102 protein-coding genes and 4 tRNA genes (1 of these 106 cut by a window edge) are annotated in these 114,109 nt (G+C 59.6%); 74 read left to right on the forward strand and 32 right to left on the reverse strand.

Going from position 1 to position 114,109, the window contains the following annotated elements; genetic code table 11:
* Positions 1 to 209 precede the first annotated feature (209 nt).
* The 3 genes from actP to acs all read right to left on the reverse strand — a co-directional run bounded on the left by actP (position 210) and on the right by acs (position 4,220).
* Positions 210 to 1,862 carry a cation/acetate symporter ActP gene (gene actP, locus AC2CGQ_RS16320; RefSeq protein ID WP_049240033.1) on the reverse strand — a complete coding sequence of 551 codons (1,653 nt, stop codon included), beginning with the start codon at positions 1,860 to 1,862 and terminating at the stop codon, positions 210 to 212.
* A complete protein-coding gene (locus AC2CGQ_RS16325) occupies positions 1,859 to 2,170 on the reverse strand; it encodes a DUF485 domain-containing protein (RefSeq protein WP_004930047.1) in 312 nt (103 codons plus the stop codon). Before AC2CGQ_RS16325 ends, actP begins: the two co-directional genes overlap by 4 nt.
* A 91-nt stretch (positions 2,171 to 2,261) precedes the next feature.
* Positions 2,262 to 4,220 carry an acetate--CoA ligase gene (gene acs / locus AC2CGQ_RS16330; RefSeq protein ID WP_004930044.1) on the reverse strand — a complete coding sequence of 653 codons (1,959 nt, stop codon included), beginning with the start codon at positions 4,218 to 4,220 and terminating at the stop codon, positions 2,262 to 2,264.
* Between the two features lie 901 nt (positions 4,221 to 5,121).
* Between acs and gltP the strand changes: the two genes are divergently transcribed.
* Positions 5,122 to 6,438, forward strand: coding sequence for a glutamate/aspartate:proton symporter GltP (gene gltP, locus AC2CGQ_RS16335; RefSeq protein ID WP_015376334.1), 1,317 nt, complete (start codon positions 5,122 to 5,124; stop codon positions 6,436 to 6,438).
* A gap of 273 nt (positions 6,439 to 6,711) precedes the next feature.
* Positions 6,712 to 8,055 carry a condensation domain-containing protein gene (locus tag AC2CGQ_RS16340; protein ID WP_075685521.1) on the forward strand — a complete coding sequence of 448 codons (1,344 nt, stop codon included), beginning with the start codon at positions 6,712 to 6,714 and terminating at the stop codon, positions 8,053 to 8,055.
* Positions 8,056 to 8,098: 43 nt separating this feature from the next.
* On the opposite strand, the gene AC2CGQ_RS16345 is transcribed toward AC2CGQ_RS16340, so the two are convergent.
* Together AC2CGQ_RS16345 and AC2CGQ_RS16350 are read right to left on the reverse strand one after the other, a co-directional pair.
* Positions 8,099 to 11,194, reverse strand: a complete 3,096-nt coding sequence (locus AC2CGQ_RS16345) for an amino acid adenylation domain-containing protein (RefSeq protein WP_484593757.1) — start codon at positions 11,192 to 11,194, stop codon at positions 8,099 to 8,101.
* A 64-nt stretch (positions 11,195 to 11,258) separates the two neighbouring features.
* Positions 11,259 to 12,869 (reverse strand): condensation domain-containing protein, encoded by a 1,611-nt coding sequence (locus AC2CGQ_RS16350; RefSeq protein WP_322192753.1) that lies wholly within the window; start codon positions 12,867 to 12,869, stop codon positions 11,259 to 11,261.
* 533 nt (positions 12,870 to 13,402) lie between these two features.
* On the opposite strand from AC2CGQ_RS16350, the gene AC2CGQ_RS16355 reads away from it, so the two are divergent.
* From AC2CGQ_RS16355 to AC2CGQ_RS16365, 3 genes are all read left to right on the forward strand, one after another.
* A complete protein-coding gene (locus tag AC2CGQ_RS16355) occupies positions 13,403 to 15,496 on the forward strand; it encodes a TonB-dependent receptor (protein ID WP_484593758.1) in 2,094 nt (697 codons plus the stop codon).
* 78 nt (positions 15,497 to 15,574) lie between these two features.
* On the forward strand, positions 15,575 to 18,484 hold the full coding sequence (locus tag AC2CGQ_RS16360; protein ID WP_076740800.1) for a condensation domain-containing protein: 2,910 nt from the start codon (positions 15,575 to 15,577) through the stop codon (positions 18,482 to 18,484).
* A gap of 47 nt (positions 18,485 to 18,531) precedes the next feature.
* Complete coding sequence (locus tag AC2CGQ_RS16365; protein ID WP_048325759.1) at positions 18,532 to 19,764, forward strand: YncE family protein; 1,233 nt, start codon at positions 18,532 to 18,534, stop codon at positions 19,762 to 19,764.
* A gap of 58 nt (positions 19,765 to 19,822) precedes the next feature.
* Here AC2CGQ_RS16365 and AC2CGQ_RS16370 read toward each other — a convergent pair whose 3' ends face one another.
* Entirely contained in the window at positions 19,823 to 22,099 is a 2,277-nt protein-coding gene (locus AC2CGQ_RS16370) for a TonB-dependent siderophore receptor (protein ID WP_015376341.1), read from the reverse strand.
* Between the two features lie 284 nt (positions 22,100 to 22,383).
* Between AC2CGQ_RS16370 and fes the strand changes: the two genes are divergently transcribed.
* From fes to AC2CGQ_RS16425, 11 genes are all read left to right on the forward strand, one after another.
* On the forward strand, positions 22,384 to 23,757 hold the full coding sequence (fes, locus tag AC2CGQ_RS16375; protein WP_074469401.1) for an enterochelin esterase: 1,374 nt from the start codon (positions 22,384 to 22,386) through the stop codon (positions 23,755 to 23,757).
* Entirely contained in the window at positions 23,732 to 23,938 is a 207-nt protein-coding gene (locus tag AC2CGQ_RS16380) for an MbtH family protein (RefSeq protein ID WP_004930023.1), read from the forward strand. Before fes ends, AC2CGQ_RS16380 begins: the two co-directional genes overlap by 26 nt.
* Before the next feature lie 32 nt (positions 23,939 to 23,970).
* Positions 23,971 to 27,915 carry an amino acid adenylation domain-containing protein gene (locus AC2CGQ_RS16385; protein ID WP_484593759.1) on the forward strand — a complete coding sequence of 1,315 codons (3,945 nt, stop codon included), beginning with the start codon at positions 23,971 to 23,973 and terminating at the stop codon, positions 27,913 to 27,915.
* 175 nt (positions 27,916 to 28,090) lie between these two features.
* On the forward strand, positions 28,091 to 29,347 hold the full coding sequence (gene entS / locus AC2CGQ_RS16390) for an enterobactin transporter EntS (RefSeq protein WP_015376345.1): 1,257 nt from the start codon (positions 28,091 to 28,093) through the stop codon (positions 29,345 to 29,347).
* A gap of 212 nt (positions 29,348 to 29,559) precedes the next feature.
* Entirely contained in the window at positions 29,560 to 30,765 is a 1,206-nt protein-coding gene (locus tag AC2CGQ_RS16395; protein WP_015376346.1) for an isochorismate synthase, read from the forward strand.
* 7 nt (positions 30,766 to 30,772) lie between these two features.
* Positions 30,773 to 32,401, forward strand: a complete 1,629-nt coding sequence (locus AC2CGQ_RS16400; RefSeq protein WP_350984765.1) for a (2,3-dihydroxybenzoyl)adenylate synthase — start codon at positions 30,773 to 30,775, stop codon at positions 32,399 to 32,401.
* A 3-nt stretch (positions 32,402 to 32,404) separates the two neighbouring features.
* Positions 32,405 to 33,265, forward strand: a complete 861-nt coding sequence (locus AC2CGQ_RS16405) for an isochorismatase (RefSeq protein ID WP_004930014.1) — start codon at positions 32,405 to 32,407, stop codon at positions 33,263 to 33,265.
* Between the two features lie 106 nt (positions 33,266 to 33,371).
* Positions 33,372 to 34,391: a 7-bladed beta-propeller protein YncE gene (yncE, locus tag AC2CGQ_RS16410; protein ID WP_370531156.1), complete on the forward strand. Its 1,020-nt coding sequence runs from the start codon at positions 33,372 to 33,374 to the stop codon at positions 34,389 to 34,391.
* Between the two features lie 118 nt (positions 34,392 to 34,509).
* Positions 34,510 to 35,127: a DUF2238 domain-containing protein gene (locus tag AC2CGQ_RS16415; protein ID WP_484593760.1), complete on the forward strand. Its 618-nt coding sequence runs from the start codon at positions 34,510 to 34,512 to the stop codon at positions 35,125 to 35,127.
* 319 nt (positions 35,128 to 35,446) lie between these two features.
* Positions 35,447 to 36,187, forward strand: coding sequence for a winged helix-turn-helix domain-containing protein (locus AC2CGQ_RS16420; RefSeq protein ID WP_230199824.1), 741 nt, complete (start codon positions 35,447 to 35,449; stop codon positions 36,185 to 36,187).
* A gap of 3 nt (positions 36,188 to 36,190) precedes the next feature.
* Positions 36,191 to 36,655 carry a hypothetical protein gene (locus AC2CGQ_RS16425; protein ID WP_484593761.1) on the forward strand — a complete coding sequence of 155 codons (465 nt, stop codon included), beginning with the start codon at positions 36,191 to 36,193 and terminating at the stop codon, positions 36,653 to 36,655.
* A 77-nt stretch (positions 36,656 to 36,732) separates the two neighbouring features.
* Here the strand turns inward: AC2CGQ_RS16425 and AC2CGQ_RS16430 are convergent, their stop codons facing one another.
* Positions 36,733 to 37,488 (reverse strand): winged helix-turn-helix domain-containing protein, encoded by a 756-nt coding sequence (locus tag AC2CGQ_RS16430; protein ID WP_015376353.1) that lies wholly within the window; start codon positions 37,486 to 37,488, stop codon positions 36,733 to 36,735.
* A gap of 430 nt (positions 37,489 to 37,918) precedes the next feature.
* On the opposite strand from AC2CGQ_RS16430, the gene AC2CGQ_RS16435 reads away from it, so the two are divergent.
* The 12 genes from AC2CGQ_RS16435 (at position 37,919) to AC2CGQ_RS16490 (ending at position 48,620) form a co-directional block, all read left to right on the forward strand.
* Entirely contained in the window at positions 37,919 to 38,470 is a 552-nt protein-coding gene (locus AC2CGQ_RS16435; RefSeq protein WP_015376354.1) for a fimbrial protein, read from the forward strand.
* Positions 38,471 to 38,564: 94 nt separating this feature from the next.
* Entirely contained in the window at positions 38,565 to 39,110 is a 546-nt protein-coding gene (locus AC2CGQ_RS16440) for a fimbrial protein (RefSeq protein WP_031300205.1), read from the forward strand.
* Between the two features lie 47 nt (positions 39,111 to 39,157).
* Entirely contained in the window at positions 39,158 to 41,689 is a 2,532-nt protein-coding gene (locus AC2CGQ_RS16445; protein WP_484593762.1) for an outer membrane usher protein, read from the forward strand.
* A 43-nt stretch (positions 41,690 to 41,732) separates the two neighbouring features.
* On the forward strand, positions 41,733 to 42,491 hold the full coding sequence (locus tag AC2CGQ_RS16450) for a fimbria/pilus periplasmic chaperone (protein ID WP_015376357.1): 759 nt from the start codon (positions 41,733 to 41,735) through the stop codon (positions 42,489 to 42,491).
* Positions 42,492 to 42,528: 37 nt separating this feature from the next.
* Complete coding sequence (locus AC2CGQ_RS16455; protein ID WP_015376358.1) at positions 42,529 to 43,191, forward strand: fimbrial protein; 663 nt, start codon at positions 42,529 to 42,531, stop codon at positions 43,189 to 43,191.
* 13 nt (positions 43,192 to 43,204) lie between these two features.
* Positions 43,205 to 43,720: a fimbrial protein gene (locus AC2CGQ_RS16460; protein WP_484593763.1), complete on the forward strand. Its 516-nt coding sequence runs from the start codon at positions 43,205 to 43,207 to the stop codon at positions 43,718 to 43,720.
* A 13-nt stretch (positions 43,721 to 43,733) separates the two neighbouring features.
* A complete protein-coding gene (locus tag AC2CGQ_RS16465; RefSeq protein WP_484593764.1) occupies positions 43,734 to 44,222 on the forward strand; it encodes a fimbrial protein in 489 nt (162 codons plus the stop codon).
* Between the two features lie 156 nt (positions 44,223 to 44,378).
* Positions 44,379 to 45,191, forward strand: a complete 813-nt coding sequence (locus tag AC2CGQ_RS16470) for an MrpH family fimbial adhesin (protein ID WP_484593765.1) — start codon at positions 44,379 to 44,381, stop codon at positions 45,189 to 45,191.
* 424 nt (positions 45,192 to 45,615) lie between these two features.
* Complete coding sequence (locus tag AC2CGQ_RS16475) at positions 45,616 to 46,140, forward strand: fimbrial protein (RefSeq protein WP_076740811.1); 525 nt, start codon at positions 45,616 to 45,618, stop codon at positions 46,138 to 46,140.
* A gap of 124 nt (positions 46,141 to 46,264) precedes the next feature.
* Positions 46,265 to 46,816 (forward strand): helix-turn-helix transcriptional regulator, encoded by a 552-nt coding sequence (locus AC2CGQ_RS16480; protein WP_076740812.1) that lies wholly within the window; start codon positions 46,265 to 46,267, stop codon positions 46,814 to 46,816.
* A 126-nt stretch (positions 46,817 to 46,942) separates the two neighbouring features.
* Positions 46,943 to 47,824 carry an MrpH family fimbial adhesin gene (locus tag AC2CGQ_RS16485; RefSeq protein WP_099981803.1) on the forward strand — a complete coding sequence of 294 codons (882 nt, stop codon included), beginning with the start codon at positions 46,943 to 46,945 and terminating at the stop codon, positions 47,822 to 47,824.
* A gap of 508 nt (positions 47,825 to 48,332) precedes the next feature.
* The gene (locus AC2CGQ_RS16490; protein ID WP_099981802.1) at positions 48,333 to 48,620 is read left to right on the forward strand and encodes a hypothetical protein; all 288 of its coding nucleotides are present in this window, start codon (positions 48,333 to 48,335) and stop codon (positions 48,618 to 48,620) included.
* Between the two features lie 68 nt (positions 48,621 to 48,688).
* On the opposite strand, the gene AC2CGQ_RS16495 is transcribed toward AC2CGQ_RS16490, so the two are convergent.
* Positions 48,689 to 49,606: a LysR family transcriptional regulator gene (locus tag AC2CGQ_RS16495; RefSeq protein ID WP_130054897.1), complete on the reverse strand. Its 918-nt coding sequence runs from the start codon at positions 49,604 to 49,606 to the stop codon at positions 48,689 to 48,691.
* Between the two features lie 252 nt (positions 49,607 to 49,858).
* Between AC2CGQ_RS16495 and AC2CGQ_RS16500 the strand changes: the two genes are divergently transcribed.
* A complete protein-coding gene (locus AC2CGQ_RS16500; protein ID WP_088381163.1) occupies positions 49,859 to 51,187 on the forward strand; it encodes an MFS transporter in 1,329 nt (442 codons plus the stop codon).
* 3 nt (positions 51,188 to 51,190) lie between these two features.
* On the opposite strand, the gene AC2CGQ_RS16505 is transcribed toward AC2CGQ_RS16500, so the two are convergent.
* Positions 51,191 to 51,817: a helix-turn-helix transcriptional regulator gene (locus tag AC2CGQ_RS16505; protein ID WP_015376368.1), complete on the reverse strand. Its 627-nt coding sequence runs from the start codon at positions 51,815 to 51,817 to the stop codon at positions 51,191 to 51,193.
* A gap of 395 nt (positions 51,818 to 52,212) precedes the next feature.
* Between AC2CGQ_RS16505 and AC2CGQ_RS16510 the strand changes: the two genes are divergently transcribed.
* From AC2CGQ_RS16510 to AC2CGQ_RS16530, 5 genes are all read left to right on the forward strand, one after another.
* Positions 52,213 to 53,382 carry a cation:dicarboxylate symporter family transporter gene (locus tag AC2CGQ_RS16510; protein ID WP_484593766.1) on the forward strand — a complete coding sequence of 390 codons (1,170 nt, stop codon included), beginning with the start codon at positions 52,213 to 52,215 and terminating at the stop codon, positions 53,380 to 53,382.
* 54 nt (positions 53,383 to 53,436) lie between these two features.
* Positions 53,437 to 53,826, forward strand: a complete 390-nt coding sequence (locus tag AC2CGQ_RS16515; RefSeq protein ID WP_046897895.1) for a RidA family protein — start codon at positions 53,437 to 53,439, stop codon at positions 53,824 to 53,826.
* Between the two features lie 21 nt (positions 53,827 to 53,847).
* Positions 53,848 to 54,819 carry a threo-3-hydroxy-L-aspartate ammonia-lyase gene (locus AC2CGQ_RS16520; RefSeq protein ID WP_484593767.1) on the forward strand — a complete coding sequence of 324 codons (972 nt, stop codon included), beginning with the start codon at positions 53,848 to 53,850 and terminating at the stop codon, positions 54,817 to 54,819.
* A gap of 26 nt (positions 54,820 to 54,845) precedes the next feature.
* The gene (locus tag AC2CGQ_RS16525; protein WP_484593768.1) at positions 54,846 to 55,352 is read left to right on the forward strand and encodes a YbaK/prolyl-tRNA synthetase associated domain-containing protein; all 507 of its coding nucleotides are present in this window, start codon (positions 54,846 to 54,848) and stop codon (positions 55,350 to 55,352) included.
* A 119-nt stretch (positions 55,353 to 55,471) separates the two neighbouring features.
* Complete coding sequence (locus AC2CGQ_RS16530; protein WP_350984556.1) at positions 55,472 to 55,894, forward strand: hypothetical protein; 423 nt, start codon at positions 55,472 to 55,474, stop codon at positions 55,892 to 55,894.
* A 393-nt stretch (positions 55,895 to 56,287) separates the two neighbouring features.
* Here AC2CGQ_RS16530 and AC2CGQ_RS16535 read toward each other — a convergent pair.
* The 6 genes from AC2CGQ_RS16535 to aspA all read right to left on the reverse strand — a co-directional run bounded on the left by AC2CGQ_RS16535 (position 56,288) and on the right by aspA (position 62,253).
* Positions 56,288 to 56,363: transfer RNA gene (locus tag AC2CGQ_RS16535), tRNA-Phe, on the reverse strand.
* Between the two features lie 160 nt (positions 56,364 to 56,523).
* A complete protein-coding gene (gene dicD, locus AC2CGQ_RS16540; RefSeq protein ID WP_016929381.1) occupies positions 56,524 to 57,099 on the reverse strand; it encodes a division control transcriptional repressor DicD in 576 nt (191 codons plus the stop codon).
* 39 nt (positions 57,100 to 57,138) lie between these two features.
* The gene (locus tag AC2CGQ_RS16545) at positions 57,139 to 58,857 is read right to left on the reverse strand and encodes a protein-disulfide reductase DsbD (protein WP_049242679.1); all 1,719 of its coding nucleotides are present in this window, start codon (positions 58,855 to 58,857) and stop codon (positions 57,139 to 57,141) included.
* Entirely contained in the window at positions 58,833 to 59,156 is a 324-nt protein-coding gene (gene cutA, locus AC2CGQ_RS16550) for a divalent cation tolerance protein CutA (protein WP_021504953.1), read from the reverse strand. Before cutA ends, AC2CGQ_RS16545 begins: the two co-directional genes overlap by 25 nt.
* Before the next feature lie 109 nt (positions 59,157 to 59,265).
* Positions 59,266 to 60,567, reverse strand: a complete 1,302-nt coding sequence (locus AC2CGQ_RS16555; RefSeq protein ID WP_099982767.1) for an anaerobic C4-dicarboxylate transporter — start codon at positions 60,565 to 60,567, stop codon at positions 59,266 to 59,268.
* 249 nt (positions 60,568 to 60,816) lie between these two features.
* Positions 60,817 to 62,253 carry an aspartate ammonia-lyase gene (aspA, locus tag AC2CGQ_RS16560; RefSeq protein ID WP_004929659.1) on the reverse strand — a complete coding sequence of 479 codons (1,437 nt, stop codon included), beginning with the start codon at positions 62,251 to 62,253 and terminating at the stop codon, positions 60,817 to 60,819.
* Positions 62,254 to 62,620: 367 nt separating this feature from the next.
* Here aspA and AC2CGQ_RS16565 point away from each other — a divergent pair, with 367 nt between their 5' ends.
* From AC2CGQ_RS16565 to AC2CGQ_RS16585, 5 genes are all read left to right on the forward strand, one after another.
* Positions 62,621 to 63,109, forward strand: a complete 489-nt coding sequence (locus tag AC2CGQ_RS16565) for an FxsA family protein (protein ID WP_004929660.1) — start codon at positions 62,621 to 62,623, stop codon at positions 63,107 to 63,109.
* 189 nt (positions 63,110 to 63,298) lie between these two features.
* The gene (locus tag AC2CGQ_RS16570; RefSeq protein ID WP_004929661.1) at positions 63,299 to 63,592 is read left to right on the forward strand and encodes a co-chaperone GroES; all 294 of its coding nucleotides are present in this window, start codon (positions 63,299 to 63,301) and stop codon (positions 63,590 to 63,592) included.
* Positions 63,593 to 63,636: 44 nt separating this feature from the next.
* Positions 63,637 to 65,283, forward strand: a complete 1,647-nt coding sequence (gene groL, locus AC2CGQ_RS16575) for a chaperonin GroEL (RefSeq protein ID WP_004929662.1) — start codon at positions 63,637 to 63,639, stop codon at positions 65,281 to 65,283.
* A gap of 224 nt (positions 65,284 to 65,507) precedes the next feature.
* Positions 65,508 to 67,115 (forward strand): methyl-accepting chemotaxis protein, encoded by a 1,608-nt coding sequence (locus AC2CGQ_RS16580; RefSeq protein ID WP_099982768.1) that lies wholly within the window; start codon positions 65,508 to 65,510, stop codon positions 67,113 to 67,115.
* Between the two features lie 303 nt (positions 67,116 to 67,418).
* On the forward strand, positions 67,419 to 67,763 hold the full coding sequence (locus AC2CGQ_RS16585; RefSeq protein WP_004929664.1) for a DUF4156 domain-containing protein: 345 nt from the start codon (positions 67,419 to 67,421) through the stop codon (positions 67,761 to 67,763).
* An 88-nt stretch (positions 67,764 to 67,851) separates the two neighbouring features.
* Here AC2CGQ_RS16585 and epmB read toward each other — a convergent pair whose 3' ends face one another.
* On the reverse strand, positions 67,852 to 68,880 hold the full coding sequence (gene epmB / locus AC2CGQ_RS16590) for an EF-P beta-lysylation protein EpmB (protein ID WP_004929665.1): 1,029 nt from the start codon (positions 68,878 to 68,880) through the stop codon (positions 67,852 to 67,854).
* 42 nt (positions 68,881 to 68,922) lie between these two features.
* Between epmB and efp the strand changes: the two genes are divergently transcribed.
* The 4 genes from efp (at position 68,923) to sugE (ending at position 70,453) form a co-directional block, all read left to right on the forward strand.
* Positions 68,923 to 69,489, forward strand: a complete 567-nt coding sequence (gene efp, locus AC2CGQ_RS16595; protein ID WP_004929666.1) for an elongation factor P — start codon at positions 68,923 to 68,925, stop codon at positions 69,487 to 69,489.
* A 70-nt stretch (positions 69,490 to 69,559) separates the two neighbouring features.
* Positions 69,560 to 69,691: an entericidin A/B family lipoprotein gene (locus tag AC2CGQ_RS16600; protein ID WP_004929667.1), complete on the forward strand. Its 132-nt coding sequence runs from the start codon at positions 69,560 to 69,562 to the stop codon at positions 69,689 to 69,691.
* 120 nt (positions 69,692 to 69,811) lie between these two features.
* Positions 69,812 to 69,943, forward strand: coding sequence for an entericidin A/B family lipoprotein (locus tag AC2CGQ_RS16605; RefSeq protein ID WP_004929668.1), 132 nt, complete (start codon positions 69,812 to 69,814; stop codon positions 69,941 to 69,943).
* A gap of 192 nt (positions 69,944 to 70,135) precedes the next feature.
* Positions 70,136 to 70,453, forward strand: coding sequence for a quaternary ammonium compound efflux SMR transporter SugE (sugE, locus tag AC2CGQ_RS16610; RefSeq protein ID WP_004929669.1), 318 nt, complete (start codon positions 70,136 to 70,138; stop codon positions 70,451 to 70,453).
* On the opposite strand, the gene blc is transcribed toward sugE, so the two are convergent.
* The 5 genes from blc to frdA form a co-directional block, all read right to left on the reverse strand.
* The gene (gene blc / locus AC2CGQ_RS16615) at positions 70,447 to 70,980 is read right to left on the reverse strand and encodes an outer membrane lipoprotein Blc (protein WP_060558389.1); all 534 of its coding nucleotides are present in this window, start codon (positions 70,978 to 70,980) and stop codon (positions 70,447 to 70,449) included. The genes sugE and blc overlap by 7 nt on opposite strands.
* An 84-nt stretch (positions 70,981 to 71,064) precedes the next feature.
* Positions 71,065 to 71,424, reverse strand: a complete 360-nt coding sequence (gene frdD / locus AC2CGQ_RS16620; protein ID WP_004929672.1) for a fumarate reductase subunit FrdD — start codon at positions 71,422 to 71,424, stop codon at positions 71,065 to 71,067.
* A gap of 12 nt (positions 71,425 to 71,436) precedes the next feature.
* On the reverse strand, positions 71,437 to 71,829 hold the full coding sequence (gene frdC, locus AC2CGQ_RS16625) for a fumarate reductase subunit FrdC (RefSeq protein ID WP_033654886.1): 393 nt from the start codon (positions 71,827 to 71,829) through the stop codon (positions 71,437 to 71,439).
* A gap of 15 nt (positions 71,830 to 71,844) precedes the next feature.
* Positions 71,845 to 72,579, reverse strand: coding sequence for a succinate dehydrogenase/fumarate reductase iron-sulfur subunit (locus AC2CGQ_RS16630; RefSeq protein ID WP_004929676.1), 735 nt, complete (start codon positions 72,577 to 72,579; stop codon positions 71,845 to 71,847).
* A complete protein-coding gene (frdA, locus tag AC2CGQ_RS16635) occupies positions 72,572 to 74,368 on the reverse strand; it encodes a fumarate reductase (quinol) flavoprotein subunit (RefSeq protein WP_004929679.1) in 1,797 nt (598 codons plus the stop codon). Before frdA ends, AC2CGQ_RS16630 begins: the two co-directional genes overlap by 8 nt.
* A 385-nt stretch (positions 74,369 to 74,753) precedes the next feature.
* Here frdA and epmA point away from each other — a divergent pair, with 385 nt between their 5' ends.
* The gene (gene epmA / locus AC2CGQ_RS16640) at positions 74,754 to 75,731 is read left to right on the forward strand and encodes an elongation factor P--(R)-beta-lysine ligase (protein WP_031300154.1); all 978 of its coding nucleotides are present in this window, start codon (positions 74,754 to 74,756) and stop codon (positions 75,729 to 75,731) included.
* 68 nt (positions 75,732 to 75,799) lie between these two features.
* Here the strand turns inward: epmA and mscM are convergent, their stop codons facing one another.
* The 3 genes from mscM to rsgA form a co-directional block, all read right to left on the reverse strand.
* Positions 75,800 to 79,147, reverse strand: a complete 3,348-nt coding sequence (mscM, locus tag AC2CGQ_RS16645; RefSeq protein ID WP_484593769.1) for a miniconductance mechanosensitive channel MscM — start codon at positions 79,145 to 79,147, stop codon at positions 75,800 to 75,802.
* 13 nt (positions 79,148 to 79,160) lie between these two features.
* On the reverse strand, positions 79,161 to 80,054 hold the full coding sequence (asd, locus tag AC2CGQ_RS16650) for an archaetidylserine decarboxylase (RefSeq protein WP_015376384.1): 894 nt from the start codon (positions 80,052 to 80,054) through the stop codon (positions 79,161 to 79,163).
* Positions 80,055 to 80,130: 76 nt separating this feature from the next.
* Positions 80,131 to 81,180, reverse strand: a complete 1,050-nt coding sequence (gene rsgA, locus AC2CGQ_RS16655; protein ID WP_021504946.1) for a small ribosomal subunit biogenesis GTPase RsgA — start codon at positions 81,178 to 81,180, stop codon at positions 80,131 to 80,133.
* Positions 81,181 to 81,424: 244 nt separating this feature from the next.
* Between rsgA and orn the strand changes: the two genes are divergently transcribed.
* The 4 genes from orn (at position 81,425) to AC2CGQ_RS16675 (ending at position 82,510) form a co-directional block, all read left to right on the forward strand.
* Complete coding sequence (gene orn / locus AC2CGQ_RS16660) at positions 81,425 to 81,970, forward strand: oligoribonuclease (RefSeq protein ID WP_004929689.1); 546 nt, start codon at positions 81,425 to 81,427, stop codon at positions 81,968 to 81,970.
* A gap of 192 nt (positions 81,971 to 82,162) precedes the next feature.
* Positions 82,163 to 82,238 (forward strand) — tRNA-Gly (locus tag AC2CGQ_RS16665).
* Between the two features lie 66 nt (positions 82,239 to 82,304).
* Positions 82,305 to 82,380 (forward strand) — tRNA-Gly (locus AC2CGQ_RS16670).
* A gap of 54 nt (positions 82,381 to 82,434) precedes the next feature.
* Positions 82,435 to 82,510 (forward strand) — tRNA-Gly (locus AC2CGQ_RS16675).
* A 311-nt stretch (positions 82,511 to 82,821) separates the two neighbouring features.
* Here the strand turns inward: AC2CGQ_RS16675 and queG are convergent.
* Entirely contained in the window at positions 82,822 to 83,961 is a 1,140-nt protein-coding gene (queG, locus tag AC2CGQ_RS16680) for a tRNA epoxyqueuosine(34) reductase QueG (protein WP_099982771.1), read from the reverse strand.
* Between queG and nnr the strand changes: the two genes are divergently transcribed.
* The 16 genes from nnr to AC2CGQ_RS16760 all read left to right on the forward strand — a co-directional run bounded on the left by nnr (position 83,960) and on the right by AC2CGQ_RS16760 (position 102,585).
* The gene (nnr, locus tag AC2CGQ_RS16685; RefSeq protein WP_484593770.1) at positions 83,960 to 85,474 is read left to right on the forward strand and encodes a bifunctional ADP-dependent NAD(P)H-hydrate dehydratase/NAD(P)H-hydrate epimerase; all 1,515 of its coding nucleotides are present in this window, start codon (positions 83,960 to 83,962) and stop codon (positions 85,472 to 85,474) included. The two genes, queG and nnr, sit on opposite strands and share 2 nt — an antisense overlap.
* Positions 85,475 to 85,484: 10 nt before the next feature.
* The gene (gene tsaE / locus AC2CGQ_RS16690) at positions 85,485 to 85,955 is read left to right on the forward strand and encodes a tRNA (adenosine(37)-N6)-threonylcarbamoyltransferase complex ATPase subunit type 1 TsaE (RefSeq protein ID WP_015376387.1); all 471 of its coding nucleotides are present in this window, start codon (positions 85,485 to 85,487) and stop codon (positions 85,953 to 85,955) included.
* 7 nt (positions 85,956 to 85,962) lie between these two features.
* Positions 85,963 to 87,759, forward strand: a complete 1,797-nt coding sequence (gene amiB, locus AC2CGQ_RS16695) for an N-acetylmuramoyl-L-alanine amidase AmiB (protein ID WP_004929933.1) — start codon at positions 85,963 to 85,965, stop codon at positions 87,757 to 87,759.
* Positions 87,760 to 87,781: 22 nt separating this feature from the next.
* A complete protein-coding gene (gene mutL / locus AC2CGQ_RS16700; RefSeq protein WP_484593771.1) occupies positions 87,782 to 89,665 on the forward strand; it encodes a DNA mismatch repair endonuclease MutL in 1,884 nt (627 codons plus the stop codon).
* A complete protein-coding gene (gene miaA, locus AC2CGQ_RS16705) occupies positions 89,658 to 90,599 on the forward strand; it encodes a tRNA (adenosine(37)-N6)-dimethylallyltransferase MiaA (RefSeq protein ID WP_004933679.1) in 942 nt (313 codons plus the stop codon). Before mutL ends, miaA begins: the two co-directional genes overlap by 8 nt.
* A 114-nt stretch (positions 90,600 to 90,713) precedes the next feature.
* The gene (hfq, locus tag AC2CGQ_RS16710) at positions 90,714 to 91,022 is read left to right on the forward strand and encodes an RNA chaperone Hfq (protein WP_004933678.1); all 309 of its coding nucleotides are present in this window, start codon (positions 90,714 to 90,716) and stop codon (positions 91,020 to 91,022) included.
* Between the two features lie 98 nt (positions 91,023 to 91,120).
* Positions 91,121 to 92,401: a ribosome rescue GTPase HflX gene (hflX, locus tag AC2CGQ_RS16715; protein ID WP_484593772.1), complete on the forward strand. Its 1,281-nt coding sequence runs from the start codon at positions 91,121 to 91,123 to the stop codon at positions 92,399 to 92,401.
* A 68-nt stretch (positions 92,402 to 92,469) separates the two neighbouring features.
* Entirely contained in the window at positions 92,470 to 93,720 is a 1,251-nt protein-coding gene (gene hflK / locus AC2CGQ_RS16720; protein ID WP_016929360.1) for an FtsH protease activity modulator HflK, read from the forward strand.
* A 3-nt stretch (positions 93,721 to 93,723) separates the two neighbouring features.
* Positions 93,724 to 94,728 carry a protease modulator HflC gene (gene hflC, locus AC2CGQ_RS16725; RefSeq protein ID WP_004933669.1) on the forward strand — a complete coding sequence of 335 codons (1,005 nt, stop codon included), beginning with the start codon at positions 93,724 to 93,726 and terminating at the stop codon, positions 94,726 to 94,728.
* Positions 94,729 to 94,791: 63 nt separating this feature from the next.
* Positions 94,792 to 94,992 (forward strand): DUF2065 domain-containing protein, encoded by a 201-nt coding sequence (locus AC2CGQ_RS16730; protein ID WP_004933666.1) that lies wholly within the window; start codon positions 94,792 to 94,794, stop codon positions 94,990 to 94,992.
* 98 nt (positions 94,993 to 95,090) lie between these two features.
* Entirely contained in the window at positions 95,091 to 96,389 is a 1,299-nt protein-coding gene (locus AC2CGQ_RS16735) for an adenylosuccinate synthase (RefSeq protein WP_025159583.1), read from the forward strand.
* Between the two features lie 233 nt (positions 96,390 to 96,622).
* On the forward strand, positions 96,623 to 97,048 hold the full coding sequence (gene nsrR, locus AC2CGQ_RS16740; protein ID WP_015376391.1) for a nitric oxide-sensing transcriptional repressor NsrR: 426 nt from the start codon (positions 96,623 to 96,625) through the stop codon (positions 97,046 to 97,048).
* Positions 97,049 to 97,107: 59 nt separating this feature from the next.
* The gene (gene rnr, locus AC2CGQ_RS16745) at positions 97,108 to 99,582 is read left to right on the forward strand and encodes a ribonuclease R (RefSeq protein WP_015376392.1); all 2,475 of its coding nucleotides are present in this window, start codon (positions 97,108 to 97,110) and stop codon (positions 99,580 to 99,582) included.
* 61 nt (positions 99,583 to 99,643) lie between these two features.
* The gene (rlmB, locus tag AC2CGQ_RS16750) at positions 99,644 to 100,375 is read left to right on the forward strand and encodes a 23S rRNA (guanosine(2251)-2'-O)-methyltransferase RlmB (protein ID WP_021504939.1); all 732 of its coding nucleotides are present in this window, start codon (positions 99,644 to 99,646) and stop codon (positions 100,373 to 100,375) included.
* A gap of 116 nt (positions 100,376 to 100,491) precedes the next feature.
* Positions 100,492 to 102,120: an isovaleryl-CoA dehydrogenase gene (locus AC2CGQ_RS16755; protein ID WP_021504938.1), complete on the forward strand. Its 1,629-nt coding sequence runs from the start codon at positions 100,492 to 100,494 to the stop codon at positions 102,118 to 102,120.
* A 66-nt stretch (positions 102,121 to 102,186) separates the two neighbouring features.
* Positions 102,187 to 102,585: a DUF350 domain-containing protein gene (locus AC2CGQ_RS16760; RefSeq protein WP_016929354.1), complete on the forward strand. Its 399-nt coding sequence runs from the start codon at positions 102,187 to 102,189 to the stop codon at positions 102,583 to 102,585.
* Here the strand turns inward: AC2CGQ_RS16760 and AC2CGQ_RS16765 are convergent.
* Both AC2CGQ_RS16765 and bsmA read right to left on the reverse strand, forming a co-directional pair.
* Entirely contained in the window at positions 102,582 to 102,857 is a 276-nt protein-coding gene (locus AC2CGQ_RS16765; RefSeq protein WP_031300149.1) for a YdgH/BhsA/McbA family protein, read from the reverse strand. The two genes, AC2CGQ_RS16760 and AC2CGQ_RS16765, sit on opposite strands and share 4 nt — an antisense overlap.
* A gap of 122 nt (positions 102,858 to 102,979) precedes the next feature.
* The gene (gene bsmA / locus AC2CGQ_RS16770) at positions 102,980 to 103,288 is read right to left on the reverse strand and encodes a biofilm peroxide resistance protein BsmA (protein ID WP_021504936.1); all 309 of its coding nucleotides are present in this window, start codon (positions 103,286 to 103,288) and stop codon (positions 102,980 to 102,982) included.
* A gap of 127 nt (positions 103,289 to 103,415) precedes the next feature.
* On the opposite strand from bsmA, the gene yjfP reads away from it, so the two are divergent.
* Together yjfP and AC2CGQ_RS16780 are read left to right on the forward strand one after the other, a co-directional pair.
* The gene (yjfP, locus tag AC2CGQ_RS16775) at positions 103,416 to 104,168 is read left to right on the forward strand and encodes an esterase (protein WP_015376396.1); all 753 of its coding nucleotides are present in this window, start codon (positions 103,416 to 103,418) and stop codon (positions 104,166 to 104,168) included.
* 122 nt (positions 104,169 to 104,290) lie between these two features.
* Positions 104,291 to 104,650 carry a hypothetical protein gene (locus AC2CGQ_RS16780; protein WP_033645683.1) on the forward strand — a complete coding sequence of 120 codons (360 nt, stop codon included), beginning with the start codon at positions 104,291 to 104,293 and terminating at the stop codon, positions 104,648 to 104,650.
* 99 nt (positions 104,651 to 104,749) lie between these two features.
* Here the strand turns inward: AC2CGQ_RS16780 and AC2CGQ_RS16785 are convergent, their stop codons facing one another.
* Positions 104,750 to 105,016: a YdgH/BhsA/McbA family protein gene (locus tag AC2CGQ_RS16785; RefSeq protein WP_004933636.1), complete on the reverse strand. Its 267-nt coding sequence runs from the start codon at positions 105,014 to 105,016 to the stop codon at positions 104,750 to 104,752.
* A gap of 453 nt (positions 105,017 to 105,469) precedes the next feature.
* Between AC2CGQ_RS16785 and rpsF the strand changes: the two genes are divergently transcribed.
* The 5 genes from rpsF (at position 105,470) to AC2CGQ_RS16810 (ending at position 107,382) form a co-directional block, all read left to right on the forward strand.
* A complete protein-coding gene (gene rpsF / locus AC2CGQ_RS16790) occupies positions 105,470 to 105,868 on the forward strand; it encodes a 30S ribosomal protein S6 (protein WP_004933634.1) in 399 nt (132 codons plus the stop codon).
* A gap of 8 nt (positions 105,869 to 105,876) precedes the next feature.
* Positions 105,877 to 106,194, forward strand: coding sequence for a primosomal replication protein N (gene priB, locus AC2CGQ_RS16795; RefSeq protein ID WP_004933632.1), 318 nt, complete (start codon positions 105,877 to 105,879; stop codon positions 106,192 to 106,194).
* A 4-nt stretch (positions 106,195 to 106,198) separates the two neighbouring features.
* A complete protein-coding gene (gene rpsR, locus AC2CGQ_RS16800; RefSeq protein WP_000135199.1) occupies positions 106,199 to 106,426 on the forward strand; it encodes a 30S ribosomal protein S18 in 228 nt (75 codons plus the stop codon).
* Between the two features lie 39 nt (positions 106,427 to 106,465).
* The gene (rplI, locus tag AC2CGQ_RS16805; protein ID WP_004933629.1) at positions 106,466 to 106,918 is read left to right on the forward strand and encodes a 50S ribosomal protein L9; all 453 of its coding nucleotides are present in this window, start codon (positions 106,466 to 106,468) and stop codon (positions 106,916 to 106,918) included.
* A gap of 110 nt (positions 106,919 to 107,028) precedes the next feature.
* Positions 107,029 to 107,382 (forward strand): DUF488 domain-containing protein, encoded by a 354-nt coding sequence (locus AC2CGQ_RS16810; protein WP_015376398.1) that lies wholly within the window; start codon positions 107,029 to 107,031, stop codon positions 107,380 to 107,382.
* 3 nt (positions 107,383 to 107,385) lie between these two features.
* Here AC2CGQ_RS16810 and AC2CGQ_RS16815 read toward each other — a convergent pair whose 3' ends face one another.
* Entirely contained in the window at positions 107,386 to 108,060 is a 675-nt protein-coding gene (locus AC2CGQ_RS16815) for an OapA family protein (RefSeq protein ID WP_016929348.1), read from the reverse strand.
* A gap of 267 nt (positions 108,061 to 108,327) precedes the next feature.
* Between AC2CGQ_RS16815 and bamJ the strand changes: the two genes are divergently transcribed.
* Positions 108,328 to 108,948, forward strand: a complete 621-nt coding sequence (bamJ, locus tag AC2CGQ_RS16820; RefSeq protein ID WP_004933618.1) for a BamJ family beta-barrel-assembly machinery protein — start codon at positions 108,328 to 108,330, stop codon at positions 108,946 to 108,948.
* Between the two features lie 98 nt (positions 108,949 to 109,046).
* On the opposite strand, the gene AC2CGQ_RS16825 is transcribed toward bamJ, so the two are convergent.
* Positions 109,047 to 110,999, reverse strand: coding sequence for a bifunctional 2',3'-cyclic-nucleotide 2'-phosphodiesterase/3'-nucleotidase (locus AC2CGQ_RS16825; RefSeq protein ID WP_049278073.1), 1,953 nt, complete (start codon positions 110,997 to 110,999; stop codon positions 109,047 to 109,049).
* 255 nt (positions 111,000 to 111,254) lie between these two features.
* Between AC2CGQ_RS16825 and cysQ the strand changes: the two genes are divergently transcribed.
* Complete coding sequence (gene cysQ / locus AC2CGQ_RS16830) at positions 111,255 to 111,995, forward strand: 3'(2'),5'-bisphosphate nucleotidase CysQ (RefSeq protein WP_031300142.1); 741 nt, start codon at positions 111,255 to 111,257, stop codon at positions 111,993 to 111,995.
* A 1-nt stretch (position 111,996) separates the two neighbouring features.
* On the opposite strand, the gene AC2CGQ_RS16835 is transcribed toward cysQ, so the two are convergent.
* Entirely contained in the window at positions 111,997 to 112,554 is a 558-nt protein-coding gene (locus AC2CGQ_RS16835; protein ID WP_025159587.1) for a YtfJ family protein, read from the reverse strand.
* A gap of 330 nt (positions 112,555 to 112,884) precedes the next feature.
* Here AC2CGQ_RS16835 and AC2CGQ_RS16840 point away from each other — a divergent pair, with 330 nt between their 5' ends.
* The gene (locus AC2CGQ_RS16840; RefSeq protein ID WP_004933604.1) at positions 112,885 to 113,091 is read left to right on the forward strand and encodes a DUF1107 domain-containing protein; all 207 of its coding nucleotides are present in this window, start codon (positions 112,885 to 112,887) and stop codon (positions 113,089 to 113,091) included.
* 69 nt (positions 113,092 to 113,160) lie between these two features.
* Here AC2CGQ_RS16840 and paeA read toward each other — a convergent pair whose 3' ends face one another.
* Positions 113,161 to 114,109: the 3' portion of a polyamine export protein PaeA gene (gene paeA / locus AC2CGQ_RS16845; protein ID WP_004933603.1), read on the reverse strand. It continues 383 nt past the right edge of the window; the window shows 949 of its 1,332 coding nt (coding positions 384–1,332); its start codon lies beyond the right edge, outside the window; it ends in the stop codon at positions 113,161 to 113,163.

A 114,109-nucleotide genomic window follows, 5' to 3' on the forward strand; every position in this document is an offset into this window, starting at 1 on the left:
CCATGCGAGAGTAGGACACTGCCAGGCATCAAATAAAGCCGAAAGCCCTGAACTGACGTTCAGGGCTTTTTGCTATGCGTAAAACGTAAAAAAGCGCAGCTACGCTGCGCGGTTTTCCCCCTCCTCCTTATTCTCCGCCAGCGAGCCAGAGAAAAGGCCCCGAAGGGCCTTTGATTAGGGTGTGTTTGCTTTTTTCACTTATTATTCGATCAATGCGAGCTGCCCTGGGAGATGCCCAGCCCGGTTTGCGAACGGACAAACTGGGCCCGGAAGCGTTCCCGCTCCTGCTGCCCGGCCAGCGAGCTGTCGGTGATCGAGAACAGCCAGGTACCGACAAAGGCCACGATCATTGAGAATAGCGCCGGGTATTCGTACGGATAAATCGGTTTCTCATGGCCGAGGATCTGCACCCAGATCGTCGGGCCGAGGATCATCAGAATCACCGCTGTTAACAGACCCAGCCAGCCGCCAATCATCGCGCCGCGGGTCGTCAAACGCGACCAGTACATCGACAGGATGATGATAGGGAAGTTACAGCTGGCGGCGATGGAGAACGCCAGCCCGACCATAAAGGCGATATTCTGCTTCTCGAACAAAATCCCCAGGGCAATGGCGACCAGCCCCAATACCACGACGGTGATCTTGGAGACCTTCAGCTCATCGCGCTCGGTCGCCTTGCCGTTTTTAATCACGCTGGCGTACAGGTCATGGGACACTGCCGAGGCGCCGGCCAGCGTCAGGCCCGCAACCACCGCCAGAATGGTGGCGAACGCCACCGCCGAGATAAAGCCGAGGAAGAAGTTGCCGCCAACGGCATTGGCCAGGTGCACCGCCGCCATGTTGGTCCCGCCCAGCAGCGCGCCGGTGGCGTCTTTGAACGCCGGGTTGGCGCTGACCAGCAAGATGGCGCCGAAGCCGATGATAAAGGTCAGAATATAGAAGTAACCGATAAAGCCGGTGGCGTAGAACACGCTCTTGCGCGCTTCCTTGGCGTCACTCACGGTGAAGAAACGCATCAGGATGTGCGGCAGGCCGGCGGTGCCGAACATCAGCGCCAGGCCAAGCGACAGCGCGGAAATCGGATCGGACACCAGCCCGCCGGGGCTCATGATGGCGACGCCTTTCGGATGCACCTTCACCGCTTCGGCGAACAGGGTATTGAAGTCGAAGTTGACCGACTTCATCACCATCAGCGCCATAAAGCTGGCGCCGGCCAGCAGCAGCACCGCTTTGATGATCTGCACCCAGGTGGTGGCCAGCATGCCGCCGAACAGCACGTACAGCACCATCAGAATGCCGACCAGGATCACCGCCACGTGGTAGTTGAGCCCGAACAGCAGCTGGATCAGTTTACCGGCGCCGACCATCTGCGCGATCAGATATAGCGCCACCACTACCAACGAGCCGCAGGCCGAGAGGGTGCGGATCGGTTTCTGCTGCAGACGGTAAGAGGCGACATCGGCGAAGGTATAGCGGCCGAGATTGCGCAGGCGTTCCGCGATCAGAAACAGAATGATCGGCCAGCCGATGAGGAAGCCGATGGAGTAGATCAGCCCGTCATAGCCCGAGGTGTAGACCAATGCGGAGATGCCGAGGAACGAGGCGGCGGACATGAAGTCACCGGCGATCGCCAGGCCGTTTTGCAGGCCGGTAATGCGCCCGCCCGCGGTGTAGTAGTCCTGACGGGAACGGGTGCGTTTGGACGCCCAATAGGTGATGTAGAGCGTGGCACCGACAAACAGGATAAACATCACGATCGCCTGGATGTTCAGCGGCTGGCGATGCACCTCGCCGCCAATGGCGTCGGCGCAGGCCAGGCCCGGCAGTAACAGCAGCGCGGCGGCGGACAATAAGCGCTTCATTGTTTCACCTCGCGCAGGATCTCTGCGGTGAGGCGATCGAACTCGCCGTTGGCGCGAAACACGTAGATCCCGGTCAAGACGAAAGAGATCACGATCAACCCGACGCCGACCGGGATCCCGCGGGTGATGGTCGATCCGGCGGCGATCGGCGTGCCGAGCCATTGTGGATCGAAGGCGATCAACAAAATAAAGCCGACGTACAGCGCCAGCGTAATCAGCGAAAGCAGCCAGGCGAACCGGCCGCGTTTTCTCACCAGCTCTTTAAAGCGCGGGTTTTCTTCAATCCCTTGATAAATGGTGTCATTCATCAGAGTGTCTCCAGTCGGTATTGAGAGAGTACGCCGCGCCAGGGCCGCTCAACGGCGCGTTATCCGAATGAGCGGCCTGAAGCGGCGTAAATTATGACGGCACTTTCATTGATTGTTTTTCTTCCAACAGCTTGTCGACTACGGCCGGATCCGCCAGCGTGGAGGTATCCCCCAGGTTGCTGGTGTCGCCGGCGGCAATTTTGCGCAGGATGCGCCGCATGATCTTGCCGGAGCGCGTTTTGGGCAGCGAGTCTGTCCAGTGCAGCACATCCGGCGTAGCGATCGGCCCTATCTCTTTGCGCACCCAGTTGCGCACTTCGGTATAGAGCTCCGGCGTCGGTTCTTCGCCGTGGTTCAGCGTGATGTAGGCGTAGATCGCCTGGCCTTTGATGTTGTGAGGAATGCCGACCACCGCCGCTTCGGCGATTTTCGGGTGCGATACCAGCGCGGACTCGATCTCGGCGGTGCCCAGACGGTGGCCGGAGACGTTCAGCACGTCGTCGACGCGGCCGGTGATCCAGTAGTAACCGTCCTCGTCGCGGCGGGCGCCGTCACCGCTGAAGTACATGCCTTTGAAGGTCGAGAAGTAAGTTTGCTCGAAGCGGTCATGATCGCCGAACAGGGTGCGCGCCTGGCCCGGCCAGGAATCGACGATCACCAGGTTGCCTTCGCAGGCGCCTTCCTGCGGCGTGCCGACGTTATCGACCAGCGCCGGCTGTACGCCAAAGAACGGCCGCGTGGCGGAACCGGCTTTCAGCTCAGTGGCGCCCGGCAGCGGGGTAATCATGAAGCCGCCGGTTTCGGTTTGCCACCAGGTGTCGACGATCGGGCATCTCGCGTTGCCGATCTTGTTGTAATACCACTCCCAGGCTTCCGGGTTGATCGGTTCGCCGACCGAGCCCATGATGCGCAGCGAATCGCGTCGGGTGCCTTCGATCGCCTTGTCGCCTTCGGCCATCAACGCGCGAATGGCGGTCGGTGCGGTATACAGAATGTTGACCTGATGTTTGTCGATCACCTGCGACAGGCGATTGACGCCCGGATAGTTAGGCACGCCTTCGAACATCAGCGTGGTGGCGCCGCAGGCCAGCGGGCCGTACAGCAGATAGCTGTGGCCGGTGACCCAGCCCACGTCGGCGGTGCACCAGTAAATGTCGCCGTCGTGGTAGTCGAACACATACTTAAAGGTCATCGCAGCGTAGACCAGGTAGCCGCCGGTGGTGTGCAGCACGCCTTTCGGCTTGCCGGTCGAACCGGAGGTGTACAGGATGAACAGCGGATCTTCGGCGTTCACTTCTTCCGGCGGGCAGTCTGCGGAGACGCCCTGGGTCAGCTCATGCCACCACAGATCGCGCCCTTCCTGCCAGTAGCCCGGTTTACCGGTGCGTTTGAATACCACCACGTTGGCCACGCTGACCACGCCGGGATTTTTCAGCGCATCGTCGACGTTCTTTTTCAGCGGCACGGCGCGGCCGGCGCGCAGGCCTTCATCGGCGGTGATCACCAGTTTGGCGTTGGAGTCGATAATGCGCCCGGCGACGGCTTCCGGCGAGAAGCCGCCGAAGATCACCGAATGTACGGCGCCGATGCGCGCGCAGGCCAGCATGGCGACCGCCGCTTCCGGCACCATCGGCATATAGATGGCCACCACGTCGCCTTTTTTAACGCCGAGCTGTTTCAGCACGTTGGCGAATTGGCAGACATCGTGGTGCAGCTGTTTGTAAGTCACCTTTTTGGATTGGGTCGGATCATCGCCTTCCCAGATAATGGCGGTTTGGTCACCGCGCTCGGCCAGATGGCGGTCCAGGCAGTTGGCCGCCAGGTTCAAGGTGCCGTCTTCAAACCAGCGAATGCTGACGTGGCCCGGATCGAACGAGGTATTTTTAACTTTGGTATAGGGTTTGATCCAATCCAGGATTTTGCCATGCTCACCCCAGAAAGCCTCTGGGTCTTGAACCGACTGTTGATAATACTGTTGGTATTGTGCCGGATTAATCAGGGCGCGTTCTGCAATTGCAGAAGGAATAGCGTGTTTATGCAGTTGGCTCATAGCTTTTCTCCTTGAAGTTGTTAATGATATGTCAACTGAAGGTTAAGTATAGTTTGCTACGATTCTTTGTTTCTTTTTTGCGCGGCAGATCACGCAACAAAGATATTGATTTGTAATCGTTCTGTCGCATTTGCAGGGCGTATCTATCTCTTTGGCGCTTAAATCCTCATAAACCCACGTTTTTAACCAAAAACACTTATATAAAGAACAAAAAAGAATAAACCAAAACGGACTCAACTGCCGCGAAATTAATAGATACGATCAGGGCCGCCATTATTTCTCGCTATAAATCTTTTTGGGTTGTTTTTCGCTATTAATATTCTAAGTTGGCATTAGCACGATATAACGATGGACTGCACCGCGTGAAATAACGTTTTATTAACGCTTAATTCCTGATGAAAACTCGGGAAATACCCAGTGGCATTCATCCTGCGGCATCGTTCGATTTTTAATCGAAATATAAAGTGTCGCTGCATTTATGGACGAAAGTGTCACTCGGCCAATTCTCATTTGTTTGACTTTTGAGTAACAAAATATAAACATACGATGCGGATTAAATATGCAGAATGAGCGAAAAATAACGCATTTTAATCGCGTTCAAAAAACCGTCGTCGGCGCGGTTATGTACTTCATTATATGAAAAATTATGTTTTTAATAACAAGCAATTATGCCATTTGAAATAGTTACGAGAAATTTTTGTGATTCGATTCAGCGCTCAAGCCTGACAAATCAAGGCTTGCAGAGCATGCCGCCCGGATGATACAGATTTATACTGCGTCGCACCCAGGGCAGGTGAACGCTTCCACTGAATTAACATAAGCCTGTAATAAATGATTAAGTATTCTTTTCGCCGTGTTGCGACTTTGTACGGCGCAAAGAGTCTTTGAGGACTTTTTGGGTATGAAAAGTGTAAAAATTAGCCTGGCTTGGCAAATCCTGATCGCGTTGGTACTGGGTATTATTGTTGGCGCGGTATTGCACAACCAGACCGAATCTCGTGAGTGGCTGGTGAGCAATATTCTCAGCCCGGCGGGTGATATCTTTATTCGTCTGATCAAGATGATTGTGGTGCCGATCGTTATTTCCACGCTGATCGTCGGTATTGCCGGCGTGGGGGATGCGAAAAAGCTGGGCCGCATCGGATTGAAAACCATTATCTACTTCGAAGTGATCACCACCGTCGCCATCGTGGTGGGGCTCACCTTGGCCAACGTTTTCCAACCCGGCCACGGCATCGATATGTCGACGCTGACCACGGTGGATATTTCGCAGTACGAGAAAACCACCGAACAGGTGCAAAGCGGTTCGCACAGTCTGGTGGCGACCATTCTGTCGTTGATTCCGTCGAACGTCTTCTCGTCGATGGCCAAGGGTGACATGTTGCCGATTATCTTCTTCTCGGTGCTGTTCGGTCTGGGGCTGTCGTCGTTGCCGAAAGAGACCAAAGAGCCGCTGCTGAAGGTGTTCAAGGCGGTGTCCGAGAGCATGTTCAAAGTCACCCACATGATTATGCGCTATGCGCCGATCGGGGTGTTTGGCCTGATTGCGGTCACGGTAGCCAACTTCGGTTTCGCTTCGCTGCTGCCGCTGGCCAAGCTGGTGGTGCTGGTGTACTTCGCCATTGCGTTCTTCGCCCTGGTGGTGCTGGGGGCGGTCGCCCGGCTGTGCAACCTGCGCATCTGGACGTTGATCCGTATCCTGAAAGACGAACTGATCCTGGCTTATTCCACCGCCAGTTCGGAAACGGTGCTGCCGCGCATCATCGAAAAGATGGAGGCTTATGGCGCGCCCAAGTCGATCACCAGCTTCGTGGTGCCGACGGGTTACTCCTTTAACCTGGATGGCTCGACGCTGTACCAGAGCATCGCCGCCATCTTTATTGCCCAGTTGTACGGCATCGAGCTGTCGTTGGGGCAGGAGATCGTGCTGGTGCTGACGCTGATGGTGACCTCGAAAGGGATCGCCGGCGTGCCGGGCGTCTCGTTCGTGGTGCTGCTGGCCACCCTGGGCAGCGTCGGCATTCCGTTGGAAGGCCTGGCGTTCATCGCCGGCGTGGACCGTATCCTGGATATGGCGCGCACTGCGCTGAATGTGGTGGGTAACGCGCTGGCGGTATTGGTGATCGCCAAATGGGAGCACCAGTTTGATCGCAAGAAGGCGCTGGCCTACGAAACGGAGTTCCTGGCGCAGAAGGTGAAGCCGGCCAACCAGGCCTAATTACCGAGTATCGCCGACGTTGAAAACGCCCCAGGCAGTTGTGCCGGGGCGTTTTGTTTTTATGGCTCTTCAACCGGCCACTTTCTTTTCTCTGTCCTACTGCGCGACTTGCATCCCCGCTTAACAGAATCTAAAGTGTTACCAAATTAATAGAAATGATAATAGATGTTATTATCATTTTCATTTGATGATGTATGGAGACACGCAAAGCCGTTGAACGGTGGGGTTACGCCCGTTCGGCGTCTTTATTCAGGCTTATCAAAGGTAGGTAACATGTCGGACACCGCTTTGGCCTCTGAATGGTTGCCGCTGGCGCCAGCGCAGCTTGATTTCTGGGAAGAACACACCTTGCACCCTGGGCAGACTCTGTCCACCGTCGCACATTGCACCGAACTGTGTGGCGCGGTAGAGGAAGAGGCGCTCTGCCGGGCGATCGCCACCACTCTCGCCGAGACGCAGGCGTTTGCCTTGCGCTTTGGTGAGCGGCATGGCGACGCTCCCCCGCCGTTACGTTACGATCCACAGTGCACACCGCCATTGCAACGCATCGATCTGCAAACGCACGGCGATCCCTGGCAGGCGGCGCAAAGCCTGATGCGCGAAGATATCGCGCAGCGCCGGGCGCTACATAGCGAGCCGCTAGCCGCAGCCTGGCTGCTCAAACTGGGGCCGGAGCGCTACCTCTGGTACGTGCGTGCGCACCATATTCTGATTGATGGCTTCGGTATGGCCCTGATCGAACACCGCTGCGCCGCGTTATACGCGCACTATCTGGGTGAGGGTAGCGCGGGTATGCCCCTGGGTGCCTTTAATGTCTTTCAACAGGCCGAGCTGGCCTACGCTGATTCTGAGCGATGCGAGCGCGATCGGCGCTTTTGGCAGAGCTATCTGCCGCCGTCGCAGGCGCTGCCGACGGTGCGCAAGGGCGGCAGGGAGTATGGCGTGCGACGCCTGAGCGTCAACCGTCGGTTGCCGACAGAAGTCGCGCAACGTCTGGCGCAGCAGTCGGAACGCAGTGGCATCAATTGGCCCGACTTGCTGGTGGCGCTGTCGGCGGCCTGGCTGTTTCAGGTGATGCCGCGCGGTACCCGGCAGGGCGATACGCTGCCGATGTGGATGCCGGCGCTGAATCGCCGTGGGCATGCCGCCACCAACGTGCCTTCGCTGGCGGTCAATACCCTGCCGCTGCTGGTGTCACCGCCGCAAGCGGAGACGCTGGGGAGCTTTCTCACCACGCTGACGCAGCAGCTGCGGGAGCTGCGCAGCCACGCCGGCTACCGCCTGCGCCAACTGGCCGCCGATCGCGGCGTGGATCCGGACTCGCGCTTCTTTATTTCCCCTTTCATCAACGTGCAACCCTTCGATACGCCCCGTTTTACCGGCTGCAGCGGTACGCGCAGCGTATTGGCCGGCGGCTCGGGCGACGGTTTCAACCTGACTTATCGTGGCCGCACCGACGCCCGCGATCTGCAGGTGGATATCGATATCTATCTGGAGCAGTTTCCGACGGAGGATGCGCTGGACTATGGCGAGGCGCTGCAAGAATTTCTGTTGCGTGCGCTGCAGCGGGAAGCCTGGGAGCAACCGCTGGCGGCCCTGACGGCGTTGCCCGCCTGAGAAAGTGCGGGCGGGAGGGTGCTCCCGCCCGAGTGGCAGGACTTCAGCTGGCCAGCAACGCCGCCACTTCGCGCGCGTTCTTGCACGGCAAGAGCGAACTGCTTACCAGACGGGTGCCGAAAGCGTCATTGAGGCGTGAGGCCACCTGTTTGATATGCGGCAGCTTCAGCCCCATGGCGATAAACGCCGTCTCTTCCCCCCATTCCGGGCGCGGGGTCACGCCGATCGCCTGCCAGTAAATGGTCAGTATCTCGGCGCTGCGCGCCAGCGGCGCGTTCGGCGGCGGGGCCGCGCAGGCGTTCAACGCCGGCGCGGTTTGCTGGTGGCTCAGGTCGGCGCGGATGCGATGGCGATCGGTTTTACCGTTGGCAGACAGCGGCAGCGCCTCGGCATGGATAAAGCGCGTCGGAATATGGGTACAGGGCAGATAGCCGGTGGCGAAGGCGCGGATCTCGGACAGCGGCAGCGGTTTGCCGTCGCGGGTCAGATACAGGGCGCCGAGCGCCGCCTCGTTGTTCTCTCCGCTGGGATAATCCACCACCACCATATCCAGGATCGCCGGATGGCGGCGCAGCACGTCTTCGATTTCCGGCAGCGAGACGCGCACGCCGCGGATCTTCACATAGCCGTTCACTCGGGTGGCGAACATGATGTTGCCGTCCGCACGGTAGTAGCCCTGATCGCCAGTGCGGAAAGCGCGCAGCGGTTGTCCGTCCGGCCCTTCGAGGGTGATGAAATCGTGCTGCTTCAGCTCCCCCTGCTCCAGGTAGCCCAACGCCAGGTTCACCCCGGCGGTATGGATGCGGCCGACCACGCCGGCCGGGCAGTGGCTGCCGTCGTCATGGCAGATGAAATAACGGTTGGCGGGCAGCGGGCGGCCGTAAGGCACGGTGCCGCTCTCCTGCGGGGCGATCGGGTGCCAGATGCTCCATATGGTGGTTTCGGTCGGCCCGCCGAGCGAGAACAGCGCAAGATCCGGGCGCAGGGTTCGCAGGGTTTGCACAGTCGCCGGCTTGATGTAGTCGCCGCCTTGCGCCACCAGACGCAGCGAACGCAGGCTGTCGGCCGTTTTGCAGGTGAGCAGCATCTCCAGAATGGCCGGCACCGAACACCACAGGCTGACCCGATGTTTTTCCACCAGCTGGTTCCAGCTGATGGCGTCTTTTTCCTGATGCGGCGCCGGCAGCACCAGCGTAGCGCCGGCGCACAGCGAACCGAACAGATCGAACATCGACATGTCATGGTGCGGCGGCGTGACGGAAATGAACACGTCGTCGGCGGTGACCGCCCAGCGCTGCTGGGTCTGGTGGATAACGTTGGCGGTGGCGCGGTTGTTGAGCACCACGCATTTGGGCTTGCCGGTGGTGCCGGAGGTATACAGATAGTAGCTTGCGGCCAGGCTGGCGCTGCGTTCCACCAACGTCTGTTCATCCGGCAGCGCAGGCGCGCGATCCGTCGGCGCCAGCAGGATCGCCGGCGTCACGCCGATCGGCGTCTCCAGATCGCCGCCGTGCACCACCAGCGTTGGCCGGCAGTTCTCCAGCAGGTAGGCGGTGCGTTCCGGCGGTGAGTTGATATCGATAGGCACCCAGATCACCCCCTGCAGGGCGCAGGCGAGGCTGAAGATGATCTGTTCTGGGCTGCGCGGCAGATACAGCGCCACCACGTTGCCCGGCTGCACGCCGCGGCTCTGCAGGTTGGCGATCGCCGTGGCGATCTGCTGGCCCAGTTCGCGGTAGGTCAGCGTCTGTTCGCCGCAGATCAGCGCGTTACCGCCGTTTTGTGCGCCAAACAGCCGCTCGGCCAGCTGCGCCAGATAAGGATAAGGCGCGTAATTCGCTTCGCTGTCGTTGTGGCGATAATGCGCCAGATCGATGAAATCTCGCGGCGCGATCGCCAGGTCGGCGCGTTGGCAACTGCGCAGGATGCGTCGCTGCAACGCCGCCAGCATGGCTTCTACCTGCTCGCCGTGCAGCGCCTGTTCGGCGTAGTCCACGCACAGCTGCAGGTTTTTTTCGCTGTCCAGCGTCAGGCGAATATCGATGGCGACCTGCGGCGTTTGGGTCAGGCCGTCGTGAAAGCGCACCGGCGCCTCGGCCGGCAGCGTTTCCCAACCCAGACAGTTGGTCAGGATCACCGGCAGCGCCGGGCCGCCCTGGCTTTGGCCGAGTAACTGCCGCGCCAGATCGACGCCGGAAAACGTCAGGTGGTCGAGCGCGCCGAGCACATCGTCCTGCAGGGCTTGCGCGCGCTGGATAAAGTCTTCACCGTGACGGGAATAGCGCACCGCCACGAAGCTGGAGGCGTTGCCCAGGGCACCATCGGCGGCGGGGAACGCTACCGGCACCCCGACGCACAGCTCACCGTCGGTGGTCCAGTGGGCCAGCGTATCGAGGACCAGCGCCGACAGCAGGCTGTTGCGCAGCAGCGCATGCGGCGATCCCAGGCGGCCAAGCTGTTTTACCGTATCGCGCGGCAGCGTCAGGGTGGCGCGGCGATAGCGTGATGAGGTGAGATTGGCGAGCGGGGCGCGCCACGGCAGTGCCGACGGGGTGGTGACATCTTGCAGCTTTTCACGCCAGTAGGCGGCATCGGCCTGGCGCTGCGCCGCCGATGCGGCGGGGGGCGCCAGTGCGGCGGCGGTCGACGTCAGAGGGCGATCGTCGAACAGGCGCGCGATCACGGTGGAGATCCCCTGGCCGTCGAGGATCAAGGCATCAAAGCTGGTAAAGATCAGCGTATCGTACGGCGATCCCGTCGGATCCTGCTGTTCGGCAAGTTGGATCACGGCGATGCGCCACAGCGGTTGGCTCGGATCGTGGCGCTGGTGGGAGTAACGCTCGCGCAGTTGTTCGACCTGGCGCTGCGCCGTTTCGCCATCAAGGGCGCGCAGATCGTGGCGATCCAGATGCAGCGTCACCTCCGGGCGTACGTGCTGCGTGCCGCGCTGCACATCGATGCAGGTGCGAAGCGCCGGGTAGTGCTGTACCAGCTCGGTCAGGCGCGCTTCAAGGCGCGGTACATCCTGCTGCCGGGCGCGGTATTCGCGAAAGTCGTGCATCGCCACGCCGCCGAGCGGCCATCGATCGCTGCGGCCCAGAAGATAGGCCTGCTGCAGTGCGGTTAAAGCTGTCTCCATGGTACTTCCCTATAGTCGCTAACCGATTAAAACGAGCCGGGCGCCGTGCGCCCGGAAACCGATCTCAGTGCTGCGGCGCCAGGGCGGCGAGCAGCGTTTTCGCATGCCTTCCTGCCTCGGGCGACCGTTGGCAGATCAACGCCGCCAGCGCAGCCGGGGAGGGATGCGCCGTCAGATCCTGCGCCGTCAGCGCCGCCGCCAGATACTTGTTGAGCACCGTCAGCAGCGCGTTCACCCCGGCATCCGGCAAGGCCAACCGGCGGATATCGTCGTGGTCGCGCACACTGGCCTCGGGAGCCACCCGCGCCAGCAGCCGGTGCAGCACCTGGCGCACCGGCGCCTGCTGCGCCAGCGCGTCGGGCGTGCATTGCGCCAGCAGCTGCGACAGCGGGCGATCGAATGCCCCCGCTTGCCGCGCGGCCAGGTGCAGCAGCGCCCGGTAACAGGCCAGCAGGCGCGGCAGCACCTGCTCGGGGAACGCGTCCAGCCGCACGTCCCAGTTGATCAGAATGCCGTCGTCGACGTGGGCGACCTGCGCATCCAGCGCCACCTGCGGCCCCTGAGAGATCACCCAACCGAGACGGCCAAAGGTGTTGGCGACCCGTTCGGAAAACAGCGTTTTGCCGCGGATGCCGAAACCGGCGGTAAACACCACCGGCGAAGGCTGCAGGCTGCCGTGCAGGCGCGACAGATCGCGCATCACGCTGACGCCGGGGTAATCCGCATGCTCGATCAGCTCCGCCAGCTGCGTCATCAGGCGCCGGCAGAAGGCGTTCAGGTTTTCCGTCGGGTTCAGTTCCACGCCGAGCAGCACCAGGTTAGAGAAATCGCCGATGAGGCGATGTGCGTCCTCCCGTTCGCTCTCGCGGTGGAACAGCGGCACGTTGAGCCGGAAGCGCGTCATGTTCCAACCCTGGCCGACGGCCAGCGCGAACAGCGCCAGAAACAGCGTAGAGAGGGAGGTGTGATGCCGTTTGGCGACGTTTTCCAGCGCGCGGCTTTCTTCTGCATTCAGCTGTATGGCCAAACGATCGCTGCGGCAGCGATCCGGCGTGCGCAGCAGGCGCGGCGCCGGCGGCATCTGCGCCAGGCGTTCACGCCACCAACGCTGGCCGCGTTCGCGCCGTTGGCGCAGCGCCACGTCGGCGTCGCGTCGTTCTAGGTGATCGAAGTAGGCCGGCGGCGCGTCATGGGCTGGGGCCGCCGGACACTGGTGATAAAACGCCGTCAGATCTTCCATCAACAGGCGAAAGCTCATGGCATCGCCGGCGATCATGTCGAGATCGACATGCAGGCGGCTGCGTCCTTCCGGCAATAGGCTCAGGCTGATATCGCAGGGAACGCCCTGTTCCAGCGGCAGCAACTGGGTGCTTTTCGCCTGGCGTTTGGCGGCGAGCGCGGCCGCCTGCGTTGCTTCATCGGCGTGTCGCCAGTCGTCGAGATGCAAGGTATGTCGGGGGCCGGGAGGCGCGATCGTCTGCCGGCCATCGTCGGTAATGCGCAGGCGCAACAGCGGATGACGCAGGTACAACGCCTCGACGGCCTGGCGCAGCCGAGCGATATCCAGCTCGCCGCCGTCGAACTCCGCATACAGATGGGCGGCCATGCCGCCCAGAGGGGGAGCGGACTGTCGGCCAACCCAATAGGCGGCCTGCATCGTGGTCAAAGCTTTCATCGGGTATCCATTTTGATTCAGCCAACGAGACTGCAAGAATATATCCAAATGTTAATAGGAATGAAAATTATTATTATTTGATCCATTTGACGCGAGGGTGCTATCTATAAGGGGTTTTAGCTGCAACGGGCAGGTATGGGGTTGGGTGTGAATAATTTATTCATATTATTCTTAGCATTGTAATTATTGCCTGTTATTTCAGCGCTTGTTTTACCTGCGAAAGTATAAGGTTTTCTGGCGGTTATCGTGGCCGCTCTCACACCTTTATTGATAATGATTTGCATTAGAAAATGCAAAATATTATCATTCTTAACATTATTTTACGTTTTTATACAAGCCGTCGGCCGCTCCGCCGGCGGCTTGGCCGTGGACGGGCCGCGCCCGTTCGGCCGCGCAAGGCATAGGTTTGCCGCAGGGATAAGCAACAGCAAGGTCGGGAAGGCCGCAGCGTCATGGTCTGTGTGAGTGTCGATGTAGGTTGTGTAAAAAAAATCAAATTTTGTGCACCTCTGGGATGAAAGGAGAAGACATCTATGGGCAAGCATTTTGCGGCTCAACGGCATGAAAGCGTAGGAAACGGGGAAAAGGCGGGGTTAAGAGCCATTGGGGCGTTTTCCTCGGTATTTTTAGGCGTGTGTTCACTGGCGATCGGTAACGTCAACGCGGCGGAAACGAAGAGCAACGAAACCTACCAGGACGCGGAAACGCTGCTGGTCACCGGTGAGAAGATCAAACGTTCCATTTTCGACACCGGCTCCAGCGTGCAGGTGTTCGACAGCAACCGCATCGCCTCGATGCCCGACGCGGTGCAGATCCCCGATCTGCTGCGCATGACCCCCAACGTGGTGGATCTGGGCATCGGCAACGAACTGCCGACCGTGCGCGGTATCGACGGTTCCGGCCCGAACGTCGGGGCCAATGCTTTCCTCAGCGGCACCCGCCCGCGCCTCAATCTGTCGTTGGACGGCCGTTCGCTGACCTATAACGAACAGGCGTTCGGCCCGCAGTCGCTGTGGGATCTGGATCGCGTCGAAGTGTTCCTCGGCCCGCAAAGCTACATCCAGGGGCGCAACGCCATCGCCGGCGCCATCGTCATGGCCAGTAAAGACCCGACCTTCGAATGGGAAAGTGCCTTCAAGGGCGGAGCCGGCAACCAGCACTCTTCACAGTTGGCCGCCATGGCGTCCGGCCCGCTGGTGGAGGATCAGCTGGCGTTCCGCGTCAGCGTCGATCGCCAACGCCGCCGCAGCGAGGCTGACCTGCCGGCCTATGCGCCAGTGGGCGATCCGCGTGAAGTGGAAGCCACCACCGCCCGCGCCAAGCTGTTGTTCAATCCGGCCGGCCTGCGCGATCTGACCACCAAGCTGACCTTTAACCACTTCGGCAGCACCGCGCCGCAAAACGAAAGCCTCAACCCGCAGCCGCATCCGACCAATCCGCGTCACGATCCGCGCCGCGCCGTGTTCAAAAGCAACATGAACAGCACTATCTGGGATCTGGCCTGGGAGGCCTCCGATGCGCTGACGTTTGAAAACCGCGTTATCTACACCGATTTCAACATCAACCGTCCTACCGCTTACAACATCCAATACGCCGAGATCGACGGCCAGGAAGTTCACGTGGAGCCGGTGGTGCGCTTCGGTGGCGCGGACAGCCACCTGCACGGGCTGGCGGGGCTGCGTTACTTCCACGGCACGCAGGATGAGTTCGTCAACATTTTCGGCGGCTCGACCTTCAAGGATAAAACCGATACCCATTCGGCGTTCGCCGAGCTGACCTATGCGCTGACGCCGCAGGTGGACGTGACCGCCGCCAGCCGTCTGGAACGCGAACACCGTCGCCGCGACGGCGGCAGCCAGGCGGTGCGCATCGATTTTGATGAAACCTACACCGTGTTCCTGCCGAAGCTGGACGTGGCCTGGAAACCGACGGATACCCAAACCTACGGCGCCAAGATCGCACGCGGCTATAACGCCGGCGGTGGCGGCATCACGATCGGCACGCCGGTGGTCAGCTACACCTACGGTTCCGAGTATGTCTGGAACTACGAGCTGTACACCCGTCATCACCTGAAAGACGCCAACGTGGTGCTGACGGGTAACATCTTCTACAACGATTACAAAGACATGCAGCTGCCGTACTCGCTGGGTGAGAACTCCAGCGTGATCCGCAACGCCGACAAGGTGGAAACCTACGGGGCGGAAATCGGCGCCACCTGGCAGCCGCGCTGGGACTTCGAGCTGTTCGGCAACCTCGGCCTGCTGAAAACCGACATCAAAAAGTTCTCGGGCAGCGGCGTGGAAGGGCATGAGCTGGCGCGCGCGCCGGCTTACACCGCCAACATGGGGGCCAAGTATCAGTTCCTGAAAGGGTGGGAGCTGAGCAGCAACGTGGCGTTCACCGACTCCTACTATTCGCAATACGATAACGACTCGCGCGGGCGCATCGGCTCCTATTGGACGGCCAACGCCCAGCTGGCTTACACCTTCGACTACGGCCGCGCCACGCTGTATGCGAAGAACCTGTTTGACTCCGACCGCCGCGAGATGATCCGAAGCAATGACATCTACACGGCGACGCTCCAGCGCGGCCGCCTGATCGGCGCGGCGGTTGAGCTGACTTTCTAACGCTATCGCGGTGACGGGGGACGCATGTCCCCCGTTTTGTGCGCTATCCCGGCACGGCCGGGCAAAGGAGATAACGCAGTGATCGGTGATTTTGACAGCATTCTGAGCGATGAAGAGGCCCAGCGGCTGGAGAGCGCGTTTCAGGCGCTGGGCGCGGCGTCGGCCAACGGCGAGCGGTCGGTAAGCGAAGCCGAAGAGCGGGCATGGTTCGCCCATCTGCAGCAGGGTGACGCACGCGGGCAGCGGGCGCTGGCCTGGCGCCTGACGGGGGAAGTGGATATCGCCCGGCTGGCGGCGGCGCTGCAGGCGCTGGTGCGGGAGACGCCGGGCGTGGACGTGCGCTACGTTTTTGATGACGAAAACGGGCTGATTAAACGCGCCGCCGGTTCGGCGCCGTTACCGGTGAGCCTTCGTCAGGTGGCGGACGAACAGCACGCCATTGGCTGCCTGCTGCAGGCGCAGGCGGCACCGTTTGAACTGGAAAACGAAGCGCCGCTGCGCGGCTTGCTGTTGCTCACGCCGGGCGATGCCGTGATTTTGGGCGTGGTCTTGCATGACATCCTGGCGGAAACGCTGCCTTGGCGCCACCTGCCGGCGATGCTGTCCGCCCGTTACAACGGGGATGTGATGCCTCTGCCTTTCGCGGCGGAGCCGGTCGAGCTGGCGGAAACCACGGAGCCGCAACTGCCCTGGGCGCGCCAGGCGGTCTCGCTGCAGGATTACCGCAGCCCGGCGCCGCGTGCTGAAGCGTTGCCGCCGGTGGGCGCGCGCGTGGTCACGCGCATTGATCGCTCGCTGTTGCCCGCCAACGACACGCCGCGGGCCTTGCTGGCGGCGGTGGCGGCGCGGTTTGCCGAGTTCGTCGCCGCGCAGGCCGGCGGCCAAGCGGTGCAGCTGTGCGTGCCGGCCGCGGAAACGGCGGAGTTCGTCGGCCTGGAGCTTGGCCTGACGGCGCCGCCGCTGATGCGCCTGACCGTGCAGCATGGCGAGAGCGACGTCGGGCAGCGGCTGCTGGTGCAGGCCGTGGCTGAACAGCCGGACCCGCAACGGGCGCAGCTGCTGGTGGCCTGGCGCGACGATCTGGCCGCAGAGTGGCGGCTGGAAGGCGTTCACGCCGAGCGCATGTTGCTGCCGCCGCTGCATACGCCGTTTGAACTGGCGCTGCTGTTGGGCTTGCCAGAGGCGGAAGCGCTGACGCTCGAGCTGGTCACCGATCCGCGCCTGTCTCCCCATGTGGCGCCTTTCCTGCTGGAGCAGTTCAGCGCGTTCCTGGCCGGGCAGCGGATTGCCGTCGCCTTGCCGGCGGCTGAGGCCGCTTCCCCGGCGATGGCCGCGCCGGCGACGAACGGCGAGGCGGACGAAAGCGTTGCACCGCTGATTTTGCAGGAGTTCCGTGAGGCGCTGGTGGCGCCGGAAATGACCCTGGATGAAGACTTCTTCGATCGCGGCGGCCATTCGCTGGTCGCCACCCGGGTGATCGGCCGCTTGTTGAGCCTGCATCAGATCGAAATCAACATTAACGATCTGTTCAGCCATCCGACGGCGCGTGGGCTGGCGGGCTACGCCAAACGTCTGAACGTCGCGCAGCCGAATGCCCCGGTGGCCGCCGCCGACGATCATGATCGCGCGCAGGCGCCGCTGTCGCTGGCGCAGGAATCGCTGTGGAAGGTGTATGAAGCCTTCGGCCATGACGAGATTTTCAACCTGCCGTTCTCTCTGCGCTTCTTCGATGCGGTGGATGAAACGGCGCTGCATCAGGCGTTTATCGACGTCATGACTCGCCATACCGTGCTGCGTTCACGCTTTGTTGAGCAGCTGGGCGAGGTGGTGCAGGTGGTGGTGCCGGCCGCCGAACTGCCGGATTACTCATGGTTCCGCTTCTCTCACGAGACGCCGGCGGGCAACGCCGCCGCCCTGTTGGCCGACGCCGGCCAGCACCGGTTCGATCTGGCCGCCGAGCTGCCGCTGCGCGTCACGCTGCTGCGCGATGCGGACAACGGCCAGCAGCTGCTGTCGCTGCTGTTCCACCATGTGGTGCTGGATGAATGGTCGCTCAACCTGATGATGGATGAGCTGGGCATCGCCTACCGCCATCGCGTCGTCGGCCAGGCGCCGCAGTGGAGCGGGCAACCGCCGCAGTTCCACACCTTCGCCCGGCAGCAGCGGGCCTCCGGGGTGCAGCAGCAACATCTGGACTACTGGCTCGATGCGCTGCGCGGCGCGCCGGTCGGCCAGCCGATCTTCCGGCAAGAACCCTCTACCCACCCGGCAGTGCCGGCGCCGGCGGACGTCAACGGCGGCTGGCTGGAGTTCGAGGTCGATCCCGCTGTGGCGGAAGGCCTGTATCAGCTCGCTCGCCGCAATAACGCTTCGCTGTTCAACGTGGTGTATGCCGGGATCACCTCGGCGCTGCGCCTGCTTGGCGGCCCGGCGGATCTGCTGGTGGGCACTTCGACCTCCGGCCGTAACGACGCCGAGTTCTTCGATACCGTCGGCTACTTCACCACCGTGGTGGTGCACCGCGTGCGCTTCGACGAAGGGTTGACGGTGGCCGGCTTGGTCAGCCAGGTGAAAAACACCATCAACGGCTCGCTGCCATACACCGACATTCCGATCGATCTGGTGGAAGAAGGGCTGTTCGGCGTGGACGCCGACCGCAAGAACCACATGTTTGAAGTGTTCATCCAGATCCACAGCCGCATCAAACTGAACGGCGAGTTCCGGCTGCAGGACGGCAGCGCGATCGCCTACCGTCAGGTGGAGCCGGAGAAAGCCGAATCGTTGCTCGGCCTGCAGTTTGAGGTGATGGAAGACGATCTGGGGGGGGCGAAATCCCTGCGGGTGATGATGACCTACCGCCAGGATCACTACAGCCGGGAGCAGGCCAATCTGATCGCCGACGGCGTTCAGCACGTCTTTACCCAGTTTGCGCAGCACATCGCTGGCGATATCGCTCTGGCGGCGCTGCCGCCCGGGCCGCAGGCATGACGTTGTTTCACTCTAACCGAAAGCATGATTTTCAAGGAGATAAAAGGATGTCTGGAACCCTAGCAACCCCGCGCGCGTTACTGTCGCTGCTGGTGGCGGCCTCTCTGGTGGTCGCCGGCGCCGCGCAGGCCGACGATGCCGGCATCAAACCGCAGGACATCAAGCGCCAGGCGCTGTCGTCGACGGTGGTGGAGATGGCCTACAGCACCTCGCAACAGGCGCTGTTCGTCAGCGCGCCGGACTGGAAGGAAGAGGCGCGCTCCCGCGTGCTGCGGCTGGATCCCAACACCCTGGCGATCAAGGCGGAGATCCCGTTGCAGGTGAAAGGCTTCGGCGTGGCGCTGAACGACGCGGGCAATCGCCTGTACCTGACGCAGGCCTTCAACGGCGAAGTCGGGGTAGTGGACACCACCACCAACCACGCGCTGGGCAGCATCAAGTTGCTGGACAAAGCGGTGCTGGAGCAGGCTTACAAGCAGGCGGGCATCAGCGGCAAGCGTCTGGATTTCCTGTTGGCGGAGCTGAAGAAGTTTAAAATCACCGAGGACTACCTGTACCGCCTCCGCGAGCTCAAGTATGACGCGCAAAGCGGCCGTCTGTTCCTGCCGGGTCTGGGCTTCGGCGTCGACAGCGTGCTGTATGTGGTCGATACCAAGGCCGGCAAGCTGGAGAAAGTGATCCCGGGCTTCGGCTACAACGCGGTGGGCATCACGCTGGATGAGAAGGGCCGCCGGGTGTTCGTCTCCAACATGCAGGGGCAGGTGATCACCCTGAACGCCGACACGCTGGCGATCACCGCCACGCACGAAGTACAGGCCGATCAGCTGCTGAACCTGGTGTATGACCCGGCGAGCAATCGCCTGCTGGGCGTCGATCAGGGCATCGATCGCGACGACTACCGCAATCATCATCTGGGGCACGACTATGTGAAGCGCAGCAGCGGCCACCGGGTATTCGCGCTGGATGCGGACAGCGGAAAAGTGCTGGCCAGCGAGCTGACGGATGAGGTGCCGATCGGCCTGCTGCTCGATGAGCGTAGCCAGCGGCTGTATGTCGCCAACCGCAAAGGCGTGCGCGTGGATCACGGCGCCGGGACGCTGACGGTGTTTGACGCCAAGACCCTCAAGCGCCTGCAAACCGTAGACCTGCCGCCGCACCCTAACAGCCTGGCGCTGGATCCGAAAGGCGACGCGCTGTTCGTGACGGTGAAAAACGACGGCGCTTCCACCAAGGCCGGCAAGCCGGAAAGCGTGGTGCGCATTCAGCTGCACACCAGGTAATGCAATGGAAAGATAAAAAAGGGGCGCCGCGGCGCCCCTTTTTCGTTGGGTCATGTCATCAGAAGTGGGTGTTGATGCTCATGTAGTAGGTACGGCCCGATTCGTTATAGGTGGCTGCGCCTGCGCCATACATGTAGGAGTTGGTTTTCGCGTTACCGACAGTTTGTGCATTACCGGCGCGGAATTGGCGTTTGTCGAACAGGTTGTCGATGCCGGCGGTGAGGCTGACGTTTTTGGTCAGGTCATAGGTCGCGCTGGCGCCGACGACGGCGTAAGGGCTGACCTCGCGGGCTTCTGAGCCGACAGCGCTCTCTCCTTTATAGTTATACTTCTTCGGTTTCTGGCGGCCGTACCAGGTCAGGGTGGACTGCATCGACAGATCCTGCGTGGCCTGCCAGCTGAGGGTCGAGTTGACGGTGAACTTCGGGATCACCGACAGGTAATCGCCGGTGGTCTTGTTCTTGTTCTCGATCATGTAGGTGGCGTTGTTGCTCCAGGTGACGGTCTCGCTGACCGGCACGTTCAACGAGCCTTCCAGCCCCTGCACCACCGCCTTCGGCACGTTTTCCCACTGATAGATATCGGTTTTAAGACTGTTTGAGGAAATTGGCGCATAGCCAGCCTCAATTTTGTTGCGGTAATCGTTGCGGAAGTAGGTCACGCCGGCCAGCCAGCCGTCGTTATGGAACTCCAGCCCGATCTCTTTGTTAACGCTGGTTTCCGCTTTCAAATCGTCGTTGCCCATCAGATAGCAAGCGCCAGCACTGGCTGCACAACCTTGACCACGGCTATACAGGATATAGTTACCGTTGTTCTGGAACAGATTGGGCGCTTTGTAGGAGCGTGCGATCCCCATTTTCAACGTGAAGTAATCACCCAGTTCCTGCGACAGATTCAGCGCCGGGCTCCAGTTGTTGCCGGATTCGGAGTGCAGATCGTAGCGCAGGCCCGGCGTCAGCATGGTGGTGTCGGTCAGCTCGATATTGTCTTCGGCGAACAGCGAGAAGATATGTGCGGAGGAATAAGGACTACGGTTAGAGCTGTCCACTCCAGGGATCGCTCCACCTTCGGTGAGAGACTGGCTGGTGGAGGTGCCGTCTTTCATCCGTTGCTGAGACCACTCGGTACCCAGCGTGGCGGTTTGCGCGACGCCCAGCTCAAACGGCACGCTGACTTCGCTGTGCGCCAGGAAGTCGTCCAGCTTGATTGTGCCGAAACCGGTGTTATTGGTGTCGAAGATGCCTTCGGTGCCACCGGCCAACCCTTCGTTCAGGCGGGTGTTGCGGGTGCGCTCAAACTGCACGTAGTTGTTGGTGCTCACGCCGTTGTCCCAGGCGCCGCGGTGGGTCAGGCCGAAGGTTTCACGGTAGATGCGGTTGGTCTCTTTGCCGTAATTGCTCTGCACCAGGGGGTTGGTGTTGGTGTTCTGGGTATCGCCGGCGTACAGGTTGCCCTGGCGGCCATAGGCGTACTCGAACTCCAATGACTGCAGATGGGCGAAATCCCAGTGCAGCAGAGCGTCGATGTTTTTATCGACCACCCCTTCACGTCCGGCAGGTAAGGTATTGGAATAGCTGCCGGTGCGCTCGGATTGATGGCCTTGGTTAATATCCCAGGCATCGGCCTGCGTTTTGCTGTAGCCGCCGAACAGGCGGAAGCTCAGGGAATCGCTCAGCGGGCCGGACAGGCTGAAGTCAGTGCGCTTGGTGGCGCCTTCCTGCTTGTGCTGCGGCACGTTGAAGTAGCCGTTCAGCGAGCCGTGCAGCGCATCGCCGGCTTTCTTGGTGATGATGTTGACCACGCCGCCCGCGGCGCCGTTGCCGTAGCGTGCAGCAGCGGGGCCGCGCAGCACTTCGATGCGTTCGATCATTTCCGGCGGCACCCAGGCGGTATCGCCGCGGGAGTCGCGTTCGCCGCGCCAACCCTGACGCACCGAGTTGCGGCTGGAGGCCGGTTTGCCGTCGATCAGAATCAGGGTGTTTTCCGGGCCCATGCCGCGGATATCGATCTGGCGATTGTTGCCGCGCTGGCCGCTGGTGGAGTTGCCGGTCAGGTTAACCCCGGGCATGGTGCGGATCAGTTCGCTGATGTCGCGCGCCGGCGGGCGTTTTTTGATCTCGTCGGCGGTGATGGTGGACACCCCCGGCGCCTGCAGGTTCTGCCGGGCGGCGGTCACGACGATGGTGTCTTCGCCGCGCGGCTTTTTATCCGTGGCGCCGCTGTTCTCTTCCGTGGTGGTGGTGTCGGTTTGCTGCGCGGCGCTGGCGAACGCGGACGCGCCCAATCCCAAGCCGATAAGAGTGGCTAAAGAATAACGTGATAGCTTGCTTTTCATCTGAGTGTCCTACCTTGCTGCCATCCCTCGCCGAACGGGGGGAAGGGCGGTTGTAGTTTTTGTGTAGTCGGAAATAGAAAATCGGCTGCGGCAAGGGATGCCATTGATGTATCCCCGATCCCTGTCCGTTGCGCGCAATACCAGCACGATCTCCAAGCCTTACACACTATTGCAAATGCAAATTATTATCAATAGTATTTGGCGTACAGTGCGTTCGGGCGGTGGCCGGCGATAGGGAAAAGTCGACGTTCCCGGTGCCGCCAACTACAAAATGGGTAGGCGTTGTGAATACAGAACTACAGTCAGAAAGCAGCAGATTATTGGCCAGCAGCAATGCGGGCAGTCCAGGGTGGTGGTTGACGGTGGCACGACGCGGTACGCCATGGGTAGAACCGGCGGGTAACGGCCGCTGGCGCACCACCTTTTTCTGGCGCGATCCCCAGGGATGCGAATTGACCTCCGCCTACCGTCGCGTGTGGATCAACATTAACTGCCTGACCGACCACCATCAGCCGAATCCGCCGCAAAGCCTGCAGCGTTTGGCCGGCACCGACGTGTGGTATTGGCAGACCGAACTGAGCGGCGCCTGGCGCGGCAGCTACTGCTTTATCCCCTGCTTTGACGAGCGGCCGCCGGCGTTCAGCGGCGACGATGCGCACGCCAACATGCACAACCTGCGTCACTGGTGGCATCAGGTGTTCGCCAGCGCTACCCCCGATCTGCTCAACCCGTATCGCTCCTGGCAAAGCGCCAGCGGTCACAGCGTCTCCGGTCTGCACATGCCGGATGCGCCGCCGCAGCCGGTATGGCGTTCGTTCGACGAATATGAGATCGCCAGCGGGCGCTGCACGCCGCCGCTGCCGGCGCGTTTGCAGCGGCATACCTGGCAGAGCGAGCGCCTGGGCAACAGCCGCGATGTCTGGATCTACACCACCGGCGACAGCAAGCCGGCCGAGCGCCCGCTCGCGATCTTGCTCGACGGCCAGTTCTGGGCGAAGCAGATGCCGGTTTGGGCGCCGCTGATGCAGCTGACCCGCGAGGGGGCGTTGCCGGAAGCGGTTTATGTGCTGATCGACATCATCGATCTGCCGCACCGGGCGCGAGAATTAACCTGCAAGGACGATTTCTGGCTGGCGGTGCAGGAAGAACTGATGCCGCAGCTGGCCGACTGGGCGCCGCACAGCGACAAGCCGGCCGATACGGTGGTGGCGGGGCAAAGCTTTGGCGGCCTGGCCTCCCTGTATGCCGGGCTGCGCTGGCCGCAGCGCTTCGGCGCGGTGATCACCCAGTCCGGTTCCTACTGGTGGCCGCGGCGCGACATGCTGCAGCTGCCGAGCATTCCCGACGACGCCTGCTGGCTGATGCAACAGGTAGAACGGCACGGCTTGGGCAACCACGGCGCGCTGAAGGTCTTTATGGAAGCCGGTTCGCAGGAAAAACTGGTGCATCGGGTCAGTGGCGAAATGGCGGCGCGCCTGAGCGACGCCGGCCATCGGGTGCACTACCGGGTGGTGGAGGGCGGGCACGATGCGCTGTGCTGGCGCAGCGGCCTGACCGATGGGCTGCAGGCGGTATGGGCTTCCGCTTTCGCCACCGCTTACCCGGCATCGGCGACGGCACGAGGAACACATGATGGAAAGCCTGAATCCGTTCGATGATCAACAGCAGCGCAGCCTGGTGCTGCGCAACGTACAACAACAATACAGTTTGTGGCCGGATTTCCGCGCCATTCCGTCCGAGTGGACGATCGTCTTTGGCCCGGCGGCGCGCCTCGAGTGCGCCGAATGGCTGGAACAGCATTGGCAAGATATTCTGCCGGTCGCAGCACGCGAGGCGTGACCGGCGCCAGGTAATCACGGGAGCAATAAGCAGTGTCACACACCCCTAACTCTCTCAGCGGCCCGGCGCTTGCGGGCGAATGGCCGCTGGTCGCGGCACAACCCGGCATCTGGGTCGCCGATCAAATCTCCCCGCATCGCAATGCCTACGCGGTGGCTCACGCCATCGAACTCAACGGCCCTGTCGCCGTGGAGCCTCTGCTGCAGGCCATCATCCAGGGTCTGGGCGAGGTGGACATGCTGCGCCTGCGTTTTGCGGAACGCGACGGCGTGCCGGTGCAATGGCTGGATGACACGCTGGTGGTGCACGCGCCGGAACTTGTCGATCTGACGACGTCGCTGGACCCTGAAGCCGCCGCGCGCGCGCTGATGGACATCGATCTGGCGAGCGATCTGCGCGCCGGCAGCGGCGCGCCGCTGTATCGTCATGTGGTGATGCGTCTGGCGGATGACCGCTGGTTCTGGTATCAGCGCTATCACCATCTGCTGGTGGACGGTTTCAGCTTCACCGCCATCGCGCGCCGCGTGGCGGCGATTTACACCCATCTTTGCCGCGGCGACGCGCTGGAACCGACGCCTTTCACGGCGTTCAGCGACGTGGTGGCGGAATACCAGGCTTACCGGGAGGCGCCGGCCTGGCAACGCGACGCCGATTTCTGGCGCGAAAAAGCACGGCAGTTGCCGCCGCCGGCCACGATCTGCCCGCAGCCGCTGGCCGGGCAAACGCCCACGCCGCGCATCCACCGGCTGGAACAGCGCTGCGATCCGCAGGCCTTCGCCGAACTGGTGCAGTGCGGCGCGCAGCAGAAGCTGAACGCCGCCGATATGGCGGTGGCGCTGGTGGCGCTGTGGGTGTCGCGTCTGAGCGGCCAACCGAGCTTCAGCGCCGGTTTTATCTTCATGCGCCGTACCGGATCGGCCGCCCTGTGCGCCGCCGGCCCGGTGATCAACGTGTTGCCGATGGAGATGCACCTCGAGCCGCAGGCCACGCTGTATGAGGCCGCCGCCCGCATCAGCCGCGAGCTGAAAACGGTGCGCCGCCATCAGCGCTACGACGCCGAACAGGTGCAGCGCGATCTGGGGCGCATCGGCGACGGCGAACCGCTGTACGGTACGGTCTTCAACTTCAAAATGTTCGATTACCAGCTGGACTTCGCCGGTATCGAAGGCATTACCCACGATCTGGCCTCCGGGCCGGTGCGCGATCTGGAGATTGCGCTGTTTATCGACGAACACCATCAGCTGAAGGTGGAGCTGCTGGCCAACGCCGAGCGTTACAGCCGTCAGGAACTGCTGGCGCATCTGCAGCGGTTGCCGCTGCTGCTGGCGCAGTTCGCCGCGCAGGCAACGTTGCCGATCGGCGAAGCCGATATGCTGACCGCCGCCGATCGCGCGCTGCTGGCGCGGGTCAACGACACGGCGCATCCGGTGCCGGCGACCACGCTGAGCCAACTGCTGGCGCAGCAGGCGCAAAGCACGCCGAACGCGCCGGCGCTGGCGGATGCGCATTTCAGCTTCACCTACCGCGAAACGCGCGAACAGGTCACGGCGCTAGCGCGCCAGCTGATTGTGCAGGGCGTACGGCCGGGCGACATCGTGGCGGTGGCGCTGCCGCGCTCGGTGTTCCTGTCGCTGGCGTTGATGGCGATCGTGGAAGCGGGCGCCGCCTACCTGCCGCTGGACACCGGTTATCCGGACGAGCGGCTGGCGATGATGCTGGAAGACGCCGCACCCCGGCTGGTCATCACCAGCCCGGCGCAGCAGGCGCGTTTCGCCGACAAGGGCGAAATTTTGCTGTATGACGCGCCGCTGGCGGCCGATCACGCCGACGGGGTGGCGATCGCGGGCCCGACGCCGGATCATGCGGCCTATATCATCTTTACCTCTGGCTCCACCGGGCGCCCGAAAGGCGTGCTGGTCGGCCATCAGGCGATCGTCAACCGCTTGCTGTGGATGCAGCATCAGTATCCGCTGGGGGCGGACGACGCGGTGCTGCAGAAAACGCCATGCAGTTTCGACGTCTCGGTGTGGGAATTCTTCTGGCCGCTGATGGTCGGCGCCCGGCTGGTGATGGCGCCGCCGGAGGCGCACCGCGATCCGCAGCAGCTGCAACAGCTGATCGCGCAACATCGCATTACCACGCTGCACTTCGTGCCGTCGATGCTGACGGCTTTCGTGGCCGCCCTGGACGACGACGCGGCGGTGGCGAACTGCGCCGCGCTGCGCCAGGTGTTTTGCAGCGGTGAAGCGCTGCCAGCGGAGCTGTGCCGCCTGTGGCAAAGCCGCACGGCGGTGCCGTTGCACAACCTCTACGGCCCGACCGAAGCGGCGGTGGACGTGACCTGGCATCCGGCCTACGGCGACGCGCTGGCGAAGGTGACCGGCGCCAACGTGCCGATCGGCCTGCCGGTATGGAACACCGGGCTGCGCATTCTGGACGCGCGCCTGCGGCCGGTGCCGCCGGGCGTGGCGGGCGATCTGTATCTGACCGGCGTGCAGCTGGCGCACGGCTACCTTGGCCGGCCGGATCTGACCGCCAGCCGCTTTGTCGCCGACCCGTTCGGCGAGGGAGGACGGATGTACCGCACCGGCGACGTGGCGCGCTGGCTGCCGGACGGCGCGGTGGAATATTTGGGCCGCAGCGACGATCAGCTGAAGATCCGCGGGCAGCGTATTGAGCTGAGTGAAATCGATCACGCCTTGCTGTCGCTGCCGGGCGTGCGCCAGGCGGTGACGCACGCGCTGGTGTTGCAGGGCACGCCGGTGGACGCCGGCGGCGATGCGCGCCAGCTGGTGGGCTATCTGGTGATGCAGCCAGGCGCGAGCTGGGATGCGGAAGCCCTGCGCGCGGCGCTGGCCGACCGCCTGCCGCCGCACATGGTGCCGGTGGCGCTGGTGGAAATGCAGGATTTGCCGCTGAGCGCCAACGGCAAGCTGGATCGCAAGGCGTTGCCGCAGCCGCAGGGCGGTGAGCGCAAGGCGGGGCGGACGCCGCAGGCCGGGTTGGAAAGCGAGATCGCGGCGGTATTCGCCCGCTTGCTGCAGCGCGAGCAGGTGTTCGCCGACGACGATTTCTTCGCGCTCGGCGGCCACTCGCTGCTGGCGATGCGCCTGGCGGCGGAGCTGCGCCGCGATCTGGGCAAGGCGGTGTCCGTCGGCCAGGTGATGGTGGCGTCGCGCGTTGAGCAACTGGCCGCCTTGCTGGCGGAAGATCGCACGCAGGAAGAGGCCGATCGCAGCGGCTTCGACAGCGTATTGCCGCTGCGCGTTACCGAGGGGCCGACGCTGTTCTGCCTGCACCCGGCATCCGGCTTCTCCTGGCAGTTCAGCGTATTGCCGCGCTATCTCGACCAGCACTGGTCGCTGGTCGGCATCCAGTCGCCGCGGCCGGACGGCCCGCTGGCGCTGAGCGAAGACATGGATCAGGTGGTGGATGCTCACCTGCAGACGGTGTTGCAGGTCCAACCGCACGGGCCGTACCACTTCATCGGTTATTCGCTGGGCGGCACGCTGGCGCAGGGCATCGCCGCCCGGCTGCAGGCGCGCGGCGAGCAGGTGGCGTTCCTCGGCCTGCTGGATACCTATCCGCCGGAGACCCAAAACTGGGACGTGATGCTGGACGACAACGTGTTGAAGGAAGTGCAGCGCGAGCGCGAGCAGTTCCTGGCGGTGTCGCAGGACACGCTCGATCCGGCGCTGGGTGAGACGCGCACGGCGATGTTCGACAACATCGAAGCCAACTACGCCGATTCGGTGCGGTTGTTGTCGCACACGCGGACCGCCCGTTTCCACGGCCAGGCGACGCTGTTCGTCGCCAAACGCACGCTGCAGGAAGGGATGGACGTGCAGCAAACCTGGTCGCAGTACGTCGATGCGCTGCAGGCGCACGAGCTGGACTGCGCGCACGTCGATATCGTTTCGCCGGCGTCGTTCAAAGTGCTGGGGCCGCTGCTGAACCGGATCTTGCGCACGCTGTAATGACGCCCTCATCCCGCCGCCAGGCACGGGGATTGCCTCGCGTTTGGCGGCGTTTCTTGCGGCTGCTCACAATTGAATATCAATGATTTTTATTATCATTATTGATTTCGTCATCTGTGCTAGCATAGCGCTCCGCAACTGCAGAATCCCCGTTTAAAGATGTGGTGAACAACCGATGAGTAGCAAACCCTCCATCCTGCTTGATTTCAGCCTGCTGAAAACCAACCGGGCTTTCCGCGCGGTGTTCTGCGCGCGCTTTATCTCCATTGTGGCGCTGGGACTGATGGCGATCGCCATCCCGGTGCAGATCCAGGCGTTGACCGGTTCCACCCTGCAGGTCGGGCTGGCGGTGACGCTGGCCGGCGGCGGCATGTTCGCCGGGCTGCTGATGGGGGGCGTATTGGCCGATCGCTATGAGCGACGCCGGCTGATTCTGTTTGCGCGTTCCACCTGCGGCGTCGGATTTGTCGGCCTGTGTCTCAATGCCCTGTTGCCGTCGCCTTCGCTGGCGGCCATTTATCTGCTGGCGGTGTGGGACGGCTTCTTTGGCGCGGTGGGGGTGACGGCGCTGCTGGCGGCCACGCCGGCGCTGGTGGGCCGCGAAAACATCGTGCAGGCGGGCGCCATCAGCATGCTGACGGTGCGCTTCGGCTCGATTCTTTCTCCGGCGATCGGCGGCCTGGTGATCGCCCATATGGGCATCACCTGGAACTACGGTCTGGCGGCGTTCGGCACCCTGCTGACGCTGCTGCCGCTGCTGAGTCTGCCGCAGCTGATGCCGCCGCCGCAGCCGCGTGAACACCCGCTGCGCGCGCTGGCGGGCGGTTTCGCCTTCCTGTTCCAGAACAAGGTGATCGGCATGGTGGCACTGATCGGCGCGCTGCTGACCATGGCCAGCGCGGTGCGCGTGCTGTACCCGGCGATGGCGGAAGGCTGGCACATCGACGCTGCCCACCTCGGTTATATGTACGCCGCCGTGCCGCTCGGCGCCGCCATCGGCGCGTTCACCAGCGGGCGCGTGGCGCATGTGGCGCGCCCCGGCTGGGTGATGCTGCTGACGGCGATCGCGGCGTTCGCCGCCATCGGCCTGTTCGGCCTGATGCCGTGGTACAGCCTGGCGTTACTGTGCCTGGTGGCGTTCGGCTACCTGAGCGCGCTGAACTCGCTGCTGCAATACGGTCTGATCCAGAGCCTGACGCCGGACAACTTCCTCGGCCGCATCAATGGCCTGTGGACGGCGCAGAACGTGGTTGGCGATGCGCTGGGCGCGTTGCTGCTGGGGGCGATGGGCGCCTTTATGCTGCCGGCGATGAGCGCCAGCGGTTTCGGCTTCGGCGCGGCGCTGCTCGGCATCCTGTTGCTGTTCGCCATGACCGGTTTGCGCCAGGTTACGCTGCACAAACCGGAGCCGCAGCCCGCCACAGAAAAGTAGTCGAACGCGTTAAAACAACGCTGTGGGATCAAATAGCAATGCTTATCATCGGCATGCGTAAAACCCACAGCGTTTATGTCATGATTTCGAAATGAAAGAAGTGCTTACGTTTATTGACATAGCAAATATCGGCGAGTAATTTAGCGCGGAATTAACTCAAATGATAATCATTATTATATTGGTTATCACTTCAAATTCTTGAGGGCGAAGCGATGGATACTGCCGTGAACGACATCAATCGAAAGGAAGTGCAGGAGTGCGAAGAGCAGCGATTTGCCGCTGATTTTTCTCCCGCGTCGGGCTTCTTCTTTACTTCTCCTTTCCGCAGTCTGACCACCACCGGTTGTTTCAGCCGCATTCGCCTGCCGGCCGCAGACGGCGCCGATCTGAACGGCGAGTTCCAGCGCAGCGTACGGCAGGCGTTTGCCGAGGCCCGCCAGGCCGGCATCAAAAAGCCGCTGCTGTGCGGCGCCATCCCGTTCGATACCCGGCAGCCTTCGGCGCTGTTTATTCCGCAGCAGAGCCGCTGGTTCGATCGCGCCGCCTTTATGGCCGGCGTTAGGCCGGCGGCGGATGGGCCGGAGCTGGCCGGGGTAACGGAACTGCCGCCACAGCAGCCGTTCATGAATATGGTCAGCGACGCCGTCGACGCGATGAAGGCCGGTGAGTTGGACAAAGTGGTCTTGTCGCGCCTGCTGGAGATCGAAACGCGTCAGCCGGTGGATCGCCATGCGCTGATGGCGCGCGTGATTGCCCAAAACCCGCACGGTTTCCATTTCCATGTGCCGCTGGAGCAGGGCGCGCTGTTGGGCGCTAGCCCCGAGCTGCTGCTGCGCCAGGACGGCGGCCGTTTCTATTCCAACCCGCTGGCCGGTTCCGCCCGGCGCGAGGCCGACCCAGAGCGCGATCGCGAAGTGGGAGAGCGGCTGATGGCCTCGGCGAAAGATCGCCACGAGCACCGCATCGTCACCGAAAGCATGCGTGACGTGCTGGCCGGCCGCTGCCGCTACCTGAACGTGCCGCAAACCCCTGAACTGCTGACCACCACCACGCTGTGGCATCTCTCCACGCCGATCGACGGCGAGGCGGCATCTCCCGACGAAAACGCCCTGTCGCTGGCCTGCCTGTTGCACCCGACGCCGGCGCTGTGCGGCATGCCGACGGCCCAGGCGCACGCCCTGATCGGCAAGCTGGAGCCGTTCGATCGCGGCCTGTTCGGCGGCATCGTCGGCTGGTGCGACGATGAAGGCAACGGCGAGTGGGTGGTCACCATCCGCTGTGGCACCGTTGACGGCAACCGGGTACGGCTGTTCGCCGGCGCCGGCATCGTGGAAGACTCTTCACCCGAATCTGAATGGCATGAAACAGGCACCAAACTCAGCACCATTCTGCGTGCCTTTGGTATAAATCAAGGATAACGACAAGATGAGCATTGCCTTTACCCCCTGGCCGGCGGAGTTCGCCAGCCGCTATCGCGAGCGCGGCTACTGGACTGACAAGCCGCTGACCGAGATCCTCGACCGCCAGGCCAACAATGACGCTCCGGCGATCATCGACGCCCAGGGCAGCCTGACCTACCGCGAGCTGCAGCAGCGCTCCGATCGCCTGGCAGCCGCTTTGCTGCGCCGCGGCGTGAAATCCGGCGACACCGCACTGGTGCAGCTGGGCAACGTGGCGGAGTTCTATATCGTGTTCTTCGCGCTGCTGAAAATTGGTGTGGCGCCGGTCAACGCGCTGTTCAGCCATCAGCGCAGTGAGCTGAACGCCTATGCCGAGCAGATCAAACCGGCGCTGCTGATCGCCGATCGCCAGCACGCGCTGTTTGCCGACGATCAATTCCTGAACGCCTTCCGCGATGCGCATCCTTCGCTGCGCGTCGTGGCGCTGCGCAGTCAGGCCGAGGGCGAGCTGGCGCTGGCCGCCTGGCTGAACGAAGCGAGCGACGGTTTCGTCGCGCAGCCTTCCGCGGCCGATCAGGTGGCGTTCTTCCAGCTTTCCGGCGGCAGCACCGGTACGCCGAAGCTGATCCCGCGCACCCACAATGATTACTACTACAGCATTCGCCGCAGCGTGGAGATCTGCCGCTTCGACGCGCAGACCCGCTATCTGTGCGCGCTGCCGGTGGCGCACAACTACCCGATGAGTTCGCCGGGCGTGCTGGGCGTGTTTTATGGCGCCGGGCTGGTGGTGTTCGCCGCCGATCCGGACGCCGGGCAATGCTTCCGCCTGATCGAACAGCACCAAATCAACGTGACGGCGCTGGTGCCGCCGGCGGTCACGCTGTGGCTGCAGGCGATCGAAGAGTGGGGCGGCAATGCCCAGCTCGCCAGCCTGAAACTGCTGCAGGTGGGCGGCGCCAAGCTGGGCGAAACGCTGGCGGCGCGCATTCAGAACGAAATCGGCTGCCAACTGCAGCAGGTGTTCGGCATGGCGGAAGGGCTGGTGAACTACACCCGGCTGGACGATGACGAACGCCACATTCTGGCGACGCAAGGGCGGCCGATGTCGCCGGACGACGAAGTGTGGGTGGCGGATGACGACGGCAATCCGTTGCCGGCGGGCGAGGTCGGGCGGTTGATGACGCGCGGGCCTTACACCTTCCGCGGTTACTACCAGAGCCCGGCGCACAACGCCGATGCTTTCGACGCCGACGGTTTCTACTGCTCCGGCGATCTGATCAGCATCAGCGAAGACGGTTACATCACCGTGCAGGGGCGGCAAAAAGACCAGATCAACCGCGGTGGGGAGAAGATCGCCGCCGAGGAGATCGAGAACCTGCTGCTGCGTCATCCTGACGTGATCAACGCCGCGCTGGTGTCGATGCCGGACGCGCTGATGGGGGAGAAGAGCTGCGCCTATATCATCGCCAACGCGCCGCTGAAACCGGTGGTGCTGCGCCGTCACCTGCGTGAACAGGGCGTGGCGGACTTCAAACTGCCGGATCGCTTTATTCAGGTGGACAGCCTGCCGCTGACCCCGGTCGGCAAAGTGGACAAAAAACGGCTGCGCCAGCAGCTCGACGCGCAACTACAGACTCAGGCTCAGGGAGATTAATCGATGGCCATTCCAAAACTTAATGATTACGCGCTGCCGACGGCGGACGAACTGCCGCAAAATAAAGTCACCTGGCAGGTAGAACCGCAGCGCGCCGCGCTGCTGATCCACGATATGCAGCAGTATTTCCTCAACTTCTGGGGCGAGGACAGCGCGCTGATTAAACAGGTAGTGGAGAACATCGCCAACCTGCGTCGTTACTGCAAACAGCAGGGCATTCCGGTGTTCTATACCGCGCAGCCGAACCAGCAGAGCGATGAAGATCGCGCGCTATTGAACGACATGTGGGGGCCGGGTCTGAACAAACACCCCGAGCAGCAGGCGGTGACCGCCGCGCTGGCGCCGGACGAAGACGATACGGTGCTGGTGAAATGGCGCTACAGCGCCTTCCATCGCTCGCCGCTGCAGGAAATCCTGCAGGAGTCCGGCCGCGATCAGCTGATCATCTGCGGCGTGTATGCGCACATCGGCTGCCTGACCACCGCCATCGACGCCTTCATGCGCAACATCCAGCCGTTCATGGTGGCCGACGGTCTGGCGGACTTCTCGCGCGACGAACACCTGATGGCGCTGCGCTACACCGCCGGCCGCTGCGGCCGGGTGGTGACCACCGCGTCTCTGCTGCCGGCGGCCGGCATCGCCAGCATTGATGCGCTGCGTCAGCAGATCCTGCCGCTGCTGGACGAAGACAGCGAGGACATGGGCAACGATGAAAACCTGATCGATTACGGCCTGGATTCGGTGCGCATCATGGAACTGGCGACCCGCTGGCGCAAGATCCGCGGCGACATCGACTTTATCGCGCTGGCGCGCAACCCGACCATCGACAGCTGGTGGGCGCTGCTTTCCGAAGAGAAAGCCTGATTTTAATCACGAGCAGAGGGCGGCCGTTCGGCCACCCTGTTGGCTTTATAAGGAGATTTTGATGAATACTTTGATCACCAAGGGAAAACGTGCGGCATTTCCGCTGATGCTGCTGTCTACGCTGCTGTTCTCCAACACTTTGCAGGCGCAAACCGCGCCGGAAGTGCTGCGCAAGCCGGTCGGCAAAGGCGCCTATGAAATGGCCTACAGCCCGAGCGAGAACGCGCTCTACCTGGCCACCTCGCAGAGCCGCAAGCTGGACAAGGGCGGCATCGTTTACCGTCTGGATCCGACCACGCTGGACGTGACCCAAATTATCCATAACGACATCAAGCCGTTTGGCGCCGCCGTCAACGCCAAGACCGGCACGCTGTTCTTCGGTAACACCGTCAATAACTCGGTGACCGCCATCGACGCCAAGACCGGCGACGTGAAAGGTCGCCTGGTGCTGGACGCGCGCCAGCGCTCCGAAACCGTCAAGCCGCTGGCGCCGCGTGAACTGGTGGCGGATGCCGACAGCGATACCCTGTACATCACCGGGCTGGGGGATTCCAGCGTAGTATGGGTGGTGGACGGCAAGGATCTGACCCTGCGCGCCACCGTGACCGACACCGGCAAGTACGGCACTGGCCTGGCGCTGGACGCCGCCGCCAAACGCCTGTACGTCACCAACGCCGACGGCGAACTGGTGACCATCGATACCCAGAGCAACAAGGTGCTGTCGCGCAAGAAACTGGATGAGTCCAAAGAGCACTTCTTCCTGAACATCAGCCTGGATACCGCCACCCATCGCGCCTTCATCACTGATTCCAAGCAGCCACAGGTGCTGGTGGTGGATACCCGTAACGGCAACATCCTGAGCAAGATCGACGTGCCGGAATCGCTGGCGGTGCTGTTCAACCCGGCGCGCAATGAAGTGTACGTCACCCACCGTCAGGCGGGCGAAGTGAGCGTGATCGACGCCAAGAGCTACAAGGTGTTGAACACCATCAAGACGCCGACCCATCCGAACAGCCTGGCGCTGTCGCCTGATGGCCAAACGCTGTATGTCAGCGTCAAGCAGGCTTCCAGCCGCGAGAAAGAAGCGACCGCGCCGGACGACGTGATCCGCGTCGTGCTGAAATAATCCCACCCAGGTAAGCACACCGAACAGGCGAAGCGGCGACGCTCCGCCTGTTTTTTTTCGCCGTGCGATCTGCGGTATAACGTGTGGATTGCCTTATTGACCCGAAGGAACGTTGGTTATGCCCGTCTCACGCTCTCCGCTGTTGTTGTCCGTTATCACTCTGCTGCTGCTGGCCGCGCTGATCCACAGCGGCATCAGCCCTTACGATCGCACCACCTGGCTGATGGAGGTGGCGCCGGTCTTGATCGTTTTGCCGCTGCTGTGGCTCACCCACCGCCGTTACCCGCTGACGCCGCTGCTCTACACGCTGATTTTCTTCCACGCGCTGATCCTGATTTTTGGCGGCATGTACAGCTATGCCCGCGTGCCACTGGGGTTTGAGGTGCAGCAGTGGCTGGATCTTGATCGCAACCCGTACGACAAACTGGGGCATTTCTTTCAGGGATTGGTGCCGGCGCTGGCGGCGCGCGAGATCCTGCTGCGCGGTGGTTATGTACAGGGGCGCAAGATGCTGGGCTTCGTGGTGTGCTGCATCGCGCTCGCCATCAGTGCCCTGTATGAGCTGATCGAATGGTGGGCGGCGCTGGCGCTGGGCCAGGGCGCCGACGAGTTTCTCGGCACCCAGGGCGACCCGTGGGACACCCAGTCCGACATGTTCTGCGCGCTGCTCGGGGCGATGTGCGGCCTGTTGCTGTTCGGGCGCTGGCAGGATCGGCAAATCACTCGCTTAGTTTGATAAATTTCAAACAGAATTAGCCCGCCGTTATGGCGGGTTTTTTTATATATATCGCAATGAACGTTGTCGCATCAAGCGAAGGCCGGGAGCCTTAACTGCGCCCAAGGTTCCGCCGTTCTCTATGATTTATTTTTTTATTTCATTGTTTTATATGGACTTATATTTAATTTGTAAGAATTTTCTTATTATAATTGCTGTGCTAATATCATGTTGTTTGGTGGGGAATTGGCGTTGACATGGTTTGTAGCGCAGGGAATGTATGAGATACATAATTAATAATAATATTAAATATCACGAAGATAGATCGGAATTGGTCTCGGTGCATGACGATATCCCGCCGATTATGCTGACGGCCACACTGAACCGCCTGCTTTCCACATTAGTCAGAAACAACAATCTGGTGTTATCCAGAGAGACGTTGTTGACGCAGGTGTGGGAGGCTCACGGTCAGGTCGCTTCCGGTAATAACCTCAACAATACCATTTCAATTTTACGCAAGGCGTTCTCTTCGCTTGGCGAGGAGGAGATCATCGTCACCTTGCCGCGGCAAGGTTTTATGTTCACCGCCGCTACGATCAAAACGGCGGACAGCCAGGCGCCCGCAGAGGATCCGGCTCCGGAGGTGGGCCAGGATGTGGGTATCCCCTCTGAGGTAGGCTCCGCCGCTGTACGCAGCTATACGCGTTTCAAAGCCGCCGGGCTGGCGGCTTTGTTGGTTCTGGCGTTGGGCAGCGGTATTTGGGCGTGGTGCGATGCAGGCTATCAGCCGATCAGCACGATCGACGGGGGGCGCATCGACAGCTGCAGCGTGCGCCTTATCACCACTTATCACAAGCCGGCAATCAACAAGGTCGATTTGGATCATCTGCGCGACATGCTGAAGCGGCGGCCGCAGATTCACTGCAACGAACCGGCGACGCTGCTCTACTACGACACGCAAACACTGGTGCCAAACGGCGCCGGGAGAACCCGAACGTCCTATTTCTATTACTGCCCAGAGTCGCAAATGGCGGATAACAAGGTGCAATGCGAGAGTTTCTATGAAAGCTGGGGCCTGTAAGCGATGAAACGATATGGTTACGCGATTGCGGCGTTACTGGCTATGGGGTGCTGCGCCATCGCTGGTTACTTTTTATTTTTCAGACCGCAAATCCCGGAGTGCCGGGCAGTTGAACACGTAACTGACAACATTGCCGGCCGCAGCGTTGAACGCATTGTTCTGATAACTGTGGTTCCCGATGGCCCGCGGCGCATTAACATATTGTTGAACGGCAGAGTCTATGACGGTAAGGCTCGTTATGTTGTCTCACGCACTTTGGTTCTGGATTATCGGCGGCAGGGCAATAACTATACGCTGTGGGTGAAGGAAAATATCAAGAAACCGCATGACTCGATAAGGCTTGAGGATTTTAATCGGCGGTTGCCGGTGGAAGGTATGCAACTACACTGGCGGATCGAGCAAATCGATAGCCGGCATTTCTTGTTTGCCGATAACCATGCGCCGTTATTTGTGTGTGCTACACCCTAAGATGAATCCCCTTGGTTAGGACAAGGGGATCCTGAGAGTGAGATGGCCTGGTGAGGTAACATCTTGCAATATCAATGCTATTCTTTGTCGATATAATTGTAGATACACGGGCTGCTTTTTTCTCGCGGGCAGAAGGTTAACAGCTCTTTGCCTTTCTGCGAAGCCTCATCGCGAATGTTATCATAGTAATACACGTCAGCTTTACTTCTACAATTAAAACCAGCGCGCTGGATAAATCGCTTGATTTCGGATAAGTGGCCGCTCCCCGAATTCATGCTGTATATTTGGCAGCGATCGTAGTCACCTAAAGGATACATGCTGATACGGGTGGCGTTTTGATAAAGCACGATAGCGGCAAACGGCACCAGGCAGGCTAAAAATGCCAGCAGAAGACGCCTGAATGGGCTATTGGTGCCATTATGCAGCACTTCTTTATTGGTTAGTTTACTGACCTCATTATCTCCCTCTGGATTGTTTTCCGGTTTTTTTACCTCCTCATTGTTATTTACTTCATGAATGATATCTGCGGTGAACTTAAACCCCTGACGCGGATAGGTGACAATAAGCGCCTCTTCGCCGAACTGCGCCAGCGATTTGCGTAACCCTGATACATAATTATTCAGATTGTTGTTCGAGGCCTTAAGACCATGCTCAACCCAGACATCATTAAGCAGCCTTTCACGCATTAATAACACATTATTGTTACGGATGAACAGTGATAACAGCCTGGCGCTGGGTCTAAGTAAGACTATTTTAGTTGCCGCATTATCAATATGCGACAATGTGTTCTCATCTTCATCATAGAGAACGTTGTTATTTATATGGAAGATCATTTTTTCAACCTGTCAACTTACCTGTCGAGAGATGATTCTGAGACCTGCGTGCTGTTTTTTCAATCCTTCGCATTAATGGTCAATAGGATTTTTCCCTCTATTCATATAATTATATTAATCCGGGTCTAAGTGTATAAGTATTAAAAAATAAATAAGGTCATTTAATTTCTATTTTTTGGTATTTAAATCTATTTAATGTGTATTTTTCATATTTAAATCCTGTGTTTTTGTCTTTTTGCGACATAACGTTTTATTTTTGATCTGGGCGGGGTAAATTTGTTGCCACTGATACGGAACGCTGAAAGGCAGGTATCAGCGAAAGAATCTGCGCTCGATAATAAAGCGGCGCGTTAAACATCAAGAGTGAATTGTTGATCTAATTGACGTCAATGAGTACCTCTTTCTTACTAAGGAATGTAAGGGATTTAATATGAAACTGAATAAAATCATGATGGCAGCAGTATTGGCTTTCGGCGTAGCGTCTGTGGCTCACGCAAAAGACCAGGGCCACGGCACCGTAACCTTTAAAGGCGCGATCATTGACGCACCTTGCTCAATTACCCCGGAAACCGTAGACCAGACCGTTAACCTGGGCCAGGTTTCCAACGTGGCGCTGAAAAACGGCGGCCAGTCTACGCCGAAAAACTTCCAGATTAAGCTGGAAAACTGCGAGCTGAACGCTGGTGATGCAAATGGCGTTGGCAAGAATAATGCTGTAGCTATCACCTTCACCGGTGCAGCTTCAGTAGAGGACGCTAAGCTGCTGGGCATTACCGGTACTGCTAAAGGCGCTGGCATCGCCATCACCGACGGTTCCGGCAAGGTGATCGAGCTGGGTAAAGCTTCTTCAGCGCAAACGCTGGGCAATGGCAATAACACCCTGAGCTTCTCCGCTTACCTGCAGGGTAACAAGGCTTCTAACGCTGTTATCACCCCGGGTGACTTCCAGTCCGTGGCTGACTTCACCTTGGCTTACCAGTAAGTCCGGTTGTGCAGTGATAATGCAGCATGCGGGCTTGCCCGCATGCTTTTCCCGGGATTCGAGCGGTGGAAATTCTGTGAATAGGGAGCATTCAATGAGTTATTTTCCTGCAAAATTAATGCTTCCCTGCCTATTGTCCTTAATGTTAATCGCGGATAACGTTCAGGCCGCTCGCCCCAGTCAAGGATGGGGACAGGTCAATATGCAAGGAGCCATTATCAATACCGCCTGCGCTATTGCCGCCGGCAGTCGGGAACAGTTAATCGATATGGATGTCACACCGGTTGCAGATATTATTCGTGACGGCAGCGGGGGAGCTAGTTATTTCTCCATTGAGCTAATTAACTGTGTTTTATCTCGGGCTGAGAGTAATTTGCCAGACTGGAGTGGTTTTCGGGTGACTTTTGACGGGGATGCCGACGGGGAGTTATTTGAGATGCATGGTGGGGCAAAAGGCATCGGATTGCAAATCGTCGATGCAGAAGGAAATATTGCCCACCCAGGAAACCCATTGCCCATTCGAGAAGTATTGCCGGAAAGAATGCTGCTTAACTACCAAATGCGGCTGGTCGCTAATAATCAGCCACTGCAGGCAGGAGAGTATTATTCTGCGGTGCGTTTTAAAATGGACTATTACTGAGGCTGAGCTCTGCCGATAAATACTATTAAATAAACAGGGTCGTGGATATGTTTTTTTCTCCTGCATGGAAGCTGTTTCGTCCTCATGCGCTAAGTATCGGTATATTTCTGGCGTTAGCGCATTTAACGCCAAAGGCAGAAGCCGAGGATGGCATTCAGTTTAATACCGATATTTTGGACGTGAACGATAGAAAAAATATCGACCTGAGCCAGTTTTCACGCAGCGGCTATATCATGCCGGGCGCCTATGCCATGGTGATTCATCTTAATAACAATGAATTGCCGGAACAGAGCGTCAGTTTTTATCCGCCGGATGACGATGCTCAGGGCAGCCAGGCCTGTATTTCACCGGCGCTGGTGGAACAGCTGGGGCTGAAACCGGATGCGTCGAAAGGACTGCGTTGGTGGCATCAGGACGAGTGTCTGGATATCGCCAGCCTGAAGGGCATGGAGGCGCGCGGCGATTTAGCCACGGCGGCACTGTATTTGAGCATTCCGCAGGCTTATCTGGAATATTCCTCGCCTGACTGGGATCCGCCGTCGCGCTGGGATGAGGGCATTCCGGGCCTGCTGTTTGACTATAACGTTAACGGCCAGACTCAGCGCCAGGAGCGGAGCGGTGGGCAGAGTAACAGCCTGAGCGGCAACGGTACCGCCGGCGCCAACGTCGGTGCCTGGCGATTGCGCGCTGACTGGCAGGGGCAGCTCAATCACCAAACCGGCAGCGGCCAGGGTACCGATCAGCGGCTGGACTGGAGCCGTTACTATGCCTATCGGGCCGTTTCTGCGCTGCGCTCGCGCTTGACGCTGGGTGAGGACTACCTCAACTCCGGCCTGTTCGACAGCTTCCGTTTCACCGGCGTTAGCCTGGTGTCTGACGACAACATGTTGCCGCCGAACCTGCGCGGCTATGCCCCGGAAGTGGTCGGGGTGGCGAAAACCAACGCCAAAGTCACCATCAGCCAGCAGGGGCGGGTGATTTATGAGACTCAGGTGGCGGCGGGGCCGTTCCGCATCCAGGATATCAGCGAGGCGGTCTCCGGTGAGTTGGACGTGCGGGTGGAGGAGCAAGACGGCAGCGTGCAGGCGTTCAAGATGAACACCGCCAGCATTCCATACCTGACGCGCCCCGGTTCCTGGCGCTTCAAAATGGCGGCGGGCAAACCTTCAGACTGGCAGCATCGCAGCAATGGGCCGCTGTTCGGCACCGGCGAGTTTTCCTGGGGGGTGAGCAACGGTTGGTCGCTGTACGGCGGCGGCCTGTTCGGCGGCGACTACAACGCGGCTTCGTTGGGTATCGGCCGCGATCTGATGGCGCTGGGCGCGCTGTCGTTCGACGCCACCCAGTCGCGGGCGCGGTTGCCGCAGCAGGACGGTACGCTGAGCGGCGGTTCATACCGCCTGAGCTATTCGAAGACCTTCGACGAGACCGACAGCCAGGTGACCTTCGCCGGCTACCGCTTCTCGGAGCAGGACTTTATGAGCATGAGCGAGTATCTGGACGCGCGCTACTACGGCGGCCGGGTGGGCAACAACAAGGAGATGTACACCATCACCTTTAACCAGCAGTTCCGGGATATCGGCCTGAGCCTGTACCTGAACTATGACCACCAGACCTATTGGGATCGGCCGGCTAATGATCGTTACAACCTGACGCTGTCGCGCTATTTCGATATCGGCCGCTTCCGTAACCTGAGCCTGTCGTTGACCGGTTACCGCAACAAGTACGAAAACACCAACGACGACGGCATGTACCTGTCGCTGTCGCTGCCGTGGGGACAGAGCGCCAACCTGAGCTACAGCGCGACGGTAAACCGTCACGATAATAGCCAACGGGTGGGGTATTACGACCGGCTGGATGAGCACAACAACTATCAGCTGAACATCGGTAGCGCCAGAAACGGCGCCAGCTTCAGCGGCTATTACAATCGTCAGGGCGATATGGCCCAGTTGAGTGCCAACGCCAGCTATCAGCAGGGCAGCTACAGCGCGCTGGGCTTCAGCGCGCAGGGCGGTGCGACCTTAACGGCAGAAGGCGGAGCGCTGCACCGCATCGGCATGCCGGGCAGTACCCGGCTGCTGCTGGATACCGGCGGCGTGGCCGGGGTGCCGGTGCGTGGTTACGGCAGCACCGTAGATACCAACCGCTGGGGCAAGGCGGTGGTGACAGACGTTAACAGTTACTACCGCAACAAGGCCAGCATCGATCTGAACAAGCTGGGAGAAAACGCCGAGGCTACCAAATCGGTGGTGCAGGCCACCCTGACCGAAGGGGCAATCGGCTATCGCAAGTTTGATGTGATCGCCGGGGAGAAGGCGATGGCGGTTATCCGGCTGGCGGACGGCAGCACGCCGCCGTTCGGCGCCACGGTGATGAACGCCAGCAAACAGGATACAGGGATTGTGAACGACGGCGGCAGCGTCTACCTGAGCGGCATCCGGCCAGGTGAAAGCATGACCGTGCACTGGAACGGCGCGGCGCAGTGCGCCATCAGCCTGCCGCAAGCGTTGCCGGCTGACATGATGAGCAACCTGCTGCTGCCGTGCCGGGCGCTGCCGGCCAATGAGCCAGAGGCGTAATGAACGCGAACACCCTATTTGAATCTGTAAGAGTGATAAACGTATGAAAAAGAACTTTACCATGAGCAAACATCAATTGCTGACCGCCGCGCTGTTGGCCGCGCTGCTGGCGCCGCAGGCGCAGGCCGCTATCGCGCTGGATCGCACCCGGGTGATCTTCGACGGCAGCGAAAAGTCCGTCAGCCTGAACATCAGCAACCAGAACAAGCAGTTGCCGTACCTGGCGCAGGGCTGGCTGGAGGACGAAAAGGGCAACAAGATTCAGAGCCCTCTGGCCGTGTTGCCGCCGGTGCAGCGCGTGGAGCCGGGCAAGCCGAGCCAGGTGAAGATCCAGGCGCTGCCGGCGACCAAACAGCTGCCGCAGGACAGGGAGTCGCTCTACTACTTCAACCTGCGTGAGATCCCGCCGAAGAGCGACAAGCCGAACACGCTGCAGATTGCGCTGCAGACGCGCATCAAGCTGTTCTATCGCCCGGCGGCGATTGCACCGCAGCAGAATGCCGCGCCATGGCAAGAGCAACTGACGCTGAGCAAGCAGGGCGACAAGTATGTGGTGAATAACCCGACGCCTTATTACGTCACTTTGGTGGACGCAGGGGCCAGGAAAGGCGTGGCTGGCGTGCAAGGTTTCGAGCCGTTGATGGTGCCGCCGAAGAGCAGTGCGCCGCTCGGCGTCAACGCCAGCGCTTTGGGTAACGGCCCGGTGTTGACCTATATCAACGACTACGGCGGTCGCCCGCAGCTGACATTTAACTGCAGCGGCAGCGCCTGCCAGGTCGTGCCGGAAAAGAGCAAGTCGTAACACCACCGGCTGTGGCGGGTCATCGGGAGGAATAAAGATGCAATGGATGAGCGAGAAACTGAGAAAACACCTGCCGAAGCGTCACGACTGTCGGTATTACGGCACCTTGGGCGGGCTGGCGCTGATGGTGCCCCTCACCCTCGGGGCGATGCTGTGGCTGATGCCGGCTGCGCAAGGGCAGGTGGCGGATAACTGGTACACCGACGGCGCCAATGGCGTGCTGCAGGTGCGCGGCGCGCTGACGGAGAGCGCCTGTCGGCTGGAGATGGAAAGCGCGTGGCAGGTTATCAGCCTGGGGGAGATCGGCACCGGGCGCCTGCAGAATATTGGTGACCGCGGCGTGCCGGTAGCCTTTGAGTTACGGCTGAGAGACTGCCTGCGCAGCCCGGCCGGCAGCCGGGATTCACGCACCGGCGCCTTAACCTGGGCCAATGATCAACCGGCGGTAACGGTCACTTTCCGCGCCGGGCAGGATGCGGATAATCCGCAGCTGGTCAGGGCTCAGGGCGTTGCCGGGTTGGGATTGCGTCTTACCGACAGCCGTGGACAGGATGTGCGGCTGGGCAGCCGCGGGGAACCGCTGCTGCTGACGCCGGGGCAGAATACCTTGAGCTATAGCGTGGCGCCGGAACGCACGGCGGCCCGTCTGGCGGCCGGAGCCTATCGTGCCACGGTGGATTTTAGCCTGAGCTATGACTAAGGAGTTGAGAAGTATGGCGCACATATTCAACCCGGCCGGTAGTTGCAGCCTTTGGCGCAATGCGGCGATGTGTCTTCTCTGTGTGGGAATGTCACCATTGGCCAATGCGGCGACCACTGTAACGGTCAGCGTCACCGTACTGGAAACACCGTCTTGCGTGATTAACGACAATAAAACCATCGAAGTGGACTTCGGCGAGATCCTGACGGTCAAGGTGGATGGCAACAATTATAAGAAATCGGTTGATTATACGCTGAAATGTTCGGGCATTAAGTCCAATGCCATGCAGATGAAAATCCAAGGCGGTGCGACCGTGTTCGATGCTTCCGCGCTGCGGACTAATATCAGCGACTTCGGGGTGGCATTTCGTTCTGATGGGAAGCCATTGCCCATTAATAGCTGGCTGAAGTTCACCTACTCGGGTAGTCAGGCTCCGCCATTAGAGGCTGTTCCGGTAAAAAGAGCGAATGCGAAGCTGCCCGGCGGTGACTTTACTGCCGGCGCCACCCTGCTGCTAGCCTATCAATAGAGGAGAGGCAACGATGAAAAAGCTTGGCATAGTTTGCCTCATCCTATTGGGTATCACTGCTCGAGAGGGGATAGCAGTGGAAAACATGAGTTTCAAAGGGACGCTACGCGAGGATGTGCCCTGTGAGCTCAATGATGGGCAACCGATAAACGTGGATTTTGAAACGGTGGGCGTTAATAAAATCGATGGGGAGCGTTACAAGAAGTCGTTTTCGGTGAAGGTGAGTTGCCCGGCGGAATTCGATGTTGCCTATAAGATTTACTATGTCGGTCAACCCAGTAGTTTTGATACGGCGGCGTTGGCCACTAACGTCAAGGGGTTGGGGATTAAGGCGCAGTGGCAAAAAAATGGCGCTTTTGTTGATCTTGGCGTCGGCGGTATGATTAACGGCCTGGCTGATATGGACATTAATTTCCAGGTGGTGCCTGTCCGTAAAGTGAATACAGAGCTGGTGCCAGGTGCGTTCAATGCCTCCGCATCGTTTCTTCTTAAATATGATTGAACTCACGGCTGTTAACTAACTGCGCGAGGGTAAATGACGAGAAAGAGAACAAGATGTTTATGCCGGCGTTTTTATAGTTTCCTGAAATTGATATCTACAGTAGCGGTCCCATTTACCTATGTTCTTAATAGGTTCAGTGAAACGGGAATCAATATCGTGGTTAATACATTAGCCAGATTAAATTTAGTGAGAAGTTTTTTTATATTACTGCTCTTATATACCTCAGGCGCGTGGGCGGGGTGGAGTGCTGATGTGCGGTATTCGCCCAGAGAAAAACAGTATTTTGCCAAGGTAACCTACTGGGATACTGGTGATGTCACGCCGAATCCACTGTATGGCTGTTCTTATTTATGTAATGTCACCTTTTTTGTAACAACCAATTGGACGGCGGGGTCTCCCATGAATGAAGTGAGCTTCCCAGGGATCACGACCAGCAAGACCATGGGGGAACTAGCGCAAAGCTTTGCCCAGTCAGCGCTCTTTAATAAGGAATTCTATAGTAAGCAAGGTTTTGGTGCCAAAGATGTATGTATATTTTTTGGCTATTGGGGGAGATACCCCGGAGGGGCTTATGGCCCTGCTCGTTTTCCTGGGGGGATGCAATGTGTTCCGCCGGTGGTCGATCCCACCTATTGTGACCTGGCGGAAAAAGAGATTGAGTTGCGCCATGGCGTGCTGCGTGACGAGGAGGTGAATGGTCAGACTGTTAGCACCTCGCTGCATGTGACGTGCAGTTCCAAATATCCGGTGCGAATTATGTCGGCAGACAGAGTCGGCAGCGTTTACTTTAATGGTGGGAAACAGTTCCGGAGTGAACTGAAAATAGATGGCAAGGATTTAGGTGAAGGGAAAGTCGTTGAGGCAACGCCGCAAGGGGTAACGCTGACCTTAAGTTCCACGCTGATGGGATATGATGGCAGTATTGGGGTGTTTCAGGGATCTAAAACGATCATTGTTTCTTTACCTTAATCGGTATGGGTATTTCCAGCGTGACTTTCATAAAAAACAGCAGCACTAATATTTCTATAGTGGAGTTTAAAGGTGTTGCTTACCTTGCCACACAAGGCGCGGCTATAAATACGTTAGGTGTCCATAGGCTAGAATATTTTGGAGACCGATAGGTAACGAGATATCTCTCCCCTGTGCCGCGTCGTCATCGCGGTACTGCGTGACGACCTGGTGAACAGATATATGTGGCGAAGCAACAGTGTACTTGTAAATCTGAGAATGGCATTTACGAGTAGTAATATTTCCGATTTTTTAATTAATTGCCTGGCGAATCGGACAAATATATGACTGGTGGTGGGCATCTGTGACGGAGGGTATCACTCCGTCTTGATTATGCACATCGCAGATATAAGCGTTTTTATACGATATCAACCAGGAGAAAGGGATGAAAAAGACAGCGTTAGCGATGGCATTGCTGTGTATTAGCTATACCGGTTGGGGGGCCCCGCCTACGGTGGCGGTTAACTACCGTGGTGAACTGGTGGCGGAGCCCTGTGTGATTCCCCCTGGAGAGGAAAATATCGAACTGGATTTTGGCACGGTGATTGATAAATATCTCTATCTCAATCAGCGTACGGCGGGGAAAGCGTTTTCTCTACAGCTGACGGAGTGTGATCTCAGCCTTGGTGAAACGGTAAGCGTTTCCTTCAGCGGTACGGAAAGCGTTGCGTTGCCGGGGTTGCTGGCTATCAGTAGCGGTGGTGCGAGCGGCATCGCCATTGGCTTGGAGAATGTTTCAGGTGAGCTATTACCCTTGAATCAGCCTTCGGGAAAACTGCGACTACAGGAAGGAAGCAATAGAATTACGCTTAAAGCTTATGTGCGTGGTGAACCTGAGGCTATTAAAAACAAGAGTATAGCCAGAGGAGAATTTGTCAGCACGGCTACATTTTTACTTGATTACGAATAATAGACTGTAAGCGATACGAGTAGAATAAATATCGTAATATATCCGGTGGAAAACTTTAAAACAGGCCGAGCAGAATACCAATTCTGTATGGAATAAAATTATCCTGGCCGACAAGAGGTGTTGCATGGGAACATTTAATATCGTAATAGATGATGAGAATCGCTATTTTGCTGAGGGGCTTCGACTCAGTATTGAAAAGTATGCGCAGAATCGCAATAAATCCGTCAATTTTTTATCACCGGACGGTGAGGGGCATACCGACATACTTGTTGCTTCTTCACTGCGGCGTGCGCAACGCTGGCGCAGGGCGAATCTTTCAGGCGCACCGTTTATCCTTACCGTTAAGGAACGGCCTGTTTTAGCTGCGAGGGGTATCTCTGGCGTGCTGTACCGAACAGATAATCAGAACAAGCTGTTTGAGTTATTGTCTGAAGCATTGTCCGGTTCTGCGTTCCCGGCTACCGCTAAGCGGCAAATCTTAACCGGCAGAGAGCGGCAGGTGGTCGGTTATCTTCGTAATGGGTTCGATCAATCCCATACTGCTAGGTTGCTGGGGTTAAGCGTCAAGACGATTCATAGCCATAAACGCTCGATAATGAGAAAGTTAATGTTAACTCGGCATCATGAGTTTATTTATTGGTTATTGCTTCATGGTGATGAATATACTGAAAGTTGATATTTTTCATTTCTGTTTTTCATCCGCGGCTCTTTCAATTTGTGGTTGGGCATTGGGAAATAGTACCGATCTGAGATATCTTGTTAATAACCGCATGGGGAGGTTGGTTTTTGATATTGGAGCACGATGATGTTAAAGGACAGCATTAAGTTACGATTTATATTGGCGCTGAAAGTGGCAGCCTTGCTCTTTTTTCCAATCAGCGCCGTAGCTGATTGGAAAACGGCGGCAGAAGTGGAGCTTATACCCACAAATTCACCAGGGCAGGGGCCGGCTGTTCAGGGGATCTGGAGCGTTTATATTAAGCAATGGGATACCAATGATCTCAGGCCTAACCCTATGTACGGTTGTACCAGCTGCGCGCTCCATCTGCGGTATCGTTTGCCTTGGGGGGGGATGGGCTCTGATGTTTATGTATTTGGTGACTACGGGGACGGTTGGATTAGAGACAGCAAGACGCTTGGCGAATTGGCTCTGAGGGCTCAACAAAAGGGGTGGGTCGGACCGAATTCGCCTCGATATATCGTTAACTCAACGAGTGGCTGGGGACTGTGTACTTACTTGCAATACTCTGACCATGCAGTGATACAAGGTTCTATTCCTGGCGGCGCTTTAGATGCAGATCGCTATCCGGCTTGCGAGGCGCCTGTTGTGCTCCCTACTCAGTGTAATATTCGCGAACCCCAGGTAGAGATTCGACATGGATTGGTTGCGCCAGACAAAGTTAACGGCAGCCAGGCTTCGGCACAGATTACCGTTTGGTGCAATGAAACTTTTCCGGTGCGTATTGTCGCAACAGAAGCGAATGCCACTGACTTTATTAGCCTGAGTAAAGCCAGTAACTTTCGTAGCATCGTAACGATCAACGGGAGACCCTTTTCAAAAGGTGCCCTTATTGACGCTGGGCCGGCCGGTACGAAAGTTAATTTGACCTCAACGCTGGCTAATTACTCTGGTGAAGTGGGTGATTTTCAAGGGAGCGCTACAATTGTGGTATCCATTCAATGAAAAAGTGATCTTAATGCTTTACTAGGTTACAGAAGGTATCCTGAATGGAAGAGTATTCCTAACCTTGATTAGGGATGGTCTATTGCTTATTTGTTGTTACCCTAGTTCTCTCTGTTGTTTCAAGCTTGAATTAGACCGCTACACGGCAGTGGGCGAGTCTGCTGGGGATTTGCTAATAATTTCTTATCGATAAGCAGGAATGAGTCCTGCTTTTTTTGGCTCATAACGCGCTATGGATTATGAGTTATGAAAAACTATTTATCAAGTGAATATTATATTTTGTGTGGTGCCGAGATGTACCCAGGGATGGTAAATTGGATCTTTTTTATCTGGCGATTTTTTTGTTTTTTCTGAGTTTATATGCGTTTTTCAAACACGATCAGCGTATGAAGAAAAGGCGATTGGCGATAGGTGGAAGAGGGCATTAGCCGCAACAGGAAACCGGTACAGGGTCTGCCGCACAGGGAAATAAATACAAACGGGTAATTCAATAAACAAGGAGAAGGACATGATGAGAAGAAAAATCGCATTACTGGGTTGCACACTGCTGATGTGTTCGCAGCTGGCTCAGGCCAAGCTGGTGATCGACGGTGGTCTTAATGGCAATATCGGCAGCGGCAACGGTGCTTCAGTTGACGTGAGCATTAACGGCAGCACTAACGGCAACAACGGCACCGGTGTAAACGTTGGCGGTTCGCAAAAGCCGGATTCTAGCGCCAGCCAACTGCAAAAAGACATTTACGCGTCAATTTGCGCCAGCCCGTTTATGAAGAAATACGCTTCGATTTGTCAGTAAGGATGTATGTAATTAAGCCCGCCACGACTATGGTGGGCTTTTTCTTCGTTTTGCCCGCCATAGGTATCTCAATCTTGCCGTTCAGGCTTGATGTAGGCAATGCCTTGTTCGTCATACAGAGTGTAAATCATCCGCAACAGTGTCCTGATATCTTCAGATTCATCCAACTGTCGGGTGCTCATGATGATCGGGGAAACCAGGCGCCGTTCGTTCAATATGTTGTAGACCACGTCCGGGCGCTTCAGGCTGTGCAGGCAGTGAGGAACCAACGCGATGCCTTCACCAGCGGCTACCAGCCCCAATGCGACCTGCAGTTCCCGCACCTCCATGATTTTTCTGGGGACTAACACACGATCGCGAAAGGTCGCCAGCACCTGATCGGCAAAGCTTGGGCGCGGTGTTTGCGGGTAAACGATCAGCGTTTCCGCCTGTAGGGCGCGCAGCGTTAATCCCTCCGAACGAGCCAGCGGGTGATCGGCCGCTAAGGCCGCCATCAGAGGCTCTTCTCGCAGGATAATGCGGCGTATATGCATGTCTTCATGGCGAATGCGGCCGAATCCTACATCAATTTTCCCTTCCTTGAGCGCTCGAATCTGTTCCAGAGTGGTCATTTCATGCAGGTTCAGACCCACTTCGGGGTGAGCGGTGCGGAAACGGCGAATCAGCTGCGGCAGGATGTCATAGAGCGTTGAGGCGACAAAACCGAGCGACAGCGGGCGCTCTACTTGCCCCACGCGCTGGGTCATGGTCTTCAATTCGAGACTTTGCGCCAGGAATTGCAGTGCGTGCCCATAGAGAAAGCGCCCGGCCGCGGTCAGCACCAGAGGACGGGCGCCGCGTTTAAACAGCCTCACCCCCAGGCTCGCCTCCAACTGCTGAATTTGCCGGCTGAGCGGCGGTTGGCTGATATGCAGCCGTTCAGCCGCTCGGCTGAAATTCCGCTCTTCCGCGACGGCGATAAAATAGCGTAAATGACGCAGCTCCAAGATTATGCCTTTAAGGTATCAATACGATGCAAAATGGGTGTTAGACGAGCGCGCCCATGAGCGATATCGTCGCGAATGAAAATAAAATATGTATTGGCCACTCATCATAGGTGGTTTTTAATTTTTATTAAAGAATAAGTTTTCTAGCTAAATCCAACTAGTCTATATAAGTGAAATACATAAGCTCAACCTATTATTGGTGGTTTGCTCTGATATTTATGGTTGGTGCCGATTTCATTTCCGGGAGGACATATGTCGCAAGCTAATATTTATGTCGTGGATATCAATCCAATAATAGATAATGCGAAACTGAATAATATGCACCGACTCACGGTGTTATGGTGCGCTTTTATTATTGTTTTTGACGGTTTCGATCTTGCAGTACTGGGTGTGGTCCTTCCTGAACTCATGGCAAACTGGGGCATCACTGCGGCTCAGGCGGGCCTGCTGGGCAGTTATACCTTAGTAGGCATGATGCTCGGCGCGATTTTATTGGGTCCGCTCTCAGATAAAATAGGCAGGAAGAAAACCATTAGTTTGTGTATTATCACCTTTAGCCTATTTACTTTTCTTTGCGGCTTTAGCGTTAATGCTGGCCAATTCGGCTGGTGTCGTTTTATCGCCGGCATGGGGCTGGGAGGCGTTATGCCCAGCGTTACGGCCCTCACCAGCGAATATTCACCTAAAAGTAAGCGGAGCCTGATGGTTGGGCTGATGTTTAGTGGTTATTCCATCGGCGGCATGCTCGCGGCGCTGTCAGGCATTTATTTGATCCCGGTCGCGGGGTGGCAATCTATATTTTATATTGCCGCTTTGCCACTCATTGTTTTGCCATGGATGTTAAGCCACCTGCCCGAATCGGCGGCATTTTTAGTGAAAACCGAACAGCATGACCGTTTAAAACGCCTTTTGGAAAAGATTGCGCCAGACTATATCCATCAACCCGGTACGAAGTTTATCAGCTCTTCCTCGGCAGGTATAAAAGCGGGAAAGGCGACCCTGAAGGATCTGTTCGCTGAACGCAGAGGCTTAAGTACGTTGATGTTCTGGCTGGTTTTCTTCATGTCGCTGTTTGTCATCTACGGCATGACCTCCTGGTTGCCTAAGTTGATGTTGCAGGCTGGCTATCCATTAGGCTCCAGCCTGTCGTTCCTGTTTGCGCTGCATCTGGGCACCATTGTCGGGGCGTTGAGCAGTTGCTGGCTGATGGACCGAATGAATGGAAGACGTATTCTTATTGGGTATTTTTTGCTGGGCGCCGCCACTTTAGTGTTGTTGGGTACTCAGACGCCGGTGTACATCCTGTATTTGCTGCTGATTATTGCAGGTGCAAGCACCATTGGTACGCAAATCGCGATGAGTTCTTATGTCGCCCGTTTTTATCCTGGAACCATGACTTCGACGGGCCTTGGCTGGGGCCTGGGCATTGGCCGTATTGGCGCGATTCTGGGGCCCTTCATGGGGGGTCTGTTGATTGATAGTGAATTGACGCTTCAGCAAAACTTTATGGCTTTCGCGCTGCCGTCGCTGCTGGCAGCCGTCTGCCTGCTTTTCGTCAATCCGCGCCTGGCCGTTTCCTGAACTTCACTCTTCCTTGGCGTAGAGATACACCGAAGCGCGGGAAACGCCGAGGTGCTGCGCCACAATCTCCATCGCCTTTTTCACCTCGAGCAGGCCTTGCTCCCTCAGTTCCTGAATCAACCGCTTTCTCTCCGGCGTTTTCAGCGCGCGCGGCGTGGTGGCGTGGCGTGCGGCGAAGCGATCGATACGGTTGCGGATGGCCTCCGCGCCGCTGGGCTCCAGGTGTTCCGTCACCGCGCCGGCCGCCGTTTGCGTGAACTGCGCCAGCGCGTTTTGCATGCCGCGGAACAGCGTCATATCAACGTTCAAACAGAGTGCGGCGACGTAGTCGCCCTGCGCATTCTTGATGCCGATCGAGGTGCTTTTCGCCGGGCGGCCATCGGCGAACTGGTTGCCGTAGTTGGCGATCACGCTGGGAAACTCCGCCGAAGCGATGCGAGCCAGGCCAAGTTCCGTCGCCGCTTGGCCGACTTCTCGTCCGGACAGGTTGTTGTGGATCGCCAAAATGGCGTGTTCGGGATTTTGCAGATCGTGAACCACCACCTCGCAAAACGGCGCGAAGGTGGCGCTCAGCCCCTCGGCAATCACATTCAACTGGGATAACAACAGGTTTTCCGGCACTTCAGGCATAGGGCACTCCGATCACTTTCTTGGCGGCGTTGGCTCATTTCGAGCCAGATGAAGAACATACCACAAGTGCGGCGCACGGCGGTTTTCATCTGGCGCCTGGCGGCACTAAAAATGATCTTGCTCCCAATTCTGCACTTCCCGATTGGCATTTGGCCGTCGCGCAGGTATATAACATCATTACTGGACTTATTTTCTAATTTTAGATTATTTGTTTTAAGCATGACAATGTTCGTGCGTTAAAAGCCGTATCGCACACACCGGGGTTTTTCAGCGCTAGCTTCAACGGCCCGCAAGGGCATGGAGAACAATAATGTCTGCAACTTCAGTCGTCGGTTCTGCACGAAAACCTTTTTATTACACGTTGACCTTTCAGTTGGTGGTAGGGCTGGCGGCCGGTGGCGCGCTGGGCCTGTTGTGGCCGCAAATCGGCGGCGGCCTTCGTCAAACTGATCAAAATGGTGGCCGGCCTGATTGTGTTTCTCACCGTGGTAGCCGGTTTTGCGCAGGTTAAACGCGGTGCCGGCGTTGGCCGCCTGGGCATGATCTCGGTCTGTTATTTCGAAGTGGTCAGCACGTTGGCGCTGCTGATCGGCCTGGCGATGGGCAATCTGTTTGAGCCGGGCAAAGGGCTGGCCTTGCATGCCGATGCCGCCACGGCGCTTAAACCGGCGGAGCCCCTGCAAGGCGTGGACTTCGTGATGAGCATCATCCCGAAAACGGTGGTTGATGCGTTGGCCGGCGGCGTCATGCTGCAAATCTTGTTGGTGGCTCTGCTGTTTGGCTATGCGCTGTACGCAATGGGCGATAAAGGCAAGCCGGTGGTTGATTTGGTGAATCTGCTGACCGACGCCACCTTCAAAGTGGTCAATATCATCCTCAAGCTGGCGCCCGTTGGCGTATTTGGCGCGGCGGCGTTCATGCTGGGCAAATACGGCATCGGCGCGCTGATGCCGGTGATGAAATTGGTGGGGCTGGTCTATCTGGGGTGTCTGTTCCTCATTGTGGTGGTGTTTTCCGTGGTGGCCTGGTTGACCCGTTTTAGCCTGTTCAGTTTCTTAAAACTCATCAGGGAAGAGCTGATCATCGCCTTTACCACCACCTCATCGGAAGCCGCCTTGCCTGGCCTGATGAAAAAACTTGAATCGGTCGGCTGCAGTAAAGCCACCGTCGGTTTTGTCGTGCCGACCGGTTACTCCTTGAATCTGGACGGCTCTTCAATCTACATGACGTTAGCGGCGCTGTTTATCGCTCAGGCCGCCGGTTTGGAGCTGAGCCTGGCGCAACAGGCCGGTCTATTGATGGTGTTTCTGTTGACCTCGAAAGGCGTAGCCGGCGTGACGGGCGGCGCTTTCGTCACGCTGTCCGCTTCGCTGTTGATGTTTCCAGAGATACCGATGGAGGGGCTGGCGCTGATTCTCGGCGTGGATCGCTTGATGGATACCATGCGTACGTTGACCAACGTGGCCGGCAACGGCGTGGCGACCATGGCGATTTCTTACTGGCAGAAAGAACGTGTGGGTTTTCAGGCGAGGCTGCCTGAAGCGGCTGCGCGCAAACCCGTCTGAATGCCGCCCTGCGCCGTTTCCGCAGGGCTTTTCGAACCTGTGCAAGGATTAAATATGAAGCATGATGTGGTTTACAACGCCGCCGGCGGCTTTCCTCCCGCCGGTCATTATTCGCCCAGCTGTACGGCCAATGGGACGGTCTATATCTCTGGTCAATTGCCGATCGCCTTTTCCGGTGAGAGTCTTGCCGACGAACCTTTCGCGCGGCAAGTCCGTCAGGTGCTGGACAATCTGGATGCCTGCCTGGCAGGGGCCGGCGTCGGCCGCGCGCAGCTGGTTCAGGTGCGCGTCTATCTGACGGATATCGATTTGTGGCCGACCTTCAATGCGCTGTATGCCGAATGGATCGGCGAGTTTCGCCCTGCGCGCGCGGTGGCCGGCGTATCGCAACTGCATTATGGCGCCGCCGTGGAAGTGGAAGCTGTCGCGTTGGCCGCCCTTTAACCCTTACTGACAGGTAACGCTATGACCGATTTGATTTTACCCGTTTATGACGACGTGGCCGCCGCCGCCGCGCGCATCAATGATTATACTCACCGCACGCCGGTACAGACTTCACGCACGGTTGACGACGATTTCGGCGCCAGCATATTTTTCAAATGCGAGAACCTGCAGCGCATGGGCGCCTTTAAATTTCGCGGTGCGATGAATGCTTTGCTGCAGTTTTCTCCGGCGCAGCGCAAGGCCGGGGTCGTGGCCTTTTCTTCCGGCAATCATGCGCAGGCGATCGCGCTGGCTGCCCGGCTGCTCGACATTCCCGCCACGATCGTCATGCCGCACGACGCGCCGGCGGCCAAAGTGGCTGCGACGCGCGGCTATGGCGGCAAAGTGGTGGAGTACAACCGTTATCATGAAGATCGCGAGCAGATCGGCCGGGATCTGGCGCAGCAACAGGGATTAACGCTGATCCCGCCTTACGATCATCCGCAGGTGATCGCCGGGCAGGGCACCGCAGCTAAAGAGCTGTTCGACGAGGTTGGCGAACTGGACGCGCTGTTCGTTTGTCTGGGCGGCGGCGGGTTGCTGGCCGGTTCTGCGCTCGCCGGGCGCCGGCTGTCGCCGGGTTGCCGAGTCTATGGCGTAGAGCCTGTGGCGTGCAATGACGGGCAGCAATCATTCCGTACCGGCCGCATCGTTCACATTGAGACGCCGCAGACCCTCGCCGATGGCGCGCAGACGCAGCACCTGGGCCAATATACTTTCCCTATTATCCGCCGGGACGTTGACGACATTCTGACGGTGACCGACGATGAGCTGATTAGCGCCATGCGCTTTTTCGCCGAACGAATGAAAATGGTGGTGGAGCCAACCGGCTGCCTGGGATTCGCCGCCGCCTGCGCGCATAAATCGATGCTGCGGGGAAAACGCGTCGGTGTGATCATCAGCGGTGGCAACGTCGACATTCGCCGCTACGGCGAGTTGCTGGCAGGTCAATAGAAACAGGCGGGTGACGAGAGAGAACCATGGTGACAGACAAGACAGTATTTGAGCAGGTCATGGCGCTGCTGAGCGCCGGAGAGGCCGGATTCCGGGTGATAGAACATCCGGCGGAGGGGCGCTGCGAAGCGGTGGCGGCGCTGCGCGGCACCGAACAGGGGCAGGGCGCCAAGGCACTGGTCTGCCAAACGCGCATCGACGGCGCCAAGCATTACATTTTGGCGGTGCTGGCGGCGGACCGTCAGGCGGATCTGCAGCGGTTGGCGGCCGAGTTGGGCGGTAAAAAGGCATCGTTGGTCAGCCCGGCGGAAATCACGACCCTGACGGCCTGCGTGCCGGGGGCGATCCCGCCGTTCAGCTTCCACCCGCAGCTCAGGCTGGTGGCCGACCCGGAACTGTTTGACCGTTACGATGAAATTGCGTTTAACGCCGGCGATCTGCAACGCTCCGTGGTGCTCAATGCGCAGGATTATCTGCGTATTGCGGCGCCTGAGTTTATTCATTTCGCGCGTACGGAGACGATGGCGGAGTGAGAAAAAGAGTGTCTGTTCAGACGAGTTGAACAACAACGCTGAACCGCCGTTTACCGCCGGTTCAGCGTTGTTATGCTATATCCTTTGTTCGGAACCGCTGGCTGAACGAGAGACTGAGTTTGATCACCAATCCCCTATCCCGCAAAGAGTACGCAGTATGGATGTCGTTAACGATAGGGCTCAGCTTTGCGTGGCTAAATCTTTTAGAGATTTATAATCGTGATACGTTATTTTTTCAGAAGTTGACGATTTCCGTCATCAATAACGTATCGTTCGCCGATGTCATCGCCCCTTACCTGAGGCTGATACTGTATCTTCCTGTCGGGCTATTGGCGGTGGTGCTGACGCTGCTGTTTTGCGCCCGGCGATTATGTGACACCCGGTTCTTCGTGCTCGCCTGGCCGGTTTCTCTGGCGATCTTCCTGGCCTTTTGGTTTATCAACGTCGCTTTCCCCGGGCATCTCAATCTGGTATTAGCCGCCAAATCTTGCGTACTGGCGCTGATTGGGCTGATCCCACCGAGGAAGCGGAAGACCGAATAATCGAACGCAGTTCGATGGAGAGTCCGTCCCCCAGAAAGCGAAAAACCCGCCATAGGCGGGTTCTTCTGAATAGGGCGACCGGACTCGGACAACCGGCGCTGGCGCCGCGTTGAACAGCGCTTCAGCGCTGGCCCGCAGGGTGAGGCCTTTGGCCGAATAATCGAACGCAGTTCGATGGAGAGTCCGTATCCCAGAAAGCGAAAAACCCAGCCATAGGCTGGGTTCTCTAAATATGGTGCCCGGACTCGGACAACCGGCGCTGGCGCCGTGTTGAACAGCGCTTTAGCGCTGGCCCGCAGGGTGAGGCCTTTGGCCGAATAATCGAACGCAGTTCGATGGAGAGTCCTGTCTCTGAAAAGCAAAAACCCAGCCATAGGCTGGGTTCTCTAAATATGGTGCCCGGACTCGGAATCGAACCAAGGACACGGGGATTTTCAATCCCCTGCTCTACCGACTGAGCTATCCGGGCAACGGGCAGCATTAAACCGTATTGGCATAAAGCCGTCAACGGCTTTATGCGTGAAAGACGCTAAAATGCGTCCGGTTGCTGGCTTTTCAGGCAAAGGGCGCAAAAAATGCGCCTGTTGTGGCTATCGCCTCGGGTTGGTGGCGCTGCCAACCCTGCCGATTCAGCTCAGCGCCCCGTTGCGGCGGCACTGCGCCACCTGCAAGATGTCTTCCGCCAGCCGTTTGGCGACCGATACGTCCTGGAGCTGGCGTTTTACCAGCAGTTTGCTCAGGCAACCTTCCTGAATCAGCTCCATTTGCTGCGCCACCATGTCGGCGTCGTCGGCGTCCATTTCACGCAGCAATTCGCGGGTCAGCTCCAGCGAGGTCAGCTTTTGCTGCTCCGCCAGCTGGTGGATCGGGTGGTCCGTTTCCGGGAAGAAGCTGCAGGCGGCGATAAACAGGCAGCCGGGATAGCGGTCTTGCTGCACGTATTCCGCCAGCACGTCATAGCGCGCCAGCAGCTTTTGCTGCGGGCTCAGATTTTCGTCCAGCAGCAGCTGGCGGCGCCAGGTGTCGATCTGTTGGCCGTGGTAGCGCAGGCAGTCGTACAGCAGCGCTTCGCGATCCGGCCAGAACCGTTTGAGATCGCCAGGCTGAACGTCGAGTTTTTCCGCCAGCATCTCTAATGTGGCGGTCGCCAGGCCCTGTTGTTCCAACAGGCCCAGCGCGGTATCAAGGACGTGTTCACGTTGCACTTGTGCTTCCTCCCATTCGCTTCCGATCTTCAGTGTCAGTTATCGCATCACTTTCTGCAAATGCGCGTTGAAGGCTTCCGCCTTCATAAAACCGGTGACCCGCTGCGCCGTCAGTTCCTGGCCCGCCGGATCGAAGAACAGGATCGTCGGCAGCCCCAGCACCTGCAGATGCTTCAGCAGCGCCGCCTGTTCCGCGCTGTTGGCGGTCACATCCGCCTGCAGCAGCACCGCGTTGGCCAGGCTCGCCTGCACCGCCGCATCGCTGAAGGTGTATTTCTCGAACTCTTTACAGGCTACGCACCAGTCGGCGTACAGATCCAGCATCACCGGCTTGCCGCGCGCCTGTTGCAGCGCCAGATCGAGCTGTGCGACGTTGTTGATGCGGGTAAAGGCCAGGTGCGGCTGAGCGGCCTGCTGCGCCTGGTCGGCGCCGAAAGCCCAGTCCTGCAGCGGCCGTGCGGCGATCACCGCCGCCGCCAGCAGCAGCAGTTGCAGGGCGCGAGCCCAGCCGCGCGCGCTTCTCAGGCTCAGGGCGAAAGCCCAGCCGAAGAACGCCAGGCCGAGCAGGCTCCACAGGCGCATGCCCCACAGATCGCCGATTACCCGCTCCAGCAGGAACACCGGCAGCGCCAGAATGACGAAGCCGAAGGCCTCTTTCACGTACTGCATCCACGGGCCGCTGCGCGGCAGCAGGCGGTTGCCGAACAGGGTGACGATCACCAGCGGAATGCCCATCCCCAGCGCGTACAGGTACAGCGTGCCGCCGCCGGCCCACAGATTGCCGCTCTGGGCGATATACAGCAGGATGGCGCTGAGCGGCGCGGTGGTGCAGGGCGAGCAAATCAGCCCGGCCAGAGCGCCCATCAGGAACACGCCGGTCAGCGAGCCGCCGCGCTGGGTGTTGCTCCAGTTAGCCAGCCGGGTTTGCAGTGCGGAAGGCAGCTGCAGGGAATAGAGGCCGAACATCGACAGCGCCAGGGCGATGAACAGCACCGACAGGCCGATCAAGACATAAGGATGTTGCAGCGCCGCCTGGAACTGCAGGCCGGCGGCGGCCACCACCAACCCGAGCAGGGTATAGGTCAGCGCCATGCCCTGCACGTAAACCACCGCCAGCGCCAGAATGCGGCCGCTGCTTTGCGGCCGGTCGCGGCCGAGGATGATGCCGGAGATCAGTGGGTACATCGGCAGCACGCACGGCGTGAAGGCGATGCCGATGCCGATCAGCAGCGCCCACAGCGGCGAAAACGGCAGGCTGGCCGGTGCGGCGGGCGCTTCAGCCGGTGCAGCGGCCGGGAGCGGGGCGGCAGCGCCGGCGCTGACCGCGTCCAGCGGGATGACCCGGGTTTCCGGCGGATAGCAGAAGCCGGCCTCGGCGCAGCCCTGATAGGTGACGCTGAGGCTGGCGTTGGCCGCCGCCTGTTGCAGCGGCACCTGCAGATTAAGCTGCTGCTTGAAGATGGCGACTTCGCCGAAGAACTCGTCCTTGTGGCTCAATCCTTCCGGCAGGGTAAAGGCGCCGAGCGTCGCCTGCTGGGGCACCAGTTTGATCTGCTGACGATACAGGTAATAGCCGGGGCGGATCTGCCAGTTCAGCGTTACCTGGTTGCCTTGCTGTTTGAAATCGAAAGCGAAGGCCCGATCGACGGGCACGAACTGGCTGCCGCCCGTCGGTGCGAACAGCGAAGCCTGCGCCGCCTGCGGCAGGAAGAACAGGCTGCACAGCAGCAAAATCAGTTTAATGAAGCGTTGATCCATGACAGGTAGTCTTTATCTCCGGCCATCACCGGCAATACCAGCAGCTCGGGTGTCTGGTAGGGGTGATGTTGTTTCAGGGTGTCGAGCAGGGCCTGCTGACGGCGGCGATCGCTTTTGAACAGCATCTGCACCTCGTATTCCTGTTCCAGTTTCCCTTCCCAGTAATACAGTGAGGTGGCGCCGGGCAGCAGCGTGGCGCAGGCCGCCAGCTTATCGCCCAGGATCCGCGCCGCCAGTTCCTGGGCGCTGGCTTCATCGGGTGCGGTACAGAGTATGACGACAGCTTCGCAATCAGACATCTTCAGCCCTCTCATCGGTTCGAATGAGCACTATACCCTGAAGGCGGATTGGCTAGAAGGCGAGTTTATCGCCAGAAGGAAAACCGGGGCCGCAGCCCCGGTCAAAGCATTACAGCATGACGCTGCCGAGCAGGAAGCCGAATACCACCGCGAAGATCACGCCCATGGTGCCGGGAATGAAGAACGGATGGTTGAACACGAAGCGGCCGATGCGCGTGGTGCCGGTATCGTCCATCTGCACCGCGGCGACCAGTGTCGGGTAGGTCGGCAGGATGAACAGGCCGGAAACGGCGGCGAAGGAGGCGACGGCGGTCAGCGGCGACACGTTCAGCGCCAGCGCCATCGGCATCAGCGCCTTGGCGGTGGCGGCCTGCGAGTACAGCAGCGCCGAGCAGAAGAAGAAGATCACCGCCAGCAGCCACGGGTGCGCCTGAATGACGCTGCCGGCCGTCTCTTTGATCCAGTCGATGTTGGCCTGCACGAAAGTATCGCCCAGCCAGGCGACGCCGAGGATACAGATACAGGCGCTCATGCCGGCCTTGAAGGTGCTGGAGTTCAGCACCATGTCGGTGTCGACGCGGCACAGCAGGGTGGTCAGCGTGGCGACGCTCAGCATGATGATCAGGATGGCGTTGGTGGTGTTCATCAGCGGCTTGGCCACCAGGCCCAGGCCCGGGCTGTTGATGATGGCGTAGGCGACCACGCACAGCACGCCCAGCAGGAACAGCAGCACCGAGGCTTTGGCGCGCGGTTTGATCGCCAGCGCGTTGTTGCCGCGCAGGGTGATCAGGCCTTCTTCCAGGCGTTTCAGGTAGACCGGATCGTTAGACAGCCTGGAGTCGAACAGCCAGGTCACCAGCAGCGACATCACCAGCACGGCGCAGAAGGTGGACGGGATCACCACCATCAGCAGGTGCAGGTAGCTGACGCCGTGGCCTTCCATCACCGAAGACATGTACACCACCGCGGCGGAAATCGGCGAGGCGGTGATGGCGATCTGGGCGGAGACCACGGCGGTCGACAGCGGCCGGCAAGGCTTGATGCCCTGTTCTTTCGCCACTTCGGCGATCACTGGCAGCGCCGAGAGCGAGATGTTGCCGGTGCCGGCGAAGATGGTCAGGAAGTAGGTGACGATAGGGGCGAGAATGGTGATATGTTTGGGGTTCTTGCGCAGCAGCTTTTCGGTCTGCTGCACCAGGTAGTCCATCCCCCCGGCGACCTGCATCGCGGAGATCGCCGCGATCACCGCCATGATGATGGAAATCACGTCGAAAGGGATGCTGCCCGGCTTGACGCCGATCAGCGCCAGGACCAGAACGCCCAACCCCCCCGCGAACCCGATACCGATACCGCCCAACCTGGCCCCTAAAAAGATGGCCAGCAGAACGATAACCAATTCTACGGCTAGCATAGTGTTTACTCCTTAAAATGAGATTTCCCGTCATCCTTGAAACTGCATCGGTGTTGGCTGCGAGCACTCACCCCAGTCACTTACTAGAGTAAGCTCCTGGGGACTTGCGCTCTTGCCGCCTTGATGCAGTCCCAATGATTTAGGGTGTAAATTGAAAATAAAACGTTAAAATTTTGTGGGCGCCGAAAAGTAAAAAGGCACGCTATCCAGAGGATTTAGCGTGCCTTTCAGGGCTACCGGGTAGGTCTGTTATTGTTCATTTTCATCCGTATAGCGTTTGGCTTTATAGGCCGGGTGCATCAGGTTCTCCACGGAGAAGATGTCATCCAGCTCGGCTTCGGTCAGCAGGCCGCGTTCCAGCACCACTTCGCGCACGCTCTTGCCGGTTTCGGCGCAGATCTTCCCGACGATGTCACCGTTGTGGTGGCCGATGAACGGGTTCAGATAGGTGACGATACCGATCGAGTTGAAGACGTAGTGTTCGCAGACTTCTTTATTCGCGGTGATGCCGTTAATGCATTTTTCCAGCAGGTTGTAGCAGGCGTTGGTCAGGATGTGGATCGACTCGAACATCGCCTGGCCGATCACCGGCTCCATCACGTTCAACTGCAGCTGGCCCGCTTCGGCCGCCATGGTAACGCAAGTGTCGTTGCCAATCACCTTGAAACACACCTGATTGACCACTTCCGGCACCACCGGGTTCACTTTGGCCGGCATGATGGACGATCCCGCCTGCAGCTCCGGCAGGTTGATTTCGTTCAGGCCGGCGCGCGGGCCGGAGGAGAGCAGGCGCAGGTCGTTACAGATTTTGGACAGTTTCACCGCCAGGCGTTTGAGCGCGCTGTGCACCATCACGTAGGCGCCGCAGTCGGAGGTGGCTTCGATCAGGTCTTCCGCTGGCACCACCGGCAGGCCGCTGACTTCCGCCAGTTTTTGCACCGCCAGCGGCTGGTAGCCTTCCGGGGTGTTGAGCGCGGTGCCGATGGCGGTGGCGCCCAGGTTCACTTCCAGCAGCAGCTCCGCGGTGCGGTGCAGGTTGCGGGTCTCTTCGTTCAGCAGCACGCTGAAGGCGTGGAATTCCTGGCCGAGGGTCATCGGCACCGCGTCCTGCAGCTGGGTGCGGCCCATTTTCAGGATGGTTTCGAACTCTTTCGCCTTGCGATCGAAGCCTTCGCGCAGCTGGTTGATGGCGTCGATCAGTTTCTGGTTGGAGGCGTACACCGCGATGCGGAACCCGGTCGGGTAGGCGTCGTTGGTGGACTGACACTTATTGAGGTGATCGTTCGGGTTCAGGTACTGGTATTCGCCTTTTTGGTGGCCCATCAGCTCCAGGCCAATGTTCGCCAGCACTTCGTTGGTGTTCATGTTCAGCGAGGTGCCCGCGCCGCCCTGGAATACGTCCACCGGGAACTGATCCATGCACTTGCCTTTATCCAGCACCTCGTCGCAGGCCTGGATGATCACGTCGGCGATTTTGCGCGGAATGGTTTTGAGTTCTTTGTTGGCCATCGCCGCGGCCTTTTTCACCATCACCATGCCGCGAACGAACTCGGGAACATCGCTGATTTTGCTGTTGCTGATGTAGAAGTTTTCAATCGCACGCAGAGTGTGAACTCCGTAGTAAGCGTCTGCGGGGACTTCACGTGTTCCTAACAGGTCTTCTTCGATACGAATGTTGTTTGACATGAGAACCTTCTCTATGTGTTGCTGCCGAATTAATAATTTGTCAGGTCAAGGCTAAAGGGCACAGCCTAAATTAATATTGCCGAAGGCTTGGGGCGTGAAACGATTAACCAAATCGCCCGTTGCTGCCCAGATCATATGCTGGTTGATAAGAAATGACTGAATCCAGATCACCTTATGGTGTTTAAGGATATGCCCTTTTCCGGTTCTGTGACTTCTTTCACGTTTGTGAACTTTAGCAATAAAAACCGGCTCTCGGTTGAAATGGTGGGGGGATGCCCTCATTGTAATGGTGTCGGCCGTTTACGGCCTCTTTTTTCGCGCCGTCGCCCCGTGGCGGCCGCGCTTTACCTACCGATAGGAGAACCAGGTGCGCTGGTTACCGCTACTGCTGATATTTCTGCTGGCTTACATAGAAATATCCATCTTTATCAAAGTCGCCGCCGTGCTCGGCGTGGCTGTCACCCTGTTGCTGGTGGTGTTCAGCTCCTGCGTCGGCATTTCGCTGGTGCGCAATCAGGGCATGAAAACCTTCGTGCAGATGCAGCAAAAACTGGCGGCCGGCGAAAGCCCGGCGGCGGAAATGGTGAAAAGCGTTTCGCTGGTGCTGGCGGGCTTCCTGCTGCTGATTCCGGGCTTCTTCACCGACTTCCTCGGCCTGCTGCTGCTGCTGCCGCCGGTGCAAAAATCGCTGACGCTGAAGCTGATGCCGCATCTGTCGGTGTATCGCCCCGGCGGTTGGACGGGCGGCGACGCCGCCAACGGCAACACCTTTGACGGCGAATTCCAGCGTAAGGACGACGAGCGCCCGGTGCTGGAACACCGCCCGGACGAGGATCGCAAACCTCACGATCGTTAAGCAAACGCGGCCCAGGCCGCGTTTTTCATCTCTGCGGCACTCGCCGAACCAAAAATGCGAAATTTTTTTCGTTAGCCCCCTTGAAGGGGGCTGGAACGCCCCCATCTCAAATGCCACGAGGCCGGTAATAACAACCATCCGGTGTACAACCCTAAATCTGATAGAGACCTTCTTACAGGAGAGCGTTCAATGAGTATTCGTCCATTGCATGACCGCGTTATCGTCAAGCGCAAAGAAGTTGAATCAAAATCTGCTGGCGGCATCGTCCTGACTGGCTCTGCTGCGGGTAAATCCACTCGCGGTGAAGTGGTTGCAGTGGGTAAAGGGCGTGTGCTGGAAAACGGCAACATCCAACCGCTGGATGTGAAAGTTGGCGATATCGTGATTTTCAACGACGGCTACGGCGTGAAAGCAGAGAAGATCGACAATGAAGAAGTGTTGATCATGTCCGAAAGCGACATTCTGGCAATTGTTGAAGCGTAATTGCGCTTTATCTTCTGAACTGAACGAGTTGAAGGGAAATACCAATGGCAGCTAAAGACGTAAAATTCGGCAATGACGCTCGCGTGAAAATGCTCCGCGGCGTGAATGTTCTCGCTGATGCAGTAAAAGTGACCCTGGGCCCGAAAGGCCGCAACGTAGTGCTGGATAAATCTTTCGGCGCACCGACCATCACCAAAGACGGCGTTTCCGTTGCGCGTGAAATCGAGCTGGAAGACAAGTTCGAGAACATGGGCGCACAGATGGTGAAAGAAGTGGCCTCCAAAGCGAACGACGCGGCGGGCGACGGCACCACCACGGCAACCGTACTGGCTCAATCCATCATCACCGAAGGCCTGAAAGCGGTTGCTGCCGGCATGAACCCGATGGATCTGAAGCGCGGCATCGACAAAGCGGTTGTCGCTGCGGTTGAAGAACTGAAAAAACTGTCCGTACCTTGCTCCGATTCCAAAGCTATCGCTCAGGTGGGCACCATCTCCGCCAACTCCGACGAAACCGTGGGTAAACTGATCGCGGAAGCGATGGAGAAAGTGGGCAAAGAAGGCGTTATCACCGTTGAAGAAGGCACCGGCCTGCAAGACGAGCTGGACGTGGTTGAAGGTATGCAGTTCGACCGCGGTTACCTGTCCCCATACTTCATCAACAAGCCGGAAACCGGTTCTGTTGAGCTGGAAAGCCCGTTCATCCTGCTGGCTGACAAGAAGATCTCCAACATCCGCGAAATGCTGCCGGTGCTGGAAGCCGTTGCCAAAGCAGGCAAACCGCTGCTGATCATCGCTGAAGACGTTGAAGGTGAAGCGCTGGCGACCCTGGTGGTCAACACCATGCGCGGCATCGTGAAAGTGGCTGCCGTTAAGGCGCCTGGCTTCGGCGACCGTCGTAAAGCCATGCTGCAGGACATCGCGACCCTGACTGCCGGTACCGTTATCTCTGAAGAGATCGGTCTGGAGCTGGAAAAAGCCACCCTGGAAGACCTGGGTCAGGCGAAACGCGTTGTCATCAACAAAGACACCACCATCATCATCGATGGCGTGGGCGACGAAGCAACCATCCAGGGCCGCGTTGCTCAGATCCGTCAGCAGATCGAAGAAGCGACCTCTGACTACGATCGTGAAAAACTGCAGGAGCGCGTAGCGAAACTGGCCGGCGGCGTTGCCGTTATCAAGGTTGGCGCAGCGACTGAAGTTGAAATGAAAGAGAAGAAAGCCCGCGTTGAAGACGCCCTGCACGCCACCCGCGCTGCAGTGGAAGAAGGCGTGGTTGCCGGCGGCGGCGTCGCGCTGATCCGCGTTGCAGGCAAAATCGCCGCGCTGAAAGGCGACAACGAAGACCAGAACGTGGGTATCAAAGTTGCGCTGCGCGCAATGGAAGCCCCTCTGCGTCAGATCGTGGTTAACGCCGGTGAAGAAGCTTCCGTTATCGCCAACCAGGTGAAAGCGGGCGAAGGCAGCTACGGCTACAACGCTTACTCTGAAGAATACGGCGACATGATCGCGATGGGTATCCTGGATCCAACCAAAGTGACCCGTTCTGCTCTGCAGTACGCGGCTTCTGTGGCTGGCCTGATGATCACCACCGAATGCATGGTCACCGACCTGCCGAAGGCTGACGCACCGGATCTGGGCGCAGCAGGCGGCATGGGTGGCATGGGCGGTATGGGCGGCATGATGTAATCATCCCCCACACGCTTGTGTGCTGAGAACCCCGGTCAAACGACCGGGGTTTTTTTATCTTAAAAATCAATAAAAAGAATGTTTGTTTAGCGCGTTATTAGTTCACTGAATGAATTATTGCATTATTTTGCTTTTACCCTAAACCGTTGTCGTTTCGTACCGATATAGCCCCTACCGGGCGGGGAATTTTCCCCCGCCGGGGTGACTGTCAACGGAGACGACTTATGCTGAAAAATATGAAAATAGCCACCTGGCTGATGTTGATGCTGTTGCTGCTGGGCTTGATGCCCATGGGAACCGGCGCCATCGCCTTCTATTTCATGCAGCAAAACGGCAACAGCATCGGCAGGATGAGCACTTTCTCCGACGAGGAAGCGGCGCTGAACCGCAGCTGGCGTTCCTTGCTGCAAACGCAGACGCTGATCGACAACCTGGCGTTCGAGCGTATGGCGCAGACCAGCAGAGCCGATATTCAGCAGGGCATTGATGAGGCGCGCGGCGAGCTGCGCGGCGCCGATGTCGCTTTCAATCTGTTCTGGGATACGCCGGGCCTGACGGTATCGCGCCCGGAGCTGGGCGAGGCGATGAAAAAGGTCTACCTGGCGCAGCAGAGAGTGCTGAAGCAAGAGTTGACGCTGCTGGCCGAGACGCCGCAGGCATCGTTGATTGAACGGCTGCACGCCATGGCGGCCGAGAAGCGTCAGGTGCGCCAACGGTTGGACGGCCAGTTTGCCGACTACATGCGGGCCACGGTGGCCGCCCACCGTCTGGCGGTGGAGGAGGCGGAGCAGACTCAGAAAGTGTTCGCCCGCCTGCTGAGCGGCACCCTGGCGGCGATCCTGCTGCTGCTGGTCGCCGTACAGCGTGATTTCCGCCGGCGCCTGATCCTGCCGCTGCGCCAGATTGCCGAACATTTGCAAAAGGTTGGGCGCGGCGATCTGCGCAGCAAGATCGTGGCGCGCAGCAACGATGAGATTGGCATGCTGTTCGCCAGCCTGCAGGCGATGCAGCAGGAGCTGAGCGCCACCGTGCAGCAGGTGCGTGACGGCGTGGAGTCGATCAACCACGGCACGCATGAGATCGCCGTCGGCAACGCCGATCTCTCCAGCCGCACAGAAGAACAGGCCAGCGCGCTGACGGAAACCGCCGCCAGCATGGAACAGATCACCGCCACGGTGCGGCAAAACGCCGATAACGCCAACCAGGCCGCCGGGATGGTCAATCAGACCGCCGGCATTGCCCGCAACGGCGAAACGCTGATGGCCAGCGCGGTCGACAAGATGCGGGCGATCAACGACAGCGCGCGTCAGGTGGGGGATATTACCAGCGTGATCGACGGCATCGCCTTCCAGACCAACATTCTGGCGCTGAACGCCGCCGTCGAGGCCGCGCGCGCCGGGGAGCAGGGGCGGGGTTTTGCGGTGGTGGCCGGCGAAGTGCGCAACCTGGCGCAGCGCTGCGCGACTTCGGCCAAGGAGATCAGCAGCCTGGTCGACGGCGTCACCGGCGATATCGCCGCCGGCGTGCGGCTGGTGGAACAGGCGGGCGAGACGATGAATGCCATCGTCGGCTCGGTGAACCAGGTGACGTCGCTGATGGATAACATCTCGTACGCGTCGCAAGAGCAAAGCAAGGGCGTTGAGCAGGTCGGGGTGGCGGTGACCCAGATGGATCAGGTAACCCAGCAGAATGCCGCGCTGGTGGAAGAGGTGGCGACCACCGCCGTCGGCGTGGAGGAGCAGGCGGCCCTGCTGGCGCAGGCGGTGGCGGTATTCCAACTGGCGGGAGAGCCGGAAGCGTCGGCTTCGGCGGCCGGTGCCGGCTGGGTATAATGCCGCCGCTCTGTATTTGATGATATTTTTGCCGCCCGGGGCGATTTAGCTGGTAAACTGGTTAGTCATCAGCTGTCGCTCAAGACGTTGGCCCGCTCGCGCGGCAACGGATGCTTAAGAGATGGCATCGCTTTCTGATATACCCTATGAATTTCAAGTTGTAGCTAGGCGGCCAGCTCGTGAGTCCCCAGGCGCTTACTTGAGTAAGTAACTGGGGTGAGCGAGTGCAGTCAACAACGCTACAGCTTGAAAGGCGACGGGTAGAAGATTTTGCGTAATTCTCAACATCGAATGGGGAACAAGATGCGGATTAAAGCCTTACTGGGTCTTTCGGCAGCGGTGCTGCTGGCGGGTTGCAGCACCACTCATGAACTGACCGCTGCGGGTCAGCAGATCAAGTTCACCGACAGCAAGCCGGCGGCGGAATGCCAGCTGCTGGGGGAAGTGACCGGCACCCAGAGCAACTGGCTGTCCGGCAACGGCGGTGAGGGCAGCTCCATGCGCGGTGCGGCCAACGATCTGCGCAACAAGGCGGCGGCAATGGGCGGCAACGTGATCTACGGCGCCAACAGCCCAAGCCAGAACCTGCTCTCCAGCTTCGCGCCGCTGGACAGCAAAATGGTCGGCCAGGTTTACAAGTGCCCGTAAGGCGCTGAGGCCAAACGCCGCACAGAGATAAAAAAAGAGGAATGCCACGGCATTCCTCTTTTCGTTCCATCAGGCCATGTGGCGCGCATCACTCCTGCATCAGGCGCAGGTCGATCGGTGTTTTGCTCGGTTCGCCGCCCACTTCACGCGTCAGGCGCGGCACCAGATAACCGGACACCTTGCTCAGCAGCGCCTGCATGATGACGCGCGCTTCATCGTCGCTGACCATGAAGTGCGCCGCGCCCTGCACCTTGTCCAGCACGTGAATGTAGTAGGGCAGGATGCCTGCGTCGAACAGCGCGTTGCTGAGCGCGGCCAGCGTATCGGCGTCATCGTTGACGTCGCGCAGCAGCACGCTTTGATTGAGCAGCGTGACGCCGGCGAGGCGCAGCTGAGCCATGGCGCTCTGCAGCTCGCGGTCGATTTCGTTGGCGTGGTTGATATGCGTGACCATCAGCACCTGCAGGCGCGAGGCCGACAGCAGGCGGCACAGCGCCGGCGTAATGCGCGCCGGGATCACCACCGGCAGACGGGTGTGAATGCGCAGGCGTTTCAGGTGCGGGATGGTCTCCAGTTCGCCGACCAGCCACTCCAGCTCGCTGTCTTTGGCCATCAGCGGATCGCCGCCGGAAAAAATGATCTCGTCGAGTTCCGGGTGTTGGCGGATATAATCCAGCGCCTGCCGCCAGTTGTTCTTGTTGCCCTGATTATCCTGATAGGGGAAGTGGCGGCGGAAGCAGTAACGGCAGTTGACCGCACAGCCGCCTTTGACCAGCAGCAGTGCGCGATTGCGGTATTTGTGCAGCAGGCCCGGCACCACGCTGCGCTGCTCATCGAGCGGATCGGTGGTGAACCCTGGGGCGTTGATGAACTCCTCTCTGGCGGTCAGAACCTGGCGCAGCAACGGGTCGTTGGCATCGCCGGGGCGCATGCGCGCAGCGAAGGCGCGCGGCACGCGCAGGGCAAACAGCCGGCGGGCATCGCGCCCCTGCGGCAGTTCCGGGTGCGTATTCAGTGACAAAAGCTGCAGTAATTCATCGGGATCGGTAATAACATCGGCGAGTTGATGCAACCAATCTTCTCTATGTGCCGTACTTTGGGTTATAATGTGTGCCATTTTTTTGGCTAAGCTACCAGTTCAAATATTCAGAGGGCCATCATGGCGACTTATTCTAGCAACGATTTCCGTCCGGGTCTTAAAATCATGTTCGAGGGCGAACCTTACGCCGTCGAAGCCAGTGAGTTCGTTAAGCCGGGCAAAGGCCAGGCGTTTGCACGCGTGAAAATGCGCCGTCTGCTGACCGGCACCCGCGTGGAAAAAACCTTCAAGTCTACCGATTCTTGCGAAGGCGCAGACGTGATGGACACCAACATGAACTACCTGTACAGCGACGGTGAGTTCTACCACTTCATGCACCCTGAGTCTTTCGAACAGCATCAGGTTGACGGCAAAACCGTCGGCGACGCGGCCAAATGGCTGCAGGATAACGCAGAGTGCATCATCACCCTGTGGGATGGCCGTCCAATCGCCGTTCAGCCGCCGAACTTCATCGAAGCGGAAATCACCGATACCGATCCTGGCCTGAAAGGCGATACCGCAGGGACTGGCGGCAAGCCGGCGACCCTGAGCACCGGCGCCGTAGTAAAAGTGCCGTTGTTCGTCCAGATCGGCGAAGTGATCAAAGTTGACACTCGCTCTGGCGAATACGTCTCTCGCGTTAAGTAAGTTTCAAAACAGAGGAACCCCCGCGGTTCCTCTGTTTTATCCCATCCTCGTTCGTTGGCAGAAAATCCGCATGTTCAAGAAAACGCTGTTGGCCGTGCTCTCCCTGTTGTTCCTTTTCTCCCTCAGCAGTTGCAATACGTTTCGCGGTTTCGGCGAAGACGTTCAGCATCTCGGCGGCGCCATCTCCCGCACGGCCAGCTGATCCCGCCTTTAACCCGATGTATTTGCGCCACAAAGCCGGTCACGATCCCACACCCTCCGTCAATTTTGACTACGCTTAGAAAGCCGTACTTTTTCATCAACGACAAATAAGGACTTTCTTATGCTGAAGAAAAGTATTATCGCGATCTTCTCTTTGATGATTTTGAGCTCGCTGACCGCCTGCAATACCACCCGCGGTGTGGGTGAAGACATTCAGGCCGGCGGCAAGGCTATTCAGCGCAGCGCGGAATAATCCGCATTCCACCCGGCGGCGTTCCGGCTGCGGAGAGCCGCCACATTTCTATCCCTTGCCTGAGCGTTAACGCTGCTGCTATCCTGCCGCAGTGCGGGTGAGGTTACCCGTCATGCATCACCTCGCTGAACGGGACGACCCGTTTACGCGTCATTTTATCGGGGACGACCCCAGTGGTAGGGAGGCCGTCTCATGGCCTGGATTATTCTGCTTATCGCCGGTTTGCTCGAAGTGGTTTGGGCTATCGGTCTGAAATACACCCACGGTTTTACCCGGCTGACGCCGAGCATTATCACCATCGCCGCGATGGTGGTCAGCATGTTGCTGTTGGCCAATGCCATGAAAACGCTGCCCGCCGGCACCGCCTACGCGGTGTGGACCGGCATCGGCGCGGTGGGCGCGGCCATCATGGGCATGGTGCTGTTGGGGGAATCGACCAATATCGCGCGCATCATCAGCCTGTGCCTGATCGTGGTCGGCATCCTCGGGTTGAAGTTCAGCAGTCACTGATCGGCGGACTGCTGCACCCAGATCAGCTTGTCGGTGGCGAAACCGTAGCCTTTGGCTGTCTGCAATAAACGGTCGCGCACGGCGGCGTCAAGCGTCGGCGTGCGCGACAGGATCCACAGATAGTCGCGGTTCGGGCCGCAAACCAGCGCGTAGCGGTAGTCCGGGTCCAGGGCAATCACGTTGTAGCCGCCATAGAAGGGGCCGAAGAACGACACTTTCAGCGCCGCGATCTGCGGTGAACCGATAAAGTAGGCTTTGCCTTCGCTTTCTTGCCATTGCTGTTTCTGCGGATTGAAGCCGCGATTGATGACTTTCAGTCCGCCGTCGGCGCGCGGGCTGTAGTGGGCGGTCACCTGCTGCAAACCGCGTTCAAAGCGATGATCCAGACGTGCAATCTCATACCAGGTGCCGAGATAGCGCTGGCTGTCGAAAGGGGTCACGACCTTGATGTCTTTAGGCGGGGAGACGCTGCAAGCGACGGAGAGCAGGGCGGAAAGCATGACGCTAAGCTTTGACCATAAACGCATCGGTGACTCCTGTTTACCGGGGGCGAGTAGACAGTGTAGCCGATGAGAAAAGGGCGGCCAACGGGCGTTGGCCGCCTGAGCGGTTTACAGCGTGACGACGCCGATGACGGTGACGACGCTAAGGATCGCCGCCAAACCGTAGAACACCCACTTGCCGGCCGGCACGTGGATCTTCAGATCGTGCATCGCATGGTGGATGCGGTGCAGGCCGCACCACAGCGGCAGAATGATCATCAGCAGCAGGAACAGGCGGCCGATCAGGCTCTGGCAGAACGCCAGCACGCGCTCGTAACCCAGCGCCTCACCGGGGAACAGCCCCAGCGGCAGCAGAATGCCGACCAGCAGTACGATGGCCGGCGCGACGATCGCGCCCCACATGCCGCCGGCGCCGAACAATCCCCAGAAAACCGGCTCGTCGGAGCGTTTAGGTGCTTGATTTATCATGTTTCCTCCGGATTAGATCAGGGCCACGGCCAGGATGACCACGCTGACGACGATGGTGACGGCCCACAGCCCTTTCACGATGGGGCCCGGCCCCATTTTCTCGCTGTTGACCACGATATTGGCGGCCTTCGGCGCCAGATCGAACCAGGTTTTGGTATGCAGCGCCGCCGCCAGCAGGGCGACGACGTTGATCAACAGCACCAGCGGATTCTGCAAGAAACCGACGAAGCTGGCCCAGCTCTCGGCGCCGCCCTTCAGCGCGAACACGCCGTAGAGCAGCACGATGCTGAACCACACCGCCAGCACCGAGGTGCCTTCGCGCAGCATGTAGAAACGGTAGAAGCCGAGCTTTTGCCACCAGGTGGGCGTCATGGTGCGCACATAGGGCTTACGTTGAGTTGTCATGGCAATTTTTCTCCCTTATTGCGGCTTCAGCATGGCGATCATGAAGTCTTTGGCGCTCTCCACCTTGCCCTGCTGGATGGCGGCGGCGGGATCGACGTGTTTCGGGCAGACTTCAGAGCAATAGCCGACGAAGGTGCAGCTCCAGACGCCGTTTTGGCCGTTGAGCTGCGGCATGCGCTGTTTCTTGCCGTGGTCGCGGTTGTCCAGGTTATAGCGGTGCGCCAGCGTGATCGCCGCCGGGCCGATAAACTCGGGGTTGAGGCCGAACTGCGGGCACGCGGCGTAGCACAGGCCGCAGTTGATGCAGCCGGAGAACTGGTGGTACTTGGCCATCTGCGCCGGGGTCTGCACGTTCGGGCCATCCTCCGGTTTGCGATCGTTGCCGATGATGTACGGTTTGATCGCCTCCAGGCTTTCGATGAAGTGGGTCATGTCCACCACCAGATCGCGCTCGATCGGGAAGTTGCCCAGCGCTTCGACCTTCATGCCGCCGACGTAGTCGCGCAGGAAGGTTTTGCACGCCAGCTTCGGCACGCGGTTGACCATCATGCCGCAGGAGCCGCAGATCGCCATGCGGCACGACCAGCGGTAGGAGAGATCCGGCGCCAGGTTATCCTTGATGTAGCCCAGCGCATCGAGCAGCGAGGTCTGTTCATCATAAGGCACGGCGTAAGTGACGAAATGCGGCTCGGCGTCACTTTCCGGGTTATAGCGCATGACGTCGATCTTCAGGGTTTGCATCTCAGCCATTTGCCTGCTCCTTATTCTTTTTCTCCTGCGCTTCGGCTTCTGCGCCGTAGACGCGTTTGGCCGGCGGCAGCTTGGTGATTTTCACGTCGCTGTATTCGAGACGCGGTGCGCCCTGCGGGTTGTGGAACGCCAGCGTATGCTTGAGGAAGTTGACGTCGTCACGCTCGGTGCAGCCTTCGTCCAGGCGCTGGTGGGCGCCGCGCGACTCTTTGCGGTTAAATGCGGAGTGCGCCATGCATTCGGCGACGTCCAGGCCGTAGCCCAGCTCGATGGTGTACAGCAGATCGGTATTGAACACGCTGGAGTTGTCGGTGATTTTGACGCGTTTGAAGCGCTCTTTCAGCTCGGCCAGCTTATCGATGGTTTTTTGCATCAGCTCCGGCGTGCGGTAGATGCCGCAACCTTCTTCCATCGACAGCCCCATTTCGTCGCGGATCTTCGCCCAGTTTTCGTTGCCTTCCTGCTTCATCAGGTTGCTCAGGCGGGTTTCGACGTCGCGTGTTTGCGCATCCAGCGCGGCGCCGTTGGCTGGCGCGGTTTCCAGCGCGCGGCGCGCCGCGTGCTCACCGGCGACGCGGCCGAATACCACCAGTTCCGCCAGCGAGTTGGAGCCGAGACGGTTGGCGCCGTGCAGGCCGACGGAGGAACATTCGCCGACCGCGAACAGCCCCTTGATGCGGGTTTCGCAGTTCTGGTCGGTTTCAATGCCGCCCATGGTGTAGTGCGCGGTTGGGCGCACTGGGATCGGATCTTTCACCGGATCGACGCCGACATAGGCCTTGGCCAGTTCGCAGATGAACGGCAACCGTTCCAGCAGCTTTTTCTCGCCCAGGTGGCGCAGATCGAGGTAGACCACGTCGCCGCGTGGGGTGGCGATGGTGCGGCCGGCGCGCCATTCGTGCCAGAAGGCCTGGGACACTTTGTCGCGTGGGCCCAGCTCCATGTATTTGTTCTTCGGCTCGCCCAGCGGGGTTTCCGGGCCCATGCCGTAGTCTTGCAGGTAGCGGTAGCCGTCTTTGTTCACCAGAATGCCGCCTTCGCCGCGGCAGCCCTCGGTCATCAGGATGCCGGAACCGGGCAGGCCGGTTGGGTGGTACTGCACGAACTCCATGTCGCGCAGCGGTACGCCGTGGTGGAACGCCATGCCCATGCCGTCGCCGGTGACGATGCCGCCGTTGGTGTTGTAGCGGTAAACGCGCCCGGCGCCGCCGGTGGCCATCACCACCGCGTTGGCGCGGATCTGCACGCGGGTGCCTTCCATCATGTTGAGCGCCACCAGGCCGCGCGCCTGGCCGTCATCCACCAGGATATCCAGTACGAAGTGCTCGTCGAAGCGTTGAATTTGCGGGTATTTCAGCGAGGTCTGGAACAGGGTGTGCAGCATGTGGAAGCCGGTCTTGTCGGCGGCGAACCAGGTGCGTTCGATCTTCATGCCGCCGAAACGCCGCACGTTGACCGAACCGTCCGGTTTGCGGCTCCACGGGCAGCCCCATTGTTCGAGCTGGGTCATCTCGCGCGGGCACTGATGCACGAAGTGATCGACCACGTCCTGCTCGCACAGCCAGTCGCCGCCGGCGACGGTGTCGTGGAAGTGGTAGTCGAAGGTATCGTGATCCTGAGTGACGGCGGCGGAGCCCCCCTCGGCGGCGACCGTGTGGCTGCGCATCGGGTAGACCTTCGAGATCAGCGCGATTTTCAGTTGGGGATTGGCTTCCGCTGCGGCTATTGCTGCACGTAAACCAGCGCCCCCGGCCCCAATAATGGCAAGATCGGCGTTAAAGGTTTGCACTGCATTCCTCCAATGTTCTTGTTAAGAACGGCAAGTTAAATATCTATGCTTAAAATTTAGCGAACTCTTCGGGTGCTAACTAATTGAACCGATTAATGTTGCTTAAAGGTTAAGGATAGATATCTCCCACCAATAATGGGGAATTAACTATACCTAAAGTTAAGTAGTCGAAATTTGATGTGATCGATTGTTTTGTCGATTAACGCTTGCCCAACAGGCTTGCCTGCCTTTTCGCGCGTTCGGCGTGCTTTACCCTTTTTAACGCGCTTTTGCCGCCTATTTATCGGAAATTGGCGTTATGACCGGTTGCGCATCGTGAAGAATTTGTTTGGCTGCAAGGATGCGAGTAGACTGCATCCCCTGTTTGATTTCGGAGTTAATTACCATGAGCGAAACGGCAAGCTGGCAGCCTAGTGCACCCATCGCCAATTTGTTGAAACGCGCAGCGATTCTGGCTGAGATCCGGCGTTTCTTCGCCGATCGTGGCGTGCTGGAAGTTGAGACGCCCACCATGAGCCAGGCGACGGTCACCGACGTTCACCTGTTCCCGTTCGAGACGCGTTTCGTCGGGCCGGGGGCGGCAGAGGGCCTGACGCTATACATGATGACCAGCCCGGAATATCACATGAAGCGCCTGCTGGCGGCGGGCAGCGGCCCGATCTACCAAATGGGGCGCAGCTTCCGCAATGAAGAAGCCGGGCGGCATCACAACCCGGAATTCACCATGCTGGAGTGGTACCGTCCGCACTACGACATGTACCGCCTGATGAATGAGGTGGACGATCTGCTGCAACAGGTGCTGGACTGCGAGAGCGCGGAGACCCTGTCTTATCAGCAGGCGTTCCTGCGCCATCTGGACATCGATCCGCTGTCGGCGGAGAAGACGCAGCTGCGCGAAGCGGCGGCCAAACTCGATCTGAGCAACATCGCCGATACCGAAGAAGATCGCGATACGCTGCTGCAGCTGCTGTTCACCGTGGGCGTGGAACCGCATATCGGCCGTGAAAAGCCGGCGTTCGTTTACCACTTCCCGGCCAGCCAGGCGGCGTTGGCGGAGATCAGCACCGAAGACCACCGCGTGGCGGAGCGTTTCGAGGTGTACTTCAAGGGCATCGAACTGGCGAACGGTTTCCGCGAGCTGACCGACGGCCGTGAACAACAGCAGCGCTTCGAGCAGGACAACCGCAAACGCGCGGAGCGCGGTCTGCCGCAGCAGCCGATCGACTATCACCTGTTGGCGGCGTTGCAGCACGGCATGCCGGAATGTTCCGGCGTGGCGCTGGGCGTGGATCGTCTGGTGATGCTGGCGCTGGGCGCCGAGAGCCTGAGCGACGTATTAGCCTTCCCGGTCGGGATCGCCTGACGTTTCAGGCGGTGAAAAAAGCAAAAAGGGTCGGCAAATGCCGGCCCTTTTTTTATCGCGAGAAGCGCTTACAACCCCCCGGCGTCGCGTTTGGTGTTCGGCGCCGGCGTAGACGGCGGCGTACGGCCGTTGTTGGTCAACCGCGACAGCGTCTCGGTGCGCACCTGGAACGGCGGGTACGGCAGCGTGATGCCGTGCTCGCGATAGCCCGCCAGGATCAGTTGGTGGATCTCGTGGCGCAGCGGCATGCGGTGGCCCATCTCGGCGGCGTAAATACGCATCTCGAAGATCTGGATGCCCTGTTGCAGATCGACCAGGTAAACCTCCGGCGCCGGATTATCCAGCACCAGCGAGCAGCGTTCGGCGGCGTTCATCAGGATTTTGGTCACCTCCTCGCTGTTGGCTTCGCCCGGCGCCGGTACGGTCAGCACCACACGGGTCAGGGTGTCCGACAGCGACCAGTTGACGAACTGTTCGGTGATGAACGCTTTGTTCGGCACGATGATCTCTTTGCGGTCCCAGTCCGAGATGGTGGTGGCGCGGGTATTGATCTTGGTGACGGTGCCGGTCAGGTTGCGGATCGTCACGGTGTCGCCGATGCGGATCGGTTTCTCGAACAGGATGATCAGGCCGGAGATGAAGTTAGAGAAGATCTCCTGCATGCCGAAGCCCAACCCCAGACTGAGCGCGGTAACCACCCACTGCAGTTTTGACCATTCGATGCCGATCCAGGCGAAGCTGAGCACCGCGCCGAACAGCAGCAGCAAGTACTTGGTGATGGTGGTGATGGCGTAGCCGGTGCCCGGCGACAGATCCAAGTGCTGCAGCACCGCCAGCTCCAGCAGCGCCGGCAGGTTGCGCACCAGCTGCATGGTGATGATCAGCACCAGAATAGCGATCAGAACCGCGCCGAGGGTGATCGGATGGGCGGTCTCTACGCCGTTGACCGTCGAAGTCACGTCCCACAGCGAGATGTTTTCCAGGAAGGCGAACGCGGAGTGGATCTCGGACCACAGCACGATCACCGACACCAGCGCGATCAGCGTCAGGATCGACCGCACCAGCCGCAGCGACTGGGCGCTGATGGTGTCCAGATCGAAGTCCGAATCGTCCGGATCGATGGCGCCTTCGGTGCTGTTCGGGGTGTGCGAGGTTTCGTCTTCGCCGCGGGCGCGCTGGGCCAGGATGTCGGCGCGGCGCTGTTTGGCGCGATCGAAGGCGATGCGCCGCCGTTGGATCAGCATCCAGCGGCGGATGATGTGGTAGATGACCAGCAACAGGAACCAGATCGCCACCGAGGTCTCCAGGCGCGCCAACAGCGCCTGCGCGGTGGTGAGGTAACCGACGGTCGAGGCCAGCGCCGCCAGCAGCGGCGCCGACAGCAGCAGCCCCCAGAAGGCGCTGTTGAGCATGTTGTCGCCGGAGCCGTTTTTATCCAGATACAGCGGAATGCCGGCGCGTTTCAGGCTGTGGGTGACCAGCGCCAGCGCCAGACACAGCAGGATAAAGCACAGCCGTCCCAGGGTGTTGGCGAACTCGCGTTCTTTCAGGCTATCGAAGGTGATCAGCGCCATGATCAGCGGCACGATCAGCCAGATCGACATCTTGTAGTAGCGCATGGCGCGCGAAACCTGCTTCGTCGGCCAGCGGAAGTGCACGATGAACAGCCCCTGCGGGTGGGCGAAGGCGGCGCAGATCATGCAGATCCACAGGATCGGCAGCGTGGCGGTCACCCCTTTGCCGATCGCTTCTGCCACCGGGTAGTTCCAGGCGCTCTGCAGGCCGTAACCGAGCGCGGCCCACAGCACCGGCAGCGGCATCGCCACCAGAATCGACCAGAACACGGTGCGCACCGTGAGGAAGAATTCGTCCTGCGTCACCTTGCCGACGCGGCTGCTGGCGCGCTCGAGGAAGGCGTGATAGTGCTTGCGTGAACTGATGCTGAAAATCACCAGCAGCAGGGCGCCGAAGATCGGGATCAGCGTTTCGCGGCTGGTCACCATCATCATGAAGGCGCCGCCGAGCTGCGACAACGTGTCCAACGACAGGACGCGCGTTAGATCGTGTGCCACGTTGAGCGGATAAGAGAAGTTGATCGGATTGACGTCCGGCACCCAGAACAGATAGCGGTGGGTGGCGTCGCGAATTTCGTTCAACGCTTCGATCAGTTGGGTGTTGGCCACCTTCAGCTTGGTCAGCTCGAGGATTTGGGTGTCGCAACCGGACAGCAGCGAGTTGAGCAGCTCGCGCTGGGTGCGCAGCTGGGCATCGACGATGCGCTGCTCCTGGCTGGTCAGCGCGCTGCCGTCGTCGCGCTTGAATTCGCGCTGCGACAGCTTTTCCAACTGATTTTCAAACTGCAGGCGCTGCACGCGCAGCTGGGCCATGTCGCCGTCCAGCTGTTGCGGCTTGGGCATTTCCGGCAGCGTCGCCACCTGGGCGCGCAGGGTTTCCCCCAGCGCCGACGACGAGCCGAGCCACTGGGCCTGTTCGATGATGGTGCTCAGCGCCTGGCGCACCTGCAGCGTCTGTGCCGCCGCCTGCCGCTGCTGCGACGAAATCAGATCCATGCGCTGCGCCTGGCTGTTCAGCGCGGCGGACAGTTCGCGGTTGATCTGCAACTGTTGGCTGATGCTTCTTGGCAAGTCGCCGTTCTGCTCGGCCAACTGCTCGGTTTTTTCCAGCGCCAGTTCCGCTTCGCGTTGGCGCTGGGCATTGAGGTTGTTGCGCAGCGCCTGCAGCTGCACGTCTATTTTCTCGTGGCGCTTTTTATAGACCTCGGCGCGCATGCGCGCCAGCTCCTGCCGGTTGTTGGCCGACAGCTGCGCCAGCTCCAGCTCGTCCACTTTGGCTTTGCGCGCCGCCGCTTCGGTCTGCAGCAGGGCCAGGGCGGCCTGCGCGTACGGCGTGGTCGGGTTGGCAGGCTGCGCCTGCAGGCGGCGCTGCACTTCCGTCAGCGCACGGCGAGCGTCGGTCTGCTGCTGCGGCAGCTGGCCGAGCGAATCGCTGATCTCCCGCGTGCGATCCTGCTCTTGCTGCAGCAGGCGCGCCTGTTCCAGCAGCAGGCTGCTGGTTTGCAGGATCTGCTGTTCCAGCTCGGCGGCCGGCAAATCGTCGCCGTTCGGCAGGATCTTGTTGCTTTCCAGCACCAACTGACGGCGCAGCTCCTGCGTCATCTTCGGGAAATCGTCTATCACTCTCTGATACTGCTCGGAGCGAGTCTGCGACTCTTTGCGCTCCGTCAGCCAGTTGAGGGCGCTTTGCAGCGCCTCGGTGGTTTCCGCCTGATTCGGCGCGTTTTTGCTGCTTTCCGCCTGCTTCAGCTCCTGTTTGAGCTGGCTCTCGGTCGGCACGGGGGCGGCCAGCGCCGGTTGCCACAACAGGCAACCGAGCAAAAGCGTGATGAAAAGGCGCACGGCGTCGATTCCTTTAGATCGGGGTCTGTGGTGTTTCAGCGGCGGCCGGGATTTCGGCGAAGGCTTCACCCATGCGGGTGACGGTGCCGTTATGCAGCTGCGGCGCAAACTGCACGCTGCCTGCGGTAAACAGGTTGATCACCGTGGAGCCGAGCTTGAAACGGCCCATCTCGGCGCCTTTTTCCAATGTGATGGCGCCTTCTTCACCAGCGGCCGGGTAGGTCCAGCGCTTGATAATGCCTTCGCGCGGCGGCGTGACGGTGCCGGCCCAGACGGTTTCAATGCTGCCGACGATGGTGGCGCCGACCAGGATTTGCACCATCGGCCCGATGTCGGTGTCGAAGACGCAGATCACGCGCTCGTTGCGTGCGAACAGGTTAGGCACGTTGGCGGCGGTGAGCGGGTTGACCGAGAACAGATCGCCCGGCACATAGATCATTTCGCGCAGCACGCCGGCGCACGGCATGTGGACGCGGTGATAGTCGCGCGGCGCCAGGTAGGTGGTGGCGAACAGGCCGTTGCGGAACGGCTCGGCCAACAGATAGTTGCCGGCCAGCAGCGCTTCCAGGCTGTAGTGGTGGCCTTTGGCCTGGAAGATTTGATCCTCGCGGATCGGGCCGAGCTGGCTGATGGCGCCATCGGCGGGCAGCGCCAGCCAGTTGGCGTCGGCGATGATCGGGCGCGCGCCATCGCGCAGCGGGCGCACGAAGAAGTCGTTGAAGGTGGCGTAAGACGCCAGGTCCGGGTTTTGCGCTTCCTGCATGTCCACGCGGTAGTAGCGGGCGAAGGTTTTGACCACCAGTTGGGTCAGCCAGCCGGCACGTTTGTCGGCGCCCCAGCCCGCCAGGCGGGTCAGCGCCAGCTTCGGCAGCCAATATTGCAGTTTAATCTTGATGCTATCCAGCACGTTAACCTCGTGAATCAGGGTAAAGGGCGCGCATTGTAACGAGGGCTCCGCCGTCGTCAATGCCCGCCCGTCAGTGTCAGTCTGCGGCGTCCGTGAAGTTCTTGCGAACCTTCACCTGCGCCATGCTTTCCAGAATGCGGTGGTAGTTGTCGAAACGCTCTTGCGCGATATCGCCTTTCTCCATCGCCGCGCGGATAGCGCAGCCGGGATCGGTATCGTGGCGGCAGTCGCGGAATTTGCAACCGCCTAAATAATCACGGAATTCGACAAAGCCGCGGGTAATTTGTTCCGGCTCCAGGTGCCACAGGCCAAACTCGCGCACTCCGGGGGAGTCGATCACGTCGCCGCCGTGCTGGAAGTGGTACAGCCGCGCGGCGGTGGTGGTATGTTGCCCGAGGCCCGAGACGTCGGAAACCTGATTTACCAGAATTTGCTCTTCAGACGGCGGCAGCAGCGCGTTCAGCAGGCTGGATTTGCCGACCCCCGACTGGCCGGCGAAGATGCTGATGCGCCCGGCCAGCGCCTGTTCGAATTCCGCCATGCCTTCCCGCGTCTGGCTGGAGACTTCCAGCACCCGGTAGCCAATCTTGCGATAGATATCCATCATGCCGTCGACCAGCTTGCGCGCTTCGGCGTCCAGCAGGTCAATTTTGTTGAGCACGATCAGCGGCTCGACTTCGAGCGTTTCGCAGGCCACCAGATAGCGGTCGATGATGTTCAGCGACAGCTCGGGCAGGATCGCCGACACGATGACGATCTGATTGATATTGGCGGCGATCGGCTTCACGCCGTCATAGAAGTCCGGGCGCGTCAGCACCGAGGTGCGCTCGTGCACCGCTTCCACGATGCCCTTCACCCCTTCATGGGTGCCCAGGCCGGGGCGCCACACCACGCGATCGCCGGTGACCAGCGAACGCAGCGTGCGGCGGATGTTGCAGCGGTGCTGAGTGCCATCCGGCGCCTCAACGTCGGCGTGCATGCCGAAACGGCTGATGACGACGCCTTCCTGCGGCTCGCCCAGTTGGGAATCATCCGGTTCCGGTTTGTTATCGGCGCGCTTCAAACGGCGCTGATGGTTCGCCTGCACGCGGCGTTGCTGACCTTTGGACAGTTTGTTCTTACTCACTGCGCCTCACTTGAATCGGTTTTATACCTTTACGTATATGCACAGCCGCGGCGGGGAGTTGCCCCCGGCGCAGCCTTGAACCCGTCAGGGTATATGTCGCCCAAGGCGACCAAAAAGACTATGATACACGCTATTTTATATTAAATAACCGTTGTTAGCCGCCGGCTGCGGCGCGTCGCCACCGGCGGCGCCCGTCGTCTCGTCCGCACAGCGTTTTTCTCTCGGCTTTTAGGCAGGAAACATCATGACAGGAAACGAAAATAACCTGATTTGGATCGATTTGGAGATGACCGGGCTGGATCCCGAGCGTGACCGCATTATCGAGATCGCCACGCTGGTCACCGACGCCAACCTGAACATCCTGGCGGAAGGGCCGGTGATCGCCGTGCACCAATCCGACGAGCAGCTGGCCTTGATGGACGAGTGGAACGTGCGCACCCATACCGGCAGCGGGCTGGTGGAGCGGGTGAAAGCCAGCCGCCAGGACGATCGCGCCGCCGAGCTGGAAACCATCGCCTTCCTGCAGCAATGGGTGCCGGCCGGCAAATCGCCGATCTGCGGCAACAGCGTGGGCCAGGATCGCCGTTTCCTGTTCCGCTACATGCCGGAGCTGGAAGCCTACTTCCATTACCGCTACCTGGACGTCAGCACGCTGAAGGAACTGGCGCGCCGTTGGAAGCCGGAAATTCTCGGCGGCTTTAAGAAGCAGGGCACCCATCAGGCGCTGGATGACATCCGCGAATCGGTGGCCGAACTGGCTTATTACCGCGAACATTTCATTCAGCTTTAAGGCGATGGCGGCCCCTGCGGGGAAAACACGCCGTTTTTAGCCGCTTAATTCGCCAATCTGGCGCTTTAATCGGCAATCAAACAAAAATCGCGTTTTTTTGCTTTCAGGGGCTTGCGGCAAAAAGGATTTCTCGTATAATGCGCACCCCGTACCGATGAAGAATTTCGTAACGTTCCACCATCGATACGCCGGGCGGGAATAGCTCAGTTGGTAGAGCACGACCTTGCCAAGGTCGGGGTCGCGAGTTCGAGTCTCGTTTCCCGCTCCAAATTCAACAATGTCGCGATGCGGCATGATGAATAAATAAAGCAGTATCAAGCAGTACCTATGCGACGCGGGAATAGCTCAGTTGGTAGAGCGCAACCTTGCCAAGGTTGAGGTCGCGAGTTCGAGCCTCGTTTCCCGCTCCAAAAATTCAAAGGTCACGCCAGTGTTTGGTGACCGGATGCCGAAAGCATCTCTATGCGGGAATAGCTCAGTTGGTAGAGCACGACCTTGCCAAGGTCGGGGTCGCGAGTTCGAGTCTCGTTTCCCGCTCCAATTTTCTCTTCGTTTCAAACTCAAGTCCAACGCCTTATCCGGCGCGGATTTTTGTCCCGTTTTACACGCCCGGTAAAAATGTTGTGAACAGAGTTATCCACAGCCTCTGCACATAAACTCGCCTGCCTGAAAAATCAACGTCATACAAATTAAATATTTATCTATTTGATTTATATGCTTATTTATTTATCCCAAAACGTTATGCCGATCACTTGCTCTTTTTGTTGCAGTTGAAAGACAACGTGTTTTTATTTTTATGCACAAATCCACAGAGTAAGGATGCCGATGATGCGGCCGCGCGGCGCACGCCGTCAGGCGTCCCTCGGCAAACCTTTTTCCACAGCCCGTATCAGCCGTTTTTTCTGTGCCGTCTGCACCTCGATGCCCTGCGCTTCACGGCGAGCAAGCTGTTGCGCCAGCGCCCAGTGGATATGTTCGTCCAGCATGCTGTCCTGGCCCAAACGCGTGCGCAGCGCGAGCACGACGCCGTCCTCATAAGGCGCATTGCCCAGCGCCACGGCGATATTGCGCAACCAGCGCAGGTGGCCGATGCGGCGTATCGCCGAGCCTTCGGTGATGCGCAGGAATTTTTCTTCTGTCCAGTTGAACAGATCGATCAGCTGCGGCGCATGCAGTGCGGCGCGCGGGCTGAAATCGTCTTCGTCAGTGAGCTGCGAAAAGCGATTCCACGGGCAGATCAGCTGGCAGTCGTCGCAGCCGTAGATGCGGTTGCCGAGCAGCGGGCGAAATTCTTCCGGGATCGAGCCTTCCAGCTCGATGGTCAGGTAGGAGATGCAGCGCCGGGCGTCGACGGTATAGGGGGCGACGATGGCGCCGGTCGGGCAAGTGGTGATGCAGGCGACGCAGCGGCCGCACTGTTCTTCCTGCGGCTGATCCACCGGCAGCGGCAAATCGATCAGCAACTCGCCGAGGAAAAACCACGACCCGGCTTCACGGTTGAGAATTAGTGAGTGTTTACCAACCCAGCCAATGCCCGCCTTGGCGGCCAGCGCGCGCTCCATCACCGGCGCAGAATCGACAAAGGGGCGGAAATTCAACTCGCCGCAGTATTCCTGGATCTGATCGCCCAGTTTTTTCAGGCGCTGGCGCAACAGCTTGTGATAGTCACGCCCCAGCGCGTAGCGGCTGACGTAGCCCAGTTGCGAATTCTGCAAGGTGCTGGCGAACGCCGCCTTGGCCGGCAGGTAGTTCATGCGCACGCTGATCACTCGCAGCGTGCCCGGCAACAGTTCGTGAGGGCGTGCGCGCAACATGCCGTGGCGCGCCATCCATTCCATCTCGCCGTGGTACTGCTTGTCGAGCCAGGCCTGCAGCTTCGGCTCTTCAAGGCTCAGATCGGTATCGCAGATGCCAACCTGCTGGAATCCTAGCGATTGCCCCCATAGCTTGATATGTTGGGCGAGTTGATGGAGATCGAGGGGGTGCGTCATGACGGGCCACAGTGAAAAAGCATACGCTGACAGTTTACCACACTCTGTCTGGCCTGCGGATTGGATCCGTCGCTCGGAACCCGCGGCGGCGGCCTCGCTCGGTATTTCTCTTTACGATTTGATGCAGCGCGCCGGTCAGGCGGCCTACGCGCTGGCGCGCAACGCGTATCCCTCCCGCGACCACTGGCTGGTGCTGTGTGGCCACGGCAACAACGGCGGCGACGGCTATGTGGTGGCGCGCCTGGCGAAGGCGGCAGGCGTGCAGGTGACGCTGATCGCCTGCGAAGGCGCACGCCCTTTGCCACCGGAAGCCGCAGTGGCTCGCGAGGCCTGGCAAGCTGCAGGCGGCGACATTCTGCCGGCGAACAGCCGCTGGCCGGCGTCTGTTTCGCTCATTATCGACGGCCTGCTGGGCACTGGCCTTGGCAGCGCGCCGCGTGCGCCTTACGACGCGCTGATCGAGGCCGCCAACCGCCATTCGGCGCCGGTGGTGGCGCTCGATGTTCCGTCCGGCTTGTTGGCGGAAAGCGGCGCGGCGCCAGGCGCGGTGGTGCGTGCCGCGCACACCGTCACGTTCATCGGCCTCAAACCGGGGCTGCTGACTGGCCAGGCGCGCGACTGGGTCGGGCAACTTCATCAGAATGCGCTAGGCTTATCGGGTTGGTTGGCGAAGCAACCGGAGCAGATTCAGCGGCTTACCGCCGAGGCGTTGCCGCGCTGGCTGCATCCGCGCCGTCCTTGTGCGCATAAGGGCGAGCATGGCCGCCTGCTGTTGGTGGGCGGCGATAGCGGTTTCGGTGGCGCCATTCGCATGGCGGCGGAGGCGGCGCTGCGCAGCGGGGCTGGATTAGTGCGAGTGCTTACTCACATTGATCATGTTGCGCCGCTGCTGGCGGCCAGGCCGGAGCTGATGGCGCAGGCGCTCGACGAGGCGACGCTGCGGCAGGCGATGCAATGGGCGGATGTGCTGGTGATTGGCCCGGGGCTGGGCCAGGCTGAGTGGGGCAAAAACGCCTTGAGCGTGCTGCAAACCAGCGATAAACCGGCCTTGTGGGACGCCGATGCGCTGAACTTGCTGGCATTAAATCCCGAGAAACGGCAGAATCGCGTGATGACTCCGCATCCTGGAGAGGCGGCGCGGCTGTTGAGCTGCAGCACTGCCGACATCGAGAGTGATCGCTTACTTGCCGTGCGCAAGCTGACGGCGCGCTACGGCGGCGTGGCGGTGCTGAAAGGCGCCGGTACGCTGATCGCCGATGAGCAGGGGCAGATGGCGATCGCCGACGTCGGCAACGCCGGCATGGCCTCCGGCGGCATGGGCGATGTGCTGTCGGGCATCATCGGCGGTTTGCTGGCGCAAAAGCTCCCGCTGTATGATGCCGCCTGTGCGGGCTGCGTCGTGCATGGCGCGGCCGGCGATCGCGTAGCGGAAAGACAAGGAACAAGAGGCATGTTGGCGACCGATTTACTGCCGGACATCCTTCATTTCGTTAACCCTGAGTGGGCAAAATAGACTTTATCGAATGAAAGAACTCGTTTTACCTCTGCCGGACGAGGCAGCGACTGTCGCTTTGGGCACCACTTTGGCCAAGGCCTGCGATCGCGCCAGCGTCATCTATCTCTACGGCGACCTGGGCGCCGGTAAAACCACCTTCAGCCGTGGCTTCCTGCAGGCGTTGGGGCATCAGGGCAACGTCAAAAGCCCGACCTACACGCTGGTGGAACCCTATGCCTTGCAGCCGCTGGCGGTGTATCACTTCGATCTGTATCGCCTGGCCGATCCGGAAGAGCTTGAATTCATGGGCATTCGCGATTACTTCGCGCAAGACGCCATCTGCCTGGTCGAATGGCCGCAGCAGGGCACCGGCGTGCTGCCGGAGCCGGACCTGGCGCTGCACCTCGGCTATCAGGGCGAGGGACGAGAGGCGAAGATCGAGGCGATTTCTGCTTACGGCAGCCAGCTGTTAGACCGCATTCATGGATCACAGGGATGATGCTGCAATGACGCAGGTGTTGAAAAAATTTGCGGTCATCATGCTGATCGCCGTGCTGGGGCCGCTCGGCGCGTTGAACGCGCTGGCGGCGTCCTCGCTGTCCGATATCAAAGTGTCGAACGCCCAACGCGAAGCGACGGTGTCGGTGAGCTTCAATGGCCCGCCGGACTATGCGTTTTTCCCGCTGCACGGCCCGGAACGGGTGGTGCTGGACGTTAACCAGAAGGGCAAAGTCGGCGGCCTGCCGCTCAACTTTAGCGGGCAAAACCTGGTGAAGAGCATTCGCTCCAGCGCGCCGAAAGACGCTCAGAGCGTGCGCCTGGTGTTTGATCTGACCCAGCGCGCCAAAACCCGCGTTTCCACTCGCCAGAACGGCGGCGTGCATACCGTGGTATTCACCATTTCGGCCGAAGGCGGCGCCAATATCGTGGCGCGTAAAGCGCCGGTGCAAACGCCTCCGCCGGTCGCCGTCAGTCAACCGCCGCGTCAGGCGCCGGTTGCGGTGCGTGAAGCGCCGGAGCCGCCGCTGCGCAAAGCGCCGACGGGATCGAATCCCTTCACCCAAAAACAGACTGTGGTCGCAGGCACCGCCACTGAGGTCACGCCGCGCAGCAGCCGCGTTTCCGCCGGTTCCGGCGATCGGGTGGTGGTGGCGATCGACGCCGGCCACGGCGGCCAGGATCCGGGAGCCATTGGCCCGAGCGGGTTGAAAGAAAAGAATGTCACCATCGCCATCGCGCGCCGCCTGCAGGCGATGCTGGACGCCGATCCGCAGTTCAAACCGGTGCTGACGCGTAACGGCGACTATTTTATCTCGGTGATGGGGCGTTCCGACGTTGCGCGCAAACAGGGCGCCAACGTGCTGGTCTCCATCCACGCCGATGCCGCGCCAAACCGCAGCGCCAGCGGCGCTTCCGTCTGGGTACTGTCCAACCGCCGCGCCAACAGCGAAATGGCCGGCTGGCTGGAACAGCACGAGAAGCAGTCTGAGCTGCTCGGCGGCGCCGGCGATTTGCTGGCCAATAGCCAGGCCGACCCTTATCTGAGCCAGGCGGTGCTGGATCTGCAGTTCGGCCACTCGCAGCGCGTCGGGTACGATGTGGCGGTGAAGGTGCTGCAGCAGCTTCAGAGCGTCGGCTCGTTGCATAAACGCCGGCCGGAACACGCCAGCCTGGGTGTGCTGCGTTCGCCGGATATTCCATCGCTGCTGGTGGAAACAGGATTTATCAGTAATAGCACGGAGGAGCGGCTGCTGGGCAGTAGCGCGTATCAGGAGAAGATTGCCAAGGCCATTCATAACGGCCTGCGTAGCTACTTCCTGGCGCATCCGCTGCAAGCCGACCCAAAGGTGGAAAACCGACCGCTGGACGTCGCAGCGGCGGTTAACACCTCAACACCAGACGTGCGCCAGCCGGAGCCTATCGTCAGCCCGGCCGGCGCGAGCCGCAGCGTTAGCGGCAAGACCCAGATCCACGTGGTGAAGCGGGCGGAGACGCTGTCCGGCATCGCCGACAGCTACGGCACCACCATGGCGGCCCTGCGGGATCTGAACAAACTGAAGAAAGACGGCGTGTGGGTCGGGCAACGCCTGAAGGTGCCGGCGGGGAAAACCGCCGCCGTCACCGCCGTCGCCAAGGCGAAAACGCCGGCGAAGAAGCCGTCTAAACATAAAGTGGCCCGTGGGGACACGCTGTCCTCTATCGCTTCTCGTTATGGGGTCAGCGTCGGCGATCTGAAACGGGTCAATAATCTGAAGTCGGACGTCGCGCCGCTGGATCGGACGTTGACCATTCCGCAGGCCTAGCGCCACCGCTACAGGAGTCAGCATGCCTATCCAGGTGTTACCGCCACAGCTCGCCAACCAGATCGCCGCCGGAGAGGTGGTTGAACGCCCCGCGTCGGTGGTCAAAGAGCTGGTGGAAAACAGTCTGGACGCCGGTGCGACGCGCATCGATATCGATATCGAACGCGGCGGTGCCAAGCTGATCCGCATTCGCGATAACGGCTGCGGCATCGGCAAGGACGACCTGGCGCTGGCGCTGGCGCGGCATGCCACCAGTAAAATCAGCACGCTCGACGACCTGGAAGCGATCGTCAGCCTCGGTTTTCGCGGCGAAGCGCTGGCCAGTATCAGTTCGGTGTCCCGTTTGACCCTGACGTCGCGCACCGCCGAGCAGAGCGAAGCGTGGCAAGCCTACGCCGAAGGGCGCGAGCAGGCGGTGACGGTCAAACCCGCCGCGCACCCGGTCGGCAGCACGCTGGAAGTGCTGGATCTGTTTTACAATACTCCGGCGCGCCGCAAGTTCATGCGCACCGAGAAAACCGAATTTGGCCATATCGATGAAGTGGTGCGGCGCATCGCGCTGGCGCGTTTCGATGTGGCGATCAACCTCAGCCACAACGGCAAACTGATCCGCCAATACCGGGCGGCGAAGGAAGAGAGCCAGCACGAGCGCCGTTTAGGCAGCATCTGCGGCCCGGCGTTTTTACAGCATGCGTTGAGCATCGACTGGCAGCACGGCGATCTGAGCATCCGCGGTTGGGTGGCGGATCCGGCCGGGGCACGCCAACTGGGTGAAGTGCAGTATTGTTACGTCAACTGTCGCATGATGCGCGATCGTTTGATCAATCACGCCATTCGTCAGGCCTATCAGGATCAGTTGAAGGACGATCAGCAGCCCGCTTACGTGCTGTATCTGGAGGTCGATCCGCACCAGGTGGATGTCAACGTTCATCCCGCCAAGCACGAGGTGCGTTTCCATCAGGCGCGGCTGGTGCACGATTTTATCTACCAGGCAGTGACCACGGTGCTGCAACAGGCCGGGCAGACGCCGTTGCTGCCGCTGGCGGAAACGCCGGACGAAGCGCCCGCGCCGGTCTGGCAGCAGGAAAACCGCGTCGCCGCCGGCGGCAACCATTTTTCTTTGCCGGCGTCGCGTCGTGAAACGCCGTCATCGCCCGGCGCCGCCCGCGAGCGCGCGCCGCAGCCCGGTTGGCAAACGGCGGGCGGTTACCAAAAACGCGAAGGCGAGCTGTACGGTAAACTGATGCAGCCCGCCGCCGAGCTGCCGGCCGAGGCCGCGCCGGAAACCCCGAGCAAGCCGCCGCTGTTCCCGCCGGCGAAAGCCGCAGCGGAAACGCCGTTGGCGAGCGGGCAACACAGCTTTGGCCGGGTGCTGATGATCCATCCGCCGTGTTATGCGTTGATTGAACAGCGCCAGCAGCCGGCGTTGCTTAACCTGACGGTGGCGGAACGCTGGCTGCGCCAGGCGCAGCTCAACCCGCCGGCAGAAGGGCTGCGGCCGCAGCCGCTGCTGATCCCAGTCAAGCTGACGTTGGAGAAGAGCGAAGCGGCGGCCATCGCGCGGCATCAGGCGCTGCTGACGATGATGGGGCTGGATCTGCAGGCGGATCACGGCCGTGTGACGCTGCGCGCAGTGCCTTTACCATTACGCCAACAAAATTTACAAAAACTGATACCCGAACTGTTAGGCTATCTGGCCGAACATCAGGAGATGTCGCCCGCGGTGCTGGCTACCTGGCTCGCTCGCCGCCTTGGCAGCGAACATGAACAGTGGAACACCTCGCAAGCGATACAATTGCTGACCGACGTTGAACGACTTTGCCCGCAGCTGGTCAAATCGCCACCGAGCGGACTTTTACAACCCGTTGATTTACAGGCCGCACTGGCGGCCCTCAAGCATGACTGACACTGAAATGACACCACGTCCCCCGGCTATTTTCATCATGGGGCCAACCGCCTCGGGCAAGACTGCGCTGGCGATCGCGCTGCGTGAACGCCTGCCGGTGGAGCTGATCAGCGTCGATTCCGCGCTGATTTACCGCGGCATGGATATCGGCACCGCCAAGCCGAGCGCCGAAGAATTGGCGCAGGCGCCGCACCGGCTGATCGATATCCGCGATCCCGCCGAAGCTTACTCGGCCGCGGAGTTTCGCGCCGATGCGCTGAAAGAGATGGCCGACATCACCGCCGCCGGCCGCATTCCGCTGTTGGTGGGCGGCACCATGTTGTATTTCAAGGCGTTGCTGGAAGGATTGTCGCCGTTGCCGTCCGCCGATCCCGCGGTGCGCGAGCGCATCGAACGGCAAGCGGCGGAGCAGGGCTGGGAGGCGTTGCACCGTCAGTTACAGGCGATCGATCCGGTCGCGGCATTGAGAATTCATCCGAATGATCCGCAGAGACTGTCCAGAGCACTGGAAGTTTTTTTTATTTCGGGTAAAACTTTAACGGAACTGACTAAAATTTCGGGTGAATCGTTGCCGTATCAAGTTCACCAATTTGCGATAGCGCCGACCAGCCGTGAGTTGATCCATCAACGCATCGAGCTGCGGTACCATCAAATGTTGGCGGCGGGTTTTGAGACGGAAGCGCGTGCACTTTTCGCACGGGGTGATTTGCATACGGACTTGCCCTCCATTCGCTGTGTCGGTTACCGCCAGATGTGGTCATACTTGTCTGGTGAAATTAGTTACGATGAGATGGTTTATCGTGGTATTTGCGCAACGCGTCAGTTGGCTAAACGCCAGATGACCTGGTTACGGGGTTGGGAGTCGGTCCATTGGTTGGACAGTGAAAAGCCGGGAGAGGCTTTGGACTCGGTGACACAGGTTGTTAGTGCATAGGTTGGGTGATTGTGTACAATTGCTGAGTATTCAGCGCGCAAATTTTTTACGTCGTTTATTTTAGAGCCGACAGGTTCTTAGTTACAAACAACAAGCAAATAAGGAAAAGATAGAATGGCTAAGGGGCAATCTTTGCAAGATCCGTTCCTGAACGCATTGCGTCGTGAACGTGTTCCGGTTTCTATTTATTTGGTGAATGGTATTAAGCTGCAAGGCCAGATTGAGTCTTTTGACCAGTTTGTCATCCTGTTGAAGAACACGGTTAGCCAGATGGTGTACAAGCACGCTATCTCTACCGTTGTCCCGTCACGCCCGGTTTCGCATCACAGCAACAACCCGAGCGGCGGTTCAAGCAACTATCACCATGGCAACAATCCGTCTGCGCAGCAACAGCCGCAGCAGGAAAGCGATGACGCTGAATAAAGCGCGTTGCAAGTCAACCATGACGGGGAGCATAAGCAGCCGCGGGCTGTTTATGTCCCCCAAACTCACGGTGAGTGTCCGTTTGAGAGGTTGCACGCTTGTTTGACCGTTATGAAGCCGGTGAGCAGGCCGTACTGGTTCATATCTATTTCTCGCAAGACAAAGATACGGAAGACCTCAACGAGTTCGAATCGCTGGTCTCCTCAGCCGGTGTCGAAGCTTTGCAAGTGGTGACTGGTAGCCGCAAAGCCCCGCATCCGAAGTACTTTGTCGGCGAAGGAAAGGCCGAAGAAATTGCAGATGCGGTGAAAGCCAGCGGCGCGTCTGTTGTCCTGTTTGATCATTCCCTTTCCCCGGCGCAGGAAAGAAACCTCGAGCGCCTGTGCGAATGCCGGGTGATCGATCGCACCGGGCTGATTTTAGACATCTTTGCCCAGCGTGCCCGCACCCATGAAGGTAAGCTGCAGGTGGAGCTGGCGCAGTTGCGTCACATCGCCACGCGCCTGGTACGCGGCTGGACGCACCTGGAGCGGCAAAAAGGGGGGATTGGCCTGCGCGGGCCGGGGGAAACCCAGCTTGAGACCGACCGTCGCCTGTTGCGCGATCGCATCAGCTTGATTCTGCGCCGCCTGGAGCGGGTAGAAAAGCAGCGTGAACAAGGCCGACGCGCGCGGACCCGCGCCGATGTGCCGACCGTATCGCTGGTGGGCTACACCAACGCCGGCAAATCCACCCTGTTTAACCGAATAACGTCTGCCGAGGTGTATGCGGCGGACCAGCTATTTGCCACCCTGGATCCTACGTTGCGGCGCATTGACGTGCCGGACGTGGGGAATACCGTGTTGGCGGATACCGTAGGCTTTATCCGGCACCTGCCGCACGATCTGGTGGCCGCCTTCAAGGCGACGCTGCAGGAAACGCGCCAGGCATCTCTGCTGCTGCACGTCATCGATGCCGCAGATCCGCGCGTCGATGAGAACATCGAAGCGGTGAACACCGTGCTGGCGGAGATAGACTCGGATGAAATTCCTACACTGTTAGTGATGAACAAAATAGATATGCTGGACGATTTTGTGCCGCGTATCGACCGCAACGACGAAAACCTGCCGATCCGGGTGTGGCTGTCCGCCGCCAGCGGAGAGGGTATTCCGTTGCTGTATCAGGCGTTGACGGAGCGCTTATCGGGGGAGATCGCGCATTACGAATTGCGCTTACCGCCACGGGCAGGCCGTCTTCGCAGCCGTTTTTACCAGCTTCAGGCGATTGAAAAAGAGTGGAACGAAGAAGACGGCAGCATTGGCGTGGTGGTGCGAATGCCGATCGTCGAATGGCGTCGTCTCTGCAAGCAAGAACAGGACCTGATTGACTTTATCGTATGATCATATCCTGTTACATTTATGCTTCGCGAAAGCCTGAAGTACCCAATCACAGAATATGGAGCTAAAACATGGCGTGGAATCAGCCCGGTAATAACGGACAGGACCGCGACCCGTGGGGGAGCAGCAATAACAATGGCGGCAACTCTGGCGGTAACAACAAAGGCGGTCGTGATCAAGGGCCACCTGATTTGGACGATATCTTCCGCAAACTGAGCAAGAAATTGAGCGGTTTCGGCGGGGGCAAAGGCTCCAACAGCAATAGCGGCGGCACCGGCACCTCTGGTCCGGGCTTCAGCGGCCGCATTATCGGTATCGCGGCGGTCGCCGTGGTGGTGATCTGGGCCGCCAGCGGCTTCTACACCATCAAGGAAGCCGAGCGCGGCGTCGTGACGCGTTTCGGTAAGTTCAGCCATCTGGTGCAGCCGGGCCTGAACTGGAAGCCGACCTTCATTGACGACGTGCGTCCGGTGAACGTGGAGTCCGTGCGCGAATTGGCAGCGTCCGGCGTGATGCTGACCTCCGATGAAAACGTGGTGCGCGTGGAAATGAACGTGCAGTACCGCGTGACCAACCCGGAAGCGTACCTGTTCAGCGTCGTCAATGCCGACGACAGCCTGAGCCAGGCGACCGACAGCGCCCTGCGCGGCGTGATCGGCAAATACTCGATGGATCGCATCCTGACTGAAGGCCGTACCGTGGTGCGTAACGATACGCAGCGCATGCTGGAAGAGACCATTCGTCCTTACAACATGGGCATCACGCTGCTGGACGTCAACTTCCAGGCGGCGCGTCCGCCGGAAGAGGTGAAGGCGTCGTTCGACGATGCGATCGCCGCGCGTGAGAACGAGCAGCAATACATCCGTGAAGCGGAAGCTTACGCCAACGAAGTTCAGCCGCGTGCGAACGGCCAGGCGCAGCGTCTGCTGGAAGACTCCAAGGCTTATAAGGACCGCACCGTCCTGGAAGCTCAGGGTGAGGTGGCGCGCTTTGCCAAGCTGTTGCCGGAATACAAGTCCGCACCGCAGATCACCCGCGAGCGTCTGTATATCGAAACCATGGAAAAAGTGCTGGGCCATACCCGTAAGGTGTTGGTGAGCGACAAAGGCAACAACCTGATGGTGCTGCCGCTGGATCAGATGCTGCGCGGCCAAGGCGCGGCGACGGAGAGCGGCAACAAGGATACCAGCCTGATTCGCCTCAATCCGAATCCTGCGCCGGCTGCCAACAGCAGCACTCCGCGCACCAGCGGCGGATCGGTTATGGATCAGCGCCGGGCGAATGCGCAGCGTGACGACACCACTCGCGTAGGGAGAGAGTAATCAATGCGTAAGTCTTTTGTAGTTATTGTCCTCGCGGTGCTGGTGGTGCTGTACGCTTCGCTGTTCGTGGTGCAGGAAGGCCAGCGCGGCATCGTGCTGCGCTTCGGCAAGGTGCTGCGCGATGGCGAAAACAAGCCGCTGGTGTATGCGCCGGGTCTGCACCTCAAGATCCCATTCATTGAGACCGTGAAGAACCTGGATGCGCGCATCCAGACCATGGACAACCAGGCCGATCGCTTCGTGACCAGCGAGAAGAAAGACCTGATCGTCGACTCCTATCTGAAGTGGCGCATCAGCGATTTCAGCCGTTACTATCTGGCGACCGGCGGCGGCGACGTCTCCCAGGCCGAAGTGCTGCTGAAACGCAAGTTCAGCGACCGTCTGCGTTCCGAAATCGGCCGCCTGGACGTGAAAGACATCGTGACCGACTCGCGCGGCAAGCTGATGTCTGACGTGCGTGACGCGCTGAACACCGGCACAGTGGGCGACGGCGAAGAAGTGGCGACCACCGAAGCCGATGACGCTATCGCCTCTGCGGCGGCGCGCGTTGAGCGGGAAACCACCGGCAAACAGCCGCAGGTGAACCCGAACAGCATGGCGGCGCTGGGCATCGAAGTGATCGACGTGCGTATCAAGCAGATCAACCTGCCGGCCGAAGTGTCCGACGCCATCTACCAGCGTATGCGCGCCGAGCGTGAAGCGGTAGCCCGTCGTCTGCGCTCGCAGGGCCAGGAAGAAGCCGAGAAGCTGCGCGCCAGCGCGGATTACGAAGTGACCCGTACCCTGGCGGAAGCAGAGCGTCAGGCGCGTATCACCCGCGGTGAAGGCGATGCCGAAGCCGCCAAGCTGTTCGCCAACGCGTTCAGCCAGGATCCGGACTTCTATGCCTTTATCCGCAGCCTGCGCGCCTATGAAGCCAGCTTCAAGGACAATCAGGACGTGCTGGTACTGAGCCCGGACAGCGATTTCTTCCGCTACATGAAGTCGCCTGATACCCTGCGCAAATAAGCGCGGGAGGCAATCTGATCGAGGGCCCGTTTACGCGGGCCCTTTCTCGTTTTTGGGGGATGCATGAACTCAACGATTTGGCTGGCGCTCGGGCTGGTTCTGGTGCTGGAAGGATTGGGGCCGATGCTGTTTCCGCAGGCCTGGCGCAAAATGATTGTGGCGATGTCGCAGTTGCCGGACGCGACGCTGCGGCGATTTGGCGGTGGAATAGTGGTTGCGGGCTGCGTGATCTACTACATGTTGAGCGGCCGCACGGGTCTTTAAAGTCTAGCCCAAAATTTATGCAATCGTATGCTAAAAGTGCTGAAAATCGAAAATTACGGTGGTAGAATCCATTTTTAAGCAATCGGTGATTTTGAAAAATGGGTAAGAACGTCGTCGTACTGGGCACCCAATGGGGTGACGAAGGTAAAGGCAAGGTTGTAGACCTGCTGACTGAACGGGCTCAATATGTTGTGCGCTACCAAGGTGGCCATAACGCTGGCCACACTCTGGTAATCAACGGTGAAAAAACCGTTCTTCATTTAATTCCTTCAGGTATTCTGCGTGAAAACGTCACCAGCATCATCGGCAACGGTGTTGTTCTGGCGCCGGACGCGTTGATGAAAGAAATGGGTGAACTCGAAGCGCGTGGCATCCCGGTACGCGAACGTCTGTTGCTCTCTGAAGCTTGCCCGTTGATCCTGCCTTACCACGTTGCGTTGGATAACGCGCGTGAGAAAGCGCGCGGCGCGAAAGCGATCGGCACCACCGGTCGCGGCATCGGCCCGGCTTACGAAGATAAAGTGGCTCGTCGCGGCCTGCGCGTCGGCGATCTGTTCAACAAAGAAACCTTCGCCGTTAAGCTGAAAGAGATCGTCGATTACCACAACTTCCAGCTGGTCAACTACTACAAAGTTGAAGCCGTCGATTATCAGGCGACGCTGGACTACGTGCTGTCTATCGCCGACATCCTGACCGCCATGGTGGTTGACGTTTCCGAACTGCTGGACGGCGCGCGCAAGCGTGGCGATCTGATCATGTTCGAAGGCGCTCAGGGCACCCTGCTGGATATCGACCACGGTACTTACCCGTACGTCACCTCTTCCAACACCACCGCCGGCGGCGTGGCTACCGGTTCCGGCATCGGCCCGCGTTATGTGGACTACGTGCTGGGCATCGTGAAAGCCTACTCCACTCGCGTGGGTGCAGGTCCGTTCCCAACCGAACTGTTCGATGAAACCGGCGAGTACCTGTGCAAGCAGGGTAACGAGTTCGGCGCCACCACCGGCCGTCGTCGTCGTACCGGCTGGCTGGACGCGGTAGCGGTGCGCCGCGCCGTGCAGATCAACTCCCTGTCCGGCTTCTGCCTGACCAAACTGGACGTCCTGGACGGCCTGAAAGAAGTGAAGATCTGCGTGGGCTACCGCATGCCGGACGGCCGCGAAGTGGACACCACTCCGCTGGCGGCTGAAGGCTGGGAAGGCATCGAGCCTATCTACGAAACCATGCCGGGCTGGAGCGAAACCACCTTTGGCGTGAAAGAGCACAGCAAGCTGCCTCAGGCTGCGCTGAACTACATCAAGCGCATCGAAGAAGTGACCGGCGTACCGGTAGACATCATCTCTACCGGCCCGGATCGCAGCGAAACCATGATCCTGCGCGACCCGTTCGACGCATAATCAGGCTTTGCGGCATTAAACAAACCGGGCGCGTCCCGGTTTGTTTTTATCCTGACTCCCTCCGATTGCGGTTTCACGTCAAAAAATCCTTTCATAAACCCGCCTTAGGGCGCGGGATTCGCTAAATAATTAGCGACGAACTCTCCGGCTGGTTTATTATCCAATGAGTAATCTTTTGAATAGCGCCGAAAAGCGGCGTATCAGACGGGTAAAGTGATACCCAGAGGTAAGATGTGCAGTTAACAAGTTTTACTGATTATGGCCTGCGGGCGTTGATCTACATGGCCTCGTTGCCGCAGGACAAGATGACCAGCATCTCGGAAGTGACCGAGGTTTATGGCGTGTCTCGCAACCATATGGTGAAGATCATCAATCAGTTGAGCCGGGTGGGTTTTGTCACGGCGGTGCGCGGCAAGCATGGCGGCATCCGTTTGGGCAAACCGGCCGAGAGCATTCGCCTCGGCGACGTGGTGCGGGCGCTGGAGCCGCTCGCGCTGGTTAACTGCAGCAGCGAGTTTTGCCACATCACCCCTGCCTGCCGATTGAAGCAGGTGCTCCAACAGGGCGTACAGAATTTCCTTGAAGAGCTGGATAAGCATACGTTGGCCGACATGGTCGAAGACAATCCGCCGCTCTACAAGCTATTGCTTGTCGAATAAAACGACGTTGAAAAGACAAGGCTCAACGTCATCCTGCTGATGACAACGGAGGAACCGCAATGTCACAAGATCCATTCCTGGAACGAGAAGCAGAAAAATACGAATCCCCTATCCCCAGCCGTGAATATATCCTGGCCCATTTGGCGAAAAGAGAAACGCCGGCCAGCCGCGAAGAACTGGGCAACGAATTGGGTCTCAGCGGTGAAGAACAGCTGGAAGCGCTGCGCCGCCGCCTGCGCGCCATGGAGCGCGATGGTCAGTTAGTGTTTACCCGCCGCCAGTGCTACGCGCTGCCGGAACGTTTGGATCTGCTGCGCGGCACGGTGATCGGCCACCGTGACGGCTACGGCTTCCTGCGCGTTGAAGGCAGCAAAGACGACCTGTACCTGTCCGCCGAACAGATGAAAATGGCGATCCACGGTGACGTGGTGCTGGCGCAGGCGCTGGGCGCGGATCGCAAAGGGCGCCGCGAAGCGCGCATCGTGCGCGTGCTGGTGCCGAAAACCAGCCAGATCGTCGGCCGCTTCTTCATGGACGCCGGTACCGGCTTCGTGGTGCCGGACGACAGCCGTCTGAGCTTCGATATTCTGATCCCGGCGGACAGCGTCAGCGGCGCGCGCATGGGCTTTATGGTGGTGGTGGAGCTGACTCAGCGTCCGACCCGCCGCACCAAAGCGGTCGGCAAGATCGTCGAGATCCTCGGCGACAAGATGGGCACCAGCATGGCGGTGGACATCGCGCTGCGCACCCATGAGATCCCGCATACCTGGCCGCCGCAGGTGGAAAAACAGGTGGCCGATCTCAGCGAACAGGTGCCGGAAGCGGCCAAGAAGGGCCGCGTCGATCTGCGCAAGCTGCCGTTGGTCACCATCGACGGTGAAGATGCGCGTGACTTCGATGACGCCGTGTACTGCGAGAAAAAACGCGGCGGCGGCTGGCGCCTGTGGGTGGCGATCGCCGACGTCAGCTACTACGTGCGTCCGCGCACCGCGCTGGACGATGAAGCGCGCAGCCGCGGCAACTCGGTCTATTTCCCGTCGCAGGTGATCCCGATGCTGCCGGAAGTGCTGTCCAACGGGCTGTGCTCCCTGAACCCGCAGGTCGATCGCCTGTGCATGGTGTGCGAGATGACCATCTCTGCCCAGGGGCGCCTGTCCACGGCCAAGTTCTACGAAGCGGTGATGAGCTCCCATGCCCGCCTGACCTACAACAAGGTGTGGCACATTCTGCAGGGCGATCAGGAGCTGCGCGAGCATTACCACCCGCTGGTCAAGCACCTGGAAGAGCTGCACGCCATGTACAAGGTGCTGGATAAGGCGCGCGCCGAGCGCGGCGGCATCGCGTTCGAAACCGAAGAAGCCAAATTCATCTTCAACGCCGAGCGTCGCATCGAGCGCGTAGAGCCGACGGTGCGCAACGACGCCCACAAGCTGATCGAAGAGTGCATGATCATGGCCAACGTGGCGGCCGCGCGCTTCGTCGAGAAACGCAACGAGCCGGCGCTGTACCGCGTGCACGATCGTCCGAGCGACGACCACATCTCCGCGCTGCGCAGCGTGCTGAGCGAGCTGGGGCTGACGCTGGGCGGCGGTAATAAGCCGCAGCCGAAGGACTATGCGGTGCTGATGGATGAAGTGTCCGAGCGCCCTGACCACGAAATGCTGCAAACCATGTTGCTGCGCTCGATGAAGCAGGCGATTTACGATCCGGAAAACCGCGGCCACTTCGGCCTGGCGCTGGCCTCTTACGGCCACTTCACCTCGCCGATCCGCCGTTATCCGGATCTGGCGCTGCACCGCGCGATCAAATATCAGCTGGCCAAGGAACACGGCGAGCCGAAAGAGCGCTGGACGCCGACCGGCGGCTGGCACAGCGAATTCGAAGAGATGCTGCAGCTGGGCGAACACTGTTCGATGACCGAGCGCCGCGCGGACGAAGCGACGCGCAACGTCGCCGACTGGCTGAAGTGCGACTTCATGCAGGATCACGTCGGTGAAGTGTTCAGCGGCATCATCTCCAGCGTGACCGGCTTCGGCTTCTTCGTGCGCCTGAACGATCTGTTTATCGACGGGCTGGTGCACGTATCAACGCTGGATAATGATTACTATCGCTACGATAATATCGGCCAGCGCCTGATCGGCGAGTCTTCTGGCACGGTTTATCGCCTGGGGGATACGGTGGAGATCCGCGTGGACGCGGTGCATATGGACGAGCGCAAGATCGACTTCGCGCTGGTGTCCAGCACCCGCAAAGCGCGCGGTGAAGGCAAAACCGAGCGCGATCGCGCCAAGAAAGGCGGCCAGCGTACGCTGCGCGACAACGGTAGCGCAGGGCGCGGCAAGCGCCGCGGCGGCAAACCGCCGGCCAACTTCGAGCCGGACAGCGCCTTCCGCAAGCAGGATGACGCCAAGCCTGCGGACAACGTGAAGAAGGCGAAAAAGAAAGCCAAGAAAGCGTCCGACAAAACGCGGAAAATCGCGGCGGCGACCAAAGCCAAACGCGCAGCCAAGAAGAAAGGTGCCGAGCAGGCCTAACCTGCCGCACATCGTTATCATCGGCCGGTTATCGCCGGCCGCACGAATTTAAAAGAGCATCATGAGCGAAATTATTTACGGCATCCACGCCGTCAAAGCCCTGTTAGAGCGCGACCCGCAACGCTTCCTGGAAGTGTTTATCCTGAAAGGCCGCGAAGATCGCCGCCTGCAACCGCTGATCGCCGAGCTGGAAGCGACCGGCATCGTTATTCAGGTGGCGAACCGCCAATGGCTGGATGACAAGGTTGAAGGCGCGGTGCACCAGGGGATCATCGCCCGGGTGCGCGAAGGGCGCCAGTATCAGGAGAACGATCTGCCTAGCCTGCTGGAAAGCGTGGAGACGCCGTTCCTGCTGGTGCTGGATGGCGTGACCGACCCGCACAACCTCGGTGCCTGCCTGCGCAGCGCCGACGCGGCCGGCGTGCACGCGGTGATCGTGCCGCGCGACCGTTCCGCCCAGCTGAACGCCACCGCCAAGAAAGTGGCCTGCGGCGCGGCTGAAAACGTGCCGCTGATCCGCGTGACCAACCTGGCGCGTACGCTGCGTCTGCTGCAAGAGATGAATGTCTGGGTGGTGGGTACCGCCGGTGAAGCCGACCATACGCTGTATCAGAGCAAAATGACCGGCCCGATGGCGCTGGTGATGGGCGCGGAAGGCGAAGGCATGCGCCGCCTGACCCGCGAACACTGCGACGAGCTGATCAGCATCCCGATGGCCGGTACCGTCTCTTCGCTGAACGTGTCGGTCGCCACCGGCATCTGCCTGTTCGAAGCGGTGCGTCAGCGTGGCTGATTCTCCTGACGGGGGCGCAGTGCCCCCGTTAATTCCCCCTCTTGTGATCCCGCCTGCGGCAGAAATCCCTGCGCCGACCATACTTACTCCTGACGCTTTTTTCAGGGAGCACTCTCATGGTCTGGACTACGCACACCGTTTTTAACCAACCCAAGCCGCTGGGTAACAGCAACCTGTTTCTCTCCGATACGCCGCTGCGCGAAGCGCTGCAGCGCGAGCAAGGTGGTTGGGACGCCGAGGTATTGGCTTCGCTGGGCCAGCAGCTCGGCACGCAGGAGTCGCTGGAGCTGGGGCGGCTGGCCAACGCCAACCCGCCGGAGCTGCTGCGCTACGACGCCACCGGCCAGCGACTGGACGACGTCCGCTTTCACCCGGCCTGGCATATCCTGATGCAGGGGCTGATCGCCAACCGGGTGCACAACCTGCCCTGGCAGGAGGATGCGCGCATCGGTTCCTTCGTGGCGCGCGCCGCGCGCTTTATGCTGCATGCGCAGGTCGAGGCCGGCACGCTGTGCCCGGTGACCATGACCTTCGGCGCCACACCGCTGCTGCAGCAGGCGTTACCGGCCGAGTTTCGCTCCTGGCTGACGCCGCTGCTGTCGGATCGTTATGACGCTCACCTGCTGCCGGGCGGGCAAAAGCGCGGCCTGCTGATCGGCATGGGCATGACGGAGAAACAGGGCGGCTCCGATGTCTTGAGCAATACCACCACCGCCACGCCGCTCGGCGCGCGCGGGCCGGGCGAAGCCTACCGGCTGGTGGGGCACAAGTGGTTCTTCTCGGTGCCGCAGAGCGATGCGCACCTGGTGCTGGCGCAGGCCGAAGGCGGGCTGTCCTGCTTCTTCCTGCCGCGCATTTTGCCGGACGGCAGCCGCAACGCCATTCGCCTGGAACGGCTGAAAGACAAGCTGGGCAACCGCTCCAACGCCAGCAGCGAGGTGGAGTTTCAGGATGCCACCGCCTGGCTGCTGGGCGATGAGGGCGATGGCGTGCGGCATATCCTGAAAATGGGCGGCCTGACCCGTTTCGACTGTTCGCTGGGCAGCCATGGCCTGATGCGCCGCGGGCTGTCGGTGGCGCTGTATCATGCGCTGCAGCGGCAGGCATTTGGTAAGCTGTTGATCGAACAACCGCTGATGCGCCAGGTTCTGGCGCGCATGGCGCTGCGGCTGGAAGGGCATACCGCGTTGCTGTTCCGGCTGGCTCGCGCCTGGGAAAGTCGCAGCAATGAGGGCGAGCTGATCTACAGCCGCCTGCTGACGCCGGCGGCCAAATACAGCATCTGCCGCCAGGGCATGCCGTTCATCGCCGAGGCGATGGAGGTGCTGGGCGGCATCGGCTACTGCGAAGAGAGCGAGCTGCCGCGCCTGTACCGTGAAATGCCGGTGAACAGCATCTGGGAGGGCTCCGGCAACATCATGTGTCTGGACGTGTTGCGCAGTCTGCATAAACTGCCGGGCGCGCTCGAGATGTTGCAGTTCGAGCTGCAGCCGGTGCGCGGCCAGAATCGGTTGTTCGATCACGCCTGGCGGCAGTGGCAGCAGCGCGCCCGGCAACCGCGTGAAGAGATGGGGCGGCTGCTGACCCAGCAGCTGTTCGACCTGTGCTGCGCCGCGCAGCTGCTGCAGCATGCCAGCCCGCAGATCGCCGACGCCTGGTGCCACCTGACGCTGGATCATCGCGGCGAGAGCCTGCTGTCGGCCGAGGTGTGCGAACTGCTGCTGAACCGCGCCATCGGCGGTTAGGGAAAAGGGTGGCGCGCGGCGGCGAAAACCTTTTTAATTCAGCCTCACTCTGACAGGAAAATGCACATGGATATTCTCAGCGCGTTGGCGGCGTTCGCCTCTTACTTCTTCAGCGGTTTCGCCATGATTTTGGTGTTTCTGTTCGTCTATACCCGCATCACCCCGCACGACGAATGGGCGTTGATCAAGGCCGATAATCAATCCGCCGCCTTTGCTTTTATCGGCGCTTGCCTGGGGTATGTGATCCCGCTGGCCAGCGCGGCGATCAACTCGATCAGCCTGCTGGATTACCTGCTGTGGGGCGTAGTGGCGCTGGTGGTGCAACTGCTGCTGTTCGCGGCCGTGAAGATCTACATGCCGCGCATCAGCGAAAAGATCGAAGCGAATCACCTGGCCGCCGGGATTTTCCTGGGGGGCGTCTCCGTTAGCGGCGGCGTGTTGAATGCGGCGTGCATGAGCTACTAAAGGTATAAGATGGCCGAGGCGCGCCAGCCAAGCGGGTGCGCCTGCTCTTCCATCCGCAGGATGCGGTAATAACTGGCGCCGTGTCGGTCGGCGGTGCGGGCGATGGCCAGTTCCGCTTCCTGCGGCGAGCCGGGCAGATTGCTGAAGGTGATCTCGGCGATTTCACTGAGCGGCGTCACGCGATCGGCGGGCGCCAGCTCGGCGGACTGTGCGCCGGTGCTGAGCAACCCCATGGAAAGCAAGAGGGAGGTGAGTGCGGTGGAGCGTTTCATGGCGTTCCCCTTCGTCAGATCCTGAATCGCACCCGCAACATGCGGCATGCTGTCCCTCAGTGTGCAACACCCTGCTTCAGCCTGTGCAAAGCCAGTGTAAATCTGCTTAAAAAATCCCCGCCTTAGCGATACAGGATTGCCTGGGAATACCATTGGCCCGGCACGACGGTTTCGCTGTTCATGATGATCACATAATAACGGGCGCCGGCGGCGGTGGCCTTGCGCTGGATCTCCGCTTCCACGTCCATCGGGCTGCCGCGTACCACGGCGGTGACGGTGCCGATTTTCACCAGCTCGACGGTCTGCGCGCGGACGATCTCCTGCGCCTGTGCGGTGGGCGGCGGCGGCGGTTTCGGCGTGGTGGTCATGATGCCGCAGGCGGAAAGCTGTGCGGCCAGCGTCAGGGCGATAAGTGTGCGGACAAACGTCATGGGAACCTCGAAAGAGCCGGTGCGATGGCTTCAGTGTAACGCAATATAAGCTGGAACAGATTGAGCTAACGCTGGCTGGCGCAAGTTTGTCATGATGAATGCCAACAGGTGAGTTGAGGATGAACGGATGATCGAAATTCATGACGAGCGGGCGGGCGATATTGCGGTGATCCATGCGGTGCCGGCGGGGCAGTATCATCGGCCGCTGCCGACGGTGTTCTTCTGCCATGGCTATACCTCGTCGAAAGAGGTGTACGCCTACTTCGCCTATGCGCTGGCGCGCGCCGGTTTTCGGGCGGTGCTGCCGGATGCCGATCGGCACGGCGAGCGGTTCGACGGCGATGAGACGCGGCGCCTGGCGGCGTTCTGGGAGATCCTGCGCAGCAATATCGACGAGCTGCCGCAGATCAAGGCACATTTTGAGCGGCTTGGCCTGATTGCCGACGGACGCATCGGCGTTGCCGGCGCCTCAATGGGCGGCATGACCGCGCTTGGCGCCTTCGCGCGCTTCCCGTGGATCCGGGCGGCCGCCAGTCTGATGGGCTCCGGCTATTACCGTTCACTGGCGCAAACGCTGTATCCGCCGTTGGGCGAAGAGGGCGAGGTGCTCTCGCCGGCGGCGTTTGCCGCGCGCACCGCCGTGCTGGCGGAATATGAGCTGGAAGGGCGTTTGGAGACGATAGCCGGGCGGCCGTTGTTGCTGTGGCACGGCGAGACGGACGACGTGGTGCCGGCGGCGGACAGCCTGCGTTTGGCGGCCGAACTGCGGCGGCAAGGCGCGGATGGCCGTTTGACGTCGCTCGTCGAGCCGGGGGTGAAGCACCGCATCACGCCGTTGGCGTTGTCCGCCACGGCCGACTTTTTCCGCCGCGAGCTGTGATGCGCCGCCGGGCACGATGCATGGAATTGCAGCGCTCTGTGCCTGCTGTTTCGGCCATCGTTTGGCCGCCCGAAGGGGAGAATGTCAGCGTGAATTCTTTCTGGGGCAGCAAGGAGCAGGGCATGATAAAGGGTATCAGCAAGACGGCCGACGCCGATCGCAGTTTGATGGGAACGATGAAAGCGCGCGCCGAGCTTAACTCAGCGGCCTTCAGCGAGATGCTGGAGGCAGCCGACGGCAAGGTGCATCCGCTGTCGCGCATTACCGCGCATACGGTGCAAAACATGACGGCACTGTTCTCTTTCGCGCCGAAAGCGGCGGCCACTCACACTGCGGCGCCGGGAGCACTCTCGTTCGAACAGCGGGCGACCCTGGCGGAAAGTGCCGATCTGCTGCAAATGCGCACCCACTATCTGCGGATGGCGTTGCAGTTGCACAATCCGGGCAAGGCGCTCAACGCGCCGGCGTTGCTCAAGCTCTGATTGGCGGGGGAAGCGGAGCGCCCAACGGGCGGCGCTCCGGTGCGGACTGAACGGGCTTTCTGATGAAGCCTTGGGATTTCCCTGGCGTGGCGCGTCTCTTTAGCGGTACAGCTCGGCGCTGACGTGCATCGTGCTGTTGTCGCCCGGTTCGTGCAGGGCGATGATGCGATATGAGCTTGCGCCGCGTTGGTCGGCGATTTTACTGACCTGGCTGCTGGCGTCGTCCGGCGAAACCACATTCTGGTTCAGGGTGACGAAGCCGACGCTTTGGCGTTGATCGGCCTGGTGCGAGGTGATCTCCGTCGCGGCCATCACATTGGCGGAGAACAGGGCGGCCAGCGCCGTCGCGAGAATAATGCGTTTCATAGTGCCTCTCTTACTTTTTGCCGTTACGGCCTGACAGCGAGTGTCGCTGCGGCAAAAAGTCATTTATCTGCATTGAATAACCTGGGATCTTTTTCGTCGCGCTGTCTGCGGCGGATATGGTTAATTTTAGTCCGTTGCCGACGATTAAAAAGCGGGGTGTTTTGAAGGCATCTTTCAAAAAAAGTGAAATAGATTTGTGACTCAACGCTGATTTCATTGAAAGATTTTTGAAACTGATGGATCGGCGTACATAGGTTCACTCACGAGCAAATCGTGCTATTTCCCATAGCGCCTCGCATTAACGCGAATAAAACCCACGCAGTCCTTGAGTTTCCCGCCCTGCGTCAGTATGATTACGCGTCATTTTTCAGCCGCACACTAAACACGTTCCTTGCTTCCATGGGCCGCGGTTGACCCTGACAGGAGGCTGAATAATCCGTAAGGAGCAATTCGATGCGTCATTACGAAATCGTTTTTATGGTCCATCCTGACCAAAGCGAACAGGTTCCGGGCATGATCGAGCGTTACAGTGCTACCATCACTAACGCGCAAGGTCAGATTCACCGTCTGGAAGACTGGGGCCGCCGTCAGCTGGCTTATCCGATCAACAAACTGCACAAAGCTCACTACGTTCTGCTGAACGTTGAAGCGCCGCAGGAAGCGATCGATGAGCTGGAAACTAACTTCCGCTTCAACGACGCCGTTATCCGCAGCATGGTTATGCGCGTTAAGCACGCGGTAACCGAAGCATCTCCGATGGTTAAAGCGAAAGACGAACGTCGTGGCGATCGCCGCGAAGATTTCGCTAACGAAACCGCAGATGATGCAGATGCTGGGGATTCTGAAGAGTAATTGCCGCCGTGACGGCTAATCGTCTGGTTTTGTCGGGCACTGTGTGCAAGGCGCCGGTTCGAAAAGTGAGTCCTTCCGGGATACCGCACTGCCAATTTGTGCTAGAGCACCGTTCGCAGCAGACGGAAGCCGGATTCAGCAGACAAGCATGGTGCCGAATGCCCGTGGTTGTCAGCGGACAACAGTCACAAGCACTAACTCAAAGATTAACGGTCGGCAGTCAGATTACCGTGCAAGGCTTTGTAAGCTGCCATCAAGGGCGCAACGGGCTGAGCAAATTGGTTCTGCATGCCGAGCAGATTGAATTGATAGATTCTGGAGACTAGCCAAATGGCACGTTATTTCCGTCGTCGCAAGTTCTGCCGTTTCACCGCGGAAGGCGTTCAAGAGATTGACTATAAAGACATCGCTACGCTGAAAAACTACATCACCGAAAGTGGTAAAATTGTACCGAGCCGTATCACCGGTACTCGTGCAAAATATCAGCGCCAGCTGGCCCGTGCTATCAAGCGCGCGCGCTACCTGTCTTTGTTGCCGTACACTGATCGTCATCAGTAATCGGCCACTGTCCATTAACGACTTTGAGAGGATAAGGTAATGCAAGTTATTCTGCTTGATAAAGTAGCAAACCTGGGCAGCCTGGGTGATCAAGTTAACGTTAAAGCGGGCTACGCTCGTAACTTCCTGGTACCACAGGGCAAAGCTGTTCCTGCTACCAAGAAAAACGTTGAGTTCTTCGAAGCACGCCGTGCTGAACTGGAAGCCAAACTGGCTGACGTTCTGGCTGCTGCTGAAGCTCGCGCAACCAAGATCAACGAACTGGGTTCAGTCACCATCGCTTCCAAATCTGGCGACGAAGGTAAACTGTTCGGCTCTATCGGCACCCGCGACATCGCTGACGCAGTGACTGCGGCAGGCGTTGAAGTTGCCAAGAGCGAAGTTCGTCTGCCGAACGGCGTTCTGCGTACCACTGGCGAGCACGAAGTGCACTTCCAGGTACACAGCGACGTGTTCGCACAGCTGAATGTAGTTGTGGTTGCAGAAGCGTAATTTACGCTGCTGTTAACCGGTTAAAACGCCAGCCTCGCGCTGGCGTTTTGCTTTTCTGCGCCCGGCAAAACGCGCTACGCTTGAAGACGGAATGAAAAGGAGAGCGTGCGATGGCAACGATTACGCTACAGCGGGTTTACGATTTCAGCGCGCCGGCGCCGGAACACTGTTATCTGATAGACCGGCTATGGCCGCGCGGCATCAGCAAAGAGCGGTTGACGGGCGTGCAGTGGTTGAAACAGGTGGCGCCGGATGACGAGCTGCGCAAGTGGTTCCATCAGCATACCGACCAGTGGGAAGCCTTTGAGACGCGCTATCGCCAACAGCTGGCGGCCAACGACGCCTGGCAGCCGCTGGTGGCGCTGTTACGGCAGGGGCAAACGCTGACGTTGCTGTATGGCAGCAAAGATACCGAGCACAATCAGGGCGTGGTGCTGCGCGAGTTTCTGCTGGCGCAGCTGTAGAGATTAGCGTTCCCGGCGGTAGCTGCCGTCGGCCTGGCGGCGGAACAGCGCCTGGCTGTTGTCTGCCGTGGTGACCGACAGCGCGCTAATCACACCGTTGGCGTCGCGTTCGATGCGCACTTCCTGGCCGGCTTTCATGTTGCTCAGCGGCTTGTCGCCGCCTTCCACCTGTGCCATGGCGAACACTTCATTCACCGGCAGATTGTTGTCGCGAAACAGTTGGGCCAGGGTCTGGCCGGGCTGGATCTGATAACGCTGCCAGTTGCCTGCCGGCGTCGGTTCGTTGGCAGGCGTGGCGGCGCTACCGCCGTTTTGCAGCTCGGCCTGCAGCGGCACGCTGGTTTCCTGCTGAGAGACCGGGAACGGCTGTCTTTCGGGCGAGTAGGGCCATAGCAACGCCAGCAGCAGAATGATGCCGAAGATCAGCACCCAGCGGCGATGAAAGTAGGGCAGCGGTTCCATCCAATGGAAACCGTCCGGCAGATGCCAGACTTTAATCAGCAGCGCTTTGACCCGCTGCATTTTGTCGTTGGCCGACGGCGGCTCCGATGGCGGTTCCGCGCCTTCAGCCGTGGGTGCGGCGCCTGGTTTCAGGCGCTGGCTGATGTTCAGCCAGGTGCGCAGCAGCGGCTGGTAGATGCGGGTGGTTTTCCTTCTCCTGGGCGCGATTCTGCCCATGGTGACCTCTCTTCGACGGCGTAATAATCAGTGCGGCGCGGCAAACGCGTCGCCTGCCCGATATCCTGCTTTCAGTATAGTCCGCTAACTGATTGAAGTGAAAGGCGGCTGAGCGGCAGAGCCGGGGTTTGCGGCTGCGGGCGTTAACAGAAGGTTATTGTTTCTTTTTCTACGACAAAAGTCATCATTCTCCACACAAGATTTTACCCGGCATTGACGCGCTGTTATGCTGCGCTTTCGACTTTTTACAGACTTAAGGAAAACCCCATGACAACCCCTTCTTTTGACAGCGTTGAAGCGCAAGCAAGTTACGGGATTGGTTTACAGGTCGGCCAGCAGCTGCAAGAGTCCGGGCTGGAAGGTTTGCAACCGGAAGCTTTGCTGGCGGGTTTGCGTGACGCGCTGGAAGGGAATGCCCCGGCGGTTCCGGTAGACGTGGTGCACCGTGCGCTGCGTGAAATCCACGAGCGTGCGGACGCGGTGCGCCGCGAGCGCCAGCAGGCGATGGCGGTTGAAGGCCAGAAATTCCTGGACGACAACGCCAAGCGCGATGACGTGACGCTGACCGAGTCTGGCCTGCAGTTCTCCGTACTGGAGCAGGGCAACGGCCCAATTCCGTCCCGTCAGGATCGCGTGCGTGTGCACTACACCGGCCGTCTGATCAACGGCGACGTGTTCGACAGCTCGGTTGAACGCGGCCAGCCGGCAGAATTCCCGGTCAGCGGCGTGATCCCAGGCTGGATCGAAGCGCTGACCCTGATGCCGGTCGGCTCCAAATGGCAGCTGTATATCCCGCACAACCTGGCCTACGGCGAGCGTGGCGCAGGCGCGTCCATCCCGCCGTTCAGCGCGCTGGTGTTCGACGTCGAGCTGCTGGAAATCCTGTAATCCCACCGAGGATTGTTCTGGGCGCCTTCGTGGCGCCCTTATTTTATGCGCCGCGCAGACGGGCGATGAATGGCCGGGCGCGCCGGCCATAAACCGTGTTACTTACCGCTTAAATCGATGCGATAAACCGCGAAGCCGATGCTGTCGCTGCCTGCGGCGCTCATCGGATATTGGGCGTGCTCTTTGATAAACCTTGTCGCTTTGTCCGAAGGCGAGGTCTCGAAGCGGATATCCAGCGGCTGCTGGCTGCTGAAGTTCGCCAAACGCCAGTTGTTGTCCGCCTGCGGGCGCACCGCGCCATGCCGCTGGGTTTCGGCGCTGATGTAGGCCGCCAGCACCGAGCGGTTTTCATCCGGCGAAGCGAAGGCGATATGTTTATCGCCGGTGCCGGCAAATTTGCCGCCGTAGGCGCGGTAGTTGTTGGTGGCGACCAGGAAGGTGGCGTTCGGATCGATCGGCTTGCCGTTGAAGGTCAACTGCTTGATACGCTCCGCCTTGTCGTTGATCAGTTGGCATTCGCCGTCGTAGCGCGCCGGCTGACTGACGTCGATCTGGTAGTTGACGCCGTCGATCACGTCGAAGTTATAGGTACGGAAGCCGTCCCAGTTGATCAAGCCCTGCGGCTTGGCGCTGTTGACGTCGATCTGGTTGAACTGACCGGCGGAGCACTCCAGCCACTCTTTCACCTCTTTGCCGCTCGCCTTCACCACCACCAGCGTATTGGGGTAGAGATAGAGATCGGCGGCGTTGCGGAAGGTGAGCTGGCCTTTTTCCACTTCGACGAAGCTGGCGGGATCGTTCTTGCGGCCGCCGACCTTGAACGGGGCCGCCGCCGACAGCACCGGCAGATCGGCCAGGTCCGGGTCGCCCTGGATGTAATGTTCGACGTAGGCTTTCTGCGCATTGTTGACGATCTGCACCGTCGGGTCGTCCTGCACCAGCGCCAGGTAGCTGTACATGTTGCCGTCGGATTTACCGATCGGCTGGCTGACGAACTCGCGCGTGCCCTTGTGATCGTCCGCCAACACTTTCACCAGCGCGGCGTCTTCCGCCGCCAGCGATTTCTTGTTCTCTTTGTCGTAGATCGGCCGTGCTTCTGCGTTGGCGGCGGTCACTTTCCAGCTGCCGCCATCGTTGTTGAGCTGCAGGTCGACCACGCCGAGATGATCGCCCCATTGGCCCGGCATCACCGCCGGCACGCCGTTCAGCAGGCCTTTGTCGATATCCGCGCCTTTGATGTTGGCAAAGTCCTTGCTCGGGAACACCGCATGGGCGTGGCCGAACATGATGGCGTCGATGCCCGGCACCTGGCTGAGGTAATAGACCGAGTTTTCCGCCATCGCCTTGTAAGGCTCGCTGGACAGCCCGGAATGCGGGATCGCCACCACAAGATCGGCGCCCTCTTTACGCATCTGCGGCACGTAGCGCTTGGCGGTGGCGGTGATGTCGTCCACCGTCACTTTGCCCTGCAGGTTGGCCTTGTCCCACACCAGGATCTGTGGCGGCACGAAGCCGATGTAGCCGATGCGCAGCGTATGCGCCTTGCCGTCGCGATCTTTCACCGGCGTATCGACGATGATGTACGGCGTGAACAGCGGTTTTTGCGTTTTGGCGTCGATGACGTTGGCGTTGATATACGGGAATTTGGCGCCCGCGATAGCGTTCTTCAGGTAGTCCAGCCCATAGTTGAACTCATGGTTGCCGATGTTGCCGACGACGTAGTCCAGCGTGTTCATCGCCTTATAGACCGGGTGCACGTCGCCCGGTTTCAGCCCCTTGGCCGCCATGTAGTCGCCGAGCGGGCTGCCCTGAATGATGTCGCCGTTGTCCACCAACACCGCGTTGGCGGCCTGCTGGCGCGCCTGTTGGATCAGGCTGGCGGTGCGCACCAGGCCGAACTTGTCGGTCGGTGTGTCCTTGTAGTAATCGAAGTCCATCATGTTGCTGTGCAGATCGGTGGTTTCCAGCACGCGCAGATCGACGGTGGCCGCTTGCGCGGAGGCGCACACCAGCAGCGCAAGCGCGGACAGCGTCAGTGGATGCTTCATCATTTGGGATTCTCTCCATTCCATTATTCGAGTGTTATCGCAGAGGGAAATGTAATTAACATTGCTTGCCACAGTAAACTGTGAAGTGTGGCAGAAAATGGCGGCGGGTAACGCGGGGAAGTTCACAGTTGTGCCCAACAAGAAATGAGGAATTCCCGAGGCTTAGGCGGTTGAGATGGATATTCGGCGTAAAAAAAACTAGTCTGCTAGCAGAGACAGGGGGAAATTTCCCACGGAGATGCGGAGTTGAGGTGCATGATGTTAGAGCGAATTTGCCAACTGTCCCGCGAGGCGGGGGCGGCGATCATGGCGGTGTACGATGGTGAACAACCGCTTGATGTCGCACAGAAAAAAGATGATTCACCGGTGACGGCGGCCGATCTGGCGGCACACCATATCATCAAGCGCGGCCTGGCGGCGCTGACGCCGGAGGTGCCGCTGCTGTCGGAAGAGGATCCGCCGGCGTGGGAAGAGCGCCGCGGCTGGACGCGCTACTGGCTGGTCGATCCGTTGGACGGCACCAAAGAGTTTTTACATCGCAATGGCGAGTTCACGGTCAATATCGCCCTGATTGAAGATGGGCAGGCGGTGATGGGGGTGGTGTATGCCCCGGCGATCGACGTGTTGTATCTGGCGGAGCGCGGTAAGGCCTGGAAAGAAGAGAAGGGCGTGCGGCAGGCGATCGGCGTCAGCAACGCGCATCCGCCGCTGGTGGTGGTGAGCCGCTCGCATATCGATGACGAACTGAAAGATTATTTGCAGCAGTTGGGCGAGCACCAGACCGTGTCAGTCGGTTCCTCGCTGAAGTTCTGTCTGGTGGCGGAAGGCAAGGCGCAGCTCTATCCGCGCTTCGGGCCGACCAACATTTGGGATACCGCCGCAGGGCATGCGGTGGCGGTGGCCGCCGGGGCGCAAATTCACGATTGGCAGGGTAAGCCATTGCTCTATACCCCGCGTGAATCTTTCCTCAACCCCGGCTTCCGGGTGTCGCTGTTCTGAGTTAGTTCGCCAACAGCTGGTGCAGCTTGGACATCACCTGCTGCACCTCTTCCGGCGTCAGCGCGCCGTCTTTGGCGAACTGGATGCGCCCTTGCTTATCCAGCACCACGATGGCGGAGCCTTTCGGCTGCAGATCCCAGGCTTTGCGCACGTTGCCGTCGCTGTCGACGATAAACTGCGACCATGGGAACTCCTTCTTGCTGTCTTCAATGCTGCTGCGCACGAACATCGCGGTGCCCATCAGGGCATCGTCGGTGTTGACGATTGTCGTCGTTTGGTAACGATCGTGTGGTAGCTTCGCCTTCTTGATCGCTTCAATCAGTGGGTCGTTCATGTCTTTGGCGGAGCTGCGGCCGGCAATATGTTGTATCACTCGCACTTTTCCACTGAGCTGCGCGCTGTTCCAGTTCTGGTAGCTAAAATTACCGTCAGCGTAATTGAGCTCTCCTTTGTCGCTGACGCCGACCGGCGCCACGCGCTGCTGGAGCTGGAAGTTGTGCGCGGAAGCGAAAAGCGGGGCGAGCAGCAGGGATACCATCAGCATGCGACTTGTTTTCATGCTTTCTCCTTGTAATGGGGGGAATTTGTGCGACAGCACTTCGACAGCCTAAAGCATAGGATGTGATAAGAGGTCTGTCCTGTTAACCGGATCGCAGATTTTCCCTTGGTTCGCTAATCATCAGATTTTGAAGGGATATCCTGAAAACGTTATAAATTATCATATACAATTCTGTCAAAAAGTGTAAATCCAGCGTAGATATCCGGGCAGAAGTGAACGTTCTGGTCTTTACTGGGTCTACTACATGCAATCAAGTTGCGTTCTGAATTTCGAGGCTGCCACCTTTGGCGGCTCGCTGAGCGCATGGATCAACGGGAGGAGCGTAAAAGAATGAGAATCTTCCAGCGTTATAACCCTTTGAAAGTGGCAAAGTACGTTAAGACCCTGTTTCGCGGAAGGCTGTATATCAAGGACGTGGGCGCATTTGAATTCGACGAGGGGAAAATCCTGCCGCCGAAGATTCGCGACAAGCGCCATTTCAGCGTGATGTCTGAAGTGAACCGTCAGGTGCTGCTGTTGCAGACCGAGATGGGGTGAGCACCTCGCTGACAGCGGTAAAAAAAATGCGGCCCCGATGGGGCCGCTGATGTTTTTGTCTTACCGCCGTCAGGCCGCAGGCGTGTCGTCCGGCGCTTTCGGCAGCACCGCCGCGGGCTTGTCGCTCAGCCGGGTGACCAGCAGCTGGTCTATCTTGTAGCTGTCGATATCCACCACTTCGAACTTGTAGCCGGCGTATTTGACGAAGTCGGTGCGTTTCGGGATCTTGCGCAGCATATACATCATAAAGCCGCCGATGGTCTCGTAGTTGCCCGCCTGCGGGAACTCGTCGATGTCCAGCACGCGCATCACGTCGTCGATCGGCGTGCCGCCTTCAATCAGCCATGAACTTTCGTCGCGCGCCACGATCTGCTCTTCCTGGCCCTGGCCGACCAGATCGCCCATCAGCGTGGTCATCACGTCGTTAAGGGTGATGATGCCCACCACCAACGCATATTCATTGAGGATCACCGCGAAGTCTTCGCCGGCGGTTTTGAAGCTTTCCAGCGCTTCGGACAGCGTCAGCGTGTCCGGCACGATCAGCGCCGAGCGGATCTGCACGCCGCTGCTCAGCACCAGGCTTTGGTTGCCCAGCACGCGGTTCAGCAGGTCTTTGGAATCGACGTAGCCGACCACCTGATCGATATGGCCGTCGCACACCAGGAACTTGGAGTGCGGGTGAGTCGAGACTTTCTCCTTGATGCTCTCTTCGCTTTCGCGCAGATCGAAGTACACCACGCTTTCGCGCGAGGTCATCGAAGACGGCACGGTGCGCGATTCCAGTTCGAACACGTTTTCAATCAGCTCGTGCTCCTGTTTGCGCAGTACGCCCGCCAGGGCGCCGGCTTCCACCACCGCATAGATGTCATCGGAGGTGATGTCGTCTTTACGCACCATCGGCAGCTTGAACATACGGAAGATCAGGTTGGCCATGCCGTTGAAGAACCACACCAGCGGGCGGAAGATCATGATGGAGAAACGCATCGGGTTGATGATCCGGACGGCGACCGTCTCTGGT

The sequence above is a fragment of the Serratia sp. DFXYC6 genome (assembly GCF_057196085.1).

What these genes read in the sequence shown, in the direction of transcription:
- actP (WP_049240033.1), bottom strand. Translation starts at nt 1,862, where the DNA reads ATGAAGCGCTTATTGTCCGCCGCCGCGCTGCTGTTACTGCCGGGCCTG.
- AC2CGQ_RS16325 (WP_004930047.1), bottom strand. Translation starts at nt 2,170, where the DNA reads ATGAATGACACCATTTATCAAGGGATTGAAGAAAACCCGCGCTTTAAA.
- acs (WP_004930044.1), bottom strand. Translation starts at nt 4,220, where the DNA reads ATGAGCCAACTGCATAAACACGCTATTCCTTCTGCAATTGCAGAACGC.
- gltP (WP_015376334.1), top strand. Translation starts at nt 5,122, where the DNA reads ATGAAAAGTGTAAAAATTAGCCTGGCTTGGCAAATCCTGATCGCGTTG.
- AC2CGQ_RS16340 (WP_075685521.1), top strand. Translation starts at nt 6,712, where the DNA reads ATGTCGGACACCGCTTTGGCCTCTGAATGGTTGCCGCTGGCGCCAGCG.
- AC2CGQ_RS16345 (WP_484593757.1), bottom strand. Translation starts at nt 11,194, where the DNA reads ATGGAGACAGCTTTAACCGCACTGCAGCAGGCCTATCTTCTGGGCCGC.
- AC2CGQ_RS16350 (WP_322192753.1), bottom strand. Translation starts at nt 12,869, where the DNA reads ATGAAAGCTTTGACCACGATGCAGGCCGCCTATTGGGTTGGCCGACAG.
- AC2CGQ_RS16355 (WP_484593758.1), top strand. Translation starts at nt 13,403, where the DNA reads ATGGGCAAGCATTTTGCGGCTCAACGGCATGAAAGCGTAGGAAACGGG.
- AC2CGQ_RS16365 (WP_048325759.1), top strand. Translation starts at nt 18,532, where the DNA reads ATGTCTGGAACCCTAGCAACCCCGCGCGCGTTACTGTCGCTGCTGGTG.
- AC2CGQ_RS16370 (WP_015376341.1), bottom strand. Translation starts at nt 22,099, where the DNA reads ATGAAAAGCAAGCTATCACGTTATTCTTTAGCCACTCTTATCGGCTTG.
- AC2CGQ_RS16380 (WP_004930023.1), top strand. Translation starts at nt 23,732, where the DNA reads ATGGAAAGCCTGAATCCGTTCGATGATCAACAGCAGCGCAGCCTGGTG.
- entS (WP_015376345.1), top strand. Translation starts at nt 28,091, where the DNA reads ATGAGTAGCAAACCCTCCATCCTGCTTGATTTCAGCCTGCTGAAAACC.
- AC2CGQ_RS16395 (WP_015376346.1), top strand. Translation starts at nt 29,560, where the DNA reads ATGGATACTGCCGTGAACGACATCAATCGAAAGGAAGTGCAGGAGTGC.
- AC2CGQ_RS16400 (WP_350984765.1), top strand. Translation starts at nt 30,773, where the DNA reads ATGAGCATTGCCTTTACCCCCTGGCCGGCGGAGTTCGCCAGCCGCTAT.
- AC2CGQ_RS16405 (WP_004930014.1), top strand. Translation starts at nt 32,405, where the DNA reads ATGGCCATTCCAAAACTTAATGATTACGCGCTGCCGACGGCGGACGAA.
- yncE (WP_370531156.1), top strand. Translation starts at nt 33,372, where the DNA reads ATGCTGCTGTCTACGCTGCTGTTCTCCAACACTTTGCAGGCGCAAACC.
- AC2CGQ_RS16415 (WP_484593760.1), top strand. Translation starts at nt 34,510, where the DNA reads ATGCCCGTCTCACGCTCTCCGCTGTTGTTGTCCGTTATCACTCTGCTG.
- AC2CGQ_RS16425 (WP_484593761.1), top strand. Translation starts at nt 36,191, where the DNA reads ATGAAACGATATGGTTACGCGATTGCGGCGTTACTGGCTATGGGGTGC.
- AC2CGQ_RS16430 (WP_015376353.1), bottom strand. Translation starts at nt 37,488, where the DNA reads ATGATCTTCCATATAAATAACAACGTTCTCTATGATGAAGATGAGAAC.
- AC2CGQ_RS16435 (WP_015376354.1), top strand. Translation starts at nt 37,919, where the DNA reads ATGAAACTGAATAAAATCATGATGGCAGCAGTATTGGCTTTCGGCGTA.
- AC2CGQ_RS16440 (WP_031300205.1), top strand. Translation starts at nt 38,565, where the DNA reads ATGAGTTATTTTCCTGCAAAATTAATGCTTCCCTGCCTATTGTCCTTA.
- AC2CGQ_RS16445 (WP_484593762.1), top strand. Translation starts at nt 39,158, where the DNA reads ATGTTTTTTTCTCCTGCATGGAAGCTGTTTCGTCCTCATGCGCTAAGT.
- AC2CGQ_RS16450 (WP_015376357.1), top strand. Translation starts at nt 41,733, where the DNA reads ATGAAAAAGAACTTTACCATGAGCAAACATCAATTGCTGACCGCCGCG.
- AC2CGQ_RS16455 (WP_015376358.1), top strand. Translation starts at nt 42,529, where the DNA reads ATGCAATGGATGAGCGAGAAACTGAGAAAACACCTGCCGAAGCGTCAC.
- AC2CGQ_RS16460 (WP_484593763.1), top strand. Translation starts at nt 43,205, where the DNA reads ATGGCGCACATATTCAACCCGGCCGGTAGTTGCAGCCTTTGGCGCAAT.
- AC2CGQ_RS16465 (WP_484593764.1), top strand. Translation starts at nt 43,734, where the DNA reads ATGAAAAAGCTTGGCATAGTTTGCCTCATCCTATTGGGTATCACTGCT.
- AC2CGQ_RS16475 (WP_076740811.1), top strand. Translation starts at nt 45,616, where the DNA reads ATGAAAAAGACAGCGTTAGCGATGGCATTGCTGTGTATTAGCTATACC.
- AC2CGQ_RS16480 (WP_076740812.1), top strand. Translation starts at nt 46,265, where the DNA reads ATGGGAACATTTAATATCGTAATAGATGATGAGAATCGCTATTTTGCT.
- AC2CGQ_RS16485 (WP_099981803.1), top strand. Translation starts at nt 46,943, where the DNA reads ATGATGTTAAAGGACAGCATTAAGTTACGATTTATATTGGCGCTGAAA.
- AC2CGQ_RS16490 (WP_099981802.1), top strand. Translation starts at nt 48,333, where the DNA reads ATGATGAGAAGAAAAATCGCATTACTGGGTTGCACACTGCTGATGTGT.
- AC2CGQ_RS16500 (WP_088381163.1), top strand. Translation starts at nt 49,859, where the DNA reads ATGTCGCAAGCTAATATTTATGTCGTGGATATCAATCCAATAATAGAT.
- AC2CGQ_RS16505 (WP_015376368.1), bottom strand. Translation starts at nt 51,817, where the DNA reads ATGCCTGAAGTGCCGGAAAACCTGTTGTTATCCCAGTTGAATGTGATT.
- AC2CGQ_RS16515 (WP_046897895.1), top strand. Translation starts at nt 53,437, where the DNA reads ATGAAGCATGATGTGGTTTACAACGCCGCCGGCGGCTTTCCTCCCGCC.
- AC2CGQ_RS16520 (WP_484593767.1), top strand. Translation starts at nt 53,848, where the DNA reads ATGACCGATTTGATTTTACCCGTTTATGACGACGTGGCCGCCGCCGCC.
- AC2CGQ_RS16525 (WP_484593768.1), top strand. Translation starts at nt 54,846, where the DNA reads ATGGTGACAGACAAGACAGTATTTGAGCAGGTCATGGCGCTGCTGAGC.
- AC2CGQ_RS16545 (WP_049242679.1), bottom strand. Translation starts at nt 58,857, where the DNA reads ATGGATCAACGCTTCATTAAACTGATTTTGCTGCTGTGCAGCCTGTTC.
- cutA (WP_021504953.1), bottom strand. Translation starts at nt 59,156, where the DNA reads ATGTCTGATTGCGAAGCTGTCGTCATACTCTGTACCGCACCCGATGAA.
- AC2CGQ_RS16555 (WP_099982767.1), bottom strand. Translation starts at nt 60,567, where the DNA reads ATGCTAGCCGTAGAATTGGTTATCGTTCTGCTGGCCATCTTTTTAGGG.
- aspA (WP_004929659.1), bottom strand. Translation starts at nt 62,253, where the DNA reads ATGTCAAACAACATTCGTATCGAAGAAGACCTGTTAGGAACACGTGAA.
- AC2CGQ_RS16570 (WP_004929661.1), top strand. Translation starts at nt 63,299, where the DNA reads ATGAGTATTCGTCCATTGCATGACCGCGTTATCGTCAAGCGCAAAGAA.
- groL (WP_004929662.1), top strand. Translation starts at nt 63,637, where the DNA reads ATGGCAGCTAAAGACGTAAAATTCGGCAATGACGCTCGCGTGAAAATG.
- AC2CGQ_RS16580 (WP_099982768.1), top strand. Translation starts at nt 65,508, where the DNA reads ATGCTGAAAAATATGAAAATAGCCACCTGGCTGATGTTGATGCTGTTG.
- AC2CGQ_RS16585 (WP_004929664.1), top strand. Translation starts at nt 67,419, where the DNA reads ATGCGGATTAAAGCCTTACTGGGTCTTTCGGCAGCGGTGCTGCTGGCG.
- epmB (WP_004929665.1), bottom strand. Translation starts at nt 68,880, where the DNA reads ATGGCACACATTATAACCCAAAGTACGGCACATAGAGAAGATTGGTTG.
- efp (WP_004929666.1), top strand. Translation starts at nt 68,923, where the DNA reads ATGGCGACTTATTCTAGCAACGATTTCCGTCCGGGTCTTAAAATCATG.
- AC2CGQ_RS16600 (WP_004929667.1), top strand. Translation starts at nt 69,560, where the DNA reads ATGTTCAAGAAAACGCTGTTGGCCGTGCTCTCCCTGTTGTTCCTTTTC.
- AC2CGQ_RS16605 (WP_004929668.1), top strand. Translation starts at nt 69,812, where the DNA reads ATGCTGAAGAAAAGTATTATCGCGATCTTCTCTTTGATGATTTTGAGC.
- sugE (WP_004929669.1), top strand. Translation starts at nt 70,136, where the DNA reads ATGGCCTGGATTATTCTGCTTATCGCCGGTTTGCTCGAAGTGGTTTGG.
- blc (WP_060558389.1), bottom strand. Translation starts at nt 70,980, where the DNA reads ATGCGTTTATGGTCAAAGCTTAGCGTCATGCTTTCCGCCCTGCTCTCC.
- frdD (WP_004929672.1), bottom strand. Translation starts at nt 71,424, where the DNA reads ATGATAAATCAAGCACCTAAACGCTCCGACGAGCCGGTTTTCTGGGGA.
- frdC (WP_033654886.1), bottom strand. Translation starts at nt 71,829, where the DNA reads ATGACAACTCAACGTAAGCCCTATGTGCGCACCATGACGCCCACCTGG.
- AC2CGQ_RS16630 (WP_004929676.1), bottom strand. Translation starts at nt 72,579, where the DNA reads ATGGCTGAGATGCAAACCCTGAAGATCGACGTCATGCGCTATAACCCG.
- epmA (WP_031300154.1), top strand. Translation starts at nt 74,754, where the DNA reads ATGAGCGAAACGGCAAGCTGGCAGCCTAGTGCACCCATCGCCAATTTG.
- orn (WP_004929689.1), top strand. Translation starts at nt 81,425, where the DNA reads ATGACAGGAAACGAAAATAACCTGATTTGGATCGATTTGGAGATGACC.
- nnr (WP_484593770.1), top strand. Translation starts at nt 83,960, where the DNA reads ATGACGGGCCACAGTGAAAAAGCATACGCTGACAGTTTACCACACTCT.
- queG (WP_099982771.1), bottom strand. Translation starts at nt 83,961, where the DNA reads ATGACGCACCCCCTCGATCTCCATCAACTCGCCCAACATATCAAGCTA.
- tsaE (WP_015376387.1), top strand. Translation starts at nt 85,485, where the DNA reads ATGAAAGAACTCGTTTTACCTCTGCCGGACGAGGCAGCGACTGTCGCT.
- amiB (WP_004929933.1), top strand. Translation starts at nt 85,963, where the DNA reads ATGACGCAGGTGTTGAAAAAATTTGCGGTCATCATGCTGATCGCCGTG.
- mutL (WP_484593771.1), top strand. Translation starts at nt 87,782, where the DNA reads ATGCCTATCCAGGTGTTACCGCCACAGCTCGCCAACCAGATCGCCGCC.
- miaA (WP_004933679.1), top strand. Translation starts at nt 89,658, where the DNA reads ATGACTGACACTGAAATGACACCACGTCCCCCGGCTATTTTCATCATG.
- hfq (WP_004933678.1), top strand. Translation starts at nt 90,714, where the DNA reads ATGGCTAAGGGGCAATCTTTGCAAGATCCGTTCCTGAACGCATTGCGT.
- hflK (WP_016929360.1), top strand. Translation starts at nt 92,470, where the DNA reads ATGGCGTGGAATCAGCCCGGTAATAACGGACAGGACCGCGACCCGTGG.
- hflC (WP_004933669.1), top strand. Translation starts at nt 93,724, where the DNA reads ATGCGTAAGTCTTTTGTAGTTATTGTCCTCGCGGTGCTGGTGGTGCTG.
- AC2CGQ_RS16730 (WP_004933666.1), top strand. Translation starts at nt 94,792, where the DNA reads ATGAACTCAACGATTTGGCTGGCGCTCGGGCTGGTTCTGGTGCTGGAA.
- AC2CGQ_RS16735 (WP_025159583.1), top strand. Translation starts at nt 95,091, where the DNA reads ATGGGTAAGAACGTCGTCGTACTGGGCACCCAATGGGGTGACGAAGGT.
- rnr (WP_015376392.1), top strand. Translation starts at nt 97,108, where the DNA reads ATGTCACAAGATCCATTCCTGGAACGAGAAGCAGAAAAATACGAATCC.
- rlmB (WP_021504939.1), top strand. Translation starts at nt 99,644, where the DNA reads ATGAGCGAAATTATTTACGGCATCCACGCCGTCAAAGCCCTGTTAGAG.
- AC2CGQ_RS16755 (WP_021504938.1), top strand. Translation starts at nt 100,492, where the DNA reads ATGGTCTGGACTACGCACACCGTTTTTAACCAACCCAAGCCGCTGGGT.
- AC2CGQ_RS16760 (WP_016929354.1), top strand. Translation starts at nt 102,187, where the DNA reads ATGGATATTCTCAGCGCGTTGGCGGCGTTCGCCTCTTACTTCTTCAGC.
- AC2CGQ_RS16765 (WP_031300149.1), bottom strand. Translation starts at nt 102,857, where the DNA reads ATGAAACGCTCCACCGCACTCACCTCCCTCTTGCTTTCCATGGGGTTG.
- bsmA (WP_021504936.1), bottom strand. Translation starts at nt 103,288, where the DNA reads ATGACGTTTGTCCGCACACTTATCGCCCTGACGCTGGCCGCACAGCTT.
- yjfP (WP_015376396.1), top strand. Translation starts at nt 103,416, where the DNA reads ATGATCGAAATTCATGACGAGCGGGCGGGCGATATTGCGGTGATCCAT.
- AC2CGQ_RS16780 (WP_033645683.1), top strand. Translation starts at nt 104,291, where the DNA reads ATGATAAAGGGTATCAGCAAGACGGCCGACGCCGATCGCAGTTTGATG.
- AC2CGQ_RS16785 (WP_004933636.1), bottom strand. Translation starts at nt 105,016, where the DNA reads ATGAAACGCATTATTCTCGCGACGGCGCTGGCCGCCCTGTTCTCCGCC.
- rpsF (WP_004933634.1), top strand. Translation starts at nt 105,470, where the DNA reads ATGCGTCATTACGAAATCGTTTTTATGGTCCATCCTGACCAAAGCGAA.
- rpsR (WP_000135199.1), top strand. Translation starts at nt 106,199, where the DNA reads ATGGCACGTTATTTCCGTCGTCGCAAGTTCTGCCGTTTCACCGCGGAA.
- rplI (WP_004933629.1), top strand. Translation starts at nt 106,466, where the DNA reads ATGCAAGTTATTCTGCTTGATAAAGTAGCAAACCTGGGCAGCCTGGGT.
- AC2CGQ_RS16810 (WP_015376398.1), top strand. Translation starts at nt 107,029, where the DNA reads ATGGCAACGATTACGCTACAGCGGGTTTACGATTTCAGCGCGCCGGCG.
- AC2CGQ_RS16815 (WP_016929348.1), bottom strand. Translation starts at nt 108,060, where the DNA reads ATGGGCAGAATCGCGCCCAGGAGAAGGAAAACCACCCGCATCTACCAG.
- bamJ (WP_004933618.1), top strand. Translation starts at nt 108,328, where the DNA reads ATGACAACCCCTTCTTTTGACAGCGTTGAAGCGCAAGCAAGTTACGGG.
- AC2CGQ_RS16825 (WP_049278073.1), bottom strand. Translation starts at nt 110,999, where the DNA reads ATGATGAAGCATCCACTGACGCTGTCCGCGCTTGCGCTGCTGGTGTGC.
- cysQ (WP_031300142.1), top strand. Translation starts at nt 111,255, where the DNA reads ATGTTAGAGCGAATTTGCCAACTGTCCCGCGAGGCGGGGGCGGCGATC.
- AC2CGQ_RS16835 (WP_025159587.1), bottom strand. Translation starts at nt 112,554, where the DNA reads ATGAAAACAAGTCGCATGCTGATGGTATCCCTGCTGCTCGCCCCGCTT.
- AC2CGQ_RS16840 (WP_004933604.1), top strand. Translation starts at nt 112,885, where the DNA reads ATGAGAATCTTCCAGCGTTATAACCCTTTGAAAGTGGCAAAGTACGTT.